The organism is Streptomyces changchenzhani (genome assembly GCF_039766235.1).
Classification (GTDB): Bacteria; Actinomycetota; Actinomycetes; order Streptomycetales; family Streptomycetaceae; genus Streptomyces.
The window spans coordinates 287,889-403,231 of sequence record NZ_JBDHNH010000002.1; the positions used below are offsets into that span (position 1 = coordinate 287,889).

At 69.8% G+C, this 115,343-nt stretch carries 101 protein-coding genes, 1 tRNA gene and 1 pseudogene (2 of these 103 cut by a window edge); 42 read left to right on the plus strand and 61 right to left on the minus strand.

What is annotated here, in order from left to right; translation table 11 throughout:
* From icmA to ABCR94_RS09500, 3 genes are all read right to left on the minus strand, one after another.
* Nucleotides 1-570: the 5' end (the start) of a coenzyme B12-dependent isobutyryl-CoA mutase large subunit gene (gene icmA / locus ABCR94_RS09490; protein WP_347118759.1), read on the minus strand. It extends 1,131 nt beyond the left edge of the window; 570 of the gene's 1,701 nt are visible here — the first part of the coding sequence; the start codon lies at nt 568-570; the stop codon falls past the left edge of the window.
* Between the two features lie 92 nt (nt 571-662).
* Nucleotides 663-989 carry a DUF3817 domain-containing protein gene (locus tag ABCR94_RS09495; protein ID WP_347118760.1) on the minus strand — a complete coding sequence of 109 codons (327 nt, stop codon included), beginning with the start codon at nt 987-989 and terminating at the stop codon, nt 663-665.
* 77 nt (nt 990-1,066) lie between these two features.
* Nucleotides 1,067-1,576: a MarR family winged helix-turn-helix transcriptional regulator gene (locus ABCR94_RS09500; protein ID WP_347118761.1), complete on the minus strand. Its 510-nt coding sequence runs from the start codon at nt 1,574-1,576 to the stop codon at nt 1,067-1,069.
* Nucleotides 1,577-1,741: 165 nt separating this feature from the next.
* Here ABCR94_RS09500 and ABCR94_RS09505 point away from each other — a divergent pair, with 165 nt between their 5' ends.
* Nucleotides 1,742-2,791 (plus strand): glycoside hydrolase family 6 protein, encoded by a 1,050-nt coding sequence (locus ABCR94_RS09505; protein WP_347118762.1) that lies wholly within the window; start codon nt 1,742-1,744, stop codon nt 2,789-2,791.
* Between the two features lie 23 nt (nt 2,792-2,814).
* Here the strand turns inward: ABCR94_RS09505 and glxA are convergent, their stop codons facing one another.
* From glxA to ABCR94_RS09525, 4 genes are all read right to left on the minus strand, one after another.
* Entirely contained in the window at nt 2,815-4,770 is a 1,956-nt protein-coding gene (gene glxA, locus ABCR94_RS09510; protein WP_347118763.1) for a radical copper oxidase GlxA, read from the minus strand.
* A 4-nt stretch (nt 4,771-4,774) separates the two neighbouring features.
* Complete coding sequence (locus ABCR94_RS09515) at nt 4,775-6,553, minus strand: glycosyltransferase family 2 protein (protein ID WP_347118764.1); 1,779 nt, start codon at nt 6,551-6,553, stop codon at nt 4,775-4,777.
* Between the two features lie 197 nt (nt 6,554-6,750).
* Nucleotides 6,751-7,044, minus strand: a complete 294-nt coding sequence (locus ABCR94_RS09520) for an MTH1187 family thiamine-binding protein (protein ID WP_347118765.1) — start codon at nt 7,042-7,044, stop codon at nt 6,751-6,753.
* Nucleotides 7,041-7,388, minus strand: a complete 348-nt coding sequence (locus tag ABCR94_RS09525) for a DUF3817 domain-containing protein (RefSeq protein ID WP_347118766.1) — start codon at nt 7,386-7,388, stop codon at nt 7,041-7,043. Before ABCR94_RS09525 ends, ABCR94_RS09520 begins: the two co-directional genes overlap by 4 nt.
* Nucleotides 7,389-7,568: 180 nt before the next feature.
* Between ABCR94_RS09525 and ABCR94_RS09530 the strand changes: the two genes are divergently transcribed.
* The 4 genes from ABCR94_RS09530 to ABCR94_RS09545 all read left to right on the plus strand — a co-directional run bounded on the left by ABCR94_RS09530 (nt 7,569) and on the right by ABCR94_RS09545 (nt 10,229).
* Entirely contained in the window at nt 7,569-8,207 is a 639-nt protein-coding gene (locus ABCR94_RS09530; protein WP_347118767.1) for an AIM24 family protein, read from the plus strand.
* Nucleotide 8,208: 1 nt separating this feature from the next.
* The gene (locus ABCR94_RS09535) at nt 8,209-8,859 is read left to right on the plus strand and encodes an AIM24 family protein (RefSeq protein WP_347118768.1); all 651 of its coding nucleotides are present in this window, start codon (nt 8,209-8,211) and stop codon (nt 8,857-8,859) included.
* A 5-nt stretch (nt 8,860-8,864) separates the two neighbouring features.
* A complete protein-coding gene (locus ABCR94_RS09540; protein WP_347119129.1) occupies nt 8,865-9,644 on the plus strand; it encodes an AIM24 family protein in 780 nt (259 codons plus the stop codon).
* Nucleotides 9,645-9,752: 108 nt separating this feature from the next.
* Nucleotides 9,753-10,229: a MarR family winged helix-turn-helix transcriptional regulator gene (locus ABCR94_RS09545; RefSeq protein ID WP_347118769.1), complete on the plus strand. Its 477-nt coding sequence runs from the start codon at nt 9,753-9,755 to the stop codon at nt 10,227-10,229.
* Here ABCR94_RS09545 and ABCR94_RS09550 read toward each other — a convergent pair.
* A complete protein-coding gene (locus tag ABCR94_RS09550) occupies nt 10,226-11,626 on the minus strand; it encodes a sensor histidine kinase (RefSeq protein WP_347118770.1) in 1,401 nt (466 codons plus the stop codon). The genes ABCR94_RS09545 and ABCR94_RS09550 overlap by 4 nt on opposite strands.
* Nucleotides 11,623-12,282 carry a response regulator transcription factor gene (locus tag ABCR94_RS09555; RefSeq protein WP_347118771.1) on the minus strand — a complete coding sequence of 220 codons (660 nt, stop codon included), beginning with the start codon at nt 12,280-12,282 and terminating at the stop codon, nt 11,623-11,625. The genes ABCR94_RS09550 and ABCR94_RS09555 overlap by 4 nt, the downstream gene beginning before the upstream one ends.
* Before the next feature lie 116 nt (nt 12,283-12,398).
* Between ABCR94_RS09555 and ABCR94_RS09560 the strand changes: the two genes are divergently transcribed.
* On the plus strand, nt 12,399-12,998 hold the full coding sequence (locus tag ABCR94_RS09560) for a PepSY domain-containing protein (RefSeq protein WP_347118772.1): 600 nt from the start codon (nt 12,399-12,401) through the stop codon (nt 12,996-12,998).
* 310 nt (nt 12,999-13,308) lie between these two features.
* On the opposite strand, the gene meaB is transcribed toward ABCR94_RS09560, so the two are convergent.
* Both meaB and ABCR94_RS09570 read right to left on the minus strand, forming a co-directional pair.
* A complete protein-coding gene (gene meaB, locus ABCR94_RS09565; protein WP_347118773.1) occupies nt 13,309-14,265 on the minus strand; it encodes a methylmalonyl Co-A mutase-associated GTPase MeaB in 957 nt (318 codons plus the stop codon).
* Nucleotides 14,266-14,347: 82 nt separating this feature from the next.
* On the minus strand, nt 14,348-15,550 hold the full coding sequence (locus ABCR94_RS09570; protein WP_347118774.1) for an acetyl-CoA C-acetyltransferase: 1,203 nt from the start codon (nt 15,548-15,550) through the stop codon (nt 14,348-14,350).
* 137 nt (nt 15,551-15,687) lie between these two features.
* Between ABCR94_RS09570 and mce the strand changes: the two genes are divergently transcribed.
* The 5 genes from mce to ABCR94_RS09595 all read left to right on the plus strand — a co-directional run bounded on the left by mce (nt 15,688) and on the right by ABCR94_RS09595 (nt 23,261).
* Nucleotides 15,688-16,128 (plus strand): methylmalonyl-CoA epimerase, encoded by a 441-nt coding sequence (gene mce / locus ABCR94_RS09575; RefSeq protein WP_347118775.1) that lies wholly within the window; start codon nt 15,688-15,690, stop codon nt 16,126-16,128.
* A 169-nt stretch (nt 16,129-16,297) separates the two neighbouring features.
* A complete protein-coding gene (gene scy, locus ABCR94_RS09580; RefSeq protein ID WP_521976589.1) occupies nt 16,298-20,260 on the plus strand; it encodes a polarized growth protein Scy in 3,963 nt (1,320 codons plus the stop codon).
* A gap of 183 nt (nt 20,261-20,443) precedes the next feature.
* Nucleotides 20,444-21,385, plus strand: coding sequence for a coiled-coil domain-containing protein (locus ABCR94_RS09585; protein WP_347118777.1), 942 nt, complete (start codon nt 20,444-20,446; stop codon nt 21,383-21,385).
* 134 nt (nt 21,386-21,519) lie between these two features.
* Nucleotides 21,520-22,488: an ABC transporter ATP-binding protein gene (locus ABCR94_RS09590; protein WP_347118778.1), complete on the plus strand. Its 969-nt coding sequence runs from the start codon at nt 21,520-21,522 to the stop codon at nt 22,486-22,488.
* A gap of 2 nt (nt 22,489-22,490) precedes the next feature.
* A complete protein-coding gene (locus tag ABCR94_RS09595; RefSeq protein WP_347118779.1) occupies nt 22,491-23,261 on the plus strand; it encodes an ABC-2 transporter permease family protein in 771 nt (256 codons plus the stop codon).
* Here the strand turns inward: ABCR94_RS09595 and ABCR94_RS09600 are convergent.
* The gene (locus ABCR94_RS09600; RefSeq protein WP_347118780.1) at nt 23,242-24,333 is read right to left on the minus strand and encodes a hypothetical protein; all 1,092 of its coding nucleotides are present in this window, start codon (nt 24,331-24,333) and stop codon (nt 23,242-23,244) included. The two genes, ABCR94_RS09595 and ABCR94_RS09600, sit on opposite strands and share 20 nt — an antisense overlap.
* A 169-nt stretch (nt 24,334-24,502) precedes the next feature.
* Here ABCR94_RS09600 and ABCR94_RS09605 point away from each other — a divergent pair, with 169 nt between their 5' ends.
* From ABCR94_RS09605 to ABCR94_RS09615, 3 genes are all read left to right on the plus strand, one after another.
* Entirely contained in the window at nt 24,503-25,408 is a 906-nt protein-coding gene (locus ABCR94_RS09605; RefSeq protein WP_347118781.1) for a hypothetical protein, read from the plus strand.
* A 99-nt stretch (nt 25,409-25,507) separates the two neighbouring features.
* On the plus strand, nt 25,508-26,734 hold the full coding sequence (locus tag ABCR94_RS09610) for an ABC transporter ATP-binding protein (protein ID WP_347119130.1): 1,227 nt from the start codon (nt 25,508-25,510) through the stop codon (nt 26,732-26,734).
* A complete protein-coding gene (locus ABCR94_RS09615; protein ID WP_347118782.1) occupies nt 26,731-27,576 on the plus strand; it encodes an ABC transporter permease in 846 nt (281 codons plus the stop codon). The genes ABCR94_RS09610 and ABCR94_RS09615 overlap by 4 nt, the downstream gene beginning before the upstream one ends.
* Nucleotides 27,577-27,632: 56 nt before the next feature.
* Here ABCR94_RS09615 and ABCR94_RS09620 read toward each other — a convergent pair whose 3' ends face one another.
* Nucleotides 27,633-27,965 carry an Rv1322 family protein gene (locus tag ABCR94_RS09620; protein WP_347119131.1) on the minus strand — a complete coding sequence of 111 codons (333 nt, stop codon included), beginning with the start codon at nt 27,963-27,965 and terminating at the stop codon, nt 27,633-27,635.
* 223 nt (nt 27,966-28,188) lie between these two features.
* Here ABCR94_RS09620 and ABCR94_RS09625 point away from each other — a divergent pair, with 223 nt between their 5' ends.
* A complete protein-coding gene (locus tag ABCR94_RS09625; protein ID WP_347118783.1) occupies nt 28,189-29,220 on the plus strand; it encodes an LLM class flavin-dependent oxidoreductase in 1,032 nt (343 codons plus the stop codon).
* A gap of 110 nt (nt 29,221-29,330) precedes the next feature.
* Here ABCR94_RS09625 and ABCR94_RS09630 read toward each other — a convergent pair whose 3' ends face one another.
* Entirely contained in the window at nt 29,331-29,723 is a 393-nt protein-coding gene (locus tag ABCR94_RS09630; protein WP_283517413.1) for an SCO5389 family protein, read from the minus strand.
* A gap of 219 nt (nt 29,724-29,942) precedes the next feature.
* Here ABCR94_RS09630 and nucS point away from each other — a divergent pair, with 219 nt between their 5' ends.
* Nucleotides 29,943-30,614 (plus strand): endonuclease NucS, encoded by a 672-nt coding sequence (gene nucS, locus ABCR94_RS09635; RefSeq protein ID WP_347118784.1) that lies wholly within the window; start codon nt 29,943-29,945, stop codon nt 30,612-30,614.
* A 400-nt stretch (nt 30,615-31,014) separates the two neighbouring features.
* On the opposite strand, the gene ABCR94_RS09640 is transcribed toward nucS, so the two are convergent.
* The 3 genes from ABCR94_RS09640 to ABCR94_RS09650 all read right to left on the minus strand — a co-directional run bounded on the left by ABCR94_RS09640 (nt 31,015) and on the right by ABCR94_RS09650 (nt 35,223).
* Entirely contained in the window at nt 31,015-33,588 is a 2,574-nt protein-coding gene (locus ABCR94_RS09640; RefSeq protein ID WP_347118785.1) for an ATP-binding protein, read from the minus strand.
* Nucleotides 33,589-33,825: 237 nt separating this feature from the next.
* Nucleotides 33,826-34,149, minus strand: a complete 324-nt coding sequence (locus ABCR94_RS09645) for an STAS domain-containing protein (RefSeq protein WP_347118786.1) — start codon at nt 34,147-34,149, stop codon at nt 33,826-33,828.
* A gap of 225 nt (nt 34,150-34,374) precedes the next feature.
* Entirely contained in the window at nt 34,375-35,223 is an 849-nt protein-coding gene (locus ABCR94_RS09650) for a 3-hydroxyacyl-CoA dehydrogenase family protein (RefSeq protein WP_347118787.1), read from the minus strand.
* Nucleotides 35,224-35,622: 399 nt separating this feature from the next.
* On the opposite strand from ABCR94_RS09650, the gene ABCR94_RS09655 reads away from it, so the two are divergent.
* Nucleotides 35,623-36,195 (plus strand): cob(I)yrinic acid a,c-diamide adenosyltransferase, encoded by a 573-nt coding sequence (locus ABCR94_RS09655; protein WP_347118788.1) that lies wholly within the window; start codon nt 35,623-35,625, stop codon nt 36,193-36,195.
* A gap of 10 nt (nt 36,196-36,205) precedes the next feature.
* On the opposite strand, the gene ABCR94_RS09660 is transcribed toward ABCR94_RS09655, so the two are convergent.
* Nucleotides 36,206-36,790: a hypothetical protein gene (locus ABCR94_RS09660; protein WP_347118789.1), complete on the minus strand. Its 585-nt coding sequence runs from the start codon at nt 36,788-36,790 to the stop codon at nt 36,206-36,208.
* A 151-nt stretch (nt 36,791-36,941) separates the two neighbouring features.
* Here ABCR94_RS09660 and ABCR94_RS09665 point away from each other — a divergent pair, with 151 nt between their 5' ends.
* From ABCR94_RS09665 to ABCR94_RS09675, 3 genes are all read left to right on the plus strand, one after another.
* Nucleotides 36,942-38,141, plus strand: a complete 1,200-nt coding sequence (locus tag ABCR94_RS09665) for a sensor histidine kinase (protein WP_347118790.1) — start codon at nt 36,942-36,944, stop codon at nt 38,139-38,141.
* The gene (locus ABCR94_RS09670) at nt 38,138-38,788 is read left to right on the plus strand and encodes a response regulator (protein WP_347118791.1); all 651 of its coding nucleotides are present in this window, start codon (nt 38,138-38,140) and stop codon (nt 38,786-38,788) included. Before ABCR94_RS09665 ends, ABCR94_RS09670 begins: the two co-directional genes overlap by 4 nt.
* A 187-nt stretch (nt 38,789-38,975) precedes the next feature.
* Nucleotides 38,976-40,796, plus strand: a complete 1,821-nt coding sequence (locus tag ABCR94_RS09675) for a glycosyl hydrolase family 18 protein (protein ID WP_521976734.1) — start codon at nt 38,976-38,978, stop codon at nt 40,794-40,796.
* 90 nt (nt 40,797-40,886) lie between these two features.
* On the opposite strand, the gene ABCR94_RS09680 is transcribed toward ABCR94_RS09675, so the two are convergent.
* The 26 genes from ABCR94_RS09680 to ABCR94_RS09805 form a co-directional block, all read right to left on the minus strand.
* A complete protein-coding gene (locus ABCR94_RS09680) occupies nt 40,887-41,333 on the minus strand; it encodes a DUF2550 domain-containing protein (RefSeq protein ID WP_347118793.1) in 447 nt (148 codons plus the stop codon).
* A gap of 125 nt (nt 41,334-41,458) precedes the next feature.
* A complete protein-coding gene (locus tag ABCR94_RS09685) occupies nt 41,459-41,833 on the minus strand; it encodes a F0F1 ATP synthase subunit epsilon (protein WP_347118794.1) in 375 nt (124 codons plus the stop codon).
* Nucleotides 41,834-41,943: 110 nt separating this feature from the next.
* Nucleotides 41,944-43,386: a F0F1 ATP synthase subunit beta gene (gene atpD, locus ABCR94_RS09690; RefSeq protein WP_347118795.1), complete on the minus strand. Its 1,443-nt coding sequence runs from the start codon at nt 43,384-43,386 to the stop codon at nt 41,944-41,946.
* Complete coding sequence (locus tag ABCR94_RS09695) at nt 43,386-44,303, minus strand: F0F1 ATP synthase subunit gamma (RefSeq protein WP_347118796.1); 918 nt, start codon at nt 44,301-44,303, stop codon at nt 43,386-43,388. Before ABCR94_RS09695 ends, atpD begins: the two co-directional genes overlap by 1 nt.
* Before the next feature lie 20 nt (nt 44,304-44,323).
* Nucleotides 44,324-45,919: a F0F1 ATP synthase subunit alpha gene (gene atpA / locus ABCR94_RS09700; RefSeq protein ID WP_347118797.1), complete on the minus strand. Its 1,596-nt coding sequence runs from the start codon at nt 45,917-45,919 to the stop codon at nt 44,324-44,326.
* A 145-nt stretch (nt 45,920-46,064) separates the two neighbouring features.
* Entirely contained in the window at nt 46,065-46,880 is an 816-nt protein-coding gene (locus ABCR94_RS09705; RefSeq protein WP_347119132.1) for a F0F1 ATP synthase subunit delta, read from the minus strand.
* 2 nt (nt 46,881-46,882) lie between these two features.
* Nucleotides 46,883-47,425 (minus strand): F0F1 ATP synthase subunit B, encoded by a 543-nt coding sequence (locus ABCR94_RS09710; protein ID WP_347118798.1) that lies wholly within the window; start codon nt 47,423-47,425, stop codon nt 46,883-46,885.
* Between the two features lie 41 nt (nt 47,426-47,466).
* A complete protein-coding gene (gene atpE, locus ABCR94_RS09715) occupies nt 47,467-47,718 on the minus strand; it encodes an ATP synthase F0 subunit C (protein WP_347118799.1) in 252 nt (83 codons plus the stop codon).
* Between the two features lie 77 nt (nt 47,719-47,795).
* Complete coding sequence (atpB, locus tag ABCR94_RS09720) at nt 47,796-48,608, minus strand: F0F1 ATP synthase subunit A (protein ID WP_347118800.1); 813 nt, start codon at nt 48,606-48,608, stop codon at nt 47,796-47,798.
* 225 nt (nt 48,609-48,833) lie between these two features.
* On the minus strand, nt 48,834-49,271 hold the full coding sequence (locus ABCR94_RS09725) for a Cg1360 family ATP-synthase-associated protein (protein ID WP_347118801.1): 438 nt from the start codon (nt 49,269-49,271) through the stop codon (nt 48,834-48,836).
* A gap of 266 nt (nt 49,272-49,537) precedes the next feature.
* Nucleotides 49,538-50,923 carry an MraY family glycosyltransferase gene (locus ABCR94_RS09730; protein ID WP_347118802.1) on the minus strand — a complete coding sequence of 462 codons (1,386 nt, stop codon included), beginning with the start codon at nt 50,921-50,923 and terminating at the stop codon, nt 49,538-49,540.
* A 105-nt stretch (nt 50,924-51,028) separates the two neighbouring features.
* On the minus strand, nt 51,029-52,288 hold the full coding sequence (gene glyA, locus ABCR94_RS09735; protein ID WP_347118803.1) for a serine hydroxymethyltransferase: 1,260 nt from the start codon (nt 52,286-52,288) through the stop codon (nt 51,029-51,031).
* Nucleotides 52,289-52,420: 132 nt separating this feature from the next.
* Nucleotides 52,421-53,068: an arsenate reductase/protein-tyrosine-phosphatase family protein gene (locus tag ABCR94_RS09740; protein WP_347118804.1), complete on the minus strand. Its 648-nt coding sequence runs from the start codon at nt 53,066-53,068 to the stop codon at nt 52,421-52,423.
* Complete coding sequence (locus ABCR94_RS09745; protein ID WP_347118805.1) at nt 53,065-53,712, minus strand: L-threonylcarbamoyladenylate synthase; 648 nt, start codon at nt 53,710-53,712, stop codon at nt 53,065-53,067. Before ABCR94_RS09745 ends, ABCR94_RS09740 begins: the two co-directional genes overlap by 4 nt.
* Before the next feature lie 44 nt (nt 53,713-53,756).
* On the minus strand, nt 53,757-54,602 hold the full coding sequence (prmC, locus tag ABCR94_RS09750; protein ID WP_347118806.1) for a peptide chain release factor N(5)-glutamine methyltransferase: 846 nt from the start codon (nt 54,600-54,602) through the stop codon (nt 53,757-53,759).
* 46 nt (nt 54,603-54,648) lie between these two features.
* Nucleotides 54,649-55,728: a peptide chain release factor 1 gene (gene prfA, locus ABCR94_RS09755; RefSeq protein ID WP_347118807.1), complete on the minus strand. Its 1,080-nt coding sequence runs from the start codon at nt 55,726-55,728 to the stop codon at nt 54,649-54,651.
* A 136-nt stretch (nt 55,729-55,864) separates the two neighbouring features.
* Complete coding sequence (rpmE, locus tag ABCR94_RS09760; RefSeq protein ID WP_347118808.1) at nt 55,865-56,086, minus strand: 50S ribosomal protein L31; 222 nt, start codon at nt 56,084-56,086, stop codon at nt 55,865-55,867.
* A 160-nt stretch (nt 56,087-56,246) separates the two neighbouring features.
* The gene (locus ABCR94_RS09765) at nt 56,247-57,350 is read right to left on the minus strand and encodes an LCP family protein (protein WP_347118809.1); all 1,104 of its coding nucleotides are present in this window, start codon (nt 57,348-57,350) and stop codon (nt 56,247-56,249) included.
* Nucleotides 57,351-57,543: 193 nt separating this feature from the next.
* Nucleotides 57,544-59,193 carry a trypsin-like serine protease gene (locus ABCR94_RS09770; RefSeq protein ID WP_521976736.1) on the minus strand — a complete coding sequence of 550 codons (1,650 nt, stop codon included), beginning with the start codon at nt 59,191-59,193 and terminating at the stop codon, nt 57,544-57,546.
* A 362-nt stretch (nt 59,194-59,555) separates the two neighbouring features.
* The gene (rho, locus tag ABCR94_RS09775) at nt 59,556-61,691 is read right to left on the minus strand and encodes a transcription termination factor Rho (protein WP_347118811.1); all 2,136 of its coding nucleotides are present in this window, start codon (nt 61,689-61,691) and stop codon (nt 59,556-59,558) included.
* A 398-nt stretch (nt 61,692-62,089) separates the two neighbouring features.
* Nucleotides 62,090-63,007: a homoserine kinase gene (gene thrB / locus ABCR94_RS09780; RefSeq protein ID WP_347118812.1), complete on the minus strand. Its 918-nt coding sequence runs from the start codon at nt 63,005-63,007 to the stop codon at nt 62,090-62,092.
* Nucleotides 63,008-63,258: 251 nt separating this feature from the next.
* Nucleotides 63,259-64,329: a threonine synthase gene (gene thrC / locus ABCR94_RS09785; protein WP_347118813.1), complete on the minus strand. Its 1,071-nt coding sequence runs from the start codon at nt 64,327-64,329 to the stop codon at nt 63,259-63,261.
* A gap of 7 nt (nt 64,330-64,336) precedes the next feature.
* The gene (locus tag ABCR94_RS09790; protein ID WP_347119133.1) at nt 64,337-65,638 is read right to left on the minus strand and encodes a homoserine dehydrogenase; all 1,302 of its coding nucleotides are present in this window, start codon (nt 65,636-65,638) and stop codon (nt 64,337-64,339) included.
* A gap of 109 nt (nt 65,639-65,747) precedes the next feature.
* Nucleotides 65,748-67,139, minus strand: coding sequence for a diaminopimelate decarboxylase (gene lysA, locus ABCR94_RS09795; protein ID WP_347118814.1), 1,392 nt, complete (start codon nt 67,137-67,139; stop codon nt 65,748-65,750).
* Between the two features lie 13 nt (nt 67,140-67,152).
* Nucleotides 67,153-68,118, minus strand: a complete 966-nt coding sequence (nrtL, locus tag ABCR94_RS09800) for an ArgS-related anticodon-binding protein NrtL (RefSeq protein ID WP_347118815.1) — start codon at nt 68,116-68,118, stop codon at nt 67,153-67,155.
* Between the two features lie 77 nt (nt 68,119-68,195).
* A complete protein-coding gene (locus tag ABCR94_RS09805; RefSeq protein ID WP_347118816.1) occupies nt 68,196-68,684 on the minus strand; it encodes a response regulator in 489 nt (162 codons plus the stop codon).
* 202 nt (nt 68,685-68,886) lie between these two features.
* Here ABCR94_RS09805 and ABCR94_RS09810 point away from each other — a divergent pair.
* Nucleotides 68,887-68,958 (plus strand) — tRNA-Arg (locus ABCR94_RS09810).
* 88 nt (nt 68,959-69,046) lie between these two features.
* Here the strand turns inward: ABCR94_RS09810 and ku are convergent.
* Nucleotides 69,047-70,096 (minus strand): non-homologous end joining protein Ku, encoded by a 1,050-nt coding sequence (gene ku / locus ABCR94_RS09815; protein ID WP_347118817.1) that lies wholly within the window; start codon nt 70,094-70,096, stop codon nt 69,047-69,049.
* Nucleotides 70,097-70,137: 41 nt separating this feature from the next.
* Between ku and ligD the strand changes: the two genes are divergently transcribed.
* Nucleotides 70,138-71,031: a non-homologous end-joining DNA ligase gene (gene ligD / locus ABCR94_RS09820; RefSeq protein WP_347118818.1), complete on the plus strand. Its 894-nt coding sequence runs from the start codon at nt 70,138-70,140 to the stop codon at nt 71,029-71,031.
* A gap of 40 nt (nt 71,032-71,071) precedes the next feature.
* Here ligD and ABCR94_RS09825 read toward each other — a convergent pair whose 3' ends face one another.
* Nucleotides 71,072-71,881 (minus strand): nuclease-related domain-containing protein, encoded by an 810-nt coding sequence (locus ABCR94_RS09825; RefSeq protein WP_347118819.1) that lies wholly within the window; start codon nt 71,879-71,881, stop codon nt 71,072-71,074.
* A gap of 170 nt (nt 71,882-72,051) precedes the next feature.
* Here ABCR94_RS09825 and ABCR94_RS09830 point away from each other — a divergent pair, with 170 nt between their 5' ends.
* The 7 genes from ABCR94_RS09830 to ABCR94_RS09860 all read left to right on the plus strand — a co-directional run bounded on the left by ABCR94_RS09830 (nt 72,052) and on the right by ABCR94_RS09860 (nt 78,441).
* Nucleotides 72,052-72,402, plus strand: coding sequence for a zinc-ribbon domain-containing protein (locus ABCR94_RS09830; protein ID WP_347118820.1), 351 nt, complete (start codon nt 72,052-72,054; stop codon nt 72,400-72,402).
* A gap of 75 nt (nt 72,403-72,477) precedes the next feature.
* Nucleotides 72,478-72,711, plus strand: coding sequence for a class F sortase (locus ABCR94_RS09835; RefSeq protein WP_347118821.1), 234 nt, complete (start codon nt 72,478-72,480; stop codon nt 72,709-72,711).
* A 50-nt stretch (nt 72,712-72,761) separates the two neighbouring features.
* Nucleotides 72,762-73,553, plus strand: a complete 792-nt coding sequence (locus tag ABCR94_RS09840; RefSeq protein ID WP_347118822.1) for a hypothetical protein — start codon at nt 72,762-72,764, stop codon at nt 73,551-73,553.
* On the plus strand, nt 73,550-74,896 hold the full coding sequence (locus ABCR94_RS09845) for an ATP-binding protein (protein WP_347118823.1): 1,347 nt from the start codon (nt 73,550-73,552) through the stop codon (nt 74,894-74,896). Before ABCR94_RS09840 ends, ABCR94_RS09845 begins: the two co-directional genes overlap by 4 nt.
* 134 nt (nt 74,897-75,030) lie before the next feature.
* Nucleotides 75,031-75,414: an SH3 domain-containing protein gene (locus tag ABCR94_RS09850; RefSeq protein WP_347118824.1), complete on the plus strand. Its 384-nt coding sequence runs from the start codon at nt 75,031-75,033 to the stop codon at nt 75,412-75,414.
* A 161-nt stretch (nt 75,415-75,575) separates the two neighbouring features.
* The gene (locus tag ABCR94_RS09855; RefSeq protein ID WP_347118825.1) at nt 75,576-76,955 is read left to right on the plus strand and encodes an FtsW/RodA/SpoVE family cell cycle protein; all 1,380 of its coding nucleotides are present in this window, start codon (nt 75,576-75,578) and stop codon (nt 76,953-76,955) included.
* 28 nt (nt 76,956-76,983) lie between these two features.
* The gene (locus ABCR94_RS09860) at nt 76,984-78,441 is read left to right on the plus strand and encodes a penicillin-binding transpeptidase domain-containing protein (protein WP_347118826.1); all 1,458 of its coding nucleotides are present in this window, start codon (nt 76,984-76,986) and stop codon (nt 78,439-78,441) included.
* Between the two features lie 43 nt (nt 78,442-78,484).
* Here the strand turns inward: ABCR94_RS09860 and ABCR94_RS09865 are convergent, their stop codons facing one another.
* The 3 genes from ABCR94_RS09865 to ABCR94_RS09875 form a co-directional block, all read right to left on the minus strand.
* Nucleotides 78,485-79,339 (minus strand): hypothetical protein, encoded by an 855-nt coding sequence (locus ABCR94_RS09865; RefSeq protein ID WP_347118827.1) that lies wholly within the window; start codon nt 79,337-79,339, stop codon nt 78,485-78,487.
* Between the two features lie 75 nt (nt 79,340-79,414).
* The gene (locus tag ABCR94_RS09870; protein ID WP_521976606.1) at nt 79,415-80,299 is read right to left on the minus strand and encodes an ADP-ribosylglycohydrolase family protein; all 885 of its coding nucleotides are present in this window, start codon (nt 80,297-80,299) and stop codon (nt 79,415-79,417) included.
* Nucleotides 80,300-80,364: 65 nt separating this feature from the next.
* Nucleotides 80,365-81,489 (minus strand): ferritin-like domain-containing protein, encoded by a 1,125-nt coding sequence (locus ABCR94_RS09875; protein ID WP_347118829.1) that lies wholly within the window; start codon nt 81,487-81,489, stop codon nt 80,365-80,367.
* Nucleotides 81,490-81,693: 204 nt separating this feature from the next.
* On the opposite strand from ABCR94_RS09875, the gene ABCR94_RS09880 reads away from it, so the two are divergent.
* The 5 genes from ABCR94_RS09880 (at nt 81,694) to ABCR94_RS09900 (ending at nt 87,870) form a co-directional block, all read left to right on the plus strand.
* Nucleotides 81,694-82,623: an AurF N-oxygenase family protein gene (locus ABCR94_RS09880; RefSeq protein WP_347118830.1), complete on the plus strand. Its 930-nt coding sequence runs from the start codon at nt 81,694-81,696 to the stop codon at nt 82,621-82,623.
* Between the two features lie 59 nt (nt 82,624-82,682).
* A complete protein-coding gene (locus tag ABCR94_RS09885; protein ID WP_347118831.1) occupies nt 82,683-83,414 on the plus strand; it encodes a TetR/AcrR family transcriptional regulator in 732 nt (243 codons plus the stop codon).
* Nucleotides 83,415-83,462: 48 nt separating this feature from the next.
* Nucleotides 83,463-83,738: a DUF8847 domain-containing protein gene (locus tag ABCR94_RS09890; RefSeq protein ID WP_347118832.1), complete on the plus strand. Its 276-nt coding sequence runs from the start codon at nt 83,463-83,465 to the stop codon at nt 83,736-83,738.
* 73 nt (nt 83,739-83,811) lie between these two features.
* On the plus strand, nt 83,812-86,304 hold the full coding sequence (locus ABCR94_RS09895) for a BamB-related PQQ repeat family beta-propellar protein (RefSeq protein WP_347118833.1): 2,493 nt from the start codon (nt 83,812-83,814) through the stop codon (nt 86,302-86,304).
* 180 nt (nt 86,305-86,484) lie between these two features.
* The gene (locus tag ABCR94_RS09900; RefSeq protein ID WP_347118834.1) at nt 86,485-87,870 is read left to right on the plus strand and encodes a C40 family peptidase; all 1,386 of its coding nucleotides are present in this window, start codon (nt 86,485-86,487) and stop codon (nt 87,868-87,870) included.
* Nucleotides 87,871-87,980: 110 nt separating this feature from the next.
* On the opposite strand, the gene ABCR94_RS09905 is transcribed toward ABCR94_RS09900, so the two are convergent.
* From ABCR94_RS09905 to ABCR94_RS09925, 5 genes are all read right to left on the minus strand, one after another.
* Nucleotides 87,981-89,231 carry a styrene monooxygenase/indole monooxygenase family protein gene (locus tag ABCR94_RS09905; RefSeq protein ID WP_347118835.1) on the minus strand — a complete coding sequence of 417 codons (1,251 nt, stop codon included), beginning with the start codon at nt 89,229-89,231 and terminating at the stop codon, nt 87,981-87,983.
* Nucleotides 89,232-89,308: 77 nt separating this feature from the next.
* On the minus strand, nt 89,309-89,971 hold the full coding sequence (locus ABCR94_RS09910) for a GTP-binding protein (RefSeq protein WP_347118836.1): 663 nt from the start codon (nt 89,969-89,971) through the stop codon (nt 89,309-89,311).
* Nucleotides 89,952-90,356: a DUF742 domain-containing protein gene (locus ABCR94_RS09915; protein WP_283517331.1), complete on the minus strand. Its 405-nt coding sequence runs from the start codon at nt 90,354-90,356 to the stop codon at nt 89,952-89,954. The genes ABCR94_RS09910 and ABCR94_RS09915 overlap by 20 nt, the downstream gene beginning before the upstream one ends.
* The gene (locus ABCR94_RS09920; RefSeq protein WP_347118837.1) at nt 90,353-90,838 is read right to left on the minus strand and encodes a roadblock/LC7 domain-containing protein; all 486 of its coding nucleotides are present in this window, start codon (nt 90,836-90,838) and stop codon (nt 90,353-90,355) included. The genes ABCR94_RS09915 and ABCR94_RS09920 overlap by 4 nt, the downstream gene beginning before the upstream one ends.
* Nucleotides 90,835-93,906 (minus strand): sensor histidine kinase, encoded by a 3,072-nt coding sequence (locus ABCR94_RS09925; protein WP_347118838.1) that lies wholly within the window; start codon nt 93,904-93,906, stop codon nt 90,835-90,837. Before ABCR94_RS09925 ends, ABCR94_RS09920 begins: the two co-directional genes overlap by 4 nt.
* 390 nt (nt 93,907-94,296) lie before the next feature.
* Here ABCR94_RS09925 and ABCR94_RS09930 point away from each other — a divergent pair, with 390 nt between their 5' ends.
* Nucleotides 94,297-95,079: a hypothetical protein gene (locus ABCR94_RS09930; RefSeq protein ID WP_347118839.1), complete on the plus strand. Its 783-nt coding sequence runs from the start codon at nt 94,297-94,299 to the stop codon at nt 95,077-95,079.
* A gap of 29 nt (nt 95,080-95,108) precedes the next feature.
* Here ABCR94_RS09930 and ABCR94_RS09935 read toward each other — a convergent pair whose 3' ends face one another.
* Together ABCR94_RS09935 and ABCR94_RS09940 are read right to left on the minus strand one after the other, a co-directional pair.
* On the minus strand, nt 95,109-95,612 hold the full coding sequence (locus tag ABCR94_RS09935; RefSeq protein WP_521976738.1) for a MarR family winged helix-turn-helix transcriptional regulator: 504 nt from the start codon (nt 95,610-95,612) through the stop codon (nt 95,109-95,111).
* Between the two features lie 242 nt (nt 95,613-95,854).
* Nucleotides 95,855-98,677, minus strand: coding sequence for a M4 family metallopeptidase (locus tag ABCR94_RS09940; RefSeq protein ID WP_347119134.1), 2,823 nt, complete (start codon nt 98,675-98,677; stop codon nt 95,855-95,857).
* Nucleotides 98,678-98,931: 254 nt separating this feature from the next.
* Between ABCR94_RS09940 and ABCR94_RS09945 the strand changes: the two genes are divergently transcribed.
* Nucleotides 98,932-99,930 carry a TrmB family transcriptional regulator gene (locus ABCR94_RS09945; protein ID WP_347118841.1) on the plus strand — a complete coding sequence of 333 codons (999 nt, stop codon included), beginning with the start codon at nt 98,932-98,934 and terminating at the stop codon, nt 99,928-99,930.
* Here ABCR94_RS09945 and ABCR94_RS09950 read toward each other — a convergent pair.
* From ABCR94_RS09950 to lon, 3 genes are all read right to left on the minus strand, one after another.
* Entirely contained in the window at nt 99,910-100,410 is a 501-nt protein-coding gene (locus tag ABCR94_RS09950) for a class I SAM-dependent methyltransferase (protein WP_347118842.1), read from the minus strand. The genes ABCR94_RS09945 and ABCR94_RS09950 overlap by 21 nt on opposite strands.
* Nucleotides 100,411-100,424: 14 nt before the next feature.
* Complete coding sequence (locus ABCR94_RS09955) at nt 100,425-101,015, minus strand: Uma2 family endonuclease (RefSeq protein WP_347118843.1); 591 nt, start codon at nt 101,013-101,015, stop codon at nt 100,425-100,427.
* Nucleotides 101,016-101,207: 192 nt separating this feature from the next.
* Entirely contained in the window at nt 101,208-103,616 is a 2,409-nt protein-coding gene (gene lon / locus ABCR94_RS09960) for an endopeptidase La (protein WP_347118844.1), read from the minus strand.
* A gap of 284 nt (nt 103,617-103,900) precedes the next feature.
* On the opposite strand from lon, the gene ABCR94_RS09965 reads away from it, so the two are divergent.
* A complete protein-coding gene (locus tag ABCR94_RS09965; protein ID WP_347118845.1) occupies nt 103,901-104,494 on the plus strand; it encodes a hypothetical protein in 594 nt (197 codons plus the stop codon).
* A gap of 152 nt (nt 104,495-104,646) precedes the next feature.
* Entirely contained in the window at nt 104,647-105,714 is a 1,068-nt protein-coding gene (locus ABCR94_RS09970) for an RNA polymerase sigma factor (RefSeq protein WP_347118846.1), read from the plus strand.
* A gap of 88 nt (nt 105,715-105,802) precedes the next feature.
* Here the strand turns inward: ABCR94_RS09970 and ABCR94_RS09975 are convergent, their stop codons facing one another.
* Entirely contained in the window at nt 105,803-106,570 is a 768-nt protein-coding gene (locus ABCR94_RS09975; RefSeq protein ID WP_521976615.1) for a rhomboid-like protein, read from the minus strand.
* 236 nt (nt 106,571-106,806) lie between these two features.
* Here ABCR94_RS09975 and ABCR94_RS09980 point away from each other — a divergent pair.
* From ABCR94_RS09980 to ABCR94_RS09995, 4 genes and pseudogenes are all read left to right on the plus strand, one after another.
* Nucleotides 106,807-107,387: pseudogene (locus tag ABCR94_RS09980) on the plus strand (spermidine synthase).
* A gap of 74 nt (nt 107,388-107,461) precedes the next feature.
* Nucleotides 107,462-108,199 carry a response regulator transcription factor gene (locus ABCR94_RS09985; RefSeq protein WP_214920005.1) on the plus strand — a complete coding sequence of 246 codons (738 nt, stop codon included), beginning with the start codon at nt 107,462-107,464 and terminating at the stop codon, nt 108,197-108,199.
* Nucleotides 108,196-109,272 carry a HAMP domain-containing sensor histidine kinase gene (locus tag ABCR94_RS09990; protein WP_347118847.1) on the plus strand — a complete coding sequence of 359 codons (1,077 nt, stop codon included), beginning with the start codon at nt 108,196-108,198 and terminating at the stop codon, nt 109,270-109,272. The genes ABCR94_RS09985 and ABCR94_RS09990 overlap by 4 nt, the downstream gene beginning before the upstream one ends.
* 259 nt (nt 109,273-109,531) lie before the next feature.
* Complete coding sequence (locus ABCR94_RS09995; protein WP_347118848.1) at nt 109,532-113,353, plus strand: multifunctional oxoglutarate decarboxylase/oxoglutarate dehydrogenase thiamine pyrophosphate-binding subunit/dihydrolipoyllysine-residue succinyltransferase subunit; 3,822 nt, start codon at nt 109,532-109,534, stop codon at nt 113,351-113,353.
* Nucleotides 113,354-113,456: 103 nt separating this feature from the next.
* Here ABCR94_RS09995 and ABCR94_RS10000 read toward each other — a convergent pair whose 3' ends face one another.
* Nucleotides 113,457-115,343, minus strand: the 3' portion of a protein-coding gene (locus ABCR94_RS10000; RefSeq protein WP_347118849.1) for an SAV_2336 N-terminal domain-related protein. The gene runs 1,662 nt beyond the window's last position; only the last 1,887 of its 3,549 coding nucleotides appear in the window; its start codon lies off the right edge, out of view; its stop codon occupies nt 113,457-113,459.

Sequence of the window (115,343 nt, forward strand, 5' to 3'; positions counted from 1 at the left end):
GTCGGTCTGGAGCGTGCCGTTGAGGACGGCGGGGTCGATGCCCTGTCGCTCGGCCGCCACCAGGTACATGCAGAAGACGGGCACGGCGGGACCGCTGATGGTCATCGACGTGGTGACGTCGCCGAGGGGGATGTCCTGGAAGAGGACCTCCATGTCGGCGGCGGAGTCAATGGCGACGCCGCAGTGGCCGACCTCGCCGAGCGACTGGGACTCGTCGGAGTCGCGGCCCATCAGGGTCGGCATGTCGAAGGCGACGGACAGGCCGCCGCCGCCGTTGGCCAGGATGGTCTTGTAGCGCTCGTTGGTCTGCTGCGCGTTGCCGAAGCCGGCGAACTGGCGGATGGTCCAGGTCCGGCCGCGGTACCCGGTCGAGTGCAGACCGCGGGTGAAGGGGTACTCCCCGGGCCAGCCGATCCGCTCGAAGCCCTCGTACACATCACCGGGCCGTGGCCCGTACGCGGGGTCGACCGGGTCTCCGGAGAGCGTGCTGAAGTCCGCGTCGCGCTTGCGGGCCTTGTCGTAACGGGCCTGCCAGCGCTGGCGGCCTTCCTCGATGGCGTGAGCGTCCATGCCATTGAATTTACTAGGACGTCCTAGTAAATGTCGATGGCTGGCCGCCACGAGCCTGGCTCGCGGCGGCCGAGGACAGCCTGATTGCGTGATTACGCCTTGGCCGGGGCCGGGCGGGCTTCCGTGATCAGCGGGCGGATCTCACGCGTGATCTTCGGCTCCACGAAGAACGAGGCGACCGGGATGCAGCCGGCGGCCAGCACCCACGCCAGCTTGCCGAGCGGCCACTTCGCCTTGGTGCCCAGGTCGAAGGCGAAGACGACGTAAACGATGAACAGCACACCGTGGACCTGCGAGATCAGCATGGTGTCGCCGGTGTCGAAGCCGTACTTCATGACGATCGCGACGGTGAACACCAGCAGCCACACGGCGGTGATGTACGCCATCACGCGATAGCGGGTCAGCACGCTTTGTTTCATGGCATCGAGCGTAACCGGGCACAACAGGCGATCTTCGGGCGGGCTACCGGCTCACCCAGCACCCCCGGCCACTCCCGCTACTGGTCGTCGAAGTCCCGTGCGGCCACCCGCAGCGGTCGCAGCATCGCGAAGATCTCCGCGCACTCCTCCGCGTCGTACGCCCCGAGCCCGAACTCCATCGCCATCAGATCGCGGGTCGCCGCCTCCACGACCTCGCGGCCCTTGTCGGTGATCGAGGCGAGGGTGCCGCGGCCGTCGTTGGGGTTGGGCCGTTTGTCGACGAGACCGGACCGCACGAGGCGGTCGATGGTGTTGGTCACCGAGGTGGGGTGGACCATCAGCCGCTCGCCGATCTTCGACATGGTCAGCTCCCCCTCCTTCGAGAAGGTGAGCAGCACCAGCGCCTCGTACCGCGCGAAGGTCAGCTCGTACGGCTTGACGGCGGCGTCGACCTCGGCGAGCAGAATCTGGTGCGCGCGCATGATCGAGGTGATCGCGGCCATCGAGGGCACGGGACCCCAGCGCTGCTGCCAGAGCTCGTCGGCTCGGGAGATGGGGTCGAAGGCGAGGCTGAGCGGCTTTGGCACGGCATCGACCATACCCGTCGGTCACATGTCGGTCAGCTCTGTCTCGAACTTCGGTACGAACGCTCGACCGACACGCGACGGGCGGTGTCGCACCCATGCACCTTATGACCGCTATGCAACGATTGCCCGGTCCGTTCCGCCCAGTCGACCGCTCAAGGGGGCTGGATGTCCGGCCGCAGACCGACCCGCTCACGCTCACGCTCACTCACCGGCGCCACCCTCGCCGCCCTCCTCGCGCTCACCGCGGCCGGCTGCTCGTCGGCCGACCCCGCGCAGGGGCCCGAACCCGGCCGGGGCAAGGCCGCCGTCGTCCAGGGCCCCGCCCAGGCGGAGCCCCCGTCCCCGTACTGGGTGGACCCCAACAGTGACGCCGCACGCCAGGTCAAGGCGTGGGAGGCGGCGGGGCGTACGGCCGACGCGGGCATCCTCAAGCGGATCTCCGAGCGGCCCGTCGCCGACTGGCCGGCCGGAGACGACCCCGCGCCCGAGATCAAGAACGCCGTGCGGGGTGCGGCGGGCGACGCCCGGACCGTCGTCCTCGTCGCGTACAACATCCCGCACCGCGACTGCGGGCAGCACTCCGCGGGCGGGGCGGCGGACGCGGAGGCCTACCGGCGCTGGATCGGGACGTTCGCGGAGAGTATCGGCGACGCCCCGGCCATCGTGATCCTGGAGCCGGACGCGGTGCCGCACATCGTCGACGGCTGCACTCCGGTCCAGCACCACGCCGAGCGCGCCCAACTGCTGTCCGACGCGGTCGACCGGCTGAAGAAGCAGCCGAAGACCCGCGTCTATCTGGACGCGGGCAACCCCGCCTGGATCGACGACCCGGGCAAACTGGTGGGGCCGTTGCGCAGCGCGGGGGTCGCCAGGGCAGACGGCGTCTCGCTGAACGTCTCCAACTTCCAGCCGGACAACGCCGTCAAGGCGTACGGCACCCAGCTCTCGGGGCTGCTGGGCGGCACGCACTTCGTGGTCGACAGCAGCCGCAACGGCAACGGGCCGCTGCCCGGCAACCGCCGCGACTCCTGGTGCAACCCGTCGGGCCGCGCCCTGGGAACGCCGCCGAGCGACCGCACGGACGCGCCCCTGCTCGACGCACACCTGTGGATCAAGCGCCCCGGCGACTCGGACGGCCCGTGCCGGGGCGGACCGACGGCGGGCACGTGGTGGCCGGACTACGCGCTGGGGCTGGCGCGGCGGGCGAAGGGGTAGCTGCGGGGGCGGGGCGGGAGGACCTACTCCACATGAATCCACTTCGCCTCGGACGGCGTCCCCTCCGCGTCCGTGACGAAGAGCATGTACGACCCGGGCGGCACCAGCGACTTGTCCCCCGGCACCTCCAGTGTCACCTCGCCCTTCCCCTTGGTCACGCCCAGTTCGATCGAGCGCTGCTCGACATCCGTGGTGTGCGTGACCGCGCTCGGCCGCATCAGCCTGGCCCGCTCGATCCGCTCGGGATGCGCGGTCCGGTACGTCACCCGGCTCTGCGCGTCCGGCGTGCGCGGCCCGTCCTGCAGCGCCGGGCGCTTCGCCTTGTCCCTGAAGAGGTACGGCGGTGTGTAGATCTCCATCCGCTGCTCGAACTTGCCGAGCTTGGTGTTGTCCCGGTCGCCGAAGAGCGAGTCGGAGCCGAAGGTGACGACCCGACCGTCGGGCAGCAGCAGCGCCTCGGAGTGGTAGTTGCGCCCCACCGTCGGCTCGGCCGCATCGCGGAACGCGTTCAATTTGGGGTCGTAGAACTGCGCCTTGAGGATGTTGCTGGCGCCGCGCCCCCGGTAGTCCTCCGAGCCGCCGCTGGTGAAGACCGAGTCGTCCGGCATGATCACACTGTTCAAGTACCGGGTGCCCTGAGGGAGTTCGGGTCCGGTCTTGAAGGCCGGGCTGTCCTCCTTGAGGTCCACGATCGCCGTGCGGCCGGTCGCCTTGGCCGACTCACCGACGCCGCCGCCCCCGAGGATCATCACCTTCTGGTCCTGCGCGGGCGGCAGGACCAGTGAGGCCGAGGTCTCGGTCTGATTCAGGTCCGCGAGCCCGCCGACCTTCTTGAAGGTGTTGGTCTCCAGGTCCCACAGGCCGGGCTGACGCCCCTTGTCGGCGGGCCCGTACCCGGCGTTCGACCCGGAGTAGAAGAGCTTGCCGCCCTTGGTGAGGAACAGCGCGGGGTAGGTGGGGAAGTACCGGAAGGGCGCCTTGGACCACTTCTTCGTCTTCGGGTCGTAGTACTCGTTGTCGCCGGTGACGATCGCGCCGACGTCGTCGAGGCCGGAGACGGCGAGGACCCTGCCGTCCGCAAGGGTGACCAGCGTCGGATACCAGCGGGCCTCCTTCATCGGGTCGACGGGAATGTACTTCTCGGCCTTCGGGTCGAATTCGTACGCCGCCTTGATCCCCTGGAAGTCCTGCTTGTCCATGGTGATCTTTTCGGCGAGACCGTACGCGTTGTCGGCGTCCTCGCCCTTCAGCCCCTCGATCTCGTACTGCGCGGCCTCCTCGGTGACCGCCTGCTTCCCGTCCTTGACCGCCTCCACGAAGACCCGTGACTCGGCCGCGGTGACGGTGGTCTTCCAGGGCAGCATGCGCCCGCTCTTGGCGTACGAGATCTTGAAGTTGCGCTGGGCCTTGGGCACCGTCACGGCGAACTTCGAGACGTAGGTGACCCCGGAGGGCGAGCGGAAGCGGGTGCCCTTCTTGAACGTGATGGGCTTGTCCGGGTTCTCGTTCTTGACCCGCATGCCGCCGCCGGCCCGGGTGACCGTCCCGTCGAGCACCTCGTAGCGCGCGGTGCCGCCTGCCACCAGGAGCCGTCCGTCGGGGAGTTGGGAGTGCCCGGCGCAGAAGAAGTCCTCGGGGGTCGGCACCAGCTTGAAGGAGTTGTCCTTCGGGTCCCACAGGACAGTGTCGAAGGAGCCCTCGTCGAACTTCTTCTCGCTGTTTCCCGAGCCCGCGATGATCAGCACCTTGCCGCTGTTGAGCAGGGCCGCGTGGATCGCGTTCGTACGGTATTCGTCCGGGATATCAACGGTGTCCCAGGCGCCGTACCTGGCCTTGTAGCCGGGCTGGTCGATCTTGTACGCGTGGTATTTCTCCTCGGCGAAGGAGACGGCCGCCGGTGCGTTGAGGCCCGCGAGGAGCACGACCGCGCCACTGCCGAGCAGTACCTTCTTGAACTTCTTCGTCGGCCGGTAGCCCATCACGTCAGTTCCCTCCTGTGGTCGTGGCGTAGGCGGGCTCCGGCTCCTCGCCCGACGCACTGTCGCCGGCCGTGACCCCGGCGCGGCCCCCGGCGACCGCCTTGGCCCGGTTCCGTCCCCGCACCGAGGTCCAGGTCCACACCGCGACCGGGGACAGCGCGATGACCAGCGCCAGCACGGCCCAGGTGCGCATCGCCGCATGGGTGTGGCCGAGGTAGAAGGAGGCCACCAGGGAGCTGACCAGCACCGCCGCCCAGAAGAGGTGGATCCGGAAGGTCAGCAGCCGGTCGGGGCTCGCCTGTCCGCCCTTGGGCGTGACCACGAACCTGCCCCGGGTGCGCAGCACCGCCGAGCCCAGCGACTTGGCGTAGATCGGCGCGCAGAGCGCGGACATCGCCATGCCCGCGAGCCCGCCCGAGCCCTCCGGCTCGTGCGGCGAGACATTGTGCCGCCGGTTCCAGAGGTACAGCCCGATCTGGAGGGCCGCCGCGTCGCTGTAAAGCATCAGCCACATCGCGGAGGAGACCTGGGTGCCGGACGCCCCGAACCACAGGAACAGCACGCAGCTCAGGATGCCGAGCAGCCAGTTGACGGCGGTCATCGGGTAGTAGACGAGCATCAGCGTGTACGTGAGCAGCCGGCCCGGCGGCACCCGGAAGGGCGCCTTCCAGTACTGCCTGAACAGCGTCTCGTAGGTGCCGCGCGACCAGCGCAGCTGCTGGGTGAAGAAGTCGGTCCAGGAGGCCGGCCCCTCACCGACGGCGAGCACGTCCGGGGTGTAGACGGACCGCCAGAAGCGGCCGGTCCCCGGGTTCTTCCTGCGGTGCAGCTCGAAGCCGGTGGCCATGTCCTCGGTGATCGAGTCGTAGAGACCGCCCACCTGCTTCAACGCACTGATCCGTACGACGTTGTTGGTGCCGACGAACATCGGTGCGCCATAGCGGTTGCCCGCGCGCTGGATCAGCGCGTGGAAGAGGAACTGCTGGCTCTCGGCCGCCTTGGTGACGCAGGACGTGTAGTTCCCGTACACCTGCGGCCCGACGACGAAGGCGATGTCCGGGTCGCGGAAGTAGCCGAGCATCCGCTCCAGGAAGTTCGACAGGGGCACATGGTCGGTGTCCACCGATGCGAAGAAGTCGTAGGCGTCGCCGTGCATGGCGAGCCAGGCGTTGTAGTTGCCGTGCTTGGTCTTCGCCCGGTGCGGGCCCTTCTTGCGGTTCCATTCCGGTATGCCGCTGCGGGTGAAGTGCCGTACGCCCAGCTCGGCGCAGAGCGCCCTGGCCTGCTCGTCGTCACCCTCGTCGAGCAGCCAGATGTCCAGCGGCCCGTTGTGCCGCAGGGCGACCGCGCCTGCGAGGGTGGCCCGCACCATGGCGATCGGTTCCTTACACGGAACGTACGTCGTGAGGAACGCGACCCGTGTTCCCTCCTCGGGCGTCACCGGCAGCGGATCCCTGGCGACCATCGTGGCGTGTGCGATCGACACCACGTTGACCAGCATGAAGAACATGATCAATCCGATGGACGCCAGCATCACGGCGTCCAGATGCACCAGCCAGCGGTCGCCTCCCTCGCGCTTGGTCCAGTGCGAGGGCCAGACCAGATAGGCCAGCAGGACCGCCGAGAGCAGCGGCGCCAGGGTCATCAGCAGCACGGCCCGTATTCGGTGCGGCTCCTGCGCGAGCAGACTCCGGTACTGCACCCGGTAGGCGGCGGTGCCCGGTTCCGCCAGCGGCCCGGCGAGCCGGCTGTGGGTGTCGTAGTCGTAGCCCTCCGACCGCACGGTGCCTCCAAGCTGATCGATTGGAATCGATAAGCCAACAGAAGTGGAGATAGCCCGGCGTGTCGACTTGGATACGGCCGACTGGGCGTTCCTGTGACCGGACGTCAGCGCCGAACTCTCGCCGTTCCGGGCCCCCGGCACAAGAAAACCCCTGGCCACCAGGACCAGGGGTTCCACTCAATGCCAGTCGGTGTAAGTCACTGCGCGAGATGGCGCTCCACCGTTTCGACCTTCGACGTCAGGCCGTCGGTGACACCGGGCCTGATGTCCGCCTTCAGGACCAGCGAGACACGCGGCGAGCGGGCCTCGACCGCGGCGACGGCGCGCTTGACGACGTCCATCACCTCATCCCACTCACCCTCGATCGAGGTGAACATCGCGTCGGTGTGGTTGGGCAGGCCGGATTCGCGGACCACGCGGACGGCGTCGGCGACGTACTCCCCGACATCCTCGCCCACGCCCAGCGGCGAGACGGAAAAGGCGACGATCATGCGGTGGTGACCGGGCCTTCCTTGCGGGCGCGCCCGGCGATGAGCGCGTCCTCGGACTCGCGCTTGAGCCTGCGGTCGGCGAAGAAGCCACCGGTGGGCAGGACGGACATCAGGAGGTAGAAGGCGGCGGTCCCCAGCGGCCACTTGGCGCGGTTCCAGGCGTCGGCCCAGAAGACGACGTACAGGACGAAGAGCAGACCGTGCACCGCGCCCATCACCGGGACCGCGTTGAACTCCGTGGTGCGCTTGAGCACCGAGCACAGGAGCAGCAGCAGGAAGGACACCGCCTCGGGGGCGGACACCAGGCGGAGGCGGCGGAGTGCGGAAGCGGTCTTGATGTCCACGGAGAGGCAACCTTCATCGTCGCGGGAACGGTCGATCTTGTGAATGTACGCACAAGCTCGCCCCATTGTGGCAGCCCGCTTTCCCCGGATCCCCCCAGGGTCGACTCAGGGACGACTCGAAGCATGGATCGTGTCGTGGGCCACTGTGCCGGGGCGCTAAGGACGGATAACGTCACCCTTGTGGCTCAGTTCCGACTGCAAGGCAGCAAGGTGCTCGCCGTCGACATGACAGGCGATGCCGTCAAAGCGAAGAACGGCTCGATGGTCGCGTACGACGGCCAGGTGGCGTTCAAAAAGATGTCCGGCGGCGGTGAGGGCATGCGTGGCATGGTCACTCGCCGGCTCACCGGCGAGCAGATGACCGTCATGGAGGCCAAGGGACACGGAACCTGCTATTTCGCCGACCGTGCCAGTGAGATCAACCTCGTGTCACTGCGGGGCGAGAAGCTGTTCGTCGAGTCCAGCAACCTGCTCTGTACGGACGCGGGCCTGCGCACCGGCACCAGCTTCACCGGCCTGCGCGGTGGCGCGACCGGCAACGGCCTGTTCACGACAACCGTCGAGGGCACAGGACAGGCCGCGATCATGTCGGACGGCCCGGCGGTCGTACTGCGCGTCTCCGCCCAGTACCCGCTCCAGGTCGACCCCGGCGCGTACGTCGCGCACACCGGCAATCTCCAGCAGCACTTCCAGTCCGGGGTGAACTTCCGGACCCTCATCGGCGAGGGCTCCGGCGAGTCCTTCCAGATCCGCTTCGAGGGCGAGGGGCTCGTCTACGTGCAGCCCAGCGAGCGCAACACCATCGGGGGCGACGTCTGACATGCCGTTCCGTGAGATCAACTCCAAGGTGGTCGAGGCGCAGGTCGCGCCCGGCCAGAAGATGTTCAGCCAGCGCGGCGCGATGCTCGCGTACCGGGGCGAGGTGTCCTTCACGCCGAACATCAGCGGCGGCCAGGGCGGCGTGATGTCCATGATCGGCCGCCGGGTGGCCAATGAGGCGACCCCGCTCATGACGGTCGAGGGCTCGGGCACCGTGCTGTTCGGCAACGGCGGTCACCACATCCAGGTGATCAATCTGGCGGGCGACACCCTCTACGTGGAGGCGGACCGCCTGCTGGCCTTCGACGGCGCCCTGACCCAGGGCACGATGTTCATGGGCTCGCAGGGTGGTGTCATGGGCATGGTGCGCGGCCAGGTGTCCGGCCAGGGCCTGTTCACCACGACACTCAAGGGGCACGGCGCGGTCGCCGTGATGGCGCACGGCGGGGTGATCGAGCTGCCGATCACACCCCAGCGCCCGGTCCACGTCGACCCGCAGGCGTACGTCGCCCACCACGGCGACGTACGCAACAAGCTCTCCACCGCACTGGGCTGGCGCGACATGGTGGGCCGCGGCTCGGGCGAGGCGTTCCAGCTGGAGCTGTCCGGCAACGGCGCGGTGTACGTACAGGCCTCGGAGGAAAAGCTGTGACCACCATGCCCGCGGGCCCTGTCGTCTTCGACCCGCAGACGCTCCCCTCCGACGACAACGTCACTCCGTACACCTTCTGCGTGGAGCTCAAGGGGAGCCAGTGGTTCCTGCAGAAGGGCAAGATGATCGCCTATTACGGGCGGATCGAGTTCAACGGCATCGGCCACGGCCGCTTCGACCGCCTGCTGCGCTCCAGCTTCCACTCGCCGCTGCACGCGAGCGACTGGGTGGTGGCGGAGGGCCAGGGCAAGATGCTGCTCGCGGACCGTGCCTTCGACGTCAATTCCTTCGACCTCGACAACGGCAACCTCACGATCCGCTCGGGCAATCTCCTGGCGTACGAGCCGACGCTCGCCCTCAAGCAGTCGATCGTGCCCGGCTTCCTGACCCTCATCGGCACGGGCAAGTTCGTGGCGGCCTCCAACGGCCCGGTGGTCTTCATGGAGCCGCCGATCCGGGTCGACCCGCAGGCCCTCGTGGGCTGGGCGGACTGCCCGTCCCCCTGCCACCACTACGACCACGGCTATATGACGGGGGTCATGGGCGGAATCCGGACACTCACCGGCCTGGGCGGTACGTCGGGCGAGGAGCACCAGTTCGAGTTCATGGGCGCGGGAACGGTGCTGCTCCAGTCGACCGAACTCCTCATGGCCGAGCAGGCGGTCGGCGGGGTTCCGGATCAGGCGGGCGTGCCTGGGGGGCATGGTTCCGGCCAGGGGCAGCCGGGCAGTTCGCAGCGTCTTCCCGGTCAGCTGGGGGACCTCCAGCGTCGCTTCGGCCTGTGAGCGGTAGTCTGCAGAGTGTGACGTCGAACGTGTGCACGCCCTCTCGGGTGCCTGGCGTCACACCCTCCAACTTCGTCCAGTATTCAACTTCTTAGGTAGAATCCATACATGGAGACCGAGACGGCCGCCCCCTGGCTAACCGATACCGAGCAGTGCGCCTGGCGCACCTACCTGGATGCCAGCAGGCTGCTGACATACCAACTCGAAAAAGACCTACAGCCCTTCGGACTGACCATGAACGACTACGAGATCCTGGTCAATCTCTCCGAGTCGGAAGACCGGCGGATGCGGATGAGCGACCTCGCCGCCGCCACCCTGCAGTCCAAAAGCCGGCTCTCGCACCAGATCACCCGCATGGAGAACGCCGGACTGGTCCGCAGGGAGAACTGCGAGTCGGACCGGCGCGGACTGTACGCCGTGCTCACCGACCAGGGCGGCGACACCATGAAGCAGGTCGCTCCGCACCACGTGGAGTCCGTGCGCAAGCACTTCATCGGCCTCCTCCCCCCCGAGGCCCTCACCGAGCTCAGCACCTCGCTCACCCCCGTCGTGGAGCACCTGCGCGGCAGCCGCGGCAAGCTCTAGACAGCCGGCAGTCGCAGAGTGAAGAGAGCACCGCCGCGCTCTCCTTCACTCACCGTCAGGGTGCCGCCATGCCTGAGCGCGACATCACGGGCGATCGCGAGACCCAGCCCCGCGCCCCCGTCGTCACGGCTACGGGCGTCATCGAGCCGTACGAACCGCTCGAAGACCCGCTCCCGCTCCGCCGCCGGAATCCCCGCACCGTCGTCGGCAACCCTCAGCAGCACATCCGCACGCTCACCGTGCACCCACACATCGACCGAACCACTGGCGTGCCGCTGCGCGTTGTCCAGGAGATTCCCAAGCACCCGCGCCAACTGCCCGCGCGAACCGGCCACTTCCAAGCCGCCAGTCACCTTCACCATCACCGGCAGCCGGTCGGAGCGCTGCGAGACCTCCTCACGCACCAGCAGGCCCACGTCGACATGGGCCCGCCCCGGCCGCTCCCCCGCGTCCAGCCGGGCGAGCAGCAGCAGATCGGCGGCCACCGCCTGGAGCCGCACGGTGTCCCTCACCGCACCGTCCACATCCAGCAACTCCGGGTGTGCGGCGCCCACTTCCAACTGCGTCCGCAGTGAGGCGATCGGGCTGCGCAGCTCGTGAGAGGCATCGGCAACGAACCGCCGCTGCCTCTCCACAGACGCTTCGAGCGCCCCGAGGGTCTCATTGGTGGTGCGGGCCAGCCGCGCCACCTCGTCGTGCGCGTCCGGCTCAGGAACCCGCCGGGAGAGATCCTCCGAGGCCGTGATCGCGGCCATCTCCTTGCGAATGCCCTCCACGGGCCGCAGCGCGCGCCGGGTCACCAGCCAGGTGACGCCGCCGACGACGAGCAGCATCGCGGGCAGCCCGATCAACATGGCATCCGTCACCGAACCCACAGCGCCCTGCTCGGCGGAGAGCGGAGCGCCCGCATACGCCGTCACGGTCTGCCCCTGAGGCGTGGTCGCCTCGACAGCGGCGAACCGGTAGTCGGCCTGCTCCCCGTCCACCACGGCGCTCCCGCCCGACAACTCCGGCTCGTCGTCGGAGACTTCACCGCGCCCGGGATCATCGTCACCATCATCATCCACAGCCGAATCCGGACCCCCGACCCGAACCTGCGAACTCCCGGCCCCTTCCACACTCTCCAGATCCTCACTCACCGCAAGAACCCGCCGACCTTCACTCACGACCTGCACAACCCGGTCGTCGGGCAGATCCAGCTCCTTGTACGCCTTCCCCAGCGCCACCTGCGAGGCCACGTCCTGCGCCGCGACCTCGGCCTGGAGGTCGGTCTGGTCGGTCAGATTGGCCCGCAGCACCCACAGCAGGGCGAGCCCGGCGGCCACCAGAGCCACCGCGACCACCAGCGTCGCCCCGATCGCCGCCTGGGCCCGTACGGACCCGAAGAGCCGCCTCATCCCGCCACCAGCCGGTACCCGGCGCCACGCACCGTCTGAATCCGCGCGGCCCCCAACTTGCGCCGCAGAGCGCTCACGTACACCTCGATGATGTTGGGATCCCCGTCGTAGGCGAAGTCCCAGACGTGCTCCAGGATCTCGGCCTTGCTCACCACCTCGCCGGACCGCACCGCGAGCTGCTCCAGCACGGAGAACTCCTTGACGGTGAGCACCACCTCGTCGTCCCCCCGGTGCACCCGCCGAGAGGCGGTGTCCATCCGCAGATCCCCCACGCTCAACACGGGCGACCCACCACCCCCACGCCTCCGCAGCAACGCCTTTACCCGAGCAACGAGCACCACGTACGAGAACGGCTTGGTCAAATAATCATCGGCACCGGTATCCAGCCCTTCCGCCTCGTCGTACTCCCCGTCCTTGGCGGTCAGCATCAGAATCGGCACGTCGTTCCCGGCGGCACGCAGGGCGCCGCAGACCCGGTATCCGTTCATGCCCGGCAGCATGATGTCGAGAAGGACCAGGTCGTACGCACCCTCCCCGGCCCGGTGCAGCCCTTCGAGGCCGTCGTGCACCACATCTACGGCGAAGCCCTCGGCGGTGAGCCCCTTGGCCAGGGACACCGCGAGGCGCCTTTCGTCCTCCACGATCAACAAGCGCATGTGCACAGGGTCGCAAATGGAACCTGAAGAGCCCTTCAGGTGGCTTCAGGTCCTCTTCAGCATCGCTCGGCCAGATTGGTCCACATCGCAACGGACAACCACTCCGGGAGGACCCCATGAAGCGCAACATCCTGATCGCCACGGTAACCACCACCGCCCTGATCGCCGGCGGAGCGGCCACAGCATTCGCAGGAGCGGACACCACCGCCCCCACCAAGAGCACCACCACCGCCAAGGCCAAGGCGGAAACGACGACAACGCTCAACAAGGCAGCCACAGCAACCCTCGAAAAGGCCCCCGGCACGATCACGAGCGCCGAACTCGACCAGCACAACGACGACGACGAGTACAACACCACCCCCACCACCCCCACTTGGGAGATGGACGTCTACGGCAAGGACGGCAAGTGGCACGAGGTCGACGTAAACGCGAAGACGTCCAAGGTGACCCGCACACACACGGACGCCGATGACGACGACCGCGCACCGATGAGCTCAGCGATCACCGTGAACGAGGCCGCAGCGGCTGCCCTGAAGGCCCGCCCCGGCACCCTCACGTCGATCGACCTGGACGACGACGGGAAGCTGTCCTGGGAGGCCGAGATCAAGGGCAAGGACGGCAAGTGGCACGAGCTGAACGTAGACGCGAAGACGGCCAAGGTCACCCACGACCAGCCCGACACAGACGACGACAATGACACCGACTCGGACGACTGACAGCCCAGCCACACCCCACACGCAGCCCCTGCGACGCAGTAAGTCCCGCCCCGTGAGTCCCGTGCACCCACCCCCTGCACGCCCCGCCTCGGCCACACACAACGCGAGGGGGCGGGACGCGCAGGGGGTGGTGTTCGGGACGTAAAGCGTGATTTGTGGGCCTCTTCCCCGCCAGGGCCTTGGGCGACCCCGCAGTGCGCCTAAATCATGCAGTCCCGGACGCCGCCCCCGGAGCGTCACGCCCCCGCCCGCACGCACCGCACGCACCGCACAGCGCACCACACGAGCCACCCGCACGAGCCACCTACACTCACCCCTCGGTAACCCCCGCAACCAACTCATCCGCGGCCGCGTAAGGATCCAGCTCCCCCGCCACGATCCGCGAAGCGAGCGCCCCGAGCCGCCGGTCGCCCCGCAGGTCAGCGATCCGCCCCCGCAGCGCGGTGACCGCAATGTTCTCGACCTCGTAAGCGGCCCGCCGAGCCCGCCGCTCCCCGAGCACACCCCGCTCCTCCATCCAGGCCCGGTGCTTCTCCAGCGCCTCGACAACCTCGTCGATACCTTCGCCCCGAGCCGCCACCGTCTTCACGATCGGCGGCCGCCAGTCACCGGGCCCCCGGGACTCCCCGAGCCCGAGCATTTGGTTGAGCTCCCGGGCAGTGGCATCCGCCCCGTCCCGATCGGCCTTGTTGACCACGTACACATCGCCGATCTCCAGAATCCCGGCCTTCGCGGCCTGAATCCCGTCCCCCATCCCCGGCGCAAGCAGCACCACAGACGTATCGGCCTGGGAGGCGATCTCCACCTCCGACTGCCCGACCCCCACCGTCTCCACGATCACCACGTCGCACCCGGCCGCATCAAGCACCCGAATGGCCTGCGGCGCCGCCCAGGAGAGCCCGCCCAGATGCCCCCGGGTCGCCATCGACCGGATATAGACACCGGGATCCGACGAGTGCTCCGACATCCGCACCCGGTCCCCGAGCAGCGCACCCCCGCTGAACGGCGAGGACGGGTCGACGGCGAGCACCCCGACCCGCTTCCCGGCCCGCCGGTACGCCGACACCAGCGCCGAAGTGGAAGTCGACTTGCCGACTCCGGGCGACCCGGTGAGCCCGACGACGTACGCATGACCGGAGAGCGGCGCCAACGCGGCCATCACCTCACGCAGCTGCGGAGACGCCCCCTCGACCAGCGAGATCAGCCGGGCCACCGCACGCGGCCGGCCCTCTCGCGCCTGAGCCACCAGCTCGGGGACGTCCTGCATCACCACTCCGCTCTCTCAGGACGCGCACCGCACACGCGCCCGCACACACCACGAACCGCAACCAATCCAACGGACCGAGGGCTTACTTCCCCGAAACCCGAAGGATCAGCGCATCGCCCTGCCCGCCACCGCCACACAGCGCCGCCGCACCCACACCGCCGCCACGGCGCTTGAGCTCAAGCGCCAGGTGCAGCACCACACGCGCGCCGGACATCCCGATCGGGTGCCCCAGGGCAATCGCGCCACCGTTGACGTTCACCTTTTCCGGGGATACCCCGAGGTCCTTCATTGACTGCACGGCGACCGCCGCGAACGCCTCGTTGATCTCGATCAGATCAAGATCCTCGACGCCGAGGCCCTCCTTGCCCAGCGCGTGCACGATCGCGTTGGAGGGCTGCGACTGGAGGGAGTTGTCCGGCCCGGCCACGTTGCCGTGGGCGCCGATCTCCGCGATCCAGTCCAGCCCGAGCTCCTGGGCCTTGGCCTTGCTCATGACCACGACGGCAGCCGCGCCGTCGGAGATCTGCGAGGCGGTACCGGCCGTGATGGTCCCGTCCTTGGCGAAGGCGGGCCGCAGTTTCCCGAGCGACTCGGCCGTCGTCTCGGGCCGGATCCCCTCGTCCTTGGAGAACAGCACGGGGTCACCCTTGCGCTGCGGAATCTCGATCGGGGTGATCTCGGCCTCGAAGAGCCCGTTCTTCTGTGCGGCGGCGGCCCGCTGGTGCGAGAGCGCGGCGAATTCGTCCTGCGGCGCGCGGGCGATCCCGAGCCGGGTGTTGTGCTTCTCCGTGGACTCGCCCATGGCGACGCCGTCGAAGGAGTCGCTCAGGCCGTCGTGCGCCATGGAGTCGAGCATCTCGATCGCGCCGTACTTGAAGCCCTCGCGGGACTTGGGCAGCAGGTGGGGCGCGTTGGTCATGGACTCCTGGCCACCCGCGACGACCACGTCGAACTCACCGGCGCGGATCAGCTGGTCGGCCAGCGCGATCGCGTCGAGCCCGGAAAGGCAGACCTTGTTCACGGTGAGCGCCGGGACGTTCATCGGAATGCCGGCCTTGACTGCGGCCTGCCGAGCGGGGATCTGCCCGGCGCCGGCCTGCAGCACCTGGCCCATGATCACGTACTGGACCTGGTCGCCGCCGATACCGGCCCGGTCCAGCGCCGCCCTGATGGCGAACCCGCCGAGATCCGCGCCGGAGAAGGATTTGAGGGAACCGAGCAGGCGGCCCATGGGCGTACGGGCACCGGCAACGATGACGGAGGTGGTGCGGTTCGTTCCAGGCATGAGGCACGGCCCCTTGAATGGTGAGGAGTGAACGAGGGTTTACCTCAATGTACTGAGCGGTACGGGCCGGGTCACCGGGCAGCGAGTGTGATCGCGCGCACGTTGCGTAACCACCCCCGAGGCGCTGCACTGGACCCATGCTGACGCGAATCGATCACATCGGGATCGCCTGTTTCGACCTCGACAAGACCGTCGAGTTCTACCGGGCCACTTACGGCTTCGAGGTGTTCCACACCGAGATCAACGAGGAGCAGGGGGTCCGCGAGGCCATGCTCAAGATCAACGAAACCTCGGACGGCGGCGCCTCGTACCTTCAGCTCCTCGAACCCACCCGCGAGGACTCCGCGGTGGGAAAGTGGCTGGCCAAGAACGGTGAGGGTGTGCACCACATCGCCTTCGGGACCGAGGACGTCGACGGTGACGCCCAGGCAGTACGGGACAAGGGTGTACGGGTCCTCTACGACGAGCCGCGCATCGGCTCCATGGGGTCGCGCATCACTTTCCTGCACCCCAAGGACTGCCACGGCGTACTGACCGAACTTGTCACTTCTGCCCCTCCAGCCACCACGGAGCACTGACCCCGGGATTTCCGGGCCGGTAGAGTGGGCCGTTCCGGGCCGGGGCCGGGATCGGGGCCTGTGACCCATGCCTCACTGTTGATCTGACACCATTCCCCCGGGGGCCGCCCACTGTCAGGGTGGTGCTTGTTCACATGAGTTGCGACCAGGGGACGGATGGGACCGCGCAGTGCGGGGCTACGAACGCCACGAGCCTGACGACCATCTCTCGCGGTTCGAAGCCGAAATGGAACGGCTGAAGACCGATCGGGAGAAGGCCGTTCAGCACGCCGAGGACCTCGGCTACCAGGTCGAGGTGTTGCGCGCCAAGCTCCACGAGGCGCGTCGCAACCTCGCGTCCCGCCCTGCCTACGACGCGGCGGACATCGGCTACCAGGCCGAGCAGCTGCTTCGTAATGCCCAGACCCAGGCCGATCAGCTGCGCACCGACGCCGAGCGCGAGCTGCGCGACGCCCGTGCGCAGACGCAGCGGATCCTGCAGGAGCACGCGGAGCACCAGGCCAGCCTGCAGGCCGAGTTGCACACCGAGGCCGTCACCCGCCGCCAGCGCCTCGACCAGGAGCTGGCGGAGCGCCGCCAGACCGTCGAGTCGCACGTCAACGAGAACGTGGCGTGGGCCGAGCAGCTGCGCGCCCGTACCGAGTCGCAGGCCCGCCGCCTCCTGGAGGAGTCGCGCGCCGAGGCCGATCAGGCCCTGGCCGCGGCCAGGGCCGAGACCGAGCGCGTCGCCGCCGAGGCCCGCCAGCGCCTCAGCTCGGAGGCCGAGAACGCCCGCAGCGAGGCCGAAGCAATTCTGCTGCGCGCCCGCAAGGACGCCGAGCGGCTGCTGACCGCCGCCTCCAACCAGGCGCAGGAGGCGACCTCCCACGCCGAGCAGCTGCGTACGTCCACGACCACCGAGTCCGACCAGGCACGCAGGCAGGCCGCGGAGCTGAGCCGCACCGCCGAGCAGCGGATGCAGGCGGCCGAGACGGCGCTGCGCGAGGCGCGCGCCGAGGCCGAGAAGGTCCTCACCGAGGCCAAGGACTCCGCGGCCAAGCAGCTGACGACGGCCGAGTCCGTCAATGAGCAGCGCACCCGTACGGCCAAGTCCGAGATCGCCCGGCTGGTCGGTGAGGCCACCAAGGACTCCGAGGCGCTCAAGGCGGAGGCCGAGCAGTCGCTGGCCGACTCCCGCGCGGAGGCCGAGCGGCTGCTCGCCGAGGCCGCCGACAACGCCCGTGCGCTGGTCGCCGAGGACTCGGCGGCCCAGCTCGCCAAGGCCGCCCGTATCGCCGAAGAGGTCCTGACCAAGGCGTCCGAGGATGCCCAGGAGACGACCCGCAAGGCCTCCGAGGAGGCCGAGCGGATCCGCCGCGAGGCGGAGACCGAGATCGACCGGCTGCGCGGCGACGCGGCCGAGCAGGCCGACCAGCTCAAGGGCGCGGCCAAGGACGACACCAAGGAGTACCGGGCCAAGACGGTCGAGCTGCAGGAGGAGGCGCGCAGGCTGCGCGGCGAGGCCGAGCAGCTGCGGGCCGAGGCGGTCGCCGAGGGCGAGCGGATCCGCGGTGAGGCCCGCCGGGAGGCCGTCCAGCAGATCGAGGAGGCGGCCAGGACCGCCGAGGAGCTGCTGACCAAGGCGAAGACCGACTCCGACGAGCTGCGCACCTCCGCGTCGACGGAGAGCGAGCGGGTCCGCGCCGAGGCGATCGAGCGCGCCACCACGCTGCGCAGGCAGGCCGAGGAGACCCTGGAGCGCACCCGCGCCGAGGCCGAGCGGCTGCGCACCGAGACCGAGGAGCAGGCCGAGCTCACCACGGCCGGCGCCCAGGAGGCCGCCGACGCCCTGCGCGAGGAGGCGGAGCGCGGCATTGAGGCCCGCCGGGCCGAGGCCGCCGACAAGCTGACCCGGCTGCACACCGAGGCCGAGCAGCGTGTCGCCTCCGCCGAGGAGGCGCTGGGCGAGGCCCGCGTCGAGGCCGAGCGGATCCGTCGTGAGGCGGAGGCAGAGATCGAGCGGCTGCGCTCCGACGCGGCCGAGCGGATTCGTACGCTCCAGGCGCAGGCCGAGACGGAGGCCGAGCGGCTGCGTGACGAGGCCGCGGCCGATGCCGCGCAGTCCCGCGCGGAGGGCGAGGCCGTCGCCGTACGGCTGCGCAGCGAGGCGGCGAACGAGGCGGAGCGGCTCAAGTCCGAGGCGCAGGAGAGCGCCACCCGGATGCGCACCGAGGCCGCGACGGCCGCGGAGCGCGTCGGGACCGAGGCCGCCGAGGAGCTGGCCGCCGCCCAGGAGGAGGCCGCGAGGCGCCGCCGGGAGGCCGAGGAGACGCTGGCCGCCGCCCGCGAGGAGGCGGAGAGCGAGCGTACGCAGGCCCGCGAGCAGAGCGAGGAGCTGCTGGCGTCCGCCCGCAAGCGGGTCGAGGAGGCGCAGACCGAGGCGCAGCGCCTGGTCCAGGAGTCGGACTACCGGGCGACCGAGCTGGTCGCCGCCGCCGAGCAGACCGCGCAGCAGGTGCGGGACGCGGTGGCCGGGCTGCACGAGCAGGCCGAGCAGGACGTCACCGGGCTGCGCTCGGCCGCCGAGCACGCGGCGGAGCGTACGAAGACCGAGGCGCAGGAGGAGGCGGACCGGGTCCGCTCCGACGCGTACGCCGAGCGGGAGCGGGCCGCCGAGGACGCGGGCCGGGTGCGCCGGCAGGCGCAGGAGGAGACGGACGCCGCGAAGGCGCTCGCCGAGCGGACCGTCGGCGAGGCCATCGAGGAGTCCGAGCGGCTGCGCTCGGACTCGGCCGAGCAGGCGCAGCGGATGCGTACGGAGGCGTCGGACTCGCTGGCGTCGGCCGACCAGGACGCGGCCCGTTCGCGCGCCGAGGCCCGCGAGGACGCCAATCGCATTCGCGGCGACGCCGCCACGCAGGCCGACCGGCTGGTCGGCGAGGCGACGCACGAGGCCGAGCGGATGGCGGCCGAGGCCGTACAGGCGCTGACTGCGGCCGGGCAGGACGCGACCCGGATCCGTTCCGAGGCCGAGCAGATCAGGGTGGACGTCGAGGCGGAGGCCGAGCGGCTGCGCGCCGAGGCGCGTGCCGAGACCGAGCGGGTGCTCGACGAGGCGCGGCAGGCCGCCGACAAGCGGCGCGGCGACGCGGCGACGCAGGCCGATCAGCTCATCTCCGAGGCGGCGGGCGAGGCCGAGCGGCTGCGCGCGGAGGCCGCCGAGACGGTGGGCTCGGCGCAGCAGGCGGCCGAGCGGATCAGGGCCGATTCGGAGCGGCTCAGGGCGGACGCGGAGGCCGGGGCCGAGCGCATGCGTTCGGAGGCGCGCACCGAGTCGGACCGGCTGCTCGACGAGGCCCGCGAGGCGGCGTCCAAGCGTCGCGCGGACGCCGCCGAGCAGGCGGACCAGCTGATCGCGAAGGCCCAGGAGGAGGCGCTGGTCGCCGCGACCCAGGCGGAGGAGCAGGCCGACATTATGGTCGGCGCGGCCCGCACGGAGGCCGACCGGCTGGTGACGGAGTCGACGATCGAGGGCAACTCCCTGGTGGAGAAGGCCCGTACGGACGCGGACGAGCTGCTGGTCGGTGCCCGCAGGGACGCGACCGCCATAAGGGAGCGCGCGGAGGAGCTGCGCACCCGGGTGGAGGGTGAGATCGAGGAGCTGCACGACCGGGCCCGCCGGGAGACCTCGGAGCAGATGCGGACGGCCGGTGAGCGGGTCGACAGGCTGGTGAAGGCGGCGATCGAGCAGGAGGCCGAGGCGCAGGAGAAGGCCAAGGAGCTGGTGGCCGATGCCAATTCCGAGGCGAGTACGGTCCGGATCTCCGCGGTCAAGAAGGCCGAGTATCTGCTGAAGGAGGCCGCGCAGAAGAAGGCCGAGCTGGTGCGGGAGGCGGAGCGGGTGCACGCCGAGGCCGAGGCCGAGGCGAAGCAGATGGTTGAGGACGGCCGGCGCGAACTGGATGTGCTGGTACGCCGCCGCGAGGACATTCAGGCAGAAATCTCCCGTGTCCAGGACGTACTTGAGGCGTTGGAGTCATTCGAGGCCCCCACCGCGGGCGGCAAGTCCGGGGCCGGCGGCGGCACCGGGGGCGTCAAGGCGGGTGCGGCGGCCGGCGGAACACGCTCGGGTGGCAAACCTTCCGAGAGCTAGCGCCTTACGCTTCTGCCGTGCCTGACGAGGGAGTTCATCCTTCCGGGTGGCAAGCGGTCCGACAGTTAGCCACTCAAAAGGGGTGTCATTCTCCAGATCAAACGGGCATTGGCTCGATGACACGCCGCTTGGGCCCCTAGGATTCCCCCTATCACCTCACCGGTCTCATTCGACAGGAACCCCATGAGCGACACTTCCGCCTCCCCCTACGGCTTCGAGCAGGTGCGGCGTGGTTACGACCGCGGTCAGGTGGACGACCGCATTGCCAAGCTGCTCTCCGACCGTGACAGTGCTCTGGCCCGTATCACTGCTCTGGAAAAGCGCATCGAGGAGCTCCACCTCGAAACGCAGAACGCCCAGGCCCAGGTAAGCGAGGCCGAGCCGTCGTACGCCGGTCTCGGTGCGCGCGTCGAGAAGATCCTCCGCCTCGCCGAGGAGGAGGCGAAGGACCTGCGCGAGGAGGCCCGCCGCGCTGCCGAGCAGCACCGCGAGCTTGCCGAGTCCGCCGCTCAGCAGGTGCGCAACGACGCAGAATCGTTCTCCACGGAGCGCAAGGCCAAGGCCGAGGACGAGGGCGTACGAATCGTCGAGAAGGCGAAGGGCGACGCGTCGACCCTGCGCACCGAGGCGCAGAAGGACGCGCAGTCCAAGCGCGAGGAGGCGGACGCCCTCTTCGAGGAGACCCGCGCCAAGGCCGCCCAGGCCGCCGCGGACTTCGAGACCAACCTGGCCAAGCGTCGCGAGCAGTCCGAGCGCGACCTGGCCTCACGTCAGGCCAAGGCCGAGAAGCGTCTGGCCGAGATCGAGCACCGCGCCGAGCAGCTGCGACTGGAGGCCGAGAAGCTGCGTACGGACGCGGAGCGCCGTGCCCGTCAGACGGTGGAGACCGCGCAGCGCCAGGCCGAGGACATCGTGGCCGACGCGAACGCGAAGGCCGACCGGATCCGCAGCGAGTCCGAGCGCGAGCTCGCGGCGCTCACCAACCGCCGCGACTCGATCAACGCACAGCTGACCAACGTCCGCGAGATGCTGGCCACGCTGACCGGCGCGGCCGTCGCCGCCGTCGGAACCCCCGCCGACGACGAGCCGGTCTCGCGCGGCGTCCCGGCACAGCAGTCCCGGTAGGGGCGTCCGGTCCCACTCCTTCATCCACGGAGGCCGACCGGATACCCCTCAACCCGTCAGACACGGTGAGTGAAGTCCACATGCCCTCCGCCATTCCAGTGGCGGGGGGCTTTGTGGGCCCCTAGCGTGGCCGCATGATTGAGCTGACGGGGCTGACGAAATGGTACGGCGACAAAATCGCCGTCGACCAACTTTCCTTCACCGTACGTCCGGGCATCGTGACCGGCTTCCTGGGGCCCAACGGCGCGGGCAAGTCGACCACCATGCGGATGCTGCTCGGCCTGGACAACCCGACCGCGGGTGACGTCCGGATCGACGGCAAGCACTACGCCGACCTCAAGGATCCGCTGAAGTACATCGGCGCGCTGCTCGACGCCAAGGCGATGCACGGGGGCCGCAGCGCGTACAACCACCTGCTGTGCCTGGCCCAGAGCAACGGCATCCCGAACAGCCGGGTCTCCGAGGTGCTGGACACGGTGGGCCTCACCCAGGTCGCCAAGAAGCGCGCCAAGGGCTTCTCGCTCGGCATGGGCCAGCGTCTGGGCATCGCGGGCGCCCTGCTCGGCGATCCCGAGATCCTGATGTTCGACGAGCCGGTCAACGGGCTCGACCCGGAGGGGATCCACTGGATCCGCAACCTCATGAAGTCACTGGCCTCGCAGGGCCGTACGATCTTCGTCTCCTCGCACCTGATGAGCGAAATGGCCCTCACCGCGGACCACTTGGTCGTCATCGGCCAGGGCAAGCTGCTCGCCGACACCACGATGGCCGACTTCATCCGGGAGAACTCCCGCAGTTACGTACGCCTGCGCTCCCCACAGCAGGAGCGGCTGCTCGATGTCCTGCACCAGGCCGGGATCACCGCGGTCACCGCGGGCAACGGCACCCTCGAAGTGGACGGCTCGACCTCGGAGCAGCTGGGTGAGCTCGCCGCCGCGCACCAGCTCGTCCTGCACGAGCTGAGCCCCCAGCGGGCGTCCTTGGAGGAAGCCTTCATGCAGCTGACCGCGGAATCCGTCGAGTACCACGCGCACTCGGACAACGGCGGGCCTCCGCCGGGAACCGGCTGGGGTGCGGCCCCGCAGCAGCAGAAGGGGGCCTGACCATGGCGACCACCCAGGTACTCAAGTCGGAATGGACGAAGATCAAATCCGTCCAGTCCACGGTCTGGACGCTCGGCCTCTCCGCGGTGGTGACGATCGCTCTCGGTGTGCTGATCAGCCTTCTGGCGAAGAACGAATTCAAGAAGCTGAGCACGGAGGACAAGCTCACTTTTGACCCGACCTTCGTGAGTTTCGCCGGTATGAGTCTCGGTCAGCTCGCAATGATCGTTTTCGGTGTGCTGGTGGTGTCGAACGAATACAACACCGGAATGATCCGGATGTCCCTGGCCGCCGTTCCGCAGCGCGGCACCTTCCTTTTCAGCAAGGTCACGGTCGCCTCGGCGCTCGCCCTGCTGGTCGGCATGGCGACCAGCTTCATCTCGTTCTTTCTCGGCCAGGCGATGCTGGGCGACCTGAAGGCGAGCATCGGTGACCCGGGTGTGCTGCGCGCGGTGATCGGCGGCGGGCTCTATATGACCCTGATCGCGATGATCTCGATGGGTGTCGCGGCGATGCTGCGCGGCCCGACGCTGGCGCTCGGCATCCTGATGCCGTTCTTCTTCCTGCTCGCGCCGATCCTGGGCAATGTCTCGGCGACCAAGAAGGTCGGCCAGTACCTCCCCGACCAGGCCGGCAGCAAGATCATGCAAGTGGTCCCGCCACTCAACGGCGACGTCCCCTACGGCCCTTGGGGCGGCCTGTTGATCATGGCGCTGTGGGCGGCCGCCGCTCTGCTCGGCGGCTACGTCCTGCTCAAGAAGCGCGACGCGTAGGCTCCCCGACGCCCAAGGCGGGGTCGCGCTGCGGCCCGATCCCGCTTCCGGGGCCTGGCCCGTCGCCCGGTCCGCCTGCGGGACCCGGTCCCGGGGCGTCGCCCGACCCCTGGGCATCGCCCGGCTCGGGCAGCAGCCCGTCGAAGTCCTGCCACCCGTCCCAGGACCACACGTCCCGGTCCACGTCGGCTTCGAGCGGCACGAAGCGCCCGAGCTCGAAGCCGCAGGTGCTGCCCTCCCGCAGCTCGAACCACCGCTCGTCGGCGACCTCCGTGCCCAGACCCACCGTCCTGGCCGTCAGCCGCACCAGCAGCTTCACATCGGTGGCGGCCGAGAGGTCCTTGCCCTGGATCTCGGTGAAGGGCAGCTCGGGCACCGGCGCGTCGACCGGGATCCACACCGTGAACGGCGCGCCCCGCTCCACGGCCAGCCAGGACCGCTCGTCGGCCGGCTCGCCCTTCTCGTCCAGGACCTTCAGCCACTTCTTGTAGATGACCTGGCTGTGGTCGTACGGCGACTCCTCCAGGTAGCGCAGATGCACCCGGGCGCGCAGATCGACCACGGAGAGATTGTCGAAGTGGTTGTAGAAGCGCACCGCGATGATCCCGTGGTCGCGGTGCGCGGGATCCTGCGCGTACCCGGGGAAGTCCGCGGTGCTCGCCGGCGAGACACTCGCCCGCGAGCGCCAGATGAACGGACGCAGCGCGAACATCTTGATCAGCACGATGCCGAGCAGCACCGCGGGCGCCAGCGCGCCCGTCACCGAGGCGACGGTCGCGAGGGCGGCGTGAACCAGGCTGTCGCGCTCGGGGCTGAGGTTGTCGGTGCCGACGCAGGCACGCAGGGCCTCCATCGTGAGGGTCAGCAGTTCCTCGCCGTCCCCGAACCGCTCCCCCAGGCTCCGCCCCGACCGGTCGGTGAGGGTCCAGGCCACGGCGATGAGCAGCGCGAGGCCCATCAGCGCGGCCAGCGCCATCAGCATCAGCGCGTGCACCGTGCGCCCCGCGATCCACCAGCGAACCGACGTCCTATATCTGGGGTGTGACCTGCGCCTGCCCAGCCATCCGGCCATCCGCCCAACTCCCGCCCCGTACCAATGAGTTCGTATAATGTCATGCGATCCTTCCCGGTGTCCGTTCCGGACAACCGCGCCACATCCGTCGTCGGGCACCCGCGCCATGGGTAGACCAGGCATGGAAGGCTCTGCCCGTACGCGCGACCATCCCCGAAGGGCGTCACCCGTGAAGGACCGAAGCCTCGAAGCACTGGGCCTGGCCGATGTGCCTGCCCGGGCGCCCCTGACCTACCCGGGGCACCCCACCCCCGAGCCGTCGCTGCTCAGCGGCGACGAGCTGTTCCAGCTCGACGTCCGGCCGATGCGGCTCGGCGACTGGTACGTGGAGGAAAGGCGGGAGCGGCAGTCCCGGGGTGAGGCGCCACCGCAGCGTCTTGACGAGGCGCTGTCGGGGCTCGGCCAGGTCGTGACCGGCAGCCGCCACCCGGTGATCGCCGTCGGCTCCAACGCCTCACCGGGACAGGTCAGCCACAAGCTGACCCGGCTCGGCATCCCGGCGACGGTGCCGATGGTGCCGGTACGTATCGAGGGCATCGGCGTCGGCTGCTCGGGCCACATCAGCCCGGCCGGTTACGTCGCGGGCACCCCGTACGTCGCCAAGGGCGCCGAGGCCACCCTGGTCGTCGCCTGGCTGGACAGCTCGCAGCTCAAGGCCGTCGACGACACGGAGTTCCCCGACTACCGGCGCGCGATACTGCCCGGCGACGAGTTCCCGATGACGATGCCGTCCGGCGAGCGGCTCGGCGGCGCGTACATCTACTTCAGCGCGCACGGCGTCCTCGCCGGCCCCGACGGCACCCCCCGCCCCGGCGGCGGCGACCAGTCCGAGCTGCTCGCCGCGCTGCTCGCCGCCTCGGACCGGCTGGGCGACCTGCTCGGCCCCGACCCGGAGTCCTGGGTGCGGCAGGCGGGCGCGGACCGCTCGCTGCGCGAGAAGGGCACCCGGATCTTCGGCGAGGAGGGCTGGGTGCTGCCGCAGACCGACTTCCTGCCTTACGTGGACGGCTCCCCCGTGCTGCGCCTGTACGACGACCTGCCGGCGCTCGCAGGTTCGCTCCCGTCCCCGGCTTAGCAGGAACCGTCAACGGCTGGTTATCCTCCTAATCCTTACGGGGGCATGTTCGGCCACAAGGTCACAGCCCCGACACCCGACCTGTCGATGGGCTTCAGAATGATCGAGGCAGTCGGCCTGACGAAGCGCTACGGCGCCAAGACGGCCGTGTACAACCTTTCCTTCCAAGTCCGTCCGGGCACGGTGACGGGCTTCCTGGGGCCCAACGGCTCCGGCAAGTCCACGACGATGCGCATGATCCTGGGGCTCGACAACCCCACGGCGGGTCATGTCACGATCGGCGGCCATCCCTTCCGGCAGCTGCCCAACGCTCCCCGTCAGGTGGGCGCCCTGCTCGACGCCAAGGCGGTGCACGGCGGGCGCAGCGCGCGCAATCACCTGCTGTCGCTGGCGCAGCTGTCCGGCATCCCGGCGAGCCGGGTCGACGAGGTGCTCGGCGTCGTTGGCCTCCAGGACGTCGCCAAGCGGCGCTCCAACGGCTTCTCGCTCGGCATGGGGCAGCGCCTGGGCATCGCCGCGGCGCTGCTCGGCGACCCGCAGGTGCTGCTGTTCGACGAGCCGATCAACGGTCTGGACCCCGAGGGCATCCTGTGGGTCCGCAACCTCATGAAGTCCTTGGCCGCCGAGGGCCGTACGGTCTTCGTCTCCAGCCACCTGATGAGCGAGATGGCGGTCACCGCCGAGCACCTCATCGTCATCGGGCGCGGTCAGCTGCTCTCCGACATGAGCGTCAAGGACTTCATCTCGCACAACTCCGCGGACTTCGCCCGGGTGCGTACGCCGCAGACCGATCCGCAGCAGCGGGAGAAGCTGGCGTCCGCGCTCGCCGAGGCCGGCGGCCAGGTCATCCCGGAGCCGGACGGGGCGCTGCGCGTCGTCGGGCTGCCGTTGCCGCGGATCAGCGACCTCGCGTACCAGACCGACGTACAGCTGTGGGAGCTCTCCCCGCACCAGGCCTCGCTCGAAGAGGCGTACATGCGGATGACGCAGGGCGCGGTGGACTTCCGCTCGACCGACGACCAGCTGGCCGGTTTCCAGCAGCAGCCGCTCCCCGGGCACTTCCAGCCCGAGCCGATCGCGCCGCCGCAGCAGGGCTGGTACCCGCCGCCGCCGCCCCAGGCCGGTGGCCAGCAGCCCTTCGGCGGCATCTCAGGGCCCCCGGGCACCGCCCCGGGCGCCAATCCGTACGCGACACCCCAGGCGGCCCCGCAGGCCGCTCCTGCGGGGCCTGCCGCGCCCGTCGCCCCGCCGGTGGCGCCGCCCGCTCCCCCGGCAGCGCCCGCCGCGGACCTGACCAAGCGCGACAGCCCCGAGGACCCCCGATGACGACCCCGTATCAGCAGGGCCCGCCCCAGTACCAGCAGCAGGGCGTCGCCTCGTACGTCTCGCCGATCCCGGTGCGCCGGGCGACCCTCGCCGACGCGCTCGCCTCCGAGTGGACCAAGATCCGGTCCGTGCGGTCCACGATGTGGACACTCGGGGTGATGATCCTGCTGGTCCTGGGCGTCGGCCTGATCATCGCACTGGTCCTGTCCTCGACCACCGACTCCGGCCCCGTGAGCGAGCCCGCTCTCATTCTGGGCGTCGTCGGCACGATGCTCGGCAGCATCTGCGTCATCGCCCTCGGCGTGCTGACCGTCTCCTCGGAGTACGGCACCGGCATGATCCGTACCACCCTGACCGCCTGCCCCAGCCGCTCGCGCGTGCTGGCCGCCAAGGCGATGGTCTTCTTCCTGCTGTCCTTCGCCATCACCACGGTGTCGACCACCGTCGTGGGCCTGTTGCAGACCGCGATCGTGGATGCCCCGAACGCCTCCGGCGATGTCTGGCTGCGCTCCACCGTCGGCGTCGGTCTGTTCATGGCGCTGCTCGGCCTGGTGTCACTCGCGGTCGGCTCGATGCTGCGGCACTCCGCGGGCGGGATCACCGTGATGATCGGCCTGTTCCTGTTCCCGCTGGTGCTGGCGATGTTCATGTTCTCGGAATCGCTCGTCGACGTGCAGCAGGCTCTCTTCCAGTACGCGATCCCCAGCCAGTTGGCCGCCCTCTACGGCGCCGAGCTCTCCGACTCAGGCCCGGCGGGCTGGGAACCCGTGTGGCTCATGCTGGGAGTGGCGGTACTGGCACTGGGCGGCGCCTTCTTCGCCCTGGAGAAGCGGGACGTCTAGCCCTAGCCCGTCCAATACGTCGACGTCCAGTACATATACGTCCAGTACATCTACGTCTAGTACTTCGGCGCGTTACGGGACCGCTGCACCCTGGAGGTGCGGCGGTCCTTCGCGTTCCAGCAGGCCTTGTGCCAGTGCCTGCGGTCGTCGACACCGCCGTACTCGGACCAGGCCACCAGATGCGCGACCCCGGACGGAATCTCCTGGTCGCAACCGGGGCAGCGGTAGCGCTTGCCCGCCGCGCCGCCGCCTGCGACATGGCGCAGCGACCACTGCTCGCCCTGCCACGACTCGGTGCTCTGCAGCCCGAATCTGTCCCCCGTCGCAGCACTGTCGAACTCGGGCTGACTCTCGTCGCCGCCTCGGGGGCGGTTGCGGCGCGGGGACACGTTGAACCTCACGGGGCCGATCGGACTGGTTCCCCCCAAGCCTAGGGCCATTCGGTACGGGTACGCGTACCGCACTGCACAGGACGCACAGGAGCGCGAGACTCTGCAGGAACGGCTTACCGGAAAATCGCAACAACTTGCTTCTGGGCCGTGCCTTTGGCACGTGTCGGACGTTGTTGCCAGTAAGGGGGAGACCGCGTCGGCCGCAAGGAGGCAGAAGGCGATGCGTGTGGGAACGTTTGTATTGGCCGCCCAGTTTCCGGGCCAGGGCCAGGGGGAAGCGCTGCATCGAGCGGTGCGATCGGCGGAAGTCGCCGAGGAGTCCGGACTCGATTCGGTCTGGCTCGCCGAGCACCACTTCGTGCCGTACGGCGTGTGTCCGTCCGCCGTGACGCTCGCCGCGCTGCTGCTCGGCCGCACCAGCCGGATCCGCGTCGGGACGGCGGTCAGCGTCCTGCCGACGGTGCACCCGGTCGCCCTCGGCGAGCAGGCCGCGCTGCTGCATCTCACCTCCGGCGGGCGCTTCACGCTCGGCGTCGGGCGGGGCGGGCCGTGGGTGGACCTGGAGGTGTTCGGATCGGGCCTGTCCGCGTACGAGCACGGGTTCCCGGAGTCGCTGGACCTGCTGCTGCGATGGCTGCGCGAGGCCCGCGTCTCGGCGCAGGGGGATCGTTTCGCCTTCCGCGAGGTCGCCGTGGTGCCCAGGGCGGACGAGCTGCTGCGCGAGGAGGCGTCGGGACCCGAGGTCATCGTCGCCTGCACCTCGCCCAACAGTGTGCGGCTGGCCGCCGAGCGCGGACTACCGATGCTGCTCGGCATGCACTGCGGCGACGAGGACAAGGCGGAGATGGTCAACCTGTGGCGTACGCACGCACTCGCCGCGGGCCACTCGCCGGGGGCGGTCGCGCGGGCCGCCCATGTGTCGGCCGGCGTCGCCCAGATCGGGGACAGCACGGCGGACGCGTCGGAGCAGCTGACGAAGGCGATGCCCGGCTGGCTCAAGCAGGGGCTCGACGCCCATGTGACGGTCGACGGGCGACGCCGCACCATGCGCGATCCCGTCGCCTATACGGAGATGCTGTGCGGACTCCACCCGGTGGGCTCGCCCAGGCTGGCCGCGGACCGACTGGCGGCCACCGCGGAGCGCACGGGCATCACACGCTTCGCCCTGCTCGTCGAGGGCTCGGGCGATCTGGCGACAACCGAGGAGAACGTACGCAGGCTGGGGGCCGAGGTACTGCCGCTGCTCGCCTGACCTCCGCGGACGGAACGCACGCGTAACAGGCCTACTTGGATGGGGACTTGAGGGACACTGCCGCTCCGACATCAGTTGCACCTCCCGCAATGCGGAGCGGCAGCGACAGCTCAGCAGTCGCGCAGCAGCGGAGACTGGTTGAGCAACTGGCCCCTCATCGAGGTGAAGCGGCCGAGCCGCTCGTCCGATGAAGCGTCCAGCGGGAACACCGCTACGCGGTGGCAGTTCTGGAACGCAAGACGTACGCCGAAATGCCGCTGCAGTGCACCGCGAATCGCGTCACTCGCAAGTGCACGCAGCAGCTGACCACGTGCCTGCTCGTCCGGCGGGGGCGTCTGGTTGTCGGCGAACTCGCCGCCGTCGACCTTCAGCTGAGCCACCAGAGAGCTGATCATCTCCCATGCGTAAGGCAGGGAAGTCCGGACGCAGTCGACGAATGCGGCTTCGTCGACCTCGCCTCGCTCGGCCTGTTCCAACAGTGCCGGTGAGACGTCCAGCGACATGGGTTCTCCTCTCGCGACCCCACCGCACGGAGCGATGGAGTCTTACGGGCAGGGAAAGCGGCCGGCGACGCAGAGTGCACGAACGACAACCACCCGCTTCCACGGTAAGCGCGCAGTCCACGCCGCACCAGGAGATTGGGAACACAACCGGCCAATAACGAACGGGGTCTTACAGGGCGAATCGCGTGGACAAGGCATCGTCGAGTAGCGTTGCCGACCATGCGTCTCGTCATCGCCCGCTGCTCCGTGGACTACGCGGGCCGGCTCACCGCCCATCTGCCCTCCGCCCTCCGTCTCATCCTGGTGAAGGCGGACGGCAGCGTCTCGATTCACGCGGACGACCGGGCGTACAAACCACTCAACTGGATGTCACCGCCCTGCACACTCAAGGAGGGCACCGGGGACCACGCCGGTGTCTGGACAGTGATCAACAAAGCGGGCGAGAAACTGATCATCACCATGGAGGAGATCCTCCATGACACGTCGCACGAGCTCGGCGTGGATCCGGGGCTCATCAAGGACGGCGTGGAAGCGCACCTTCAGGAGCTGCTCGCAGACCGGATCGAGACACTGGGCGAGGGCTACTCCTTGATCCGGCGCGAATATCCCACGGCCATCGGCCCGGTGGACATCCTGTGCCGCGACGCGGACGGGGCGACCGTGGCGGTCGAGCTCAAGCGTCGCGGTGACATCGACGGCGTCGAGCAGCTCACCCGCTACCTCGAACTGCTCAACCGCGACCCGCATCTGGCGCCGGTCCGGGGCGTTTTCGCAGCCCAGGAGATCAAGCCGCAGGCCCGCGTACTGGCGACGGACCGCGGGATCGGCTGCCTGATCCTGGACTACAACGCGATGCGAGGCATCGAGGACGACAAGCTCAGGCTGTTCTGACCCCGACCTTGACCGACCTCTCGTCCCGGCCCGCCCGGGGTAACCGGACCGGAGTCCGGGGGCGAGGCTCGGGTCCACCCCGCACATCCCACCCGCCCCTTAGCCGTCCGACCCTTGAGAACCGGGACCGGGACGCGGGCGGGGCCACGCACCTCCCACCCCGCCCCGCCTCACCCCGCCATCCGGCGTTTGAGGACCAGGACCGGGACGTGGGCGAGGCCACGCCACTCCCACCCCACCTCGCCTCACCCCGCCATCCCAGCCGTCCGGCGTTTGAGGACCGGGGTCTGGGGCGGAGCCCCAGTTTCGGGAAGGGGCGGGTAGGGGAACAGCGCCGCAGGCACCCCACACCCACCACCGGCCCCGCACGCGCACCCCGCACCCACGCCACCGCCACCCGCTAGATGACGGACGCCGCCCCGGACGCCCCGGACGCGCCACTGCTCACCGGCACCCCACCGCTACTCGTCGACGCACTCGTAACCGGCGCACTCGTAACCGGCACACTCGCCGAATCCGACGTACCCGGCTCGGCCGACGGCGGCGGTGTCGTCGCCGGGGACGACGAGGACGGCGGCGGACTCGACGGCTTCGTCGGGGACGTGGAGGGCGAGGACGGCGGCGACGAGGACGGCGGCCGCGTCGACCCGCCCCCACCCGGCGGCGGCTTCGAAGGACCGGAGGACGGCGGCCGGCCTGGCGACGACGGGTCGGACGGCTTGTCCGACGGCTTCCCGCTGGTGGACGGGTCACCGGGCGCGGCCCCGTCACCACTCTCACCCGGCTCGGGACTGCCGGACGTACCCGGCGCCGCCGGGAAGCCCGGGTCGCCGGGACGTTCGGTCGAGCCCTGGGTCGGCTCGTCGGCCGGCAGGCCGTCCTGGCCGTCGCCCTCATTGGCCGACTGCTCGGACTTGACCTTGTCCGGCGAATCCTCGCCCCCGGACGTCGCCCCGAGCGTCACTACGGTGCCGAGCACGGCGACGAGCAGCGCGCCAGCCCCGGCCGCCACCACATTGCGCCGGGCGCCCTTGAGCACTCCGCGCCGCCCGCCACCGCCCCCGTCGGCGGCGGACCCGGAACGGTTGGTGACCAGCGTGCTCTCGCCACTCGTCAACGCGAGCCGCTCGGGCCGCTCGGGCAGCAGGAGCGGCACCACGGCCGCCGGTACGCCGCCGGGCGGCGACGCCGACTCCTCGTATCGCGCCGCGGGCACCTCTTCGCCCGCGGGCGTACGCCCACCGGACACCAGAGTGCCGGACCGGTCGGCGACCAGGGCGAGCGCCCTGCGGCCCGCGACGGTCCCGCTCCGGTCGGCCAGCGCACCGCGCATCGCGATGGACGCCTCCAGCTCGGCGCGGGCCCGGTCAAGATTCCCCGAGCACAGCGCGAGCACACCCAACTCATGGTGGAAGTAAGCCTCTTCGGCCACCTCACCGGCGATCCGCGCGGCCTCCTGCCCGGTCCGCAGGGCCCGCTCCCACGCGCCCCAGCACAGTCCCGCGGCGAACGCGGGTGCTGCCGTACGGGCCAGCAGCACAGCCGCGCTGGGATGCCCGGCCCCGGTGCCCGGCAGCATCGCGGTCATCGCCGCCAGGACCGCGCCGGCCTCCGTCGCCGCCCGCTCGGGCGTGACCGAGGGGTGCCCGGCCCACCAGGCGTAGTGCTGGGCCGCGGTGTGCGCCCGCTCCGTCAGACCGTCCGCGTACCCCGCGGACTCCAGCTGGAGCGCCACACCGGCCGCCAGCCGGTAGCGCGCACCGACCGGCGAGAGCAGGCCGCAGCTCATCAGCTCGCCGAGCGCGGCGTCCGCGTGGGTGTCCCCCACGAGGGCCGGCAGGTGCGCCTGGTGCGGCACCTCGCCGCCGAGCGCGAGAGCGAAGCGCAGGGTGGCGCGGGCGGACTCGCTCAGCCGGGAGGCGAGCAGCGGCGCGGGCGCCGCACCCTCCGCCAGCGTAGGCAGCGGCACGTCGTGGCCGTCCGCCGCGTCGAAGGGCGCGTCGACGGGCTGCTCGGTGAAGTATCCGTACTCGTCGAACGCGTTCGGGTCGGCGCGCAGCATCTCGCGCTGCAGCAGCAGCGCGCCCGCCTGCACGAAGCGCAGCGGCAGTCCCTCGGACTCGAACCACAGGTCGCCCGCCCAGTTCGCCTCGTCGTCCGTGAGGGGCCGCTCCACGGCCCGCTCCAGGAGCTCCACGCTGGTGGTGCGGCCGAGGCCGACGAGGAGAACCTCCTCGATGTGCGCGTCGGGCGAGGGCGCGGCGGTGTCGGGCGAGGCGGCGAGCAGGAAGGCGCACTCGGGCGTGGCGTCGAGGATCTCGTCGAGGGAGGCCCCGCCGAACTCCAGGTCGTCCAGAACGACGACCGCGCCGATGTCGTGGACCAGGTCGAGCAGCTCCGCCCGGTCGGGGCGGTGCAGCGGCGCGCTGTAGACGGCGGCGAAGAGCTCCTGGAGCAGATCACCGGGCGTACGCCGGTGTCCGCTGAGCCGTACGACGCCGTCGGGGGCGAGGTCCGCGCAGTCACCGGCGACTGCGTCGAGGAGGGCCGTACGACCGGACCCGGGCGCTCCGGTCAGCCGGACCGAGCGGCCGCGCGCCAGCAGCAGTCGGAGCCGCTCACGCTCCTCCTGGCGCTCCAGGAGCGGTCGCTCGGGAACGGCGGGGCCCGCGGGTATCGGTGGCCTGGCCGCGCGCTGCAGCTCGGCGCGGTCCTCCGCGCCGAGCCGGGACGGGCGGGGCGGGCGCTCGCCGGGTGGGCAGGCCTCTATCTCGCTGCCGTCGACGGGATTGACGGTGAGCAGCAGGTCGCCCGAGACAAGCCGGACGGTGCGGGCGAGAGCGGGTGACGGCTCCCCGAAGTCCGCCGTGAGCGCGTCTCGCGGTGGTCGGCGCGCGTCGTCACCGGCGCTGCTCACGCCGAGGTGATCGTTGTCGTGGCCGTACTCTTCCGGTCCCCGGATTATCGGGTCCATGGTCAAAGCCCCCCAGATGCGTGGCGTGCGGATGCCCCTCCCGGCCTTTCACACGCTCGCTGTCGCTTCTGGTCCGGTGCCCACCGCATTTGGGTTCGTCATTCGGGCAGGCGACCGAACCCTAGACCTTTGCTCAGTATCCATGAATGGGTGGGGTGCCACCCCGCCCTAGACGTCACAGTCTCGTGAGGATTGTGCGCGACGCGCCTTTCGCACAATTGCCTCACATCACATGCGTCACACGCGAGGCAGCGACTCCGCCACGATGCCGCCCTCGATGGCGAGGATGCGGTGCAGCCGGGTGGCCACCAGCAGTCGCTGCATCTGCGGCGGCACACCGCGCAGCACTAGTCGCCGGCCGGCCCGCCCGGCCCGTCGGTGGGCTCCCATGATGACGCCCAGACCAGTGGCGTCCCAGGAGTCCAGCTCGGTCAGGTCCAGCACCAGATCGCCGACACCGTCGTCGACGGCCGAGTGCAGGGCCGTCCGGGCGTCCGCCGCGCTGCGCACGTCGAGGCGGCCCCCGACGACCAGCTCGACATGATCGCCCCTGATGTGCATATGCGCTCCCCAAGAGTGCTCGGTGCTCGTATGTACCGGCCGTTGCTTCTCTGCTTCTTTGAACCGCTCGTCACTTCTGATGCGCTGCGCAACTTCGCTACTTCTTCTGAGCTACTTCTTCTGAGCTCACTGCAACTGACTGCCCGGAAGGCAAAGAAGTTGCCGTCCGTAAGCGAACCGATACCGAATTCACTCCTGAGGGTGATCCCGGAGGAGTGATGCGGCTCAGTGCTTATAGAATCCCTGCCCGCTCTTGCGCCCGATGTCACCGGCGTCCACCATCCGGCGCATCAGCTCCGGCGGTGCGAACTTCTCGTCCTGCGACTCCGTGTAGATGTTGCTGGTCGCGTGGAGCAGGATGTCGACGCCGGTCAGGTCGGCGGTGGCGAGCGGGCCCATGGCGTGGCCGAAGCCCAGCTTGCAGGCGATGTCGATGTCCTCGGCCGAGGCGACGCCCGACTCGTAGAGCTTGGCGGCCTCGACGACGAGCGCCGAGATCAGGCGGGTGGTGACGAAGCCCGCGACGTCACGGTTGACGACGATGCAGGTCTTGCCGACGGATTCGGCGAACTCCCGCGTGGTGGCGATTGTTTCGTCGCTGGTCTTGTAGCCGCGCACCAGTTCGCAGAGCTGCATCATCGGTACGGGCGAGAAGAAGTGGGCACCGACGACCCGCTCCGGGTGCTCCGTCACGGCCGCGATCTTGGTGATCGGGATCGCGGAGGTGTTGGACGCGAGAATCGTGTCCGGGCGGACAATCTTGTCGAGTGCCCGGAAGATCTCGTGCTTGACCTCAAGCTTCTCGAAGACGGCCTCGACGACGATGTCGGCGTCGCCGACGGCGTCGAGGTCGGTGGTCGTGGTGATGCGGGAGAGCGCGGCGTCCGCGTCGGCGGCCTCCAGCTTGCCCTTGGCGACGAACTTGTCGTACGAGGCCCTGATTCCGTCCCGGCCGCGGGTCAGCGCGGCGTCGGTGACGTCACGCAGAACGACGTCCCAGCCCGCCTGCGCCGAGACCTGCGCGATTCCGGACCCCATGAGTCCGGCCCCGATGACGGCGAGCTTCCTGGCCACGACGTACCCCTTGATTCCCTTGGCACCATTGCCTGTTCAATTCAGCCTCTTCGGCGGAGGTTAGCGCTCGTGAGGGGCCGTGTGGCGGCTAAGAGATGCGCGTCACGTCTCAGATGACGGACATCACACCGGGACGCCTCATTCGGTGTTGCGTACCGCATAGTTGAGCCCCTTTTCGCTCAGGAGTTCCCCCGTGAGGCCCATGACGACAAGGGCCTCACGGGACACCTCGGTCGCCTCGGTCACCTCGGTCACCTCGGTGAGTACGGCGATACCGCAGTGCGGCGTGCCGGTGTCGGCCGCGCCGGTGTCGGCCGCCCCGGCCCGGTGAGCGTGACGGTCGGCACACGCGTCCTGCGCGGGCTCGGCGCGTGGCGGACACCGCCTAGGCTCGGGCGCATGGTCAATCTGACGCGCATCTACACCCGTACCGGCGACCAGGGCACCACCGCCCTCGGCGACATGAGCCGCACCGCCAAGACCGACTTGCGGATCTCGGCGTACGCCGATGCCAACGAGGCCAATGCCGTCATCGGCACGGCGGTCGCCCTGGGGCAGCTGTCCGAGGAGATCGTGAAGGTCCTCGTCCGGGTCCAGAACGACCTCTTCGACGTGGGCGCGGACCTGTCGACCCCGGTGGTGGAGAGCCCCAAGTACCCGCCGCTGCGCGTCGAGCAGTCGTACATCGACAAGCTGGAGGCGGACTGCGACCACTTCCTGGAGGAGCTGGAGAAACTGCGCAGTTTCATCCTGCCGGGCGGCACTCCGGGGGCCGCGCTGCTGCACCAGGCGTGCACCGTGGTGCGGCGGGCGGAGCGCTCCACCTGGGCCGCCATGGAGGTGCACGGCGAGGTCATGAACGCGCTGACCGCCACCTACCTCAACCGGCTCTCCGACCTCCTGTTCATCCTGGCCCGCGCGGCCAACAAGGAGGTCGGAGACGTGCTGTGGGTCCCGGGCGGCGAGCGCTGAGCCTGCGTGCTCAGAGCTTGGTGAAGGAGCGAGGGCCCTCCGCCTCGACGGGGGCCGCGCCGGCCGGGGCCTTCTTCGGGAACAGCGTGTACGCCCCGGCGATGACCACGTTGATGCCCGCCAGCACGAGCATCCTGTGCTGCCAGGTGCGCAGCGAGCCGACCTCGCCGTCACCCCCGACGTACCAGATCGCGGCCTGGAGCAGGCCGAGTGCGATCGCCGCCGCGAGCACCCAGCGGCCCGCGACCTTCCACTCGTTGACGGCGCGGGCCATCCCGTACTTCGGCGGCGCGACGGGCGGCGGGCCGCCGAAGAAGCGGTGCGAGACCCGGGCGTCGGCCCACTTGATGGCACGGTGGCCCATGGCCAGCGTGAAGCCGATATAGACGGCTGCCAGGCCGTGCACTGTGCCCGGCTCGGCGCCGTTCTTCAGGTCGATCGCCGTGACGACGAGCAGGACGACCTCAAGCAGCGGCTCCATGAGCAGCACGGCCGCTCCGGTGCGCGGCATCCTGGCCACGTACCGCAGGGCCAGTCCCGCGGCCAGCAGGACCCAGAAGCCGACCTCGCAGATGACGATCAACGTGACGATCACGGTGTTCTCCTCCCGTTACGCTCCAAGCCTGTCGCCCGCGCGGCCGCGAGGCGTCGTCGTGAGTGAGGAACCATCACTGCATCCTTCGATGTAGCGTCGGCTCACCCCGGACGGGGAGGACGCGGCCCGGCGCACCGTGTTGGATGGTGGAGTGACCTGGTTCCCCCGCCCCCATCGCGACGACGTCATCCTCGCGGTGCTCGGCCTGTCCGGCGGGGTTCTGATGTGGACCCTGGGCCTGCACAGCACGAACAATCACTATCTGCTGCCGGGCTGGACCGCCCTCGTCCCGCTCGCGGTGATGGCCTCCCTCGAACTGCTGCGCAGGTCCATGCCCCGGACGATCCTGGCCGTCGGCACCCTCGCGGTGATCACGGACCAGTTCACCGTGGGCAGCCTCGGCACGGTCATGATGTTCACGGACCTGATGTACGCCGCCGTGGTGTACGGAACACCCGCCTCCGCCCGCCGCATCCCGGTCGCCACCGGGCTGGTCACCGTGGCCGTGACCATCGCGGCCCTGGCCTGGCTCCAGCGGCCGGAGGCCCTGCTGATCGGCGTGATCACCGGCCTGGTCTCCTTCGCGCCCGCCCTCACCGGCGCCACCCTGCGCAACCATCGCGAGGCGGCGGTCGCGGCGCGGCTGCGCGCCGAGCAGACCGCGCTGCTCGCCGAGATCGACCGGACGCAGGCGATCACCGCCGAGCGGTCCCGGATGGCCCGCGAGCTGCACGACATGGTCGCCAACCACCTCTCCGCCATCGCCATCCACTCCACGGCGGCCCTGTCCATCGGCACCCCCAAGGCATCGACCGACGCACTCGCCGTCATCCGGGAGAACAGCGTCCAGGGTCTTTCGGAGATGCGGCGCCTGATCGGTCTGCTCCGCGACAGCAGCGGCGACCAGGAGCCGACCGCCGCCCCGGCGCTGGGCAGTCTCGACGTCCTGCTCGACCAGGCGCGCACGGTCGGCGCCGACAGCGGCCTCGTGTTCACCCTGGACGACACCCGCCCGCCCGGCGGCCGGCTGCCCGCCCCGGTCGAGATGGCCGCGTACCGGATCGTCCAGGAGTCGCTGACCAACGCGCTCAAGCACGCGTCGCCCGGCACGGTCGCGGTGACCCTGGCCCACACCGACCGGCTGCTGTCCGTGACGGTGACCAGCCCGTACGGAGAGCGCCCCGGACCGCGGGCGCCGGGCTCGGGGGCGGGTCTGGTGGGCATGCAGGAGCGGGTCACCCTGCTCGACGGGACCCTGGAGGCGGGGCCGATCAGTACGGACGACGACATCAAGATCTGGCAGGTACGGGCGGAACTTCCCGTCGAGGACGATACGGAGCTGCACGCATGACGATCCGGATTCTGGTCGCCGAGGACCAGTCGGCGGTACGCGCCGGTCTGGTGCTCATCCTGGGCAGCGCGCCGGACATCGAGGTCGTCGGCGAGGCCGGGGACGGCGAGGCCGCGGTCCGCCTGGCCCGCGAGCTCCGCCCCGACCTGGTCCTGATGGATGTGCAGATGCCACGCCTGGACGGGGTGTCGGCCACCCGGCAGGTGGTCGCCGAGGGGCTCGCCGACGTCCTGGTGCTGACCACCTTCGATCTCGACGAGTACGTCTTCGGGGCGCTGCGCGCGGGCGCCTCCGGGTTCCTGCTGAAGAACACCGACGCGAAGGACCTGATCGAGGCGGTACGTACGGTCGCGCGCGGCGAGGGCCTGATCGCGCCCGCCGTCACCCGCCGGCTGATCGCGGAATTCGCCGCGCCCTCGCCCGTACGCTCGCCCAACGCGCCAGGTCCGGAGGCGCTGAAGTCCCTCACCCGGCGGGAGCGCGAGGTGCTCTGCTGCCTGGGCGAGGGCCTGTCGAACGCGGAGATCGCCGTGCGGCTGACCATGGCCGAAGCCACGGTGAAGACGCACGTGAGCCGCCTGCTGGGGAAGCTTGACCTGCGCAGCCGGGTGCAAGCCGCCGTGCTCGCTCAGGAGTTGGGTATCTGAACGCCCGGCAAACTCAGCTGGTCCAGACCTCTTGACGATTGGTACAGACCTTCTTACGCTCACCGCACCGCAGTGGTGAGCCTGTCATGACAAAGAAGGTGCTCACCGGCGGCGCAGGTCCCACCTCCGTCATTGTTGGACCTCTCTCACGGGAGCACCCTTGAGTACTGCATCCCCCCGCCAACGCATGCGTCTGAGATCCAGAGCGACAGCCGGCCTCACCGCGCTGCTCGTCCCGCTCGCCGCCATGGTCGGCCTGGCCTCCCCCGCCGAGGCCGCCGAGTCGGCGACCGCCTCGTACACGAAGAGCTCCGACTGGGGCACCGGCTTCGAGGGCAAGTGGACGGTGAAAAACACCGGCACCACCACGATCAGCTCTTGGGCTGTCGAATGGGACTTCCCCGCGGGCACCTCCGTGACGTCCGCCTGGGACGCCGATGTGACCAACGCGGGCAACCACTGGACCGCCAAGAACAAGAGCTGGGGCGGCAACCTCGCCCCCGGCGCCACCGCGAGCTTCGGCTTCAACGGCAAGGGCACCGGCTCCCCCAGCGGCTGCAAGCTCAACGGCGCGTCCTGCGACGGCGGTTCGGTGCCCGGCGACACCCCGCCGACCGCACCGGGCACCCCGTCCGCGAGCACCATCACCAACACATCGGTGAAGCTCGCCTGGACCGCGGCCACCGACGACAAGGGCGTCAAGAACTACGACGTCCTGCGTGGCGGTGCCAAGGTCGCGACGGTCACCACGCCTTCGTACACGGACAACACGCTCTCCGCGGGCACCGATTACTCGTACACGGTCCAGGCGCGTGACACCGCCGACCAGACCGGTCCGGTCAGCGGCGCCCGCGCCGTGCGGACCACCGGCGGTGGCACCGACCCGGAACCGGGCGGCCAGATCAAGCTCGGTTACTTCACCGAGTGGGGCGTCTACGACCGCAATTACCACGTGAAGGACCTGGACACCTCGGGCTCCGCCGGCAAGATCACCCACATCAACTACTCGTTCGGCAACGTCGTCGGCGGCAAGTGCACGATGGGTGACGCCTTCGCGGCGACCGACAAGGCGTACACCGCCGAGCAGAGCGTCGACGGCAAGGCCGACACCTGGGACCAGCCGCTGCGCGGCAACTTCAACCAGCTGCGCAAGCTCAAGGCCAAGCACCCCAACATCAAGGTGCTGTGGTCCTTCGGCGGCTGGACCTGGTCCGGCGGTTTCACCGAGGCGATGAAGAACCCGGCGGCGTTCGCCGACTCGTGTCACAAGCTGGTGGAGGACCCGCGCTGGGCCGATGTCTTCGACGGCATCGACCTGGACTGGGAGTACCCCAACGCCTGCGGTCTGTCCTGTGACACCAGCGGCCCCGCCGTCTTCAAGAACATGATGCAGGCGATGCGCGGCAAGTTCGGTACCAACAACCTGGTCACCGCCGCCATCACCGCCGACGGCTCGAACGGTGGCAAGATCGACGCCGCCGACTACGCCGGAGCCGCCGCGTACTCCGACTGGTACAACGTGATGACGTACGACTTCTTCGGCGCCTTCGCGGCGAAGGGCCCGACGGCCCCGCATTCCCCGCTGACGTCGTACCCGGGTATCCCGCAGGCCGGCTTCAACTCCGCCGACGCGATAGCCAAGCTCAAGGCCCAGGGCGTACCCGCCAAGAAGCTGCTGCTCGGCATCGGCTTCTACGGACGCGGCTGGACCGGCGTGACGCAGAAGGAGCCCGGTGGCACGGCGACCGGCGCCGCGGCAGGCAAGTACGAGGCGGGCATCGAGGACTACAAGATCCTCAAGACCAAGTGCCCGGCCAACGGCACCGTCGGCGGCACCGCGTACGCGTACTGCGGCACCGACTGGTGGAGCTACGACACCCCGGCCACCATCGGCTCCAAGATGACCTGGGCGAAGGGCCAGGGCCTGGGAGGCGCGTTCTTCTGGGAGTTCAGCGGTGACACCACCAACGGTGAGCTGGTGACCGCGATCAACAACGGTCTGAAGTAGCCACCACACAGCATGAAAAAGCCGGGGAGACGAGTGACTGTCTCCCCGGTTTCGCTGTGCGTGGTGAGGGCCTACGAGATACCTACGGGACTACGCCACGTTGACGCGCTGGCCGGGAGGCGCGGCCTCCAGCCAGGCGAGGAAGCCGGTCAGAGCGTCCTCGCTCATCGCCAGCTCAAGGCGCGTACCGCGGTGCGAACAGCCGAGGATGAAGGCGTCGGAAAGCAGCGCCAGTTCCTCCTCACCCTCCGGGGAGCGGCGCGAGAGCACCTCGATGGAAGCGCGCTCAAGGGCGCGGCGCGGGCGCGGGGAGTACGAGAACACGCGGAACCAGTGGATCCGGTCGCCGCTGTAGCGGGCGACGCCGTACACCCATCCCTTGCCCGAGAGATCGGTCTCCTCGGTGGTGTCCCAGCGCAGGCTGCAGTCGAAGGTGCCGCCCGAGCGCTGGATCAGCCGCCGGCGCAGACCGAAAACGAAGAGCCCCACCAACACCAGTGCGACGATCAGGCCGCTCACAAGCAGGGCGAGGAACATCTCCACCGACCTCCTCGCGTCATCCGGTAACAGAATCAGAACTTCGGATACATCGCCTCAGCCGCGACCCGGTCTGGATTATCCAGTACGGGCCGCGGCTGAGGGCAAATCTCTCGGCGCGGGACTCAGCGCCCCGCCACCGCGCGCAGTCGGACATCGGCGCGCCGCTCGGAGGCGGCGTCCTCTGCCGATTGGGCACGCTCCAGCGCACGCTCGGCGCGCTGGGCATCGATCTCGTCCGCAAGCTCCGCGATCTCGGCGAGCAGCGAGAGCTTATTGTCCGCGAACGAGATGAAACCGCCGTGGACAGCGGCGACGACGGTGCCGCCGTCGCTCGTACGGATCGTCACCGGGCCCGATTCCAGCACACCGAGAAGCGGCTGGTGACCGGGCATGACGCCGATGTCGCCGGACGTGGTGCGTGCGACAACCAGGGTGGCCTCGCCGGACCAGACGTTACGGTCCGCCGCGACCAGCTCGACGTGCAGCTCAGCAGCCAAGGTGGCTCCTCGGGTCACCACCCGGCGGTTCAGCCGGGTGTTGGGTCAATTCTAGGGGGCGTGCGGAGAGGGGCGGGACATACCCACCCCTCTCCATCGAGTCCGTGGACTCAGGAGACGCCGAGCTCCTTGGCGTTGGCCTTGAGGTCCTCAATGCCACCACACATGAAGAACGACTGCTCCGGGAAGTGGTCGTAATCGCCGTCACAGATCGCGTTGAACGCGCCGATCGACTCGTCGAGCGGTACGTCCGAACCGTCCAGGCCTGTGAACTGCTTGGCGGCGTGCGTGTTCTGCGACAGGAAACGCTCGACGCGACGGGCGCGGTGGACAACAAGCTTGTCCTCTTCGCCCAGCTCGTCGATGCCGAGAATCGCGATGATGTCCTGGAGGTCCTTGTACTTCTGCAGGATTCCCTTGACCCGCATGGCGGTGTCGTAGTGGTCCTGCGTGATGTAACGCGGGTCCAGGATGCGGGACGTCGAGTCCAGCGGGTCGATCGCCGGGTAGATGCCCTTCTCCGAGATCGGCCGGGAAAGCACCGTCGTCGCGTCGAGGTGCGCGAAGGTGGTCGCCGGAGCCGGGTCGGTCAGGTCGTCCGCGGGGACGTAGATCGCCTGCATCGAGGTGATCGAGTGGCCACGCGTCGAGGTGATGCGCTCCTGGAGCACACCCATCTCGTCGGCCAGGGTCGGCTGGTAACCCACTGCGGACGGCATACGGCCGAGCAGCGTGGAGACCTCGGAGCCGGCCTGGGTGAAACGGAAGATGTTGTCGATGAAGAGCAGTACGTCCTGCTTCTGCACATCGCGGAAGTACTCCGCCATGGTCAGGGCAGAAAGCGCGACCCGAAGACGGGTGCCCGGCGGCTCGTCCATCTGGCCGAAGACCAGTGCGGTCTTGTCCAGGACGCCCGACTCGGTCATCTCGTCGATGAGGTCGTTGCCCTCACGGGTGCGCTCGCCGACACCGGCGAACACGGAAACACCGTCGTGCAGCTTCGCCACACGCATGATCATTTCCTGGATGAGGACGGTCTTGCCGACGCCCGCACCACCGAACAGACCGATCTTGCCGCCCTTGACGTACGGGGTCAGCAGGTCCACACACTTCAGGCCGGTCTCGAACATCTCGGTCTTGGACTCGAGCTGGTCGAAGGCCGGGGCCTTGCGGTGGATCGGCCAGCGCTCAGTGATCTGAGCCTCGCCGTCCGGGTCGTTCAGGATCTGGCCAAGGGTGTTGAAGACCTTGCCCTTGGTGACGTCGCCCACGGGCACGGTGATGCCCGAACCCGTGTTGGTCACCGCGGCCTGGCGGACCAGACCGTCGGTGGGCTGCATCGAGATCGCACGGACCACGCCGTCACCCAGGTGCTGGGCGACTTCGAGGGTCAGCAGCTTGCGCGCGCCGTCCTCGGCCGGGTCGTCGACCTCGACGTGCAGTGCGTTGTAGATCTCCGGCATCGCGTCGACGGGGAACTCCACGTCGACGACCGGGCCGATGATCCGGGCGACGCGGCCCGTGGCCGTGGCCGTCTCAACAGTGGTCGTCATTACTTGTCACTCCCCGCGGTCGCGTCGGCCAGAGCGCTGGCGCCACCGACGATCTCGCTGATTTCCTGGGTGATTTCGGCCTGGCGGGCCGCGTTGGCGAGCCGGGAGAGACTCTTGATGAGATCCCCGGCGTTGTCTGTCGCCGACTTCATCGCACGACGACGGGCGGCGTGCTCGGAAGCGGCTGCCTGCAGCAGTGCGTTGTAGATACGGCTCTCGACGTAGCGCGGCAGGAGGGCGTCGAGGACGTCCTCAGCCGACGGCTCGAAGTCGAACAGCGGAAGGATCTCGCCCTTCGTGCTGCTCTCGTCGGCTACCTCGTCGAGTGAAAGCGGCAGCATCCGGTTGTCCGTCGGGTTCTGCGTCATCATCGACACGAATTCCGTGAAGACGATGTGCAGCTCGTCGACGCCACCCTCGGCCGTCTCTGCCTGGATGGCCTCGATCAGCGGTGCGGCCACGTTCTTGGCATCCCCGTAAGTGGGGCTGTCGGTGAAGCCGGTCCACGACTCCGCGACCTTGCGCTCGCGGAAGCCGTAGTAGGCGACACCCTTGCGGCCGACGATGTACGAGTCGACTTCCTTGCCCTCGACACGGAGCCGCTCCCTGAGCCGCTCCGCCGCCTTGATGGCGTTGGAGGAGTAGCCGCCGGCCAGACCGCGGTCGCTCGTGATGAGCAGAACCGCGGCGCGGGTCGGCGCCTCGACCTCGGTGGTCAGGGCGTGCTTCGTGGTCGAGCCGGTCGCCACCGCGGTCACCGCGCGGTTGAGCTCGGTCGCGTACGGCATGGAGGCCGCCACCTTGCGCTGCGCCTTGACGATGCGCGAGGCGGCGATCATCTCCATCGCCTTGGTGATCTTCTTGGTCGCGGTGACGGATCGGATGCGACGCTTGTAGACCCGGAGCTGCGCTCCCATGAGTCAGGTCCCTTCCGTCGTCACTTGGAGACGCTGACGGCCGGTGCGTCCTCGCCGAGGAGCTTGCCGTCCGAGGTCTCGAACTGCTGCTTGAACGCCTTGATCGCGTCGCCGATGGACTGCAGCGTGTCGTCGGACATCTTGGCGCCCTCGGCGATCGAGGTGAGGAGCTCCTTGCGCTCGCGGCGCAGGTACTCCAGCAGCTCGGCCTCGAAGCGACGGATGTCCTCGACCGGTACGTCGTCCATCTTGCCGGTGGTACCGGCCCAGACGGAGACAACCTGCTCCTCGACCGGGAACGGCGCGTACTGCGGCTGCTTGAGCAGCTCGACCATGCGCTTACCGCGCTCCAGCGATGCCTTGGAGGCCGCGTCCAGGTCGGAACCGAAGGCAGCGAACGCCTCCAGCTCGCGGTACTGGGCGAGGTCCACACGAAGGCGGCCGGAAACCTGCCTCATGGCCTTGTGCTGGGCGGAGCCACCGACACGTGACACCGAGATACCGACGTTCAGCGCCGGGCGCTGGCCCGCGTTGAACAGGTCGGACTCCAGGAAGCACTGACCGTCGGTGATGGAGATGACGTTGGTCGGAATGAACGCCGACACGTCGTTCGCCTTGGTCTCGACGATCGGCAGACCGGTCATCGAACCGGCACCCATCGCGTCGGAGAGCTTCGCGCAGCGCTCAAGGAGACGCGAGTGCAAGTAGAAGACGTCGCCCGGGTAGGCCTCGCGGCCCGGCGGACGGCGCAGCAGAAGCGACACGGCGCGGTAGGCGTCGGCCTGCTTCGACAGGTCGTCGAAAATGATCAGGACGTGCTTGCCGGCGTACATCCAGTGCTGGCCGATGGCCGAACCGGTGTACGGGGCGAGGTACTTGAAGCCGGCCGGGTCGGACGCCGGGGCAGCGACGATCGTCGTGTACTCAAGCGCGCCCGCCTCCTCCAGCGCACCGCGTACGGACGCGATGGTGGAGCCCTTCTGGCCGATGGCGACGTAGATGCAGCGAACCTGCTTGTTCACGTCGCCGGTGCGCCAGTTGTCGCGCTGGTTGATGATCGTGTCGATCGCCAGAGCGGTCTTACCCGTCTGACGGTCACCGATGATCAGCTGACGCTGGCCACGGCCGATCGGCACCATCGCGTCGACGGCCTTGTAGCCGGTCTGCATCGGCTCGTGCACCGACTTGCGGACCATGACGCCAGGCGCCTGCAGCTCCAGCGCGCGGCGGCTTTCGGTCGCGATGTCGCCGAGGCCGTCGATCGGGTTGCCGAGCGGGTCGACAACGCGGCCGAGGTAACCCTCGCCGACGCCGACGGAGAGCACCTCACCGGTGCGCTGCACCGGCTGGCCCTCCTCGATACCGCTGAACTCGCCGAGGACGACCGCACCGATCTCCCGCTCCTCAAGGTTGAGGGCGAGACCGAGGGTGCCGTCCTCGAACCTCAGCAGCTCGTTCGCCATGGCCGAGGGAAGACCCTCGATCTTGGCGATGCCGTCGCCGGCCGCGCTGACCGTGCCGACCTCCTCGCGCGAGGCCGCGTCCGGCTTGTACGACTGGACAAAGTTCTCCAGTGCGTCCCGGATCTCATCCGGCCGGATCGTGAGCTCCGCCATCTGGGTTCCCTGCTCTCCTTGTTGGGCCCGAAGGTTCTAAAGGGGTCTGGGGGTCGACCCCCAGGAATCTTCTGCAATCTCTGCACGGCCCAACCGGGCCGCTGGTACTACTACGGGTATTGCGTGCTGTTCAGTTGGTGGCTGGTCAGCCGGCCATGCGACGGGTCGCCTCTTCGAGGCGGTCCGCGATGGTGCCGTTGATGACCTCGTCGCCGACCTGTACCTGAATCCCGCCGAGGACCGTGGGGTCCACTTCGAGGTTCAGGTGCATCTGGCGGCCGTAAAGCTTTGCCAGTGCACCGCCGAGGCGCTGCTTCTGCTGGTCGGTGAGCAGCACCGCCGAGGTGACGACGGCGACCATGCGGTCCCGGCGCGCCGCGGCGAGCTTGGAGAGGGATTCGAGTCCCGCTTCCAGGCTACGTCCACGCGGCTGAGCCACAAGACGGACCACAAGGCGCTCGGTGACCGGGTTGGCCTTGCCGCCGAGCAGGCTGCGCAGCAGCTCGCTCTTGGCGGACACCGAAGCCGACTTGTCGGTCAGCGCGGACCGCAGACCGGTGTTGGCAGAGACGATCCGGCCGAACCGGAACACCTCGTCCTCCACGTCGTCGAGTGCGCCAGCCTGCTGCGCCGCGGTGAGGTCGGCGGTGGCCGCCAGCTCCTCGATCGCGTCGACCAGGTCACGCGACTGCGACCAGCGGGACCGGACCATGCCGGAGACCAGGTCGGCAGTCTCGCCGCCCACCTGCCCGCTCAGCAGTCGCGCGGCAAGCTGGGCCTTGGCCTCGCCCGCCTGCGCCGGGTCGGTGAGGACCCGTCGCAGCGACACCTCGCGGTGGAGCAGCGCGGTTACGGCTGCCAGCTCGTCGCCGAGCTTCGCCGCGTCGGCCGACGTGTTGTCGGTCAGCGCGTCGAGACTCGTCCGTGCGGTGGCCAGTGCCTCGCGGCTCGCTCCGTGCATCGTCATCGGGCCGCCTCGGCCTTCTCCTCAAGCTCACTGAGGAAACGGTCGATGGTGCGGCTCTGCCTGGCGTGGTCCTCAAGGGACTCGCCGACGAGCTTGCCGGCCAGGTCGGTGGCGAGCTTGCCCACGTCCTGACGCAGCGAGTGCGCGGCCTGCTTGCGATCGGCTTCGATCTGCGTGTGGCCGGCGACGACGATCTCATCGCGCTGGCGCTGGCCCTCTGCGCGGAGTTCTTCCTTCAGCGCAGTGCCCTGCTCCAGTGCTTCCTGGCGCATGCGGGCGGCCTCGTGGCGGGCCTCGGCGAGCTGAGCCTTGTACTGCTCAAGCACGCTTTCGGCTTCGATCTTGGCCGCATCGGCCTTCTCGATGCCGCCCTCGATCGCCTCGCGACGCTCTTCCAGAACCTTGTTGATGTTCGGGAGGAGCTTCTTCGCGAGGAATCCGAAGACGATGACGAAGGCGATCAGGCCGATGACAAGCTCGTCGAGATGCGGGAGGAGGGGGTTCTGAGGCTCCTCCGCAGCAAGCCTAAGAGCGTTCACATCAGTGCCTTCCGTGAAAGGGGTTGGGCTGTCGGTCCGGCTTACTTGTAGACGAAGCCCATGACGATGCCGATGAGGGCGAGCGCCTCACAGAAGGCGAAACCCATGATCTGGTTGGTACGGATCAGGCCGGCCGCTTCGGGCTGACGGGCGAGGGCCTGGGTGCCGTTACCGAAGATGATGCCGACGCCGACGCCGGGGCCGATCGCGGCGAGGCCGTAGCCGATTGCCGCGACGTTGCCAGAGACAGCGTCTGCGGCGGCGATGTTGACCATTTCGAGAGCAGCGGACATGCCGTTACTTCCTTCTCTTTCACGGACCGGTGGGGGTTGGCCACCGACGTCTGTTGGTTCTGGTGGGCGGGGCTGGCTCAGTGACTCTTGGCGAGCGCGCCCTGGATGTAGCTGGAGGCCAGGAGCACGAAGACGTACGCCTGGACAGCCTGGATGAAGAGCTCAAAGAGGGTCATGGTGATGACCATCACGAACGAGGCGCCGGCGTAGACAAAGCCGAGCCCGTTCATCAGGTACCAGGTGGCCAGCGAGAACATCACGATCAGCAGGTGGCCGGCGAACATGTTCGCGAACAGCCGGACTGCGTGGGTGAAGGGCCGGATCAGCAGGTTCGAGAAGAACTCGATCACCACGACGAGCGGCAGGACCCAGCCGAGCGACTTGTCGTAGCCGGTGATGTTCTTCCAGCCGCCGACGAAGCCGTGCTTCTTGAAGGTCAGGCTGACCCACAGGACGTACACGATCAGCGCCAGGGCAGCCGGGAAGGCGATCAGCGAAGTTACCGGGAACTGGGCGAGCGGGATGATCGACCAGACGTTCAGGATCCAGACGAAGAAGAAGAGCGACACCATCAAGGGGACGTACTTCTCACCGTCCTTCTTGCCGATGATCTCGTAGACGATCCCACGGCGGACGAAGTCGTAGCCAGCCTCACCGATCATCTGAATCTTGCCCGGCACCAGCTTCGGCTTGTTGAAGGCCGCCCAGAAGAATCCGACAATCACGACGGTGCCGAGGAAGGCGAGCAGCATCGGCTTCGTGAAGTCGAAACCGGCAACCGTTGCGATCGGCTCATACATGAACGTATGAAGCCCCGGAGCCGGGAACGCACAGCCGGAGAAGATATGGCAGTTCGGGTCGAAGGCGAGCATCTGTGGGTCAGCACTCACCGCGGACTCCTTCAGCGTGGCGCATAGGTACGGCAACCTCGTTGTGTCGGCGCGGCGAGGAGCCGCGGTTCGGCACTGGACTGGTGTAACGGATGTGGGGGCGGCTCTCAGACATGGAGCCTCGCGATGGAACAGGCGTCAGCTCGGATGCCCGCGCCCGCAGTGCCGCAGTTGGCACCGGACGATAGCAGGGTCTCGAACGACTACTTATCCCGGCCCTACCCCTCACGACGAGGACTCCGACTTCTTGCCCTGATGAGCGGCGGAGGAGTCCGGTTCGACATACAGGATCTTGGCCTTGAGATAGCCGCGAGCCTGAGCCGCGATCCACACAACCGTCGTGGCGACCAGCGAAATGCCGAAGGCCTTGGGATTAAAGAAAGTGGTGTCCTGCAACACCGCCATGAGGACGAAGATCAGCAGCAGTTGGGTTGTGTAGAGCAAAAGCCCCATGGCCTGAAACAGCTGCGGATACGACTTCGCCGTTCGCTGAAGAACGACCAGCCCGACTCCCATGAACAGGACGGCCACCAGGGTGCCGACGAACGCGCCGAGCGCTCCCTTGCCACCGGAGACCACGGCACTGATGGCAACGGCGACCGCGCCGGCGACAGTGGCGGGCACGGCGGCTTGGAGGAGAGTCCGGGCGTCGTTGGACGGCATGGCGGCAGCTCCGCTTACTCATGGGGGGCAGGTAGGTGTCGTCATGGACGAGCGTAGGCCCGGGCCGAGGTCTTACCTCTGGCCAATAGACCGTCGTACTACGGTCTTTCGGCTCTGCCTCCGGGTCTCGTGAACGGTATCACAAACTATTTGATGAGGTCTTTACCAAGTAAGTGTGCTGACTGTCACACATGAGAGTGACCCCGCCCGTGTGTGCAGGACAGACTGACTCTTTGTCTGGTATTGACACTTGGTGCGGCAAATCGTCAACGCGATGTCTTGGTTCCCGGCCGGTGAGGGAACCGAGATCGGTGCCCGATCGCGGTCGCCCCGTTGACGCCCGCTGGCACCGGCACCCCCTCGGGGCCCTCGGCTTCCGCCTCTTCACCGGCCTCCACCGTCTCCCCGGCCTCCTTCGCCTCCCCCGCCTCCTGGACGCTCTGGGGCGAGGAGGCATCGGATGCCACCGTGCCGAGTGCCGTACGCCGCCTGCGGTAGCGCGGCGGCAGGAATGCCTCCGCCCAGCGCGGGGCGCGCGGCGTGAACCGCGGCAGGAGCAGCAGCACCAGGCCGACCGCGCTCAGCACGACGATGGCCAGGACGATCCACATGCTCGCCGAGTGCACCGAGTAGGCGACCGCGCCGAAGGCGATCAGGGCCGACCAGAAGTACATGATCAGCACCGCCCTGCTGTGCGAGTGGCCGATCTCAAGCAGCCGGTGATGCAGGTGCCCGCGGTCCGCGGCGAACGGCGACTGGCCCTGCCAGGTGCGCCGTACGACCGCGAGGAGCAGGTCGGCGATCGGGATGGCGGTGATCGTCAACGGCAGCAGCAGCGGGATGAAGACCGGCAGCATCGCGTGCGTGGCCTCGCGCGTACCGCCCGTGAACAGCTTGAGGGCGTCCGGGTCGACCTGGCCGGTGACCGAGATCGCACCCGCCGCCAGGACCAGGCCGATGAGCATCGACCCGGAGTCGCCCATGAAGATTCTCGCCGGATGCATGTTGTGTGGCAGGAAGCCCAGGCACATGCCCATCAGGATCGCGGCGAAGAGGGTGGCGGGCGCCGCCTCCTCGATGCCGTAGCCGTACCAGATCCGGTAGGCGTACATGAAGAACGCCGCGGAGGCGATGCAGACCATGCCGGCGGCCAGGCCGTCCAGGCCGTCCACGAAGTTGACCGCGTTGATGGTGATGAGCACCAGCGCCACGGTCAGCAGGTTGCCCTGCCAGGCGGTCACCGAGACCTGGCCGACGCCGGGGATCGGCAGCCACAGGATCGTCAGACCCTGCGCGACCATCACGCCCGCGGCGATGAACTGACCGCCCAGCTTGATCAGCGCGTCCAGTTCGAACTTGTCGTCGAGGACGCCGATGATCCAGATCACCGCGGCGCCCGACAGCAGGGCCCGCGGCTCGTTCGACAGCTCGAAGACGCTGTTCAGGTTCTGGAGGTTGTCCGCGACTAGCAGACCCGCGCACAGACCGCCGAACATGGCGATGCCACCGAGCCGCGGTGTCGGTTCCCGGTGTACGTCACGGGCACGGATCTCCGGCATCGCGCCAATCGCGATGGCGAACTTCCGCACCGGCCCGGTCAGCAGATAGGTCACTGCCGCCGTGACACAAAGCGTCAGCAGATATTCACGCACGGGCTGCCCCACAGATATCGCCGGCCGTCTCAGCCCCACACACTAGCTTCGACACCACATGCTCCAGGACATTCGATTGCCCGTTGATGGTTGCACGACGTAGGACTACGGAGGATATGGCGGAAATCGTCCAGCCAGTTCCTGTACGTCCGCCAGAACTCCACGCTCTTCTCGCAGGGCCCGCGCGAAGAGAACGGCGATACGCGCCATCTCGACCTCGCTCATTCCCTGCGTGGTGACGGCCGCCGTACCCAGTCGAATGCCTCGTTCGTCGCCGTAGGGAAGCGCGCAGGTGTCGAGGACAAGACCGGCCGCTGCCAGCCGGCCGCGGGCCGTGCGGCCCTCGACGCCCAGCGGGGATGTGTCCATGGTGATGAGGTGGGTGTCCGTGCCGCCGGTGGTGATCACGAAGCCCTCGGCCGCCAGGCCGTCGGCGAGCACCCGCGCGTTGGCGACCACTTGATGCACGTACGTCGTGAAGGCCGGCGCCGCCGCTTCGCCGAAGGCGACGGCCTTCGCGGCGATCGTGTGCATCTGGGCGCCGCCCTGGGTGAAGGGGAAGACCGCCCGGTCGACGCGCTCGGCGAACTCCTCGCCGCACAGGATCATGCCGCCGCGCGGGCCGCGCAGCACCTTGTGCGTGGTGGCGCACACGACGTCGGCGTACGGCACCGGGCTCGGCGCGGCTCCCCCGGCGACCAGGCCGATCGGGTGCGCCGCGTCGGCGATCAGATACGCGCCCACCTCGTCGGCGATGTCGCGGAAGCGCGGGTAGTCCGGGTGGCGGGGGTAGGCGATGGAGCCCGCCACGATCGCCCTGGGACGGTGCGCGTGGGCGAGGAGGCGCACCTGCTCGTAGTCGATCAGGCCGGATTCGGCCTCGACGCCGTAGCCGATGAACTCGAACCAGCGACCGGAGAAATTGGCCGGGGAACCGTGCGTCAGATGTCCCCCGTACTGGAGCCCCATGGCCAGCACCGTGTCACCGGGCCGCAGCAGCGCCGCGTACGCGGCGAGGACCGCCGAGGAGCCGGAGTGCGGCTGCACATTGGCGTGCTCGGCGCCGAAGAGACCGGCGGCGCGGTCGGTGGCGAGGCGCTCGGCCACGTCGACCAGCTCGCAGCCGCCGTGGTGGCGGGCGCCGGGATAGCCCTCGGCGTACTTGTTGGCGAGGACGGAGCCAAGGGCGGCGAGGACCGCGGGCGAGGTGAAGTTCTCCGCGGCGATCAGCTGCAGTCCGGTGGCCTCGCGACGCAGTTCGCCGAGGATGACATCGGCGATCTCCGGGTCCTGGCGGCGCAGCGCGTCGAAGCCGGGCCCGTGGGCGATGTGCGGCGGCTGGACGGGTGCGGTGGTGACCGGCATATCGGGCTCCGGGCCTGGCTGAGGGGGCACTGGGCGTCGAACCTGGGCGTCGAAACCAATGTAGGCCCACAGCGCTCGCACCGCCCGGCGCACGCGGTGCCCCGCCGGTCCCGGCTGTGGAACCGGCCGGTGTCAGGTGCGGGCCGGGATCCCCGTGATGGCGGTGACCACCGGGTCGAGGGCCGTGTTGATCTCGTCACCGATGGAGCGGAAAAAGGTGATGGGGGCGCCGTACGGGTCGTACACCTCGTCGGCCTCCACGCTGGGTGCGAGCAGCCAGCCGCGCAGCGCCGCGGCCGCGCGCACCAGGGCGCGCGCACGCGCGACGACGCCGTCCTCGATCGGGTCGGGCAGCGTCGCGGGGTCTATGGCCCGTACCAGCCGGGTGAACTCCTTGAGCGTGAAGGTGCGCAGGCCCGCGGAGTGGCCCATGGAGATGACCTGGGAGCGGTGGTCGCGGGTGGCGGTGAGGACGAGGTCGGCGCGGATGACGTGCTCGTCGAGCAGCTCCCGGCCGATGAAGCCGGTCGCGTCCGCGCCGAAGTCGGCGAGGACGGCCGCCGCGTTGGCCTCCATGGGGGCGCCCTCGTGGCCCCAGGTGCCCGCGCTCTCCACCAGGAGCCCGTCGCACAGGCGCGCGCCCAGGCGGTCGCTGAGGGCATGGCGGGTCAGCCGCTCGGTGATCGGTGAGCGGCAGACGTTGCCGGTGCTGACGTGGAGGATACGGAAGGTGTCGCTCGCGGTGCCTTCGGCTATGCCACGCCCGTCAAGGGCGGTCAATTGGCCACCTCAAGGTCGGGTACAACCTTGCGCAGCTCCTCGGCGTCGAGCGCGCCCGCCCGCAGCAGGATCGGGACCTTTCCCGAGACGTCGACGATCGACGACGGGACGATGCCGGGGGTACGGCCGCCGTCGAGGTACACGGAGACGGCGTCGCCGAGCATCTCCTGCGCGGCGTCGCAGTCCTCGGGGACGGGGTGGCCCGTGAGGTTGGCGCTGGAGACGGCCATCGGGCCGACCTCGGTGAGGAGCTCGATGGCGACGGGGTGCAGCGGCATGCGGACGGCGACGGTGCCGCGCGTCTCGCCCAGGTCCCACTGGAGGGACGGCTGGTGGCGGGCGACCAGGGTCAGGGCGCCGGGCCAGAAGGCGTCGACGAGCTCCCAGGCCTGCTCGGAGAAGTCCGTGACGAGGCCGTGCAGGGTGTTCGGGGAGCCGATGAGGACGGGCGTGGGCATGTTCCGGCCGCGGCCCTTGGCCTCCAGGAGGTCACCGACGCCCTCGGAGCTGAAGGCGTCGGCCCCGATGCCGTAGACGGTGTCGGTCGGCAGCACGACCAGCTCGCCACGACGGACCGCGGCCGCGGCTTCGCGCAGCCCGGTCTTGCGGTCGGTCGCGTCGTTGCAGTCGTATCGCCGTGCCATTTAACGGGCCTCCTCGTACGGGAACTGGTCTGGGTCGCCGTCGGTCACGGCATGGCCTTGCGCGCCGTCGCGAAGCGAGGCCGGTTGTTGAGGTCGGGGTGGTCGGCCGCGTCGGCCCAGCCACGCTCCTCGGTGAAGATCCACGGGACCTGGCCGCCCTGGGTGTCGGCGTGCTCGATGACGACGACACCGCCGGGCCGCAGCAGGCGGTGGGCGGTGCGCTCGATGGAGCGGATCAGGTCGAGGCCGTCCTCGCCGGAGAACAGGGCCATCTCCGGGTCGTGGTCACGGGCCTCGGGGGCGACGTACTCCCACTCGGTGAGCGGGATGTACGGCGGGTTGGAGACCACCAGGTCGACCTGGCCGTCGAGCTCGGGCAGGGCCGTCCTGGCGTCGCCCTGGTGGACGGTGACCCTGGACCCCTCGGCGTTCTTACGGGTCCACTTCAGGGCGTCGTCGGACAGCTCCACGCCGTGCACGCGCGAGCGCGGCACCTCCTGGGCCATGGCGAGCGCGATGGCGCCCGAGCCGGTGCACAGGTCGACGATCAGCGGCTCGACGACGTCCATGGCCCGTACGGCGTCTATGGCCCAGCCGACGACCGACTCGGTCTCCGGCCGGGGCACGAAGACGCCGGGTCCCACCTGGAGCTCCAGGTAGCGGAAGAAGGCGCGTCCGGTGATGTGCTGCAACGGCTCGCGGGCCTCGCGGCGCGCGACCGTCTCCCAGTAGCGGGCGTCGAATTCGGTGTCCGGGACGTTGTGCAGCTCCCCCCGCTTGACGCCGTGCACGTACGCCGCGAGTTCCTCCGCGTCGAACCGCGGTGAGGGCACGCCGGCGTCGGCCAGCCGCTGGGTGGCCTGGGCCACCTCGGCGAGCAGCAGATTCATCGCGGTCCTCCGGCTTGCAGGGGGTCTGACCTAGCGGGTCAAGAGGTCACTGGGCGGCCGCGAGCTTGGCGGCGGAGTCGGCGTCGACGCAGGCCTGGATCATGGCGTCCAGGTCCCCGTCGAGGACCTGGTCCAAGTTGTACGCCTTGAAGCCGACTCGGTGGTCCGAGATCCGGTTTTCCGGGAAGTTGTACGTCCGGATCTTCTCGGAGCGGTCGACCGTACGGACCTGGCTGCGACGTACGTCCGAGGCTTCCTGCTCGGCGGCCTCCTGGGCCGCGGCGAGCAGCCGCGAGCGCAGGATGCGCATGGCCTGCTCCTTGTTCTGGAGCTGGCTCTTCTCGTTCTGGCAGGAGGCCACGACACCGGTCGGCAGGTGCGTGATGCGCACCGCGGAGTCGGTGGTGTTGACGGACTGGCCGCCGGGGCCCGACGAGCGGTAGACGTCGATGCGCAGGTCGTTGGCGACGACCTCGACCTCGACCTCCTCGGCCTCGGGCGTGACGAGCACACCGGCGGCCGAGGTGTGGATGCGGCCCTGCGACTCGGTGGAGGGCACACGCTGCACGCGGTGCACGCCGCCCTCGTACTTCAGTCGCGCCCAGACACCCTGGCCGGGCTCGGTCGCGCCGTTGCCGCCCTTGGTCTTCACCGCGACCTGGACGTCCTTGTAGCCGCCCAGCTCGGACTCGGTGGCGTCGATGATCTCGGTCTTCCAGCCGACGCGCTCCGCGTACCGCAGGTACATGCGCAGCAGGTCGCCGGCGAACAGGGCCGACTCGTCGCCGCCCGCGCCCGCCTTGACCTCAAGGATGACGTCCTTGTCGTCGCTGGGGTCGCGCGGCACCAGGAGCAGCCGGAGCTTCTCGGTGAGCTCGACGCGCTGCTTCTCCAGCTCCTTCGCCTCGGCGGCGAAGTCGGGGTCGCTGGCGGCGAACTCGCGGGCCGTCACGATGTCCTCACCGGTCTGCTTCCAGGCCAGGTACGTGCGGATGATCGGGGTCAGCTCGGCGTAGCGCTTGCCCAGCTTGCGCGCGTTCGCCTGGTCGCCATGGACCGAGGGATCGGCCAGCTTCTTCTCAAGATCGGCGTGCTCGCCGATCAGATCCTCGACCGCCTCGAACATCTTCGGGCTCCTGGGTTGCGTGTAAACGGGAAGAGCAGCCTGCGCGTCTGGGTGCCGTGACATATATGTGTGTCACGACAAAGCGCCGGTCCTCCCCCGCCCCGTAGGAGCGGCTGAGGACCGGCGCAGTGGCTCGCTACTTCGCGGCGGCGGTTGCCTTGCCGAAGCGGGCCTCGAAGCGGGCCACACGGCCACCGGTGTCGAGGATCTTCTGCTTACCCGTGTAGAACGGGTGGCACTCGGAGCAGACCTCGGCGCGGACGGTGCCGCTGGAGATCGTGCTGTGGGTGGTGAACGACGCGCCACAGGTACAGCTGACCTGGGTCTCGACGTACTCGGGGTGGATGTCGCGCTTCAAGGTGACTCCTAGTTTCGGGAGGGCTCCGGGTCGCACGCGCGGATTGCGCGCACGTGAACCGGGACCGACGTACCAGTCTGCCAGCACTGGCCGTATCTCCCAAAACGGGAGAAGGCCCGGATGTATTCCTGATCCGTCCCGGCACCCGGCGGAGCGCCCACTAGGAGCTCTCGACGACCTTGCCGGCGTCGCCCTTGTCGCCCGCGGAGTCCTTGGTCGCGGAGGCCGGGATCGGCTTGTCCAGCCGCAGCGCGTCCCAGACCTGGCGGGAGTCGCGCTCCAGCGGGATGACACGGTTGAGGTCGGCCGGGTCGTACTGGACGGGCAGCGTGACCATCTTCATGTCGCCCGCGCCGATGCCCTTGAGGCCGTTCGCGAAGGTCACCAGCTCATTGACCGAGGACAGCTCGGAGTCGGTGGTGACCGTCTTGGTGGCGGTGTTCGCGAGGTCGTAGAGCTTCTTGGGGTTGGTGAAGACCCCGACGTCCTTGACCTGGTTGATCAGCGCCTTGATGAAGGCTTGCTGGAGCTGGATACGGCCCAGGTCACTGCCGTCGCCGACGCTCTTGCGGGTCCGCACCAGGCCGAGGGACTGCTCGCCGGTGAGGGTGTGCGTGCCGGGCTTGAGGTCCAGGTGGCTCTTGTTGTCGTTGATGGCCTGCTTGGTGGTGATCTCCACCCCGCCCAGGTCGTCGATGAGCGTCTTGAAGCCGCTGAAGTCGACCTCGATGTAGTGGTCCATGCGGATGCCGGACATCTTCTCGACGGTCTTGACTGCGCAGGCCGGGCCGCCGACCTCGTACGCCGTGTTGAACATCTGGCGCTGCCCGCCGGGGTCCTTCTGGCCGCCCTCGGAGGTGCACTCGGGGCGGCTGACCATGGTGTCGCGCGGGATCGAGACGACGCTGGCCTTCTTGTGGCCCTCGTATACGTGGACGATCATCGCGGTGTCCGAGCGGGCGCCGCCCTCGTCCTTGCCGTACTTGGCGTTGTCGCCGGTGCGGGAGTCGGAGCCGAGCACCAGGATGTCCTGCGAGCCGTTGTCGACGTTCGTAGGCCGGTCGGTGCCGAGCTGGGAGTTGATGTCGACGCTCTTCAGGTTTCCGTTGAGCTTGAAGTAGACGTAACCGAGCCCCGTGCCGCCCAGCACCACCACGGCCGCCGCGGCCCACGCGGTGATCCTGAGTGCCTTGGCGCGCTTTTCGGGTTCTCTCCGGCGTTTGCCGGTCCCCCGTATTCGCCCGGTCCTGCCTTGCTCCGTCATACGTTCCCCAGCCCCTCGTCGGTTCCCAGTACCCCCTGCCGTGGTGATCAGGCACGGTATGTCTGCTCTTGTCAGACGACGGATCACCGTGAAGGGTTGCACAACGCCCTGTGGCCCCTGCTGGGGGCAGGGGCCACAGGGCGTGGAGACGCAGGCTGGGCGAGGGGCCGTAGATCGGCTCTCACCTGGGTTTTCAGCCGAAGATGTTGTACTGCTGCCAGCCGGTGCCGATGGTGATCCGTGTGGCGAAGATCTCCGAGGAGGCCTTGCCGGTGCCCGGATAGAGGTAGAGCGTGCCACCGGGCGTACGGGCCAGGAGGTCGGCCCTGCCGTCGCCGGTGATGTCTCCCGCCGCGTCGAAGGCGTTGTAGCCGCCCCACGTGCGGACCAGGACGCGGCCGGAGAAGGCCGCGGCGCCCGCCTTGCCTGTGCCCTTGTAGAGGTACATCTTGCCGCCGCTGCCGCGGGCGATCAGGTCGGCCTTGCCGTCGCCGGTGAAGTCGCCGTGGCCGCGCAGCTGGCTGTACTGGCCCCAGCCGGTGCCGACCTTGGTACGGGCCGAGAAGGTGCCGTTGCCCTTGCCCGGGTAGATCCACAGGGTGCCGCCGGAGTCGACGGACAGCAGGTCGGGCAGGGCGTCGCCGGTGACGTCACCGGGGACGACGAGGTGCTTGCGGGAGCCCCAGCCGGAGGCGATCTTCGTGTTGGCCCAGGCCTCGTTGGACGGCACGTAGCGCGACCAGTAGACGTCGCCGCCGGTGGTCCGCACGATCATGTCCTCGAAGCCGTCCCGGTTCTGGTCGGTCTGGAGGATCACATTGGTGCCGCTGTAGTCGCCCCAGGACTCGCGGGCGCCGAACTTGGTGCCGTTGGAGGCGTAGTGGAACAGCTCGCCCGAGCTGCGGCGGGCGAAGATGTCGGCCCGGTGGTCACCGGTGAGATTGGTGTCGTCGACCCGCGGGACGACAGCGCCGGCGTACGAGCTGACCTTCGCATAAACGCTGTACGCGCCCTTCTCGACACAGTCCTCGATGCCCCACGAGACGACGCCGACGATCCTGCCGCCGACGACCAGCGGGCCGCCCGAGTCGCCGTTGCAGGCCGTTACCGTACCGGCGTCCTGCCCGGTGGCCGGCTTCCCCGCGCAGACCATGTGACCCTTGACGAATTCGTCGCCCAGGATCCAATCGGCGCACTTGGCATCGGAGTTGACCGGGACGGTCGCCTTGCGCAGCTTCGCCGAGATGTCGTTGTTGGCGGAGGTGGTGCGGCCCCAGCCGTAGACGGTGGCGTTGGTGCCCGGCTTGTACGACGCCGTGTCGTCCGACTTCGTGATCGCGATCGGCTTGGCCTTGACCGGCATCGGCAGGGTCAGCACCGCGATGTCGTTGTCGAGCGTGGCCGCGCTGTACGACGGGTGGTTCCACTGGCGCCAGACGCCGGACAGAGTCCCGCCGTGGCCCGCGTCGGTCGCCAGCTTCTCGGTGCCGGTGACGATGGTGCCCTTGTTCTTCCAGTCCTTGCCCTTGACGCAGTGCGCGGCGGTCAGGATCTTCGTCGGCGCGATGACGGCGCCGCCGCAGAAGAAGGAATTGTCGCCGTCCTCGTAGAAGAGCTGAGCCATCCACGGAGCCGACGCGATGGTGGTCGTCGTACCACCGATGATCTTCGGGTCGATCTTCGCGCCGGCCGAGAACCTGGCCGGCTTGGCCGGCTGCTCGGCCTTCTTGGCGGCCGACTGCAGGCGCGCTTCCAGTTCCGCCTGGGTGGGGGCGCTGACGCCCGGCTCAATCCCGGGGGTCGGCACGGGCGCGGCGGTGGCGCCGGCCGGGGCCATCAGCATCGCGCCCGCTATACCGGCGGCTATGAGCGCGGCGGCTGCGGGGACGGCGATGCGTACGCGGCGTCTGTGCTTCCCGCCCTGTTTGGCAGACAACACTCGGTCTCCTGTCAAAGGTCTGCGAATGCCCGGAGACAGGGAGGGACGAGCCGGTCGCGGACGACGGCGCAATGAGATCCCCCCCACCCGCGGCTGGTTGATCGTAAGACCGACTCGCGGGCCTCACCAGCCACTTGTGGGGAAAATGTGAACACGAATTGGCAACATCGTGTCCGGGCACGACAAAACCGCCCCGTCACTTCCGTGACGAGGCGGCTCAGTTGACGTCGTTCGACACCGCTCGGACTGACGCGGCTACGGCGAAATCAGTCGTTGCTGTTGCCCGGAGTCGTCTTCGCGATCTGCATCAGGAACTCGGCGTTCGACTTGGTCTGCTTCATTTTGTCGAGCAGCAGCTCGATCGCCTGCTGCGAGTCGAGTGCGTGGAGCACCCGGCGCAGCTTCCAAACGATCGCGAGCTCCTCCGAGTTGAGCAGGATCTCTTCCTTACGGGTGCTGGACGCGTCGACGTCCACCGCCGGGAAGATGCGCTTGTCCGAGAGCCTCCGGTCGAGCCTGAGCTCCATGTTGCCGGTGCCCTTGAACTCCTCGAAGATCACCTCGTCCATGCGCGAGCCGGTCTCGACGAGCGCGGTCGCCAGGATGGTCAGCGAGCCGCCGTCCTCGATGTTGCGCGCGGCACCGAAGAAGCGCTTCGGCGGGTAGAGCGCGGTGGAGTCGACACCACCGGACAGGATGCGGCCGGAGGCCGGGGCCGCCAGGTTGTACGCGCGGCCCAGGCGGGTGATCGAGTCCAGCAGGACCACGACGTCGTGGCCCAGCTCCACCAGCCGCTTGGCACGCTCGATGGCGAGCTCGGCGACGGTGGTGTGGTCTTCGGCGGGACGGTCGAAGGTCGAGGAGATGACCTCGCCCTTCACCGACCGCTGCATGTCGGTGACCTCTTCCGGACGCTCGTCGACCAGGACGACCATCAGGTGGCACTCGGGGCTGTTGACGGTGATCGCGTTGGCGATCGCCTGCATGATCATGGTCTTGCCGGTCTTCGGCGGGGCCACGATCAGACCGCGCTGGCCCTTGCCGATGGGCGCGACGAGGTCGATGATGCGGGTCGTCAGCACACCCGGGTCGGTCTCCAGGCGGAGCCGGTCCTGCGGGTAGAGCGGCGTCAGCTTCTGGAACTCGGGACGGCCGCGGCCGGAGTCGGCAGCCATACCGTTCGAGGAGTCGAGGCGGACCAGCGCGTTGAACTTCTCGCGGCGCTCGCCGTCCTTGGGCTGGCGGACCGCGCCGGTGACGTGGTCACCCTTGCGCAGGCCGTTCTTGCGGACCTGGGCCAGCGATACGTACACGTCGTTCGGGCCCGGCAGGTAGCCGGAGGTCCGGATGAACGCGTAGTTGTCGAGGATGTCCAGGATGCCCGCGACGGGGATCAGCACATCGTCGTCGGTGACCGGCGGTGCGTCGCTGCCGAACTCCTCGCGGCCACGACGGCCACGGCGGTCGCGGTAGCGGCCACGGCGGCCGCGGCGACCGTCACCGAACTCGTCGTCGTCCTGCGGCCCGTTGTTCTGGCCGCCCTGGCCCTGGCTGCTCTGCGCACCCTGGCCACCACCCTGAGCGCCCTGACCACCCTGGCTCTGGCCACCCTGGCCGCCCTGGCGCTGCTGGCGCTGGCCGCCCTGGTCGTCGCCCTTGCCACGGTCCTGGCGGTTGCCGCGATCCTGGCGGTCACCACGGTCCTGGCGGTTGCCGCGCTGGCGGTCACCGCGCTGGCCGCGCTCCTGGCGCTCGCCCCGGCGGCCGTCCGCGCCTTCCTGGGCCGACGCGGAAACCGCGGCCTCGGCCTTGCCGTCCTGCTGGGCCTCGGTCCTCGCCTCGGCCTGGGGCTCGGTCTTCGTGTCGATCTTCGTGTCGATCTTCGTCTCGGTCTTGGTGTCGGTCTTGGTGTCGGTCACAACAGTGCTCTCGGGGCTGCCCGCCTGCGCGGTGGCGCGGCGCCGACGGCGCTCACCGACCGGCTGGTCGTCGTTGGCCGGCTGGCCCGGAATGTCGATCTGCTGCTGGGCGACGGCCTTTTCGGCCGCGGGCGCCTCGGCCGTGGCCTCGGCGTCGTCCCCGGTACGTGCCTTGGACGTGGCGCGGCGCTTGGGCTTGGTCTCGGCGGCGGGGCCTGCCGTGTCGGCGCCCTTCGCCGCGGACGGGCTGCCGGCCTGCGTTTCCTTGATGACCTCGATCAGCTGGCTCTTGCGCATGCGCGCAGTGCCCTTGATGCCGAGGCCGGACGCGACCTGCTGCAGCTCGGCCAGGACCATGCCGTCGAGGCCGGTGCCGGAGCGGCGGCGGCGTGCGGCACTACCAGTGGCAGCACCTGCGGCGGGCGCGGCGTTGTCGACATTTTTGTCGGCAGTCACGCCCATCAGATCGGTGGTGTCGCTCACGAAGGGTCCTTCCCTGGAGCGGACGTCGGCCTGTCTGGCTCGGCGACCGGTTGTGCTGTCCGACTGCGGCCTTGGAGACCGTGCCGGGGCGGTGGTCCGCCGGGAAACGGCGGAGAGGAACGTGCGTGGGGTCCGGCTCGATGTCCCCTACTGCCCCTCCTGGGATGAGCCTGGGGTGTCGCGCCAGTTCCGGAGCGTGCTCAAAACTGCTCAGGCAGGCTGCTCAGGCAGTTGGGGAGGCTCCCGGAAGGGTGGTGGTCCCGAATGGGGGACGCAAAGCACCGCGCCACAAAGACGTCGGGTGCAGACTTGAGATTAACACTACCGGATCCAACAAACATTCCCCCTCTCCCTCACCGGCAATCACGCTCTTCAGCTGGGTGCAGCCCGGTACAGCCCTACGATCCGAGCGGCAGAACGACCGCACCCCTGGCGTCGAGGGTCAGCCGATTGGCCGCCCACCCCTCGCCGGCCAGCCGTGCGACCTTGTCGGCCGCACTGTCGTCGACCAGCGCGAGCACCGTGGGGCCCGCACCGGAGATGACTGCGGGGACGCCGTCCGCGCGCAGTCGGTTGACCAGGGCCAGGCTCTCCGGCATCGCCGGAGCGCGGTAGTCCTGGTGGAGACGGTCCTCGGTCGCCGCGAGCAGCAGCTCGGGACGCCTGGTCAGAGCCTCTACGAGCAGGGCCGCGCGGCCCGCGTTGGCCGCTGCGTCCACATGGGGGACGGTCCGCGGCAGCAGGCCTCGTGCGATCTCGGTCAGTACCGCGTTCTCGGGCACGAAGACCACCGGAACGACGGAATCCGCGGGCTCCATCCGGATCGCGCGGGCCGCTCCCCCGTCGGTCCACGCGAGGGTGAATCCGCCGAGCAGGCAGGCCGCGACATTGTCGGGATGCCCCTCGATCTCGGTTGCCAGTTCGAGCAGGGCGGCGTCGTCGAGCCTCGCGTCGCCGCCTATGGTCACCGCGCGCGCGGCGACGATGCCGGCGCAGATGGCGGCGGACGAGGAGCCGAGGCCCCGGCCGTGCGGGATGCGGTTGGCGCAGACGACCTCAAGGCCGCGCGGCTGCCCGCCGAGCAGGTCGAAGGCGGTGCGCAGCGACCGTACGAGCAGATGGCTCTCGTCGCGGGGCAGCGTCCCCGCGCCCTCGCCCGCGATGTCGACGTGCAGGCCGGCGTCGGCTACCCGCACGACCACGTCGTCGTACAGCCCCAGCGACAGGCCGAGGGCATCGAAGCCCGGGCCGAGATTGGCGCTGGTGGCGGGGGTGCGCACCCTTACGGCGGCGGCGCGGAACGCGGGACCGGCCATCGCTCGACGACTCTCCTTGTGGGACTGCGGTCTTTTTCGAGGACTTCAAAGACGCGGGATTTTCAAGACGTACGAACACCCGAGGGCCACGACGGCAACAACACCGCGGCACATGCGGCGGGGCGGGTTCGGTACAGCCTATCGAAGGAAGGTTCCGTGCGGACATAGGGCGCACAGGAGGCGCACGATGCGTGTCGCGGGCCTCCCATGCGCTCTGTGCCGTTCTATCCGGTGTGTCCGCCCCGGCGGGGTCAGACCAGGCCGAGGAACTCGGCTGCGGCGACCGCGTCGACCGGGATCGTGACGGGCTGCGGGGCTCCCGCGACCGCCCAGTCCGGGTCCTTGAGGCCGTTTCCGGTGACCGTGCAGACGATTTTCTGTCCGGGGTCGACCTTGCCCTCCTCGGCGGCCTTGAGCAGACCGGCGACACTGGCGGCCGACGCGGGCTCCACGAAGACGCCCTCCTTCGCGGCCAACAGGCGGTAGGCGGAAAGGATTTGGCGGTCCGTCACCTCGTCGATGAAGCCGCCCGACTCGTCACGCGCGGCGATCGCGAAGTCCCAGGAGGCCGGGTTTCCGATGCGGATCGCGGTGGCGATGGTGGACGGGTCCTTGACCACTTCGCCGCGCACGATGGGCGCCGATCCAGAGGCCTGGAAGCCCCACATGCGGGGGGTGTGCGTGGCGATCCTGTCGCCCGCGTACTCGCGATAGCCCTTCCAGTACGCCGTGATATTACCGGCGTTGCCCACCGGGAGTACGTGGACGTCGGGGGCGTCGCCAAGCGCGTCGACGATCTCGAAGGCTGCGGTCTTCTGGCCCTCGATGCGCACCGGGTTGACCGAATTGACCAGCGCCACCGGGTAGTTGTCCGAGAGGCGGCGGGCCAGCGTGAGGCAGTCGTCGAAGTTGCCGTCGACCTGGAGGATCTTGGCGCCGTGCACCAGCGCCTGCCCCATCTTGCCCAGCGCGATCTTGCCCTGCGGCACGAGGACCGCGCAGACCATGCCGGCCCGTACGGCGTACGCGGCGGCCGAGGCCGAGGTGTTGCCGGTGGAGGCGCAGATGACGGCCTGCGCGCCCTCTTCCTTGGCGCGGGTGATCGCCATGGTCATGCCGCGGTCCTTGAAGGAACCGGTCGGGTTCGCGCCCTCGACCTTGAGATACACCTCGCAGCCGGTGCGCTCGGAGAGGACCTGCGCCACTACGAGTGGTGTGCCACCCTCGCCGAGCGAGACGACCGGCGTCGTGTCCGTCACCGGAAGACGGTGCCTGTACTCCTCGATGATGCCGCGCCACTGGTGGGTGCCGTTGGTGGTCATGGGTCCCCTATTCCCCTTCAACACGCATGATGCTGGCGACACCGCGCACGGTGTCGAGCTTGCGCAGCGCCTCGACGACCCCGGAAAGGGCCGCGTCTTGCGCGCGGTGGGTAACGACGACGAGGGATGCCTCGCCGCCTCCGTCCTGTCGGCTCTGCTGGCGCACCGTGTCGATGGACACGCCGTGCTCGGCGAAGACCGTCGCGACCTGGGCGAGTACGCCAGGCTTGTCGGCCACGTCAAGACTGATGTGGTACCGCGTGACGACCTCGCCCATGGGGCCGACAGGCAGCTGTGTGTACGCGGATTCGCCGGGGCCCGTGGTCCCGGCCAGTTTGTTGCGGCAGACGGCGACCAGGTCGCCGAGGACCGCGGAAGCGGTGGGCGGGCCGCCCGCGCCCGGACCGTAGAACATCAGCTGCCCGGCCGCCTCGGCCTCGATGAACACCGCGTTGTACGCCTCACGGACGGAGGCCAGCGGGTGCGTCAGTGGGATCATCGCGGGGTGCACCCGGGCCGTCACGGACTTGCCGTCGGCGGCGCGCTCGCAGATGGCGAGCAGCTTGACGGTGCAGCCCATCCGGCGGGCCGAAGCGATGTCGGAGGCGGTGACCTCGGTGAGGCCCTCACGGTGGACGTCGCCGATGCGTACGCGGGTGTGGAAGGCGATGCCGGCCAGGATCGCGGCCTTGGCGGCGGCGTCGAAGCCCTCGACGTCGGCGGTGGGGTCGGCCTCGGCGTACCCGAGGGCGGTGGCCTCGTCGAGCGCCTCGGAATAGCCGGCTCCGGAGGTGTCCATCTTGTCGAGGATGAAGTTGGTCGTGCCGTTGACGATGCCGAGCACCCGGTTGACCTTGTCGCCGGCGAGGGACTCGCGCAGCGGGCGTACGAGCGGGATGGCGCCCGCCACCGCCGCCTCGTAGTACAGGTCCCGGCCGTGCTTCTCGGCGGCGGCGTGCAGGGCCGCGCCGTCCTCGGCGAGCAGTGCCTTGTTCGCCGAGACGACGGAAGCGCCGTGCTCGAAGGCGGTGGTGATGAGGGTGCGGGCGGGCTCGATGCCGCCGATGACCTCGATGACGACGTCGATGTCACCCCGCTCGACCAGGGCCTTCGCATCGGTGGTGACCAGCGCCGGGTCGATGCCCTCGCGGATCTTGGAGGGGCGGCGGACCGCGACCCCGGCGAGCTCGACGGGAGCCCCGATCCGGGCGGCGAGGTCCTCGGCGTGCGTCGTCATGATGCGCGCCACCTCTGAGCCGACCACGCCACAGCCCAGCAGCGCCACCTTCAGTGGACGCGTACGCATCATCCGACCTACGCCTTTCATCAAGCACAACCTTAAAACTTGAGTACGAACCAGTCTCACTCACCGGACGGGACTTTTTGTCCCCCGTCCAGATTGCGAGACATCTATTTCATCAGCCGACATCGAGACGCAGGAGATCTTCCTCCGTCTCGCGCCGGACGATCACGCGCGCCTCGCCATCCTGAACAGCGACGACGGGCGGGCGGAGCGAGTGGTTGTAGTTGCTGGCCATCGAGCGGCAGTACGCGCCGGTGGCGGGGACGGCGATCAGGTCGCCGGGCGCCAGGTCGGCGGGGAGGAAGGCGTCACGCACGACGATGTCTCCGCTCTCGCAGTGCTTGCCGACGACGCGGGAGAGCATCGGCTCGGCGGTCGATGTACGCGACACGAGGGCGACGCTGTACTCGGCGTCGTACAGCGCGGTGCGGATGTTGTCCGACATGCCGCCGTCGACACTGACGTACGTACGGAGCCCTTCCAGCGGCTTGATCGTCCCCACCTCGTAGAGCGTGAAGGCGGTCGGACCGACGATCGCGCGGCCGGGCTCGACGGAGATGCGGGGCGTGGTGAGCCCGTGCGTCTCGCACTCGCGCGTGACGATCTCCAGGAGCGACTTGGCGATCTGGTGCGGCTCGCTGGGGTCGTCCTCCGAGGTGTACGCGATGCCGAGGCCGCCACCGAGGTCGATCTCGGGCAGCTCGATGCCGTGCTCGTCGCGCACCTCGGCGAGGAGCTGGACGACGCGGCGCGCGGAGACCTCAAAGCCCGCCATATCGAAGATCTGCGAGCCGATGTGGGAGTGGATGCCGATGAGTTCGAGCCCGTCGAGCCGCAGGGCCCTGCGGACCGCCTCGGCGGCCTGTCCCCCGGCGAGCGCGATCCCGAACTTCTGGTCCTCGTGGGCGGTCGCGATGAACTCGTGGGTGTGCGCCTCAACGCCGACCGTCACCCGGATCTGGACGCGCTGGCGCTTGCCGCGGCTGTGCGCGATGTGCGCGACGCGGACGATCTCCTGGTAGGAGTCGAGGACGATGCGCCCCACACCGGCGTCGACGGCGCGCTCGATCTCCTCCGTCGACTTGTTGTTGCCGTGGAAGGCGATGCGGTCGGCGGGCATGCCCGCTTCGAGGGCGGTGATCAGCTCGCCGCCGGAGCAGACGTCGAGGTTGAGCCCCTCCTCCCGCAGCCAGCGCACGACGGCGCGCGAGAGGAACGCCTTCCCGGCGTAGAAGACGTCGGCGTCGGGGCCGAAGGCGTCGGACCAGGCGCGGCAGCGGGCGCGGAAGTCGGACTCGTCGAGGAAGTAGGCGGGGGTGCCGAACTCCTCGGCGAGGCGGGTCACTTCGATGCCGCCGACGGCCACGACCCCGTTGTCGTGGCGACGTACGGTGCGCGACCAGACCTTCTCGTCGAGGAGGTTCAGGTCGTCGGCGGGGGCGGTGTAGTGACCTTCGGGGTAGACGTCGGCGTGACGCGGCCCGGCGGGGTGTGCGGAACGGCTCATTCTTCTGTCTCTCTCACAGATGTTCTGGGGCGCTGATGCCGAGCAGTGAAAGGCCGCCTGCCAGCACCGTTCCGGTGGCTTCGGCGAGAGCCAGTCGGGAGCGGTGGGCGGCCGAGGGTTTCTCGTCGCCGACGGGAAGTACGGGGCGGGTGTCGTGGAAGCGGAAGAACCGGTCGGCGACGGTGTCGAGGTGCCGGGCGAGCCGGCCGGGCTCGCGGCGGCGGGCGGCGGCCTCGACGACGGCCGGGTGGTCGGCGAGTGCGCCGAGCAGGTCGGGCGCGTCCACGGCCTCCTCGCACGCCGCCCGGAAGCCGAGGCCGGCCGCGTTGCGGGTCAGCGCGCGGGTCCTGGCGTGGGCGTAGCGCACCCGGAAGAGCGGATTGCTCTCGCGCTGGGCGAGCAGGTCGTCGTCGGTGGCGGTGGAGGCGGTGGGCAGGAGCAGGCTCCAGACGGCGGCGTCGTGTCCGAGCCGCGCGACGAGGGCGGCGCTGTCGTCGGCGGGCCCGCCCGCAGTCCCGTCCCCGCCCCCGTCCCCGTCCGTCCGTAGCACGGTCGCGCCCTGGGCGCGCAGCAGCCGGGCGACGGCGTCGGCGCGCGGGCCGGGGCCGACGCGGAGGGTCTGCCCGGCGAGAGCGGTGCCGTGCCCGTACTGGAGGCCCTGTGTGAGGACCGTACGTACCAGCGTGTCGTACGGGTCGGGGGCAAGCGTGAAGTTCAAAAAGCCCGGGCCGGTGATCTCGACCCCGGCGATCGCGGCGTCAGCGGCGAGCATGGGGCGAAGGATCTCGGCGACCTCCCGGGCGGGCAGGCCCGCGGGCCCGGCCAGCTTGAGGGCGACGTTGGTGGCGTAGTCCCCGCGCCCACCGGGACGCGGGCGCTCGACGAGGACCCGCTCGGGCACCGGCGCGCGCAATACGTCCTCCGCCACGGCGCGGCGCACGGCGCGCACCACGGTGCGGGAGAGATCTGCGGGGGTCACGGGGCAAGCGTATGGGAGGAGGGGGGGCCTTTCGCGAACCGGTTTCGCCATCCGGTCACCGAAGGGGCGGCTGCCGCTCAGCGGACCGTGCGCTCCGCCCGCCCGGCCTCATGCCTGCCGTCGGCAGACGGCGGGCCCTCCCGGTGCGTCAACTGCCGTACGAGCCTGATGAGGTCGGCCGGTTCGAAGGGCTTGGAGAGGAAGGCCTCCACCCCGGCGGCGAGCCCGCTCTCCACTTCGTACTGCGTACACGCACTGATGATGGCGACGGGCAGATGACTCGTCCGCGGGTCGTCCCGGAGGCGGGCGGCCGTACGCAGGCCGTCCAGGCGTGGCATCACCACATCGAGGGTGATCACGTCGGGGCAGACCCGGTGAACGATGTCCAGGCACTCGGCACCATCGGCCGCGGTCACTACCTCGAAGCCCTCCAGCTCGAGATTGACCCTGATCAGCTGCCGGATGACCTTGTTGTCGTCCACAACGAGCACCCGGCCGGACGCACCTGCCACAACTCGAGAGTAGGTCGCCGCCCGGGGCTGCGTCCGGGTTTTGCCCACTTCCACCCCGTGTGGGGGAACGCAAGGGGAGCGAGGGGCGCAGGACGTGTCATGGGGCGCGGCGGAGGTGCGGCGGAGGTGCTGCGCGGGCGCGGCGGAGGTGGGGATCGGCGTGGATCCGGCACGGGCAGAAGGTGGAAATACCTGTTCATGGACACCGGGTGGGAGCTGGTAGGGTTCTAGACGTTGCAGCGCGACACGCGACATTGCCCCCGTAGCTCAGGGGATAGAGCATCGGCCTCCGGAGCCGGGAGCGCAGGTTCGAATCCTGCCGGGGGCACTTCGCTTCACAGCAAGTGCCAAGCATGAAGGCCCGGACTCAGTTCGCTGAGTTCGGGCCTTTGTCGTTCGCCGTCGTTCGTCCCGGGTTACGCGGAGGTCCGCTTCCTAGGTGTTGCCGTCTTCTTCGCCGCCGTGGACTTCTGGGTGGCCTTCTGCGTCGACTTGGTGGCCGAAGCCGTCTTCGACGTGGCCTTGGACGTCGACGTGGTGGCCTTCTTCGCCATGGTCTTCTTTGCCGTCGATGTCGACTTCTTCGCGCCGGTCTGCTTGGGCGCCGCCGCGGATTTGCGGGCCCTGTGGGCCTTGCGGGCCGGGAGCGAGGTGACTTCGGCGTGCTCACCGCTCCTGGAGGTCTCACCGCCGCGGGCTTCCTTCGCGGCCCGGACGCTGTTCTCCAGCGCGGCCATCAGGTCGATGACCTTTCCGCCGCCCGCAGGCGTTGCCTGGGGAGCGAGTTCCTCGCCGGAGACCTTCGAGGCGATGAGGGCCTCGACCGCCTCCCGGTAGTCGTCGTGCAGCGAGTCCATGTCGACCTCGCCGAGGGTGTCCATCAGGGCGTCGGCCAGATCGAGTTCGGCCTCGCGGACGGTCACCTTCGTGTCCGGCGCCACGGAGTCGGGGGCGCGGATCTCGTCGGGCCAGAGCAGGCCGTGCATGGCGATGACGTCGTCAACGACCCGCAGCATGCCGAGCCGCTCCCGGCCGCGCAGCGCGTATTTGGCGACGGCCACCTTCTCGCTGCGCTTGAGGGCCTCGCGCAGCAGCGTGTACGGCTTGGCCGCGGGCACGCCGTTCGCGGAGAGGTAGTACGCCGCGTCCATCTGGAGGGGGTCGATCGAAGCCGCGGGCACGAAGGCGACGATCTCGATCGTCTTCGCGGTGGGCAGCGGGAGTGCGGCCAGGTCGGCGTCGGTGATGGGGATGATCGACCCGTCGGCGTCCTCGTACCCCTTGCCTATTTCGTGCGTCGGGATCTCCTCACCCTCCAGCTCGCAGACCTTGCGGTAGCGGACCCGGCCGCCGTCGGTGGTGTGGATCTGGCGGAAGGAGATCGAGTGGTTCTCGGTGGCGTTCACCAGCTTGATGGGGATGCTGACCAGGCCGAAGGATATGGCACCGTTCCAGATGGATCTCACGATTCATACCCTTCGATCCGATTTCGTGGGATTCTCATCGTATGTCGCCAATCACCGAGGTGGAGGGGCGGCGCCTGGCGCTCAGCAATCTGGACAAGGTCCTTTACCCGGCCACCGGGACCACCAAGGGCGAGGTGCTGCACTACTACGCCACCACCGCGGGCGCCCTCCTGGCCCACCTGCACAATCGGCCCCTGTCTTTCCTCCGTTATCCGGACGGGCCGGACGGCCAGCTCTTCTTCACCAAGAATCCGCCGCCGGGCACGCCCTCCTGGGTGCGGACGGTGGAGGTGCCGCGCTCCGACGACCGGGCTGCGCGGCAGGTGCTCGTACAGGACCTCTCGACGCTGATGTGGGCAGCGAACCTGGTGGTGGAATTCCATACGCCGCAGTGGCAGGCGGACGATCCCGGCCGCGCCGACCGGCTGGTCATCGACCTCGACCCCGGGGCGCCCGCGACCGTCGCCGAGTGCTGCGAGGTGGCGCTGTGGCTGCGCGAGCGGCTCGCGGCGGACGGGCTCGGGGCGTATCCGAAGACCTCGGGATCCAAGGGGCTGCATCTGCTCGCGCCGCTGGAGCCGACGCCGTCCGACGAGGTCACGGCGTACGCGAAGGCACTCGCCGTGGAGGCCGAGAGCGCGCTGCCGCACCTGGTTGTGCACCGGATGACCCGGGCGCTGCGGCCCGGCAAGGTCTTCGTCGACTTCAGCCAGAACTCGGCCTCGAAGACCACCGCCGCGCCCTACACACTGCGGGCCAGGGACGAGCCGACCGTGTCGACGCCGGTGACCTGGGAGGAGGTCGAGGCCGGACGGGCGGAGCCGGAGCTGCTCGTCTTCCGGGCCGGGGACATCGGCGCCCGGCTCGCACGGTACGGGGACCTGCTCGGCCCGCTCATCAACCGGAACCGGGCCCGGCCACTGCCGCGGGGGTAGGGGCGTGGCGCTTCGGGTGCGGGGGTCGGCGGGTGGCGCTTCAGGCGCGCAGCCAGGTGCGGCGGTCCCTGGCCGACGCGTACAGCGCCTCGATGTCCGCAGGCTTGAGTACGCCGCCAGCGCCAGCCAGCTCCGGGACCTCGTGCTCGCGCAGAATCCTTACGTCGCGGAGCAACGGCGCGTGGTCCACCCGCCCCGCCCCGACCAGGGCCAGCACCGGCCGCACAGCCGTGGCCAGCGCGAGCGAGGCGCGCTCGGCCTCGCGGCGGGCCCAGCGCAGCTGCGGGAGGGGTTCGGCCCGGCCGATCTGGACGAGCGGGTCGGCGATCCTGACCCGCTGCCTGCCGTTTCCGGCGTGCAGCGTGCGGACGTTCCGTACACCGCCGGGGCCTATCAACAGGTGGCTCAGGTACGTCGCGCCGGGAAGCGGAACCGAGTGCAGGACGCGCCATCCGGCGCCATCAAGGCGGTCCAGCACCTCTCCCAGCGACTGCTCGGCGGCGAGTGCGGCGCGGCGCGGGTCGCCCCGGAAGCGGTGCGGAGGGCCGGCGTCCGCCGCCAGCTCGGCGTGCAGCGCCTCGCCTGGGCGGTTGGGGGCCAGGTCGTCGTCGGGAGGCAGGGCGAGGCCCGCCAGGTCGGCGGCGCTGGGGACGGGGGGTGGGCCGATGGTGACGGGGCCGGTGACGAACGGGGCGAGGGCGGCCAGCACGTCCTCCCCGCCGCCGGCGACGAGCAGGCTGACGCGGCCGGTCTCCCGGTCGTACCAGGCGACGCTTCTGCCGTCGGGCAGGTTCACGTACAGCCGCTGCTGTCCTCGGTGCCTCGCCGGTACCACCCGCAGTGCCGTCATGCCCCATCACCCCACCGCCCATAGGACCAGCCCCGGCACCGCGGGTGCAATATCCCGGTCGGGACCGCAGGGAACGCGGTGACCGCCTGAGCCGTTCCTACGAGAGACTGTCGGTCCTGCGCAGGCGTGTTGCCGTGCAGACCGAGAGGGACCGTGGAGGGGACCACAGCATGATCATCTTTGGCACCAAGGGGTATCTGTATCAGCTGGCGATGCTCACGCTGGTGTGCGGCCGTTGCGGGAATCCGTCGGCGCACACGCTCAGGAAGCGCGTCAGCAAGTTCACGCTGTTCTTCATCCCGGTGTTCCCGTATTCGACGAAGTACTCGACGCAGTGCACGTTCTGCGGCGCCGAGCAGCAGGTGACGAAGGAGCAGGCGGAGCAGCTCCAGATACAGGGCGGCAGCGGCCACGACGGCCAGGGACAGGCATCGGGGCAGGCATCGGGGCAGGGACAGGCTCAGGGGTACGGCCACGGGCAGGCGCAGCAGCAGCCCGGACAGAACCCTTACCAGCGCTGACCGCCACGGCACCCGTCGGACAGTAACGGCCCGCTGTTACGCAGCAGCGCAATAGCGATACGTATCGCCTCTGTCATGAGTGCGCCCCGCACGGCCAGGATCGTGGCCGCCTCCGCCCTCGCCCTCACGCTCGGCGGCACCGCCCTGGCCCGCCGGAGCGTCGACGTGAAGAAAAGCGACTTCCCTGCACATAAGGTCCAAAGAGCGACAAACCGCCCGGAGCTCCGCCGCCTCACCACCTGCGGTGGCCCGATCAGGGACGGCCATCGGGCGGACACCATCATCATCTTCGCCGACCGCGTGAAGTAGCCCGGCGGGGCAGCGGACGGCACGGCACGGACAGAGTGGAGAGGGGAGCCTTGAGCGCGCACCGCACCGCACGCGGCGCCCTGCTGCCCCTGGCGGCGGCCGGCGCGCTGCTGGCGCTGTCCGGCTGCGGCGACGCGGGCGAGCTCACGAGCGCGGGCGCCACCCCCACCGCCATCGGCCCCACCCGCCTCTGGCCGACGCTGCCGCCCGCCACCTCGGACCCGTACGGCCTCGACGAGGGCAACAGGGCATCCGTCCCCGGCATCGACGTGCCGGGGAGTGACGTGCACCGGGTGAAGCCGGTCGCCGTGGTCCAGGCCGAGGTCAGGGCGCATCCGGGCGAGTACAGCGGTACCGACGGGCTCTACGACGAGACCGTGCGGCAGCTGGGCGGGTGCGACGAGAAGCCCACGTCATGCCCGGTGCTCACGTCGTACTACCGCGATCTGACGGGCGAGGGTGCGGACGATCTGATCGTCGGCATCAGGATGCCGGAGAACCAGCTCGTCGTACGCGTGTACATGGCGGAAAAGGGCAGGCTGACCCGGATCATGTCCAGCACCGACTCGGTGATCAGTGTGGAACTGGCGGGCCGGGACGTGCTCATCCGGGCCACCTCCGGCATCCCTGGATACGAGTACCGGACCGCCTGGTCCTGGGACGACCGGCAGCGCGCGATGTTCCCCACCCACGACGAGTTCCTGCGCGTCGCCCAGGACAAGCACAACAAACCGAGCGGACCGAAGGCACCGAAGGCACCGGACAGGCCGGGCGAGACCGGTGGGCCGTCCCCGAGTCCGTCGTCGGCGTCTCCCCTGGAATCGTCGGCGAGTGGTTCATGAGCGCGCGCAGGATCCGGATGCCCGCCTGGACCGCCGGGCTCACCTGGAAGGCGGCGGCCTTCATCGCTGTGATGTGCTGCGCCCTCGCGGCGCTGCTCGGCGCGCTGGTGCACGTGTCGGTGACGCACCAGACGGTCGGCCAGGCCCGCGAGAAGGCGCTGACCAAGCTGGAGGACGCGACACGGGCGTACGAGGCGGGCGATCCGCTGCCGCCGGGCTCCGGCATCGACCCGGCGGGGCTCCCGGCCTCCCTGCGCGCCCTCGCCCTGACCGGCCGGCACGGCACGGTGGTCACCGATCACCTGGGCCGGCCCACGATGTGGGCGGCGGGCCCCGCCGACGACCGGGCCGTCGCGGCCACGATCGACTACAGCCAGAGCGTCAGGACCATCACGGGCCTGGACCGGGCCATCGTCGGCTCCTCCGTCCTCGCCATCGCCGTCACCCTCCTCATCGGGGTCTTCGGCGTCACCCGGGTCACGCGCCGCCTGCACCAGACCGCCACGGTGGCCCGCAGGATCAGCGCGGGCGACCTCGACGCCCGCGTCAACGATTCGCGCACCAAGGGCCCTTCACGCCCCCAGGACGAGGTGGCCACGGTCTCCGGGGCGCTGGACACCATGGCCTCCACGCTCCAGGGCAAGCTGCTCAGCGAGCAGCGCTTCACCGCCGACGTGGCGCACGAGCTGCGCACGCCGCTGACCGGCCTGCACGCGGCGGCCGAGCTGCTGCCACCCGGCCGGCCCACCCACCTCGTCCAGGACCGGGTGCGGGCGATGCGGCTGCTGACCGAGGATCTGCTGGAGATCTCCCGGCTGGACGCGGGCAGCGAGAAGATCCAGCCGGACCTGCACCGGCTGGGGCCGTTGGCGGAGCGCGTGGTGCGCATGGTGCGCGGCTCGGGGGCGGCGGAGGCGCCCGCCTCGGGCACGGGAGAGCCGCAGCGCGCGGCGCCGCGGACAGAGCTGCTGATCGTGCGGGACACGTACGTGGAAACCGACCGGCGGCGGCTGGAACGGGTGCTGGGCAATCTGCTCGTCAACGCCCACAAGCACGGCCGCGCGCCGGTCGTGGTGACCGTCGACGGCCCCGTGGTAACGGTGCGGGACCACGGCGACGGCTATCCGGCGTATCTGGTGGAGCACGGGCCGCAGCGCTTCAGGACCGAGCCGCGCGCCGGGGGCAAGGGGCACGGCCTGGGGCTGACGATCGCCGTGGGGCAGGCGGGCGCGATCCACGCCGGGCTGACCTTCACCAACGCCCCGGACGGCGGGGCGCTCGCGACGCTGACCCTGCCGGAGGCCGCAGAGCCCGACGTAACGCGCGATATCAACCCAAAGTGACACCCAGCTCACTTTGCGCATGATTCGTGGTGAAACTAATGTAGATCTGGCGAGCCGAGGACCGGTCACACAGACGGTGATTCTCCGCCGCCCTTCGCCCCGGCGAAGGCCCCCCGCCCTCCCCAGGAGGCAGCATGCCAGTGCAGACCCGCCCTTCGACGCTCCGCAGGCTCGGCCTGTACGCCGCCACCGGCGCCGTCGCCGTCCTCACCGCAGCGGGCCCCGCGCTCGCCGTCGCGGAAGACCCCGCCAGGCCGCAGACCGAGAACGCGGCGTCGCACATGACGTACAAGGGGCGGGTGACCGCGAAGACCGGGCTGCTCCTGCGTGACAGGCCCACCCGCAGCAGCAGGATCATCGGCAGCAAGCCGTACGGCGCGATAGTCCACATCTTCTGCAAGACCAGCGGTCAGTACGTGAACGGCAACAGCCGCTGGTACCTGCTCACCAACGGCACGTGGGCCTGGGCCTCGGCCGCGTACATCGCGAACATCGGCCCGGCCCCGCGCTGGTGCTGAACCGCTCGTAGCAGGCGCGCACTTCCGCACGCCGCCACGCCCCGAGGGGTCCCGGCCGCAGCGCGGCGGACCCCCCGGGGCGCCGGCCCATCGCCACTCCGTACCCGGCGTCGTGTGACATATACGGCCATATACCTCGGCCGCTTGCTACGTTGCCGGGCATGACCGCAACGACGGCGGATGCTCCCCCGCCCGACGTACGTCTCCCCAAGCGTCGCGGCGTCGAGCTGTCGCTCCTCGTCGCCGCCGTCCTCATCTCGGTGTACGGCTACCTCCACGTCGGCCTCGCAAAGAGCAACGCGGTACCGCCCGACGCGGTCGGCTACGGCGCGGGCCTGGGTGTACTCGCCCTCCTCGCCCATCTGGCCGTACGCTTCCGCGCCCCGTACGCGGACCCGCTGCTGCTGCCCATCGCGGTCCTCCTCAACGGCCTCGGGCTGGTGCTGATCTACCGCCTGGACCTGGAGACCCCGCAGGACAACGCGGCCCCGACCCAGCTCGTCTGGTCCACCATCGGCGTCGCGCTCTTCATCGGCGTGGTGATCGCGCTGCGCGACCACCGCATCCTGCAGCGGTACGCGTATCTGTCCGTCGCCGCGGCCCTCGTCCTGATGATCGTGCCGATCTTCTTCCCGGCCGTGAACGGCGCGAAGATCTGGATCCGGGTGGGCGGATTCTCCTTCCAGCCGGGCGAGTTCGCGAAAATCCTGCTCGCGGTCTTCTTCGCCGCCTACCTCGCCGCGAACCGCAACGCCCTCGCGTACACCGGCCGCACGTTCTGGAAGCTCCAGCTGCCCACCGGCCGCGTGCTGGGCCCGATCGTGGCGATCTGGCTGATCAGCGTCTGCGTACTCGTCCTGGAACGCGACCTCGGCACCTCACTGCTGTTCTTCGGGCTCTTCGTGATCATGCTGTACGTCGCGACCGGACGCACCGGCTGGATCGCGGTGGGCCTGCTCCTGGCGGCGGTCGGCGCCTTTGTCGTCGGCTCGCTGGAACCGCACGTCAACAGCCGCGTCGAGGACTGGCTGCACCCCTTCGCCTCCATCGACGCGGGCGAGGGACCCGGCCAGCTCGCCCAGTCGCTCTTCGCCTTCGCGGCCGGCGGCATGCTCGGCGCCGGGCTCGGCGTCGGCCACTCCATCCTCATCGGTTTCGCCGCCAAGTCCGACTTCATCCTGGCGACGGCGGGCGAAGAGCTGGGGCTCGTCGGGCTCACCGCGATCTTCATGCTGTACGCACTCCTGGTGGCCCGCGGCTATCGGGCGGGGCTGGCCCTGCGTGACCCCTTCGGCCGACTGCTCGCGATCGGCCTCGCCTCGATCCTGGCGCTCCAGGTGTTCGTCATCGCGGGCGGTGTGATGGGGCTGATCCCGCTCACTGGCATGGCCATGCCGTTCCTCGCGCAGGGAGGTTCGTCCGTGGTCACCAACTGGATCATCGTGGCGCTGCTGATCCGGGTCAGCGACTCGGCCCGCAGCCCGCACCCTTCGACCGTGGAGACCGGAGAGATCGCGCCGATCGTGGAGGACGACCAGTGATCGTGCCAGTGATCGTGGAGGACGACCAGTGATCCGCTATATCCGGCGGGCGGCCGGTTTCTGTCTGGTGCTGCTCGTGGCACTGCTGCTGAACGCCGCCCGTATCCAGGTCTTCGAGGCCGACTCGCTCGACCACAACTCCGCCAACCGCCGCCAGACCATTGCCCGTTACGACGAGAAGCGCGGCAACATCCTGGTCGACGGCAAGCCGGTCACCGGCTCCCGGGACACCGGCGAGCAGCTGCGGTTCGAGCGGACCTATCCGCACGGCCCGCTGTACGCGCCGGTCACCGGGTACGCCTCCCAGACGTACGGCACGACCTTCATCGAGAACGCCGAGGACGACATCCTCTCCGGCACCGACTCGATGCTCGCCCCGCTGCCCTTCTGGAACGAGATCACCCGCTCCCAGCAGCCCGGCGGCAACGCCGTCACCACCATCAAGGGCGCCGTCCAGCGGGCCGCGTACGAGGGTCTCGGCGGCAAGAAGGGCGCGGTCGCCGCGATCGAACCGTCGACCGGCAAGATCCTCGGGCTGGTCAGCAGCCCGTCGTACGACCCCCAGCAGCTCGCCGGGACCGGGCGGCCGGTCACGGACGCCTGGGCGCGGCTGACCGGCTCGTCGAGTCAGCCGATGCTCAACCGGGCCATCAGGCAGACGTACCCACCGGGCTCCACCTTCAAGATCGTGACGGCGGCGGCCGCGCTGGACTCGGGTGTCGTGGAGGATCCCGACGCCCCCACGAAGACACCCGATCCGTATGTCCTGCCCGGTACGAGCACCACGCTCCCCAACGAGGCAAGCGGCTGCGGCAACGCGTCGCTCGCCTACGCGATCCGGGTCTCCTGCAACACGGTGATGGCGAATCTGGGGGTGCGGGTGGGGCTGGCGGGGATGCTCGACACCGTGCGGAAGTTCGGCTTCAACGACACCGGAATCAAGATCCCCTCGGGGGTGGCCGCGAGCAACTTCGACACCCGCATGAGCGACGACCAGCTCGCGCAGTCCTCCATCGGCCAGTACGACACCACGGCCACCCCGCTCCAGATGGCGATGGTGGCGGCGGCGGTCGCCAACGACGGTGACCTCAACTCCCCCTATCTGGTGGAGAAAACGACGACGTCGGACGGCGATATCGTCTCGCAGTCCGGTACGGACTCCCTGCATCAGGCCATGGAGCCGACCACCGCCATGGCGCTCCAGCGCATGATGGTCGACGTCGTGGAGAGCGGCACGGGCACCAATGCCGCCATCCCGGGTGTCACCGTCGGCGGCAAGACCGGCACTTCGCAGCACGGCATCGACAACTCCGGTACGCCGTACGCCTGGTTCATCTCCTGGGCGCAGCAGGACGGCGACGGCCGGCCGGCGGTCGCGGTCGCTGTGGTCGTCGAGGACGCGTCGGCGGACCGCGCCGACATCAGCGGCGGCGGCAGCGCGGCGCCGATCGCGCGGGCGGTCATGGAGGCGGCGCTGGAGGACTGAGCAGGTGGACCGGGCCAGTGGACCGGGCCGGGCCGGGCCGGGATCAGCCGATCGGCTTCCGTACCTCGTCACGCACCTTGACGGTGGTCTCGGCGACCTTGTCGAGGTCGATAGAAGCCGGGTCCTGCTTGGAGGCCGCGGAGGTGACCTCCGCGACCGAAGCCCCCGTGTTCCCGTCGGCCCAGGCGCACATCGGCAGGGTGACGGTGACGCCGTTCTGCGTCGTGGTCAGCACCTGGCAGCTCAGCGTCACGTCGGAGCCGGCCGGGGTGATCTCCTTGGCCGGTACGACCACGGTGGCGCCGTTGCCGTCCGCGGCACCGTCCAGCATCTTGCCGCGCGCTCCGTCGGGGTCCTTGAACTGCCCGTACATGCCGGAGACGACCACCACGCTCGGCGCGAGCGGCGATCCGGCGCTGTACTGGGCGACCGCGGCCTTCGGGTTCCGGATGTCAGGGTCGTAACTGCCATCGACGACCTTCTTGCCCTCGGTCTGCGACAAGTCCTGGGCCAGCTTGTACCGGCCGTCGAGCAGCGTTGGCGGCACGGTGAGCTTGTACTCGGCAGCGGGAAAGCTGCCCCCGCCCCCGCTGCCGACCAGCTTGTACACGGCGAATACGAGCCCGCCCACGACTACCACCAGCGAGACGGCGACGATGCCGAGCACCTTGGCGGTCCGGCTCTTCCCCGGGGGCGGACCCGTCGGCGGCTGCCCCCAGGGACCCTGGCCCGGGTACGGCTGGCCCTGCTGCCCCGGGTGGCCCGGATGTCCCGGGTACGGCTGCTGGTGGGGGAACTGCTGGGGTGGGTACGGCTGTTGCGCGTACGGGTTGGGGCTCTGATTCGGCGGCTGCGGGGGCCCGTAGGGGCCGGGCTGCTGAGGCAGCGGCGTGGTCATGACCGAAACCTACTTCACCCCTGTCCCCCGACCGTCACGCGCGTCCGCCGGCCGTCACGCGAGATCCGCCGGCCGTCACGCGAGCGATTCCCGGCGCTCCAGCCACTCCCCTGGCATTGCCCCAACCCCCGTACGGGCAGCGACAATCCCGCCCGTGATCGCACAGGTCGTGTCCACGTCCCCCAGCCCCTCCGCCGTCGACCACAGCGCCGCCTCCAGGTCGTCCGGGTGCCGCGTGGCCGTCCAGAGCGCGAACGGCACCGTGTCGTCGGCGCGGATGCGGTACCCACTGCCGAGCAGCTCGGCGGCCTGCCGGGGCTCGGCGGTCAGCGGGACGTCCGCAGCCCGCAGCAGGCCGTCACGGACCGGCCCTCCGGGGGTGCGTTCCGCGACGGACCGCATCGAGAGCTCACCCCGCACCGAGAGCGCCGCCGCGACGGCGACGGCCACCGCGCCCGCGACGCCCTGCGGGTGGGCATGGGTGACCCGGGCCGACAACTCGGCCTGTACCACGACCTGTTCGAGGTCGGCGGAGAACCAGGCGCCCAGCGGCGCCACCCGCATCGCCGCGCCGTTGCCCAGACTGCCCTCCCCACCGAACAGCCTGCGGGTGAGCACGGGCCAGGCCGACGCGTCCTCCATGAGCTGCGGCAGCAGTTCGTGCATGCCGCTGCCGTAGCCGCGCGCCTGGTCGGCCATGAAGATCATGGAGAACGAGTTGGCGAGCGGGGTCTGCCGGATCTCGCCGTGTTCGTCGAGCACCCGCATGATGCCGCGTGCCATCGCGGTGTCGTCGGTCCAGGGCCAGTGCGGCTCCTCGGGAACCCGCCGGGCGAGGATCTTGTCGTACACCGTTCCGCTGTCGCGGAAGAGGGGGAACCAGCGCTCACCGAAGGCGTCGCCCAGGGCGAGACCTTCGAGGCTGCGGCGGGCGGCCTGCACGTTCGCGGTGGTGGTCATGGACGCCATCGTGCCGCGCCGGCGTCCGCACGTACATCGAATACCCGTCCGCCCGGCACCTCCGGTCAGCGGGAGGCCTGCGCCTCCTCCGCCGCGCCGTCCGCGATCGCCTGGTCGATCTCGGCGAGCCGGACGTGCTCCTCCGCCTCGAAGCGCTCCTGGTCGAGCTTCTCCGCGATCTCCTCGTCCTCGCTCATCAGCAGATCGAGATTGGAGTTGCCCATGTCGAAGACGCCCATGTCGAGGTAGGCCTTCTGGAGCCGCTCGCCCCACAGCCCGATGTCCTTGACGCACGGCACGATGCGGCTGAACAGCAACTTGCGGAAGAGGTGCAGGAATTCGGACTGCTCGGAGAGCTCCTCGGCCTCCTTCTTCGGAATGCCGAAGTTCTCCAGGACCTCGATGCCGCGCAGCCGGTCACGCATCAGGTAACAGCCCTCGATGACGAACTCCTCGCGCTCCTTGAGCTCGGCGTCCGACAGCTGCTTGTAGTAGTCGCGCAGCGCCATCCGCCCGAAGGCGACGTGTCGGGCCTCGTCCTGCATGATGTACGCGAGGATCTGCTTGGGCAGCGGCTTGTCCGTGGTGTCGCGGATCATGCCGAACGCGGCGAGGGCCAGGCCCTCGATGAGGACCTGCATGCCGAGGTACGGCATGTCCCAGCGGGAGTCGCGCAGGGTGTCGCCGAGCAGCGACTGAAGGTTGTCGTTGATCGGGTAGAGCATCCCGACCTTCTCGTGCAGGAAGCGGCTGTAGATCTCCGCGTGCCTGGCCTCGTCCATGGTCTGGGTCGCGGAGTAGAGCTTCGCGTCGAGGTCGGGGACGGACTCCACGATCCGTGCCGCGCACACCATCGCGCCCTGCTCACCGTGCAGGAACTGGCTGAACTGCCAGGAGGCGTAGTGCCGCCGCAGGTCCCCCTTGTCGCGCTCGGTCATCTTCGCCCAGTGCCGGCTGCCGTAGAGGCTGAGCGCCTCGTCGGGGGTGCCGAGCGGGTCGTACGGGTCGACCTCGATGCCCCAGTCGATGCGGGTGGCGCCGTCCCACTGCTTGTCCTTGCCCTTCTGGTAAAGGGCGAGCAGTCGGGCGCGCCCCTCGTCGTACTCCCAGCTGAAGCGGGCGGCGCCGGAGGCCGGCACCTCCCAGTGCGGGTCCGACGGGGGCTTGGTGTAGAGCTCGTGTGTCGACACAGACAACTCCTTCGCCTCTTGTCCCTGTGTCCCTCATCGGGGCGGAATCCCTTGTCAGGACGGACAGTTGGCAGACTCACACGTTGGTAGACGGGCGGTCAACAAGTCGTGCGCGAGGGATTGACGAGCTTGCTGACAAGCAGTCTCATAAGGGGGGAACGTAAGAGTGACCGCCGGTAATGCCCACCCGTGAGGTGCCCAGCCATGACGACAGTGACCGATCACGACGCACTCAGGGACGCACTCGGCCTCCTCAAGGACCGTGAGCAGGTCGCCGAACGCCTGCTGGAGTCGTCCGCCAAGCACTCCTTCGACCCCGACACCGAACTCGACTGGGAGGCCCCGGTCGAGGAAGGCAAATGGTTCTGGCCGCCGGAGCTCGTATCGCTGTACGACACCCCCCTCTGGCACAAGATGTCCGAGGACCAGCGCATGGACCTGGCCAGGCACGAGGCCGCCTCGCTCGCCTCGCTCGGCATCTGGTTCGAGATCATCCTGATGCAACTGCTGGTCAGGCACATCTACGACAAGCCCGTGACCAGCAACCACGTGCGCTACGCGCTCACCGAAATCGCGGACGAGTGCCGCCACTCGATCATGTTCGGGAAGATGATCGAGAAGGGCGGAGCGCCCAACTACCCGGTTCCCAGGCTCTATCACAACCTCGCCCGGGTCCTGAAGACCGTCTCGACGACGCCGGGTTCGTTCGCGGCGACGCTGCTGGGCGAGGAGATCCTCGACTGGATGCAGCGGCTGACCTTCCCGGATGAGCGCGTCCAGACGCTGGTGCGCGGTGTCACGCGCATCCATGTGGTGGAGGAGGCCCGCCATGTCCGGTACGCCCGCGAGGAGTTGCGCCGCCAGATGGTGACCGCACCACTCTGGGAGCGCGAGCTCACCCGGGTGAGCTGCGGCGAGGCGGCCCGCGTCTTCTCCAGGTGCTTCGTGAACCCGAAGGTGTACGAGAACGTCGGGCTCGACCGCCGCCAGGCGATCGCCCAGGTCAAGGCGAGCGGCCACCGCGCCGAGGTCATGCAGAGCGGCGCCAAGCGGCTGACCGACTTCCTCGACGACATCGGCGTACTTCAGGGGGTCGGCCGCAGGCTGTGGAAGAGCTCGGGTCTGCTCGCGTAGCCGGCGCAGCCGCAGCCGCCACCCACCCGGTCGCCGGACTGCGGGGATACGCTGCGGACATGACCACGGCAGCGACCCCCACCCCCGCGTACCGCAGGCTCGGCGTGGCGGAGCGCCGCTCCCAACTCCTGGGCGCAGCCCTGTCCTTGTTCGCCCACCGGGCGCCCGAAGAGGTCTCGCTGGACGAGGTGGCGGAGGCGGCCGGGGTGTCGCGGCCGCTCATATACAGGTACTTTCCCGGCGGCAAGCAGCAGTTGTACGAAGCCGCACTCGGCTCCGCCGCCGACGAGTTGAAGCTGTGCTTCGCCGAGCCACAGACCGGACCGCTGACCCGGCGGCTCGCCCGCGCCCTGGACCGCTATCTGACGTTCGTCGACGAACACGACACCGGGTTCAGCGCGTTGCTCCAGGGCGGCAGCGTCGCCGAGACGTCCCGCACGACCGCGACGGTCGACGGCGTCCGGCGGGCCGCGGCCGAGCAGATCCTGACGCACCTCGGGGTCCCGGGGACGGTGGGGCCCCGGCTGCGGATGATGGTCCGCACCTGGATATCGGCCGTCGAGGCCGCCTCCCTGATCTGGCTCGACGAGGAGAAGCAGCCACCGGTCGCAGAGCTGCGCGACTGGCTGGTCGACCACTTCGTCGCCCTGCTCACCGTGACGGCCGCCACCGACGAGCAGACGGCCGTGGCAACCCGGGCCGCCCTGGCCCTGGAGACCCCGGACGGCCCGGCCGGGGTACTGGCCCGGCGGGTGCTGCCGGTCGTCTCCGAGGCCGCCCACCTGCTCTGACCGGGCCGGCTGCGGGTTCCCGCCCCGCCGACCTGGGAGACTGGTGGGGTGAGAAGCGAGAGCACGCCCTTCGTGGGTGGCCCCCTGGACGGGCGGGTGCTGCCGGTCCTTGTCGGGCCGACCGGGCAGCCGCCGAAGTGGTATGAGGTGCCGGTGCCGGACGACGCGGGTGGGGCGCCGACCGTGTACGCCTATCTGCGGGTCCCCGCCGGGTACTCCAAGCGGCTGGGGCTCCAGCGCGGCTGGAAGTACGAGTACGCGCCGGACGGGCGTGGGCGGCGTGAGCTGAAGTGGCCCTGGTCGAAGCCCGACAGCAGCACATAAGATCGGCCGCTGTGCCGGTTGTGGCCGATGTGGCCGACTGAGCGGCCCCGGCACGGACCACGGGGGGTGCGCCTTGAAAGCGCTGCGTCAGGACGATCCACGCCAAATCGGTCCGTACGCCGCACTGTTGCGCCTGCGTGAGACCGCGAGCGCCGTGCAGTACCTGGCCCACGGCCAGGACGGCTCCACCGTCGTGGTGGCCGTTGCCCGGCCGGAGCTGGCCGGGGTGGCCGCTTTCCGGCGGCGTTTCGCCGCGGAGGCACGGACCGCGGAGCGGCTGGCCGGGGGCTGGGTTCAGGCGCCGCTGGAGTGCCGTACCGACGGGCCCGAGCTGTGGACGGCGAGCGGGTACGTGCCCGCGCTGACCCTGGGCGAGGCCATCACGCTCGCCGGGCCGCTGCCGGAGCGGACGGTGCGCATACTGGGTGCCGCGCTCGCCGAGACCCTGTCGCGGGTGCATGCCACGGGCGCCGTACTGCACGGCCTCGCCGCCGACACCGTACTGCTGGCCTCCGACGGGCCGCGCCTGACCGCCTTCGGGGCGCTGGGTGCGGCGGCGCAGGCCGCGGCCGGGCCCGGCGAGCAGCTGTCCGTACGGCTCGGGTACCTCACCCCGGAGCAGGTGGCCGGCCAGGAGCCGGGCCCCGCGTCGGACCTGTTTGTGCTGGGGCTGCTGCTGGCGTACGCGGCGACAGGCGCGACCCCGTTCTCGACGGGACCTGAGGCGACGGCCGCCGAGCGCATCGCGCACGATGAGCCAGAACTCGGCGGCGTACCAAAGGAGTTGCGGGATCTGATCGGCCGCTGCCTGGCGAAGGACCCGGCCGCCAGGCCCGCCCCGGGCTCGGTGGCGGCCGAGCTGGCCCTGGAAGGTGCGGCGGCGCTCGCGCGCGACGGCTGGCTCCCCGATCCGCTGGTGACGGCGCTCGCGGAGCAGGCCTCCCGGGCGTCGGCGCCGGAGGACCGGCCGTCAGTGGCGGCGGTGGCGGTGGCGGTTCATGTGCCGGTTCATGAACCGGCACATGAACCGGTTCATGTGCCGGCGCAGGCCCAGGCACCGGCGCGGGGCCCGGCGCAAACACCCGCGTCGAATCAGACGCTGTCGTTGGTACGTACGGCCGAGGAGCCCACGCCCGCCCCGGCGCAGCTGGCCGTGCCCGCCTACCTACGGCCCGAGCGGCCCGTCCTGCCACCCGCGCTTCCCCCGGCCCCGCACCCGGCCGCAGCCGCCGCGGGCGGGGGCGGGCGAGCCGTTGGCGTTGACCGCCGGTCCCTGCTCACCGGGGTCGTGGCGGGCGCCGCCGGGCTGGTCCTCGGCGGGGGCGGCGTGATGGCCTTCGCGTCGGACGACCCCGCGCCCGCGCCCAAGCCCGCCCCCAAGCCGCCGACGCCCAGCAAGAGGCCTTTGCCCGGCCTGTATCCGGCGCCGCGCTGGGCCTACCGGCACCCCGCGCAGGAGCCGCCCGGCACACCGGGCGCCATGATCTGGCGGGACCGGGTGCTGTTCGTACCCGGCGGCAAGCAGACGACCGGGGTGGATCTGCGCACGGGCCGGCAGCTGTGGGAGCAGCCGGAGGCCACCGCGATCCATCTGCCGGTGGCCGTCGACGACGAGCTGTGCCTGGTCGTCACGGGCAGCGAGTTCCTGTGGCTCTCGGCGAAGGACGGCGCGGTCGGGCACCGGGTGCGCTACGCCGAGGCCCTGGTGAAGGGCGACCGCCTGCGGATCTCGGACGTGGCCGCCTCCGACGGGCCCGTCGTCTGGTTCACCGGGCTCGCCAAGGGCACCGGCAAGAAGGCCCGGGAACGGGCCTATCTGTTCGCGTACGACATGGTGGCGCGCAAGGAGCTGTGGCGCGCGCCGGTACCGCACGAGCACAAGACCAACGGCCCGCGCTACGAAGCGGTCGCCGTACGGCCCGAGGGCATACTCGTGCGGCAGAACGAGCGGTCCCTCACGCCGGGGCAGAAGAAAAAGGCCAAGAACAAGGCCGTTTTCATGCTCTTCGACCGCAAGAGCGGCAAGCGGCTGTGGAGCAGGTCCGTCGGGCCCATCGGGCCGGACACCACAGTGATGGGCGCCGGATCCTCGGACCTGCTGTATGCCTCCGTGGGCGACGATCTGCACGCGTACGACACCCGCACCGGGAAGCGGAAGTGGCGGTTGGAGGGTGAGCGCCGGCAGACCTTCGGCGAGGGGACGCTACCGGACGGCGACGGCGCGGACAGCACGCTGTTCGCGGCCAACGAGGACCATGACGTGTACGCCGTGAACGCGGCGACCGGCGCCACCATCTGGAAGCGCTCCACGGAGGGCAGGGGGTCGCGGCTGCCCCGGGTCGCGCTGTCCGCGACCGGCAGCACCGCGCTGGCGGTCGGAGCCACCCAGGTCACGGCGTTCTCGGCGCAGGACGGGGCCCGGCTGTGGAAGTTCCAGGACGCGGGGGTCCGTAAGCCGGAAGACGGCAAGGACCGGACCGCGCCCCCCTACCGGGCGCTGACCGCGCGGGGTGGGCTTGCCGTGGTGTGGCGGGACCGCACGTATTACGCGCTCGAAGTCGACTGACGCTCTGGCGGGACTGCACGTCCCGCCCGCCGAGCGGGGAGGCGCGCCGAGGGCGGGGCGTCTTCCCCCTCGACGGGTGACCGGGTTGCCCCAACCCGCCCACTCACCAGGCCACGCCATCACCGTCGGCGCATCATCGCCGTGAGCCGGACTGTCCGGCCCGCAACCGGAGGTGATGACGTGCCAGGCAGGCTCTCCCAGTCCGTACGGACGGTGGCGCTGGCGGCGGCCACGGTGTTCGCGGTGGTACCGGTCGCGTCCGCGGCGGTCGCGGCTCCCCCGGAGCCGGTACCCGGTATTCCGGGGAAAGCGGTGCCGGGGGAAGCGGTGCCCGGTGACGAGGTGCCCAGGGTGCCTGATGCGGCTGGTGTGCCTGATGTGGCTGGCGCTTCCGATGCCTTCGGCTTTCCCCAGTCGCCCGATTCGCCCGACGCCTCCGACGCCCCCGACGCCCTTGGTGTGCCCGACGCCGCGGACCGGTCCGAGCCGCTCGACGGGTCCAGGAGCATCGCGGAGTTGCTGACGGAACTCCGGCGGCTGTACCAGCAGGCCGAGGAGGCCGGCGAGACGTACAAGGCGACCGATCAGGCGGTCAAGGAGCAGCGGCGCGAGGTCAAGAAGGTGACCTCGGGGCTGTTCAAGGTGCGGTTCACTCTCGCCGAGAGCCGGGGCACGGCGGGCCGGCTGGCGCGCGAGCAGTACCAGGGGCGGACCGAACTCTCCCCCTATCTGCGGCTGTTGCTGGCCAAGGACCCGCAGTACGCCCTGCACCAGGGGCACGTACTCCAGCGGGCGGCCGACGACCGGGCCGCGACCATCTCCCGGCTGGAGAGCGGCGAGAAGCGGGCCGTCGAGCTGGCGCGGACCGAACGCCGCGCGCTCGGCGTGCAGCAGGCACTCGCCAAGAAGCAGAAGGAGCAGCGTGACGCGGTGGGGGCGCGGCTCAGGGCGGTCGAGGCGCTGCTCGCCACGCTGACCGAGGACCAGCTCGCGGACCTGGCGCTGCTGGAGGCGAGGACGACGGGCGCGGCGCAGCGGGAGCTGGTCACCTCGGGCGCGCTCGGCAGCCCGGCGGCGACGGCCAGGCCGCCGTCGAAGCAGGGCGGTGAGGCGGTGGAGTACGCCGTGCGGCAGCTCGGCAAGCCGTATGTGTGGGGCGCGGAGGGCCCGGCCTCCTTCGACTGCTCGGGGCTCACCTCGCAGGCGTGGGCGCGTGCGGGGCGCACTATTCCGCGGACCAGTCAGGAGCAGTGGCGGCAGTTGCCGAAGGTGTCGTTGCGGGCGCTGCGGCCGGGGGACCTGGTGATCTATTTCCCCAAGGCCACGCATGTGGCGATCTACCTCGGCAAGGGGATGGTGGTCCAGGCTCCGCGGCCGGGTGCGCGCGTCAAGGTCTCGCCGATCGCGGCGAATCCGTTGCTCGGCGCGGTGCGGCCGGATCCGTTGGTGAAGTCGCTCGACGCGGGCACCTATTCGCCGCCGGCGCTGCCTCGGGGGGCCGTTGGTGAGGCCGTTGGTGACGGGTCGGATGCGGGGTACGGGGAGGTGGAGGCGCCGGGGGCGTGATTTCCCCCTGCCCGCCCCTTCACACAACCGGGGCTCCGCCCCGGACCCCGGACGCCGGACGGGCTGAAATGGGCGAGCCCAAGTCGCTGGGCCCGCCCCGTACATATCAGTCAGGAACGCGGGGCCAGGGCCTCCGTCGTCTTCTTCAGGTACGCGTTCGTCCTGTCCGGCTCGTAGAAGAAGTTCTCGAAGTCCGACGGGTCGTTGAAGCCGTTCGCGAAGCGGTTCGCGACCGGCGGGAGCTGGCCTGCCGCGCCGATCAGGTTCAGTACGTGCTCCGGCGGGGCGCCCAGCATCGCGTTCGTCCACTTGGTGACGTGCTGGGCCGAATCCCAGTAGCGGTCGAACGTGGTCTGCATCCAGGCCTCGTCGAACGCGGCATCGCCGTGCGAGACGATCGAGTCGAGGTACGAAGCGGCGCACTTGGAGGCCGAGTTGGAGCCCTGCCCGGTGACCGGGTCGTTCGCGACCACCACGTCGGCGACGCCGAGCACCAGGCCGCCGCCCGGCAGCCGGCCGACGGGGTTGCGGACCGTCGGTGCGTACCGGCCGGCCAACGTCCCGTTGGCGTCGGTCAGTTCGACCTTCGTGGCACGCGCGTACTCCCACGGAAGGAACGTCTCCATGAGCTCCAGCGTGAGCGCGAGATGCTCCGACGGGTCCTTGACGCCCTTGAACACGTCGACGGGCCCACCGGGAACGCCCTCCCAGAAGAGAATGTCCGCCCGGCCCGACGTGGTGAGGGTGGGCATCACGAACAGCTCGCCGACCCCCGGCACCAGGTTGCAGCGCACCGCGTCGAACTCCGGGTGCTCCGGGCGCGGGCCGAGCCCGTGCACGTATGCGACGGCGAGTGCGCGCTGCGGCGCGTCGTACGGGGAACGCGACGCGTCCCGGCCGAACATGGAGACCAGTTCACCCTTGCCCGCCGACACCATGACCAGGTCGTACGTACGGGAGAAGAAGTCCAGGTCGGAGACGGCCGCACCGTGGATGACCAACTGGCCGCCGCGCTGGGCGAATGTGTCCATCCAGCCCGCCATCTTCACGCGCTGGTCCACGGACTGGGCGTAACTGTCCAGCTTGCCCACCCAGTCGACGGCGCGTGAGGAGTCCGGGGCCGCGACCGAGACGCCGAGGCCCTGTATCTGCGGGGCCTGCGACTCCCAGAAGTTGATCTGGAGGTCGCGCTCGTGCTGGAGCGCCGTGTCGAACATGCACTGCGTCGACATGACCCGGCCGGCCCTGATCTCGTCCGCCGTGCGGTTGGACATCAGGGTGACCTCGTACCCGCGCGACTGGAGCCCCAGGGCGAGCTGGAGCCCGGACTGGCCGGCTCCGACTATGAGTATCTTCCGCATGGCGGGTTCTCCGTTACGTGTGACCTGGTGCGTGCGACGTGATGCGACTGCGTGTGACGGGTGCGTGTGACGGGTGGCTACTCGGGGTTGGAGGCGAGCGCGTGACCGACCAGGGCCAGCAGCGACTCGACGACCTTGATCCGGTTGCGTGCGTCCATGATCACAACCGGGACGTGCGACGGCACCGTCAGGGCCTCCCGCACGTCGTCGGTCTCGTATCCCGGCGTTCCTTCGAAGTGGTTGACGGCGACGATGTACGGCAGCCCACAGCTCTCGAAGTAGTCGAGGGCCGGGAAGCAGTCCGAGAGCCGCCGCGTGTCCGCCATGACGACGGCGCCTATCGCACCCCGTACCAGGTCGTCCCACATGAACCAGAAGCGCTGCTGCCCCGGTGTCCCGAAGACGTACAGCACGAGGTCGTCGGCGAGGGTGACGCGGCCGAAGTCCATCGCGACGGTGGTGGTGAGCTTGTCCGGGGTCGCGGAGAGGTCGTCGGTCTCCTCGCTGGCGGTGGTCATCACCGCCTCGGTCTCCAGCGGTTCGATCTCGGAGACCGCCTTGACGAAGGTGGTCTTGCCAACGCCGAAGCCGCCCGCGACCACGATCTTCGTGGCGATGGGGGCCCGGGTGCGGTCGGTCTGCCAGTCCCGCGCGCCGTCTTCCGCCCGGGGCGGCAGCGGCTGCACCGGTATGGACGGTGCCTCGGAGACGGAAGGGACGTCAGAGACGACGGAGTCCACTCATCACCCTTTCTAGCAGCGCGCGGTCGGGCTGGCCGGTGCCGTGCCCGGTCCCGTACACGCGGATCTTTCCCTGGTCGGCCAAGTCGCTGAGCAGCACACGGACCACGCCGAGCGGCATCTTCAGCAGCGCGGAGATCTCCGCGACCGTACGCATCCGGCGGCACAGCTCGACGATGGCCCGCATCTCCGGCATGACACGCTGCAGGCCGCCGCCGGTGAGCTCGCGCCGGTCCTCGGGCCCTTCGAGCGCGGCCACGAACGTCTCGACGAGCAGGACGTGCGTGAAGCGGGTGCGTCCGCCGGTGAGCGAGTACGGGCGTACCCGCGCGGGGCGGCGGCCCTCGCCCCGTACCGGGAGTTTTACGGTGTGTGACGTCGTCACAGGGCGCTCTCCATCGATTTGCGCAGCTCGCTGCGGAGTTCGGGGGTGAGGACGTGACCGGCGCGGCCGACGAAGAGCGCCATGTGGTACGCCACGACGCTCATGTCGCAGTCGGGCGTGGCATGGACGCCGAGCAGGGAACCGTCACTGATCGACATGACGAAGACACTGCCGTCGGCCATCGAGATCATCGTCTGCTTGACGCCTCCGCCGTCCATCAGCTTCGCGGCGCCCTGGGTGAGGCTGGCAAGGCCGGAGACGATGGTGGCCAGGTCCGCGCTCGACCCCTTGGGGCCGTCCTGCCGGGTGGCCGCCGCGGCGGGGCCGACGGCCCGGTCCGGGTCCGAGGACAGGAGAAGCAGCCCGTCGGAGGACACGACGGCGACCGAGAGGAGACCCGGCACCTCCTCCACGAGATTGCTCAACAGCCAGTGGAGATTACGGGCTTCGCTGCTCAGTCCGAATGTGCTCGATGCAGTCAACTACGGGCCTCCTCAACGGTGTCCCCCTCGGTTTCAGTACGGTCCCCGTTGGTTGAACTGCTCGAAATCTCCGCTTCTACGTCGCGCCGACCCTCGTTGGCACCCTGCTGGAAGCCGCCGAGACGCCGCCGCAGTGCGTCCGCGTCGACGCTGCCGGTGCGGGCTGCGGGCTCCGCGGGGGCCGACGTGAGCACCTTGGGCGTCCGCTTGGGAAGCCCCTTGTCGGTGACCCGCGCGGACGAGGGTACTTCGGCCTCGGGGGCCGCGGTGCGGGGCTCGGCGGGCGCGGTCCCGATCACCGTCGGCTCGGGCTCGGGCTCGGGCTCGGGCTCGGGCTCGGGCTCGGGCTCGGCGGGAGCCTTCGGGAGCCGCATGGTCCAGGTCGGCTCGTCGATCGGCGGTTCGTCGACGGGCTGTTCGGCGGCCGACGGCTCGTCGGACAGCGGCTCGTCCTGCGGGTCACTTCCGTCGCGGACTCGCTCGTGCGTGTCGGGCCCGATGGTGTACGGATCGAAGGCCGCGGCGGCGGCACGCTCGCCCCGGGCACGGGCGTCCAGCTCAAGGTCCGCGCTCCCGTGCACCGGCTCGGGGTCGGGCTCGGAGTCGGGCTCAGGTTCAGGGGTGACCTCGGCATCGGCGTCGGCATCGGCGTCGTCCCCGCCCCCGGCGTAGGCCTGATCCTCGGCCAGTCGCACCGCCGCCACCTCGCGGAGCGTCCGCTCCGCCGCCGCCACCAGCGGGTCACCGTCCTCGGCCTCCGGCGCCGCCTGCGCGCCCGGCACCGAACGCCCCGGCAGGGCATTGGAGTTCGCCTCCGCGACCGAACCCGGCAGGTTCAGCGCCGGTGCGTCCCCCGCGACCGGCACGCTCGGCGGCGCGGCCGCCGACGGGGTGTCGGGGAGCAGCGCGCCGGGCAGTACGACCACCGCGGCGACCCCGCCCTGCTTCTGCTCACGCAGCCGCACCTGTACGCCGTGGCGCGCGGCCAGCAGGGCGGCCACGTGCAGGCCGATCCCGCCGTCGGTGCCTTCGCCCGGCTCGTACGAGGTCGGGTCGGCCAGCCGCGCGTTCAGCTCGGTGATCCGGGCCTCCGGCATGCCGATGCCCTCGTCCTGGACGGAGAGCATGACCTCGCCGTTCTCAAGGAGCCAGCCGGAGAACTGGACTTGGGAGTCCGGCGGCGAGAAGGACGTGGCGTTCTCCAGCAGCTCCGCGAGGAGGTGACTCAGGTCGTTCGCCGCGAAGCCCGCGACGTGGGAGTGCGGCGGCAGCGACTGGATGGCCACCCGCTCGTACCGCTCGATCTCGCTGACCGCGGCGCGCAGTACGTCGACGAGCGGCACCGGGCCCGCATGGCCGGGCCCCTGTTCCGTACCGGCCAGGACCAGCAGGTTCTCGCCGTGGCGGCGCATCACGGTCGCCATGTGGTCGAGCTTGAAGAGAGTCGAGAGCCGCTCGGGGTCGTGCTCGCGCTCCTCCAGGCCCTCGATGACGCCCAGTTGGCGCTCGACGACAGCCAGCGTGCGCAGCGAGAGGTTGACGAAGGTGGAGTGGACGGTGTGCCGCAGCCGCTCCAGCTGCGCGGCGGCCTCGGCTGCCTGCTCCCGGAGGGCGGTGCGTTCGGCGGCGAGGCTCTCGCGCTGGCCGATCAGGTGCGTACGGTCGGCGGCGAGCTTCTCGGCGCGGGCGCCGGTCTCGGCCAGCCGGGCGTGCAGCGTGTTGAGGGACCGTACGACCTGGGCGAACTCGTCGTTGCGGCCGGTGAAACGGACCGGCTCCACGGCCTCGGGGGCGTCGGCTCCCTCGGCTTCGGCGCCCGCCGGCTTCGGCTCGGGTTCCGCGGCCAGCCGGGCCGCGCCGAGCCGCAGGACGGCCAGCGGCTGGGTGAGCGTACGGGCGACGGCCGTGGAGACGCCGACAGCGATGATCATAAGGAGCCCGGCCAGCGCGATCCGGATCTCCAGCGCGGTGACATCGTCGTCGCGCAGCAGTTCCAGCCGCTGGACCTGCGCGGAGCCGAGCGAGGACTCGACGCCGCGCATCAGGTCGATACGGGCCGACAGGGCGGCCTCCGCCTTGCGACGGTCGGTGCGCAGCTCCGAGTTGGAGAGCTGGGGCTGGTCGGTGAGGCGGGCCAGGTACTGCTCGGCCGTCCTGACCTCGCTGCCGGTGACGGTGGTCTTGAGCGACTGGCGGGACTTGGGGCCCGCGGCCTGGTCGAAGTCGGCGAGGGCGGCGAGTTCACGTACCCGCGACTGCTGGGCCGCGGCGCTCAACGCGTTGCGGGTGCGGGCGCTCTCGGAGGTCTTGCTCTCCTGCGTCGGCACCAGGAGCCCGGTGATGGGGTCGATACGGCTGCCGGTGTTCTCGCGCGGCACGGACAGCGCGGCGATCAGCAGACCGCGGGTGGCGGCGGCCTGCTCGACGGCCTGGCCGAGCGCGGAGGGCGCGCGGGTCGCCTCTGCGGCGCGCGGCGGCGTCCTGTCGGCGAGTTCCTCGGCGAGATCCTGGAGCTTCTGGATCGCCTCGGTGTACGCCTTGTGGGCCTCCAGGGCGGTGCCCTCGCCGGTGAGGGCGGTCCTGCGGATGCCCGGGATGCGGGCGAGGTCGCGGCGCAGCGAGGCGGGGGCCGCGGCCTCTATCTCGTCCAGCTGGCGGTCGACGCGGGCGCTGCGGCTGCTCGAAAGGGCCTTGGCGGTCTTGTTCGCGTCCTTGTTCGCGTCGTTGTTCGCGTCGGATTCCGAGCCCGCGCCCGTGCCTGCTCCGTCGTCCGTATCCCCTTTGTCCGCGTCTTCTTCGCGGCCGGCCGCGATGTACGCGGTGACGTCGTCGCGTTCGTCGGAGAGGGAGTGGGCGAGGGTGACGGCCTGCCGGTTCAGCTCGGCGAGGGTGACCAGGCTCTGGGACTCCGAGAGTTCGGAGGAGGCATGGAAAATGGCGGGCGCACCGGCCGCGAGGACGGTGACACCGACGACGGCCACGCCGGCAACAAGCCGACTGCGTACCCGTACGGTTCGTTCGGTCCGCTCGCCATTACCGCTACCGCCCCGAGGCCGCTTCTTCTGCACCGGTGCTCGCAATCTTGCTCGACTCGTCTTGCCCATGTGGCCGAGGTGACGCCTGGTCACACAAGAGAGCGCCCCCACCCAGGAACGGCTTCAGACCATTCCAGTGCTTTTGGGAGGGAGGCGTGCATCAACCACTCCACCACCCGAACGAGTGAACATCACTCCGGAGTTGGCGAACAAGTCTCGAACGGCCCCGCTCAACGGCCACACAGGGCCCCGGTTGGAACTTCCGCGCAGGCTTTGGCAAGATGCGCCCCCGCAGCTTCCCGGAGCGCCCTATTCCGGGCGATATTCGCCCCCTGAGCTGCCGATACGGGCCACCTGGGCCGCGTGCGTGTTGTCGGGTCCGCCCGCCCGGCCCGTTGCCCGACCTCCGGCAGACTGGGCCCCATGCGCATCGAACTCGCCACGGCCCCCGGTGATCCCGAACGCCCCAATGAAGACTGGCTCGCCGTCGCCCTGCCCGCCGCCGGCCAGGGCGGGGCCCTCGTACTGCTGGACGGGGTGACGCCGCCTGCGGGCGACGACGGCTGCCTGCATTCGGTCCCGTGGTTCACCGCGCGACTCGGCGGTGTGCTGCATGAATTGTCCGCTTCGCGGAGGGATTTGACCCTCCGTGAGATCCTCGCGGAGGCAATCCGACGCACCGCCGATGCCCACCGCCACACCTGTGACCTTTCTCACCCCCGTACGCCTCAGGCGACGGTGGTCATGGCCCGCTGGGGTGCGGACCAGGTCGAACATCTGGTGCTCTCCGATTCGGCGCTGCTTCTGGAGTCCCCGGACGGCGCCGTGCACGCAGTGCTCGACGACCGACTCGACCTGGTCCCACCCGAGGTGCTCGCCTCGCACGCCGCGACCGACGCCCTGCGCAACGCGCCGGGCGGCTTCTTCACGGCGGCGGCCGACCCGGCGGTCGCGGCCCGCGCGGTGGCGGGCGCCGACCCGCGCGAGCAGGTGCGGACGGTGGTGGCGCTCAGCGACGGTGCGAGCCGCTGGGTCGAGACCTTCGGCGAGGGCGACTGGGCCGACTGCCTGGGCCTGCTGCGCAAGGAAGGCCCGCAGGGCCTGATCGACCGCGTACGGGCCCTGGAGGACGCGCCGGTCGGGCCGGGCGTCGTACGCCGCGGGAAGAAGCACGACGACGCGGCAGTGGTCTACGCGGAGCTCTGACCGCAGGGGCCGCCACCGTCCCCCACCCGTCACCCCTCGGCCCGGCCGTTCAACTGATGCAGCAGCCGGGCGAGTTCGGCGACCTCCGCCCGGTCCCAGTCGGCGAGCTTGCGTACGTACCGGGCGCGGCGGGCGTCCCGTACCCGCCGGAAGCGTTCGCGCCCCCCGTCGGTCAGCGCGACGAGCGAGGCCCGCCCGTCGGCCGGGTCGGGCTCGCGGGTCACCAGGCCGAGGTCCTCCATGGCGCGCAGCTGGCGGCTCATGGTCGCCTTGCCGACGCCGAACCAGGCCGCCAGCTCGGTGGCCCGCTGCCGGTCGGCCTCGTCGAGGCGTACGAGCAGCCCGTACGCGGCGGGCTCCAGCTCGGGGTGGACCTCGCGGGCCATGTCACCGGATGCGGCGCGGGCCCGGCGCAGGAACACCGCCAGCTCCCGTTCCAGGGACAGGAACTCCTGGTCCACACCACCGCTGCGGGCCTCTCCTTCCGGTCCTTCCGGAGCGCGGTAGCCGCCCACTCCCCCACTTCCGTGCACGTCAGCACTCATCGCGAGCTTTCCCCATCGTGAACGTTTCCTTCAGCGGCGGCCGTTGCCGCAGCTCGGCCAGTATTTCGCAGGAGTGGACCAACGGCGGCGCCCAGACCCCCTTCCGTGGCCCGGGGCACGAAAGACCCCCGGCGCGCGGGCGCCGGGGGTCCTGTCGTTCAGGTCGTCCGAGAGCTCAGGTCATCCGAGGACTCAGGTCGTCCCAGGGGCTCAGGTCGTCGTCCAAGGGCTCAGCAGCGGCCCGCCGGGCGGTCGCGGACCACCAGGTCGCTGAAGCCCGCCGTGCCATCGATCCACACCACACGCCGGCCCGTGTCCGCCGACGCCGACGACTGGTCGCCACGGTTGCAGGACACCCGCTCGCGCTCACCCGTGGCGTCCGCCGCGAACTGCCACAGCTTCGGCAGCGTCTCGTTGCGGTACGTCGTGTCGGGCTCCTGCGCGGTAACCGTCACGGCCTCGTCGGAGGCAGTCAGGTCGTACGCGAAGAGCGCGTTCGGACCGGTCTCCGGGTTGAGGTCGATCATCTTGCTGCCGTCGTGGTTGGCGCGGCGCACGGCCATCTGGCCCGCGTCGGTCACCTCTTCGACCAGCCAGCTGACGTGCGTGTTCGAGATGCCGGTCTGGCCCAGGGTGTCGACCGTGGCCTTCTGCGGCAGCACGTTCGTCTTCTTCGTCGCGAGGTCGAGGACCTCGACGTCCAGCCGGTACACACCGTTCACCGGCCACAGTTTGGCGTAGGCGACCTTGGTGCCCTTGACGGACGGGAGCGCCGAACTGAGCTGGTAGCGGCCTCCGTCGACGTACGCCTGCTCGCCGGTACGGACGTTCTTGTACGCCGCGTGCCGGCCGCCGAAGAAGTCGTACTCCTCCCAGACGACGATGTCGCCGTCGACGCGCAGACCCTGGAGGTCGGTGACCGAGGACCAGATCTTCTTGATCGGGCCGCCCGCCACCGGCCGGGACAGCACATCGATGCTCGTGGGCCCGAAGGCCGCCCAGACGACGGTTTTGCCGTCGGTCGCCGGGTAGACGTGGAAGCGGCCGTCATTGGGGCTGATCAGCTTCGGGGCGCCGCTGCCGTCGGTACGGCCCGCGTACACGGAGTACGGCTCGGAGCCGTCGTCGTTGGACTTGGACGTGGCCCACCAGCCGCCGCCCGCGCCGGTCCCGGTGCCCGCGGTGTTGAGCTTGCCGAAGAGCGTGTCGGAGTCCAGGCCCAGCGCGTCCTCCCAGCCCGGGACGATGCCGTGGGCGTTGAAGGAACGCTTGACGGTGCTGAGGTCCTTGGCGCTGATACCGAGATCCTTTGCGGCGGCGATCACCGCGTTACGACCCTCGGTGAAGCCGTCCAGCGGCGTCAGGTACTCGGAGAGCGCCTTGTAGACGATGCGGTCGGCAAGGTCCTTGTCGATGTCCTGGCGGATGTCCCACAGGGCGCCCGAGAAGATCGTCGAGTTGAGGTGCACACCGCCGTTGTCGGTGCCGAAGGAGACGCCGAGGAAGTCCTTGGACGCCGTACGGCCGTCGTTGAGGTCACGGAACGCGCAGGCGCGCGGCGCGGTGGTGCGGCAGAGGTCCTCGCCGACGAGACCGGAGTCGCGGTTGTCCATGGCGGTGCCGGAGACGGTGGTGTCGATGGCGTTGCCGAAGTAGTCGGCGACGGCCTCGTTCAGGGCGCCCGACTGGCCGGAGTAGACGAGGTTGGCGGTGTTCTCGACAACGCCGTGGGTCATCTCGTGGCCGACCACGTCCACATCGGCGGACAGCGGCTTGAAGTCCGCGTCGCCGCTGCCGTAGACCATCTTGGTGCCGTCCCAGAAGGCATTGACGTACGGCTGTCCCCAATAGGTCACCCCCACCAGGGAGTTAACGGTCATGCCGCGCCCGTCGAGGCTGTCGCGCCCGTGCTTCTGCTTGTAGTAGTCGTACACCTGGCCCGCGGCCCAGTGCGCGTCGACCGCTCCCGCCTCGGTGGCATCCTTGCCGAACTCCTGGACGGGCGAGCCGAATTCCTTGATGCCGCTGGGCCACTTGCCCGCCACGTCGTCGGCGTCGACGCCGCGCGCGTCCCAGGTGGCGAGCACGTTCTTGCCGGTCGAGCGCATGCGCTCGTTGTCGATCAGCAGGTACTGGTTACGCGGGGCGGAGTGCAGGAGATTCAGCTCGACCCGGCCGGCGTCGAGCTTGACGCCGAAGCCGGTGGTGCCGGGCTCGTCGGCTGCGGCGGCCGGGGCGGCCTTGGTCTTCGCGCCCCCGGCCTTCGCCTTCGACCCGTCGGCCTTCGTCGCGCCGATGGTCTTGATCCCGCTGTACTGGAGGACCGGGAAGCCCGCGTTCGCGTCGATGTAGACATGGCGCAGGACGGGCTCGCCGGTGGCGGGGTCCTGGCCGCGGACGGTGACCTCACGGGTGAGTACGCCGCTGCCCTGCGGCAGTACAACGAGCTTGCCCGCGGTACCGCGCAGCGCCTGCGCGTCCGCGGTCTTCTGCTTGGCTTCCTTACGTACGTCGTCCTTGCCGAGGGTCTTGCCGCTCAGCTCGCGGGCGACGGAGTCCACCGCGCGCCGCACGGCGACCTCGTCGGAGACCTTGGCGGTGGTGCCGACGCCGCTCAGCTCGGTGAAGTACTGCCCGGAGGTGCCGGTGACGGTCCGCTCGCCGCCGCGCTTCTCCATCCGTACGACGTACTGCCCGCCCAGCACCTCGATGCCGTGGTGCCGCTGCTGGAGCCGTACGGTCTCGGCGGCCGTCCCCTTCTTCGGGGTGTTTGTGGTGGTGCCGACGGACTTGAGGTCCGTGCGCGGGTCGGCGATCCGGTAGCGGCTCTCCTTGGCGGCGAGGTGCCCGAGGGCCGCGTCCGCCGCACTGCCGGTCGCCTTCACGGGCTCACTGATGCCGTCGACCAGGGCCGGGGTCGCGGTGTCGGTACCCGGGATCACTTCGGCGGCGGGCGCTGCTCGCGGGGTCTCCGCGGGCGCTGCGGCTGCCGCCGGGACGGCGGTGGCGAGCATGGCCGCCGCACCGAAGATCGCTGCGGCGCCTCTGCTCATTCCGCCGGTTCGGGTGCCGGTCCTGCTGCCGGGTATCTGGTCCACTCCGGCGGATATGTCGTCCGGTCTGCCTGCACGTGCTCGTGACTTGCGCAAGTTTCCCCTCCACGCTTCCACGCTCTGTCTGACGCCCTCACGGTGTTCGGGCATGCCCATGCAAGCCGAATGGGGCACAAGTCCTCAATGAGTCATGTGTGTTGACAAGTGGACATGCGCACTTGTGTGGCTTCTGTGTACGCGAAAGAATCCCCGCCATGATCGAGGAGGATGAACTGCACGGTCTCGGCCTGGGGGAGGACGAGGCGCGGACGTACGAGGCGTTGCTGAGGGAGCGCGCCTCCAACCCACCTGACTTGGCGCGCTTATTGCGCCTGCCGGGGGCGAGGGTCGAGGCGGCCCTGACGCGCCTGGCCCGGGACGGGCTCACGGTGCCGACGCAGGGCCCGCTGCCACGACCGGCGGCGCCCGCGGCGGCGATCCGCACGCTGATCCACCGCCGCCAGGCCGAACTCCACCTGCGCTCGGCGGAGTTGGAGCGCCTGCGCATGTCGGCCGAGCGGATCGCGGGCAGGCTGACGGCGAGCTCGCCAGGGGCGGCGGAGGGCGGCACGGAGGTCGTCACGGGGGCGCGCGCGATCGGCGAACGGGCGGAGTCACTGCTGGCGGCAGCGGAGCACGAGGTGGTGATCCTGGACCGCCCGCCGTACGCGACCCCCTCGGGCCAGGGCTTGCCCCCGGCACCGGACATCGGGGCACTGCTCGCCCGGGGGATCACCGTACGCATGGTGATCGACCGCGAGGGCCTGTCCCACCCGGGCCGCATGCGCCGCATCAACACCCTGGTGGAGCAAGGCCTACGGGCCAGGATCACCTCGAACGTCCCCACGAAGCTGCTGAGCGTGGACCGCCGCACGGCCCTGCTCCCGCCAACGGACGCGACGGACGCGACGGGCCCGACGGCCACGGCCCTGGTGGTGGGCGACGCCCTGCTGCACAACGCGCTGCTCCCCCTCTTCGAGACGGTATGGGAACGCGCCGTCCCCCTGAGCGGCTCCCCCGACCCGCTCCCGGGCGCGCAACGCGAGCTGCTCGGCCTGCTCGCAGCGGGCCTGAAGGACGAAGCGATAGCGCGCCGCCTGGGCGTACACGTCCACACGGCCCGCCGCAGAATCACCCGCCTCCTGGACACCCTGGACGCGGACACCCGCTTCCAGGCGGGGGCGCAGGCGTCGTTACGGGGCTGGCTGGCGTGACCCTGGCGGCTGCGCGACAACGGCGAGCAGGGCGGAGCCCCGTGGGAACGGCCGGGTGGTGGCGAAGGCCCCGAACCCCGCCTGCGTCAGGTGGTCGAGCCTGCCGGGGTCGGGCGGGGCGAAGCAGAGGACGAGCCGGCCTTCCGGGGCGAGCAGCCGGGCCAGGATGCGGAGCTCGCAGGTGGCGGGACCGGTCCAGAAGAGGTTGACGTCGACGGCGAGGATCTTCTCGAAGACGCCGGGGGCGTCGGGTTCGACGTCGGCGAGGGCCAGTTGCCGAAACGCGGCCCGCCCGGCGGCCACGGGGTCGGCATTACGCGTGTACGCGGCGGAGACGGCCACGGCGGAGCGGTCGAGACCCAACAGCGTTCCCTGGCCCAGAAGTTGGCAAATCAACGAGGCTGCGACACCACGCCCGCAACCGACGTCCAGAACGCGGTGAATCCGGACGGCGGCTGCGAGGCGTTCGGTTGCGGCCATGTTCCGCGCCCCCCTCAGTCGCGCGGGAAGTCCCCGGTCTCCAGGGTGAGATCGACGGCGGTACCGGTGAGGTCGACCGACGTACCGAAGTTCACCGCGAGCTCGGTCTGATACTCACCACCCTTCGGCGAGGTGTACAGGTGACACTTGCCTTGGTAGGGGTCCGCGATCAGGTAGACGGGCACGCCGCAGGCGGCGTAGGCGTCCTTCTTCTTGCCGTAGTCGTTGAGCGCCGTGTCCCGGGAAATGACCTCGGCCACAAACTCGATGTCCCGGTAGTGCCAGCGTCCCTGCTCGCTCTTCTCCGCCTCGTCGGAGAGTTTTACGACGTCGGGCGCGAAACCATTGTTATGACCGGCGAAGTCCATCCTGACGTCCGACTTCACTCTGACGCCCATACCGAACCGGTCTTCCAGGGCTCGCACGATTCTGCGAATGATCTCCCAGTGCGTGTCCCGCTGCGGCGACATGTACACGGTCCCCTCGACGATCTCGACCTTGTAGCCCTCGGGGACAGGCATGTGCTCCAGCCGCTCGAACAGTTCGTCCAAGCTCAGCTCGTCACTGTCGGCCATCTCGATCCTGTCGGTCAGTTCGACGGTCATCGTGCCGCTCCTCCCCGCTGCCGCGTGTCCGCATGCAGCCGCGTACTCAAACGATACGCAGCCCGCCCAGGTCACGCGCCGCAGCGATGCGGTGTGGGGCGGATGAGTCACGAAGAGACGCACGCCGAGGAGCCCGGACCGGTCAGACAACCCCGTCCGGGCTCCCCGGCACTCACCCCGCCCCGCCGCGCCCTACGCCGCGACCAGGACCTCCACACCCGTCCCCGCCGGGGCCAGCGCGATCTCCAGGACCTGCCGGACGTCCGTCACCGGGTGGATCTCCAGCTTGTCGAGGATCTCCGCCGGTACGTCGTCCAGGTCCGCCTCGTTCCGCTTGGGGATCACCACCGTGGTGATGCCCGCCCGGTGCGCGGCAAGGAGCTTCTGCTTCAGGCCGCCGATCGGCAGGACGCGGCCGGTCAGGGAGACCTCGCCCGTCATCGCCACATCCGTACGGACCGGGCGGCCCGACAGGAGGGACGCCAGGGCCGAGGTCATCGTGATGCCCGCGCTCGGGCCGTCCTTGGGGATGCCGCCCGCCGGGAAGTGGATGTGCACGCCCCGGTCCTTCAAGTCCGCTACCGGCAGCTCCAGTTCGGCGCCGTGGGAGCGCAGGAAGGAGAGCGCGATCTGGGCGGACTCCTTCATGACGTCGCCCAGTTGGCCGGTCAGGGTCAGCCCCGCCGCGCCCGTCTCCTCGTCCGCGAGGGACGCCTCGACGAACAGCACGTCGCCGCCCGCGCCCGTCACCGCGAGGCCCGTGGCCACGCCGGGGACCGCCGTGCGGCGCTCCGCCGGGTCCTGGGCGGACTCCGGGACGTGGTGCGGCCTGCCGATGAGCTTGCGGAGGTGTGCGTCGGTGATCGTGAACGGGAGTTCCTGCTCGCCGAGTTCGTGCCGCGCCGCGACCTTGCGCAGGAGCCGTGCCACCGAGCGCTCCAGGTTGCGTACGCCCGCCTCCCGGGTGTACTCCCCCGCCAGCTTGCGCAGCGCGGAGTCGTCGAGGGTGACCTCGCCGGTCTCCAGGCCCGCGCGCTCCAGCTGGCGCGGGAGCAGGTGGTCGCGGGCGATGACGACCTTCTCGTCCTCCGTGTAACCGTCGAGCCTGACCAGCTCCATACGGTCGAGCAGGGCCTCCGGGATGGCTTCGACGACGTTGGCCGTGGCGAGGAACACGACGTCGGACAGGTCGAGTTCGACTTCGAGGTAGTGGTCGCGGAAGGTGTGGTTCTGCGCCGGGTCCAAGACTTCGAGCAGGGCCGCGGCCGGGTCGCCGCGGTAGTCGGAGCCGACCTTGTCGATCTCGTCGAGGAGGATGACCGGGTTCATCGACCCGGCCTCCTTGATGGCGCGGACGATGCGGCCCGGGAGCGCGCCGACGTACGTACGCCGGTGTCCGCGGATCTCCGCCTCGTCGCGTACGCCGCCGAGCGCGACCCGGACGAACTTGCGCCCCATCGCGTGCGCCACGGATTCGCCGAGCGAGGTTTTTCCGACGCCGGGCGGGCCGACCAGGGCCAGCACCGCGCCGCCGCGACGGCCGCCGACCACACCGAGGCCGCGGTCGGCCCGGCGCTTGCGCACCGCGAGGTACTCGGTGATGCGCTCCTTCACGTCGTCCAGGCCCGCGTGCTCCTCGTCGAGGATCGCCTTGGCGCCCTGGATGTCGTACTGGTCCTCGGTCCGCTCGGTCCACGGCAGTTCGAGGACGGTGTCGAGCCAGGTGCGGATCCAGGAGCCCTCGGGCGACTGGTCCGATGAACGCTCCAGCTTGTCGACCTCCTTGAGGGCGGCCTCTCGGACGCTCTCGGGGAGGTCGGCGGCCTCGACGCGCGTCCGGTAGTCGTCGGACTCGTCCTCGCCGTCCTGGCCGTTGATCTCGCGCAGTTCCTTGCGTACGGCGTCGAGCTGGCGGCGCAGCAGGAACTCGCGCTGCTGCTTGTCCACGCCTTCCTGCACGTCCTTGGCGATGGACTCGGCGACGTCCTGCTCGGCGAGGTGCTCGCTCAGCCACTTCACGGCGAGCTTGAGGCGGACCACCGGGTCGGCGGTCTCCAGGAGCTCCACCTTCTGTGTGGTGGTGAGGAAGGGCGAGTAGCCGGAGTTGTCGGCGAGGGCGGAGACGCCCTCGATCTGCTGGACGCGGTCCACGACCTGCCAGGCGCCGCGCTTCTTCAGCCAGCTGGTGGCGAGCGCCTTGTACTCCGTGATCAGTTCGGTGACGGAACCGGGCAGCGGCTCCGGCACGCTCTCGTCGACCCGGGTGCCCTCGACCCACAGGGCCGCGCCGGGTCCGGACGTGCCCGCACCGATCTGGACACGGTCGACGCCCCGGATGAGGGCGCCGGGATCACCGTCGGAGAGCCGGCCGACCTGCTCGACGGTGCCGAGGACGCCGGTCCCCGCGTACGTACCGTCGATTCGAGGAACGAGAAGCACCTGTGGCTTGTTGCCACTGGAGCGGGCGGCGGCCTGTGCGGCCTCCACCGCGGCGCGTACGTCGGGATCGGACAGGTCCAGGGGCACCACCATTCCCGGCAGCACGACCTCGTCGTCGAGCGGCAGCACGGGCAGGGTGAGCGGATTGGACGTCGATGTCATGATCTCCCCTTGGGCAGTGAAGTTGAGCTATGTCGACTCAATGTCGGGGAGCGGCCGAATGTTCCCGAGCATGTGTTCGCTCTGAGCGATCAGTGCGCAGTGGCCGTGTCCCGCGGCGCGGCAGACCCCCTGCCCCGGCCGCCCTGGGGCCTCAGGCCGACGTCCTCGCCGCCCGGTGCCGGTAGTGGACGCAGGGCTCCGCGAGCCGGAAGCTTGGCGACACGAGGGCAGGCGCGGCACGCAGGGCGCGTACTGGCTCGATACGGGCGGGAGTTGGGGCACGTATGAAGCGAAGCGCGTATGGAGTGGCGGTTTCCGGAGCGGCACTGGCCGGCATGCTGTTGCTGGCGGGATGCGGTGACGGCGGCCGTGACGGCGCTGACGCCGGTACGTCCGAGAGTGCGCCCAGCGCCTCCACGAGCAGGACCGTCGGCAGTACCGACCCCAGTGCCTCCACGCCCGCGCCCGCGCCGACGTCCTCGTCCCCGGCTCCCACCTCCCCCGCTCCCACCCCTCCCCCCGCCCCGGCGGACGAGCGGCTCGTCACCGTGACCGTCAGCGGCGGGATCGACGGGCGGCACCAGAGCATGCTCATCAACGGCGACGGGTCGTACACGACGCTGTCGCTCAGGCCCGAGCGACCCGAGCGCAAGGGGCGGATGAAGCCCGCCGAGCTCGCCGAGCTGCGCACCGCCCTGGCGGAGGCGGACTTCGCGAAGCTGCCCCGCCTCAACATCCCCGAACAGCCCGTCCCCGACGGCCTCACCACCGCCGTCGTGTACCGGGGCCACGAGGTGGTGACGGGGGACGGGGCGAAGCCGCTCCCCCGGCTGGACCGGGTCATCGCCGCACTGCCGCCGATGGGCGCCGGGACCTGATCCGTCCGGACACCGGGCAGGCGCCGAGGGTTTCCTGTCACATACGGACAAAGCAGAGTGGAGAGACCTCCGCGTCCCGATACTGGCAACCGCACGGCCCGGCGGGCGGCCCGTACGGTCGCCCGCCGGGCGTCGTCCGTGGAAGGTGCCAGATGCATTTCTCGTTCTCTACGTCCGCGGCCACCCCGGGGTCCGACGCCGGGTTGATACGCAGGGCCGGCGAAGGCCATCTCGATTCCTTTCGCCATCTCTACCGGCGGCACTATCCGGCCGTGCGCGCCTACGCCGTCGGGTGCATGCAGACCTCCTACGACGCGTACGAACTGACCTGCCAGACCTTCTCCGACCTCTTGCAACGGGCGCTGGCCGGGGAGTCGTTCATCGAACGCCGGTTTCCCGGCTGTCTGCGGCTCCAGCTGCTGGAATGCGCCCGCGTCGCGGCCGTCACCCGGTGCGCGGGTGACGACGAGGGGGCCTCGCCGCAGTTCCGCCGGTGGGTGGCCCAGGGGGCTCGCTGGTCCATGGAGGAGAACGGCCAGTTGGCCGTCGCGTGGGACGCCCTGCCCCGCGACAAGCGCTGCCTGCTGTGGCACACCGTGGCGGAGCAGGAGGAGGCGGCTCTGGTGGCGCGGGTGACCGGCGTACCCCCGGGCTCGATCGAGAAGGCCAGGGAAACGGCCCTGGGCGCGCTGCGGCAGATACGGGCGGACCTGTACATGGAGCGGCTGCAACGGCAGGAATGCCGGGGCGCGGTGGAGCAGTTGATGGCCCACCGTCCCGTTCCGCTCGGGCCTCCGGAGCCGCTGAAGCATGCGGCGGTGTGCACCGAGTGCGCCGAAGTCTTCAACGATGTGATGCATCTGGAGACGCGGCTGGCCGCGCAGTTGCCCCGGCAGGTACTGGGCTGGTGGCCGGGGGACGCGTACTTGAACATGAAGTCCGCCCTCACCGCTCCCCAGAACGATCCGCCGTTTCTGGCGCGCGCGGTGCGCCAGGCCGGTCTGACGACCGACTCGCGAAGCCCGTCCCGGGGCCACCGCACCGCCCGCGCCCCAGGCGGGTTCAGGTCCAAGGCCGCCCTGGTTCTCCTGTCCTTCGCGGCCGGAGCAGCCGCCGGGTACGCGGCGATTCCGGCGTTCGACGACACGGGCGGCGGGTACGTCGTACCGGACGACCGGACGCCTCGGGCGCCGTCGCGGCAGCCGGATCACGGGGAGTGAGAAACCGGAGCTCCGCGACCGGTGCCGGGGCCGCTGCCCGTGAGCCAAGTCGGCTCACCGACCGGGGTCGGCGGGGCCGGCTACGCCGTCAGCGGGGGATGCGGGCCCAGCGCCGTACCAGCGGCCAGAACGCCACACCGAGCAGCAGGGCCAGCGGATGGCCCCAGTTCGTCAGCGGGTCCGTGAACGCCAGGAGGTCCTGGAGCAGCATCACGCCCACAGCGGCCAGGACGGCCCACCGCGCCCAGGGAGTCAGCAGCCCCGCCAGGGCTCCGACGCTCGCCATCAGGCCGAAGCTGATGCCGTAGTCGAGCCGGTGCAGCGAACTGTCCGGCAAGTGCCCCGCCAGCACCGAGAGCCCGACCGGGATCTCGGTGGCGAGCGTCGCCACCACATGCCCGAGCAGGAACACCCCCGCCGTGCGCAGACCACCGATGCGGCGCTCCAGCGCGGTGAGGACGAACACGAACCCGACGGCGTACGGCGACGCGAGGCCACCGGCGATCCACAGGGCGCTGGCCACGAGGACGAGCAGCGGGCTGTCGGTGAGGTGCGCGACATCGGTACTTGACCCGCGCAGCGCGTCCGAGACGGTCGCCGGGTCGGCGTAGTCGGCGAAGAGCGAGGTGGCGATCAGGACCAGCGCGTACGAGAACGTGAAGGGGGTGCCGGTGGGAGTGGGAAAGAGTTGCCAAGGCCGCCAGGGCCGCTGCCCGGCGGTGGTCGCGGGGGGTGCGGCGACCACGGACACAGCTGCTGCCGGCGCCGCCGCGGGCACCGTCCGCTGTCCGGGGATGCCTGCCAGCAGGACGTCGGAACGTCCGGTCCTGCTCCCGGTCGGCGCTGCGCTCTGCACTGGGTGGGGTCCCTTTCGGCCGTCGCGTCTTCTCAACGGGTCTTCCTACGGACAACGCCCACCCTCCGCGATCAGCTCCTGCCCCGCCTATGTCGTACATCACATGAGGCAACCTTCACCCCCTGTCACGCGTCGGAGTACGACCGGCCGTACGCGTGCGGCGGGCCCAACGGCGGATTCAAGTCAATGTCGCGATCTTCTCCATCGCCGGACAGGCTTGAAATCGAGCCACGAGGATGTCGGCCATACCGGAAACTGGGCCCGTCACCCTCGACCGCCGCGAGGGGCGGTACGGCGAGGTTGTTCTGCGGGAGCGCGGGGAGCACTACGAGATCATCGCCAACGGGTGCTTCCTGATGGCCACCTCCGACGGGCCCTCCGAGCGGCGCCTGGTCGACGCCGCCCTGGACGCGCGCAGGGCCGCTGAGCAGGATCTCGGGGCCGGCGCTCGCCGATTTCCGGTGCGACATCATTCACACCGACCTCGTGGATTATGTACGGAAAGGCCGGATTGTCCCGCCCACTTCGTCTCCCGACACAAACCGCGACACATACGACGCACTCTGCCTGGACATCGGCAACGGGCCGGATGGGACCGTGACCGACCACAACGGCGATCTCTGCTCTCCGCCGGGACTCGCGGGGCGCAAGGGGCTGTTGAGGCCGGGGGGGAATCCTGGCCGTCCGGTCGGCGCGGCCGTCCGCCGCCTTCGAGGGCTCGATTCGGAATGCCGGATTCAACTTGGTTAGGACGGAAGAGATCCCAGTTGCCCGGGGCGTGCCTGACGTGGTCCATCTTGCTGTTCGCCCTGCGTAGCCGGGATGCCTTCACTGCCTCTACGCTGCTGCCCTACACACGGGATCTAGATAGAGAACTCCCAGGGGCGGGCGATGGAGCAGACACACACCAGCCACAACGGCCTCGCGGCCACTCCCGGCGCTCAGCGCCGGGTGCTGGTCGTCGAGGACGATGCCACGATCGTCGACGCCATTGCAGCGCGGCTGCGTGCCGAGGGCTTCCAGGTTCAGACGGCCGTCGACGGCCCTGCGGCCGTGGACGCGGCCGAGGCATGGCAACCCGATCTGATGGTTCTCGACATCATGCTGCCGGGCTTCGACGGCCTTGAGGTCTGCCGTCGCGTCCAGGCGCAGCGCCCGGTGCCGGTCCTGATGCTGACGGCCCGCGACGACGAGACCGACATGCTGGTCGGCCTCGGGGTCGGCGCGGACGACTACATGACAAAACCGTTCTCCATGCGTGAGCTGGCGGCCCGGGTGCACGTTCTGCTGCGCCGGGTGGAGCGGGCGACCCTCGCCGCCTCCACTCCGCGCAGTGGAATCCTGCGCCTCGGCGAGCTGGAGATCGACCACGCGCAGCGCAGGGTGCGGGTGCGCGGTGAGGACGTGCATCTGACGCCCACTGAGTTCGACCTGCTCGTATGCCTGGCGAACACGCCTCGGGCCGTGCTCTCGCGCGAGCAGCTGCTCGCCGAGGTGTGGGACTGGGCGGACGCGTCGGGCACCAGGACCGTCGACAGCCACATCAAGGCGCTGCGCCGGAAGATCGGCGCGGAGCGCATCCGTACGGTGCACGGCGTGGGGTACGCCCTGGAGACCCCGCCCGCATGACCCGGCAGGGGAACGGGCTGCGGCCCTTCTCGATCAAGACCAAGCTCGGCACGCTGGTGGTCGTCTCGGTCTTCATCACCACCGGTCTCATCCTGGTCGCGCTGCGCACCAAGACGGAGCTGCGCTTCATCACCGTCTTCTCGGTGATCGCCTCGATGCTGATCACCCAGTTCGTGGCGCACAGCCTGACGTCGCCGCTCGACGACATGACGACGGTGGCCCGGTCGATCGCGCACGGTGACTACACCCGCCGGGTGCGCGGCGCCGGGCGCCGCGACGAGCTGGGCGATCTCGCCGCCACGATCAACCGCATGGCGGACGATCTGGAGGCCGTGGACCGGCACCGCAAGGAGTTGGTCGCCAATGTCTCGCACGAGCTGAGAACCCCCATCGCGGGGCTGAGAGCCGTGCTGGAGAACGTCGTGGACGGGGTGTCCGCGGCGGACCCCGAGACGATGCGCACGGCGCTGAAGCAGACGGAGCGCCTCGGGCGGCTGGTGGAGACACTGCTCGACCTGTCGCGCCTCGACAATGGCGTCGTACCGCTGAAGGCGCGGCGCTTTGAGGTCTGGCCGTACCTCTCGGGCGTGCTCAAGGAGGCGAACGTACTGGCCTCCCAGCGCGGTCTTGCCTCGGGCTCGGGCAGCCACACGCGTACCGACGTACACCTGCACCTGGATGTGTCGCCGCCCGAGCTGACCGCGCACGCGGACGCGGAGCGGCTGCACCAGGTCGTCGCCAATCTCCTGGACAACGCGGTCAAGCACTCCCCGCCGCACGGCCGGGTCACCATCCGGGCCAGGCGCGGCCCGCAGCCGGAGAGTCTGGACCTGGAGGTCCTGGACGAGGGTCCCGGAATCCCGGAGTCCGAATGGCACCGGGTCTTCGAGCGCTTCAACCGCGGCAGCTCGCCCTCCCCGCACGGTCCGGGCAGTGACGGCGGTACGGGTCTGGGGCTCGCCATCGCCCGCTGGGCGGTGGATCTGCACGGCGGGCACATCGGAGTGGCCGAATCTACTCGGGGCTGCCGGATCCAGGTCACCCTTCCGGGAAGCCCGCGGCCAAGCAGTTGACGTAGGGTTCGAACCGGATGTGCACGTTCTGCGTGTCATCCACAGGGGGGTACGGCCCAGCGGGGCCGTAACCACGGTCCGGCCTATCCGGGCCACAGCGGAACCATGCTCGTTTCCCGCCAATCCATGCGCCGAAACCAGCACTGCAATGTGACTTACGCGACGGATGCCCGCCCGGCCTGCACCTGTCGGCCGGGGAGGCGTAGCCTTTATTTCCGCTGTCCATCACCTTGCGAAGCGGAAGAGGGCGGTTCACGCCGTGTCGTCTCAGTCCCCCAGTAGCTCGAGCATCTCGACCGACCAAGTCGGGCAGGGAAAGAACCCTGCCGCTGCCTTCGGTCCCAATGAGTGGCTCGTCGACGAGATCTATCAGCAGTACCTCCAGGACCCGAATTCGGTCGACCGCGCCTGGTGGGACTTCTTCGCCGACTACAAGCCAGGCTCCCCCGGCGCGGCGGAGAAGCCTGCCACCGACGGCACCGGGGCCACCACCCCGGCCGCCGCCCCGGCCCAGCCGGCCACCGCGGCCCAGGCCGCACCTGCGCCTGCCGCGCCCGCTGCGGCCGTACCCGCCCCTGCCGCGCCCGCCCCTGTGGCGAAGCCCGCGGCAGCAGCACCGGCGTCCGCGCCCGCCAAGCCGGCCGCGACCGCTCCGGCGGCGAAGGTCCCGGCGGACAAGCCCGTCGCGGACCAGGCCGTCGCCGAGGCCCCCGCGGGCCCCGAGCTGGTCACACTGCGCGGCCCCGCAGCGGCGGTCGCCAAGAACATGAACGCCTCCCTTGAGGTGCCCACGGCCACGTCCGTGCGCGCCGTCCCGGTGAAGCTGCTGTTCGACAACCGCATCGTCATCAACAACCACCTCAAGCGCGCCCGGGGCGGGAAGGTCTCCTTCACGCACCTCATCGGGTACGCGATGGTGCAGGCCATCAAGGCCATGCCGACCATGAACCAGTCGTTCATGGAGAAGGACGGCAAGCCGACGCTGGTCAAGCCCGCGCATGTGAACCTGGGCCTGGCCATCGACCTGGTGAAGCCGAACGGCGACCGCCAGCTCGTCGTCGCGGCCATCAAGAAGGCCGAGACGCTCAGCTTCTTCGAGTTCTGGCAGGCGTACGAGGACATCGTCCGCCGCGCCCGCGCGAACAAGCTGACGATGGACGACTTCACCGGCGTCACCGCCTCGCTGACCAACCCCGGCGGCATCGGCACCGTCCACTCCGTGCCCCGCCTGATGCCCGGTCAGGGCCTCATCCTGGGCGTCGGCGCGATGGACTACCCGGCCGAGTTCCAGGGCACGTCGCAGGACACCCTGAACAAGCTGGGCATCGCCAAGGTCATGACGCTGACCTCGACGTACGACCACCGGGTCATCCAGGGCGCCGCCTCCGGCGAGTTCCTGCGGATCCTCGCCAACATGCTCCTCGGCGAGAGCGGTTTCTACGACGACGTCTTCGAGTCGCTGCGCATCCCCTACGAGCCGGTCCGCTGGCTCAAGGACATCGACGTCTCGCACGACGCCGACGTCACCAAGGCCGCGCGGGTCTTCGAGCTGATCCACTCCTACCGGGTCCGCGGCCACGTCATGGCCGACACCGACCCGCTGGAGTACCGCCAGCGCAAGCACCCCGACCTCGACATCAATGTGCACGGGCTCACGCTGTGGGACCTGGAGCGCGAGTTCGCGGTCGGCGGTTTCGGCGGCAAGTCGATGATGAAGCTGCGCGACATCCTCGGCGTCCTGCGCGACTCGTACTGCCGCACCACGGGCATCGAGTTCATGCACATCCAGGACCCGAAGCAGCGCCAGTGGATCCAGGACCGCGTCGAGCGCCAGGGCACCAAGCCCGAGCGCGAGGAGCAGCTGCGCATCCTGCGCCGGCTGAACGCCGCGGAGGCGTTCGAGACCTTCCTGCAGACGAAGTACGTCGGCCAGAAGCGGTTCTCCCTGGAGGGCGGCGAGTCCGTCGTCCCGCTGCTCGACGCCGTGATCGACTCGGCCGCCGAGTCGCGTCTCGACGAGGTCGTCATCGGCATGGCCCACCGCGGCCGGCTGAACATCCTCGCCAACATCGTCGGCAAGTCGTACGCGCAGATCTTCCGGGAGTTCGAGGGCAACCTCGACCCGAAGTCGATGCACGGCTCCGGCGACGTCAAGTACCACCTGGGCGCCGAGGGCACCTTCACGGGGCTCGACGGCGAGCAGATCAAGGTCTCGCTGGTCGCCAACCCCTCGCACCTGGAGGCGGTCGACCCGGTCCTTGAGGGTGTCGCCCGCGCCAAGCAGGACGTCATCAACAAGGGCGGTACGGACTTCACGGTCCTGCCCATCGCCCTGCACGGCGACGCGGCCTTCGCGGGCCAGGGCGTCGTGGCCGAGACGCTCAACATGTCGCAGCTGCGCGGCTACCGCACCGGCGGCACGGTGCACGTCGTCATCAACAACCAGGTCGGCTTCACCGCCGCCCCGGAGGCCTCGCGTTCCTCGATGTACGCCACCGACGTGGCCCGCATGATCGAGGCGCCGATCTTCCACGTGAACGGCGACGACCCGGAGGCCGTGGTCCGCGTCGCGCGCCTCGCCTTCGAGTTCCGCCAGGTGTTCAACAAGGACGTCGTGATCGACCTCATCTGCTACCGCCGCCGCGGTCACAACGAGGGCGACAACCCGCAGTTCACCAACCCGCAGATGTACAAGCTGATCGACAAGAAGCGCTCGGTGCGCAAGCTCTACACCGAGTCCCTCATCGGTCGCGGCGACATCACGCTGGAAGAGGCGGAGCAGGCGCTCCAGGACTTCCAGGGCCAGCTGGAGAAGGTCTTCGCGGAGGTACGTGAGGCCACTTCGCAGCCCGCCGCGGTGCCGGTCCCGGACGCCCAGGCCGAGTTCCCGGTGCACGTCACCACCGCGATCTCCCAGGAGGTCGTGAAGCGGATCGCCGAGTCCCAGGTCAACATCCCCGACCGGGTCAAGGTGCACCCGCGCCTGATGCCGCAGATGCAGCGCCGCGCCGCCTCGGTGGAGGACGGCACGATCGACTGGGGCATGGGCGAGACCCTCGCCATCGGCTCGCTGCTGATGGAGGGCGTCCCGGTCCGGCTGTCTGGCCAGGACACCCGCCGCGGCACCTTCGGCCAGCGCCACGCGGTGCTCGTCGACCAGGAGACCGGCGAGGACTACACCCCGCTGCTCTACCTCGCCGACGACCAGGCCCGCTACAACGTCTACGACTCGCTGCTCTCCGAATACGCGTGCATGGGCTTCGAGTACGGCTACTCGCTCGCCCGGCCCGAGTCGCTGGTCATGTGGGAGGCCCAGTTCGGTGACTTCGTCAACGGCGCGCAGACCGTCGTCGACGAGTTCATCTCATCGGCAGAGCAGAAGTGGGGCCAGACCTCGGGCGTCACGCTGCTCCTGCCGCACGGCTACGAGGGCCAGGGCCCGGACCACTCGTCCGCGCGCCCCGAGCGCTTCCTCCAGATGTGCGCGCAGAACAACATGACGGTCGCCATGCCGACCTTGCCGTCGAACTACTTCCACCTGCTGCGCTGGCAGGTCCACAACCCGCACCACAAGCCGCTCATCGTCTTCACCCCGAAGTCGATGCTGCGTCTGAAGGCGGCGGCGTCGAAGGCGGAAGAATTCATCAACGGCGGGTTCCGTCCGGTGATCGGCGATGTGTCGGTCGACCCGGCCGCCGTCCGCAAGGTCGTCTTCTGCGCCGGCAAGGTCTACTACGACCTGGAGGCCGAGCGTCAGAAGCGCGGCAGCACGGACACCGCGATCATCCGTCTGGAGCGCCTGTACCCGCTGCCGGGCAAGGAGCTCCAGCAGGAGATCGCGAAGTACCCGAACGCCGAGAAGTACCTGTGGACGCAGGAGGAGCCGGCGAACCAGGGTGCGTGGCCGTTCATCGCGCTCAACCTGATCGACCACCTCGACCTGGCGGTCGGCGCGGACGTCCCGCACGGCGAGCGCCTGCGCCGCATCTCGCGCCCGCACGGCTCGTCCCCGGCGGTCGGTTCGGCGAAGCGCCACCAGGCGGAGCAGCAGCAGCTGATGAACGAGGTCTTCGAGGCCTGACCCCGGCCCGATCGGCTCGTACGGCCGATCGACTCGTACGCACGCCGGAAGCCCGGCCCCGCAGCACGTGGGGCCGGGCTTCCGGCGTTGCGGGAGCCGTCGGCTAAGAGGCGTCCCCCTGTGGGCCCTCGGACCCCGGCAGGCCAGTGCCCGGCGGGTCGTACAGGACCGCGAGGTCACGCGCCCACTCGACCTCCTCGGTGCGCAACGCACGGATACGCGTGAGCAGTTCGGGGATGTCGGCTGCCCCGTCGAGCGCCTCGCCGACCCGGTCGAAGAACGCGGCGCAGTCGTCGTGGCGCCGGCCGCGCCGCCACAGGGCGAGCGGAAACCCCGCCCGGAGTACGTCGTCCAGGGCGGCACCGGCTGTACAGGCCACCGGGACGGCGTTGAGCGGGGTCGTACTGTCCGACTGCCGGGATCGCCGCCAGCTGGCCCCCTGCGGAAGCCGCAGGGGTGCCATCAGTAGAGGACCGCGCAAAAACGCCGCCCAACGGGCGGACCTGACCTCCGGGTCGGAGTGCAGCGCCGCTGCGTCCCTCAGCACGACGTGGCAGCGCTCTGCCAGGGGTGACGAGCCCGGCCCGGGTACCCGCCACCGCTCGACCGGCTCATCGAACAGCTCTCGCACGAGGGAGAGTTGGACGGTCGGTACGGTGTCGGGGGTCTCCACGCGGCGCAGTGCCTCGTCGATATTCCATACGAGCGATGCGCGCAGCTCCGCGAAGGGCACCCCTCGGTCGTCGTGCGTGTACACCTCAAGCCGACGGGTGGCGCCGTCGCTCAGCATCCAGATCTTCCAGACGAAAGTGCGGCCCCAGTCCCGGGGGATGATCTCGACAGCGATGTCCACCGGGGCCACCAGCGGCTCAGAAGCACGGCCGATGATGTCGGCGACCTCTTGCCGAGAGCCGAACGACAGGGGCAGCGCGGCTCGTTCGACCCACTCGCGCAGCTCCAGCAACTCGGGCACGGACTTCTGGGGGCTATCGAGCAGCACCGCTATGTGCGCCAGCATCAGCGGCATGTCGCCAACAACCTCGGCGAACTCGGCGGCCTTGGCGGAGGCGAGGTGCGCAACGTGACGCCTCAAGTAGGCCACGGATTCACGGCGTTCGAAGGGGCCGACCGGCAGGAGCTCGTCGATCCGGGCCTCGTGCCCGTCCCGGGTCGTGACCAGCAAGTGCGCCTCCCCGTAAGTCGATCGCTCAATGACTTCACTCGGCGCGAAGTCGTCGACAACCACCAGGCGGCGTTCCTTGCGCGGCCCCGCCGACGCCCTCACCGTTCGGCCCCCGCCGCTCGCAGCGTTGACCACTTCTGCGACGGCCGCGTCCATCAGCCTGTTGAACTGCCGTCTCAACGCCTCCTTGTCCGTTCCGGTCAGCCACCACACCGCGTCGTATTCCGCACTGAAGCGGTGGGCGTACTCCACGGCGAGCTGCGTCTTGCCGATGCCCGCCGGCCCGGTGAGCACGCATTGTGCGACGGGTGACCGGCCCCCGAACCTGCCCCGCACCTCGTCCAGCAGCTCCTCACGCCCGGTGAAGGCGATGTTGCGCTCGGGGACTCCCTCCCACACTTGCGGCGGCGTGTTCGGGAACCGGGTGCCCGGCCCTCGCAGAGGAGTCCGACGGACTCGATGGTCAAGGCCGAGGCGGGCGAGCAGCTGCTCCTCGGCCCGGCTCTCGGTGACCTCCGTGAGGTCGGGCGGGTCGAGCAGCGAGGTCAGTGCGTGCGGTACGGACAGCTGAAGCTCGCCGAAGAGGACGGCGGCCAACCGTTGGGTCCGGTCCGGGGTCAGCCTGCCCAAAGCCGCGTCCCAGTCGAGGTGTTGATCGAGAGAGATATGGAAGAACGCGTTGCTGAGCAGCAGCACCACCCGGCCCGGGCCCGCCTCCAATGACTCCATGAGGGCACCCTCCAGCGCCTCGTCCGGAGCGATGTTCCACCGCCGCAGGACGACTTCGTGCCCATGGGCCACCAGCAC

Bases quoted from the DNA above. Each gene is read 5' to 3' on its own strand.
- ABCR94_RS09745 (WP_347118805.1), bottom strand. From the start codon at position 53,712: ATGGCACGGCGATACGACTGCAACGACGCGACCGACCGCAAGACCGGG.
- ABCR94_RS09615 (WP_347118782.1), top strand. From the start codon at position 26,731: ATGACGACCCCGTATCAGCAGGGCCCGCCCCAGTACCAGCAGCAGGGC.
- ABCR94_RS09680 (WP_347118793.1), bottom strand. From the start codon at position 41,333: ATGTTCCTCGCCCTGCTTGTGAGCGGCCTGATCGTCGCACTGGTGTTG.
- ABCR94_RS09880 (WP_347118830.1), top strand. From the start codon at position 81,694: ATGACGACAGTGACCGATCACGACGCACTCAGGGACGCACTCGGCCTC.
- ABCR94_RS09645 (WP_347118786.1), bottom strand. From the start codon at position 34,149: ATGCACATCAGGGGCGATCATGTCGAGCTGGTCGTCGGGGGCCGCCTC.
- ABCR94_RS09940 (WP_347119134.1), bottom strand. From the start codon at position 98,677: ATGAGCAGAGGCGCCGCAGCGATCTTCGGTGCGGCGGCCATGCTCGCC.
- atpD (WP_347118795.1), bottom strand. From the start codon at position 43,386: ATGACGACCACTGTTGAGACGGCCACGGCCACGGGCCGCGTCGCCCGG.
- ABCR94_RS09695 (WP_347118796.1), bottom strand. From the start codon at position 44,303: ATGGGAGCGCAGCTCCGGGTCTACAAGCGTCGCATCCGATCCGTCACC.
- ABCR94_RS09585 (WP_347118777.1), top strand. From the start codon at position 20,444: ATGAGCGACACTTCCGCCTCCCCCTACGGCTTCGAGCAGGTGCGGCGT.
- lysA (WP_347118814.1), bottom strand. From the start codon at position 67,139: ATGAGCCGTTCCGCACACCCCGCCGGGCCGCGTCACGCCGACGTCTAC.
- ABCR94_RS09965 (WP_347118845.1), top strand. From the start codon at position 103,901: ATGAAGCGAAGCGCGTATGGAGTGGCGGTTTCCGGAGCGGCACTGGCC.
- ABCR94_RS09540 (WP_347119129.1), top strand. From the start codon at position 8,865: ATGCCCGCGGGCCCTGTCGTCTTCGACCCGCAGACGCTCCCCTCCGAC.
- ABCR94_RS09790 (WP_347119133.1), bottom strand. From the start codon at position 65,638: ATGATGCGTACGCGTCCACTGAAGGTGGCGCTGCTGGGCTGTGGCGTG.
- ABCR94_RS09545 (WP_347118769.1), top strand. From the start codon at position 9,753: ATGGAGACCGAGACGGCCGCCCCCTGGCTAACCGATACCGAGCAGTGC.
- ABCR94_RS09725 (WP_347118801.1), bottom strand. From the start codon at position 49,271: ATGCCGTCCAACGACGCCCGGACTCTCCTCCAAGCCGCCGTGCCCGCC.
- ABCR94_RS09625 (WP_347118783.1), top strand. From the start codon at position 28,189: ATGCGTGTGGGAACGTTTGTATTGGCCGCCCAGTTTCCGGGCCAGGGC.
- ABCR94_RS09655 (WP_347118788.1), top strand. From the start codon at position 35,623: ATGGTCAATCTGACGCGCATCTACACCCGTACCGGCGACCAGGGCACC.
- ABCR94_RS09905 (WP_347118835.1), bottom strand. From the start codon at position 89,231: ATGCGGAAGATACTCATAGTCGGAGCCGGCCAGTCCGGGCTCCAGCTC.
- ABCR94_RS09945 (WP_347118841.1), top strand. From the start codon at position 98,932: ATGATCGAGGAGGATGAACTGCACGGTCTCGGCCTGGGGGAGGACGAG.
- nucS (WP_347118784.1), top strand. From the start codon at position 29,943: ATGCGTCTCGTCATCGCCCGCTGCTCCGTGGACTACGCGGGCCGGCTC.
- ABCR94_RS09835 (WP_347118821.1), top strand. From the start codon at position 72,478: ATGAGTGCGCCCCGCACGGCCAGGATCGTGGCCGCCTCCGCCCTCGCC.
- ABCR94_RS09610 (WP_347119130.1), top strand. From the start codon at position 25,508: ATGATCGAGGCAGTCGGCCTGACGAAGCGCTACGGCGCCAAGACGGCC.
- ABCR94_RS09495 (WP_347118760.1), bottom strand. From the start codon at position 989: ATGAAACAAAGCGTGCTGACCCGCTATCGCGTGATGGCGTACATCACC.
- ABCR94_RS09555 (WP_347118771.1), bottom strand. From the start codon at position 12,282: ATGCGCTTGTTGATCGTGGAGGACGAAAGGCGCCTCGCGGTGTCCCTG.
- ABCR94_RS09560 (WP_347118772.1), top strand. From the start codon at position 12,399: ATGAAGCGCAACATCCTGATCGCCACGGTAACCACCACCGCCCTGATC.
- ABCR94_RS09550 (WP_347118770.1), bottom strand. From the start codon at position 11,626: ATGAGGCGGCTCTTCGGGTCCGTACGGGCCCAGGCGGCGATCGGGGCG.
- ABCR94_RS09845 (WP_347118823.1), top strand. From the start codon at position 73,550: ATGAGCGCGCGCAGGATCCGGATGCCCGCCTGGACCGCCGGGCTCACC.
- ABCR94_RS09930 (WP_347118839.1), top strand. From the start codon at position 94,297: ATGCGCATCGAACTCGCCACGGCCCCCGGTGATCCCGAACGCCCCAAT.
- ABCR94_RS09885 (WP_347118831.1), top strand. From the start codon at position 82,683: ATGACCACGGCAGCGACCCCCACCCCCGCGTACCGCAGGCTCGGCGTG.
- ABCR94_RS09955 (WP_347118843.1), bottom strand. From the start codon at position 101,015: ATGACCGTCGAACTGACCGACAGGATCGAGATGGCCGACAGTGACGAG.
- ABCR94_RS09630 (WP_283517413.1), bottom strand. From the start codon at position 29,723: ATGTCGCTGGACGTCTCACCGGCACTGTTGGAACAGGCCGAGCGAGGC.
- ABCR94_RS09865 (WP_347118827.1), bottom strand. From the start codon at position 79,339: ATGACCACGCCGCTGCCTCAGCAGCCCGGCCCCTACGGGCCCCCGCAG.
- ABCR94_RS09950 (WP_347118842.1), bottom strand. From the start codon at position 100,410: ATGGCCGCAACCGAACGCCTCGCAGCCGCCGTCCGGATTCACCGCGTT.
- lon (WP_347118844.1), bottom strand. From the start codon at position 103,616: ATGACATCGACGTCCAATCCGCTCACCCTGCCCGTGCTGCCGCTCGAC.
- ABCR94_RS09830 (WP_347118820.1), top strand. From the start codon at position 72,052: ATGATCATCTTTGGCACCAAGGGGTATCTGTATCAGCTGGCGATGCTC.
- ABCR94_RS09590 (WP_347118778.1), top strand. From the start codon at position 21,520: ATGATTGAGCTGACGGGGCTGACGAAATGGTACGGCGACAAAATCGCC.
- ABCR94_RS09640 (WP_347118785.1), bottom strand. From the start codon at position 33,588: ATGGACCCGATAATCCGGGGACCGGAAGAGTACGGCCACGACAACGAT.
- prfA (WP_347118807.1), bottom strand. From the start codon at position 55,728: ATGTTCGAGGCGGTCGAGGATCTGATCGGCGAGCACGCCGATCTTGAG.
- atpA (WP_347118797.1), bottom strand. From the start codon at position 45,919: ATGGCGGAGCTCACGATCCGGCCGGATGAGATCCGGGACGCACTGGAG.
- glyA (WP_347118803.1), bottom strand. From the start codon at position 52,288: ATGCCGGTCACCACCGCACCCGTCCAGCCGCCGCACATCGCCCACGGG.
- ABCR94_RS09675 (WP_521976734.1), top strand. From the start codon at position 38,976: ATGCGTCTGAGATCCAGAGCGACAGCCGGCCTCACCGCGCTGCTCGTC.
- atpE (WP_347118799.1), bottom strand. From the start codon at position 47,718: ATGTCCGCTGCTCTCGAAATGGTCAACATCGCCGCCGCAGACGCTGTC.
- ABCR94_RS09570 (WP_347118774.1), bottom strand. From the start codon at position 15,550: ATGCCTGGAACGAACCGCACCACCTCCGTCATCGTTGCCGGTGCCCGT.
- ABCR94_RS09855 (WP_347118825.1), top strand. From the start codon at position 75,576: ATGACCGCAACGACGGCGGATGCTCCCCCGCCCGACGTACGTCTCCCC.
- ABCR94_RS09535 (WP_347118768.1), top strand. From the start codon at position 8,209: ATGCCGTTCCGTGAGATCAACTCCAAGGTGGTCGAGGCGCAGGTCGCG.
- ABCR94_RS09520 (WP_347118765.1), bottom strand. From the start codon at position 7,044: ATGATCGTCGCCTTTTCCGTCTCGCCGCTGGGCGTGGGCGAGGATGTC.
- ABCR94_RS09850 (WP_347118824.1), top strand. From the start codon at position 75,031: ATGCCAGTGCAGACCCGCCCTTCGACGCTCCGCAGGCTCGGCCTGTAC.
- thrB (WP_347118812.1), bottom strand. From the start codon at position 63,007: ATGGCCGGTCCCGCGTTCCGCGCCGCCGCCGTAAGGGTGCGCACCCCC.
- mce (WP_347118775.1), top strand. From the start codon at position 15,688: ATGCTGACGCGAATCGATCACATCGGGATCGCCTGTTTCGACCTCGAC.
- ABCR94_RS09990 (WP_347118847.1), top strand. From the start codon at position 108,196: ATGACCCGGCAGGGGAACGGGCTGCGGCCCTTCTCGATCAAGACCAAG.
- meaB (WP_347118773.1), bottom strand. From the start codon at position 14,265: ATGCAGGACGTCCCCGAGCTGGTGGCTCAGGCGCGAGAGGGCCGGCCG.
- ABCR94_RS09595 (WP_347118779.1), top strand. From the start codon at position 22,491: ATGGCGACCACCCAGGTACTCAAGTCGGAATGGACGAAGATCAAATCC.
- ABCR94_RS09765 (WP_347118809.1), bottom strand. From the start codon at position 57,350: ATGACGGAGCAAGGCAGGACCGGGCGAATACGGGGGACCGGCAAACGC.
- thrC (WP_347118813.1), bottom strand. From the start codon at position 64,329: ATGACCACCAACGGCACCCACCAGTGGCGCGGCATCATCGAGGAGTAC.
- ABCR94_RS09705 (WP_347119132.1), bottom strand. From the start codon at position 46,880: ATGCACGGAGCGAGCCGCGAGGCACTGGCCACCGCACGGACGAGTCTC.
- prmC (WP_347118806.1), bottom strand. From the start codon at position 54,602: ATGAATCTGCTGCTCGCCGAGGTGGCCCAGGCCACCCAGCGGCTGGCC.
- ABCR94_RS09670 (WP_347118791.1), top strand. From the start codon at position 38,138: ATGACGATCCGGATTCTGGTCGCCGAGGACCAGTCGGCGGTACGCGCC.
- glxA (WP_347118763.1), bottom strand. From the start codon at position 4,770: ATGGGCTACCGGCCGACGAAGAAGTTCAAGAAGGTACTGCTCGGCAGT.
- ABCR94_RS09825 (WP_347118819.1), bottom strand. From the start codon at position 71,881: ATGACGGCACTGCGGGTGGTACCGGCGAGGCACCGAGGACAGCAGCGG.
- ABCR94_RS09870 (WP_521976606.1), bottom strand. From the start codon at position 80,299: ATGACCACCACCGCGAACGTGCAGGCCGCCCGCCGCAGCCTCGAAGGT.
- ABCR94_RS09505 (WP_347118762.1), top strand. From the start codon at position 1,742: ATGTCCGGCCGCAGACCGACCCGCTCACGCTCACGCTCACTCACCGGC.
- ABCR94_RS09985 (WP_214920005.1), top strand. From the start codon at position 107,462: ATGGAGCAGACACACACCAGCCACAACGGCCTCGCGGCCACTCCCGGC.
- ABCR94_RS09600 (WP_347118780.1), bottom strand. From the start codon at position 24,333: ATGGCCGGATGGCTGGGCAGGCGCAGGTCACACCCCAGATATAGGACG.
- ligD (WP_347118818.1), top strand. From the start codon at position 70,138: ATGTCGCCAATCACCGAGGTGGAGGGGCGGCGCCTGGCGCTCAGCAAT.
- ABCR94_RS09970 (WP_347118846.1), top strand. From the start codon at position 104,647: ATGCATTTCTCGTTCTCTACGTCCGCGGCCACCCCGGGGTCCGACGCC.
- ABCR94_RS09770 (WP_521976736.1), bottom strand. From the start codon at position 59,193: ATGCTGATGGCCCCGGCCGGCGCCACCGCCGCGCCCGTGCCGACCCCC.